Raw genomic sequence first — 113,297 nt, forward strand, 5'->3', positions numbered from 1 at the left:
AGCTATGAATCGCTTCATGATCGAATTCGGCGATAGAGTTAACCGATAACAGGACGGCTAGTTACACAGAATTCCGGACAGACTCGAAATAAAATAGCTTGTGGTTCTCAACTATTTTGAGAGTTGCTTAAATAGTTTAGCTACTTGATTCTTAACATATTGTAAATAATGTTTTTTTATAATAATCCGATCATTTTTACTTCCAAAATATCTACTCTGTCCTATGATTTGAGTAATACAGGCCTTATCTGATGCTTTTATAAATGATAATCGGCCATTAGCATGTAGAAGACAATTTCTAATTTTTTCGGCCCTAAGCAAACTTTGCCATTCGGAAGAACTTGTGTTTAATCCCTTCATCACAAGACTACGCTCAAAACGCTCTAACGAACCTCCGGTATCAGTATCTGAATCTGCATGAATAAAAAGCCACTCCTCGACATGAGAATACATCATCAAGAATACATTATCGGTTAAATATTCATTGTAGTTATGCAAGGCCGATTGAAATATCTTTTTTTGTAGCTCTAACTCTTTCGGGTCATCTTCCTGTTGCGATAACAGAGAAAGCCTATTCACCTCTTGCTCAATTAATGCCTTCGTTACATTATGGAAGTTAACAATATTATTTAAATTCACTTCTTGACTCCATAATTGAAGAACTTTGCGAGCGTCATTAGGATCTGTAATTATTTCTTTTGTCATGTTATTTGTCCCTTAATTCATTATGTTAGTTATAAATTTGCAAGTAGCTCGGCTGCTTGCAGCCGAGGAAAACAGCCTATCACTCCCAATGAAATAATAGACCATTTGAAGGCATGTAAAAAATAAACGGGACAAAAGGGACAAATGAGGCACCCCTACTGGAACTGAGCTATCGCAGTCCCCACCTCAAATTACCCAGGTGGGGCATAGGGGACATTTTTAGATTTGATCGCTAGCATCAACGATCGTGAAACAATGCCTTTTCTTTCTGTTTGTCACAGATACTTTGTATCTTTTGATAAAGCTGTGGGTGTTGGTTTTTGGCTTGATTTGCAAAGGCCTTATTAGTTAATAATTGCTGTAATATAGCTGTAATTTTTTGTCCGCTTTTTCAGCAAGTAGCCCGGGTGCTTGCAACCGGGAAAACCAGCAAGCGTAGCCTGGTTGCTTGCAACCAGGATTCCCTAGAACGAAGCTATTCCCATTTTTTAAAAAATGTTAAATTAACCTCAGCAAGTTTCTATGGAAAAGAACCTCATGGTCAATTACAGGCGAGATAAAACGCAGGGCGGTACTTATTTTTTTACATTGACCTTAAAAGATAGAAAATCAAATGTACTCACGAATTATGTATCAGCGCTTCGCCACTCATTTCGACAAGCACAAAAGAACAATCCATTTACTATCCATGCTGCGGTGGTATTACCCGATCATTTACACTTGATAATGGAGTTACCAGAGAAGGATACGGATTATTCAACCCGATTACGCCAAATAAAGACTTATTTTTTACGCGAAATAAAGTCATCTGAAGAATTATTATTAAAAAATCATCGAGGCGAATACAACGTATGGCAACGTCGATTTTGGGAGCATCGTATTCGAGATGAAACCGATTTTTATTCTCATGTTAACTACATTCATTTCAACCCTGTGAAACACGGATTAGTGAAGGAGGTGTTTGATTGGCCTTACTCAAGCTTCCATCGTTATGTTCGTGAAGGTCGATTGCCACGAGATTGGGGAGGGGTTTTTGAGGGAGCGTTGGGGGAATAATGAATCCTGGTTGCAAGCAACCAGGCTACGCTGTTTAGAAGGTATCTCAGATTTCATTGCATAGTTGTTAAAATTACAGGGACTCTGGGGGACAATTGGGGCAACCGCATATTTACTGGGCTTGTTACGTCCCCACCTCAAAATTCAAGATGGGGCACCAGGGACAATTATTTAAAAGCATGTTTCAATCGCCCCACTTTCAGGAGTTTTGCAGGATCTGGGATAGCAAGCGTAGGTCGGACGCTTCGCCCGACCTACGCTTGCTCAATATCAATGGAGTCTGGCCTTTATCCTTTATAATAGAGCCCATTTATTTCACATTTTAGTATTTCAATGTTCTTACAGCTTAGATTTTTTCTATTTACATTAATTCTGGTTCATTCATTAAAACTTAACGCAATTCCTCCATGGGAAGTGGTCGATGCATGCAGAAATAATAGGGTTATGGCTGCCGGTATGACTATTAAAAAGATGTTACAACCTAGTGCACATGGTTGGGATGATGGCGGTTTTTTTTGCGCTAAAGATAGATGCTATGTGGAAATAGAAGCTATCTCAGATAATATCCACTATGGAAGTTCAGAATGTCATGAGGATTCTTCATCACCTGTAAGCCAAAGATACCATGAAGAACCTTCAGTCTTTATCAATGGCTATAATTTATTATTAGAAAAAGCAATTAATCTTTCTATTAATCCTTACATTGGACCTGGGGGAGCGATATCAAGTCATGCTGAATGGTTGAAAATTGGATATAGGAATCATACTTATTTATGCATTGATGACGCTTTATCAGATTCGGGAGTTGGAGCAGCTCGTGTACAATATTATATCATTGAAAATGCGATGCCCTTTGATGTCCCAACTGTCTATTATTATTTGTTTGAAACAGACGTGATGCCCTTAACAATGAGCTGGCCTGAGCAACAAAAAATAATAAAAGAATTCCCTTTTTTCAAATTTTCAGAGGTAGAAGAAGATTTAAGATAATCAAACATAGTCAGCCCGTTTGCTTGCAAACGGGAAAACCAACCTGTCATTGCAAAAAAATAATAATTATTTGTAGGCATGTAAAAATACATGGGACAACTGGGACACTTATAACAAAGAGAGAATGCGTCCTTAACTTATAACTGTAGGTGAGGCATAAGGCACAAATCATTGTTTCGATGTATTAATAAAGGTACTGCTCTTATTGCACAAGACCAAACGATTACACTAAATCTTTTATATTCGGGATAGGGTTATATGTAAATGAGGGCTTGGGGAATCTCTTCGCGCATCGCCAGTATGCCTGACTTATTTGTTATTCCACGACAAATTTACCGCGATAACAGTAATTTTAATCAATTGATAATAAACAAATAGGAAAAAATCAGAAAATCAATCAAATTTACCACTATGACAGTAATTTATGGTGAATTATTGCAACGAAAGGCAATAAATAAATTTATTTTTATTATTTTTACTGCTATAACAGTAATATACAATTAATTTCTGGTGTCCCATGCCCAAACACGAAATTGCCAATTTAATCCATTATTACCGCAAACAAAGCGGCTTATCGCAACAGGAATTGGCTCGGTTAGCGGGGGTCGGCAAGACGGTTATCTATGATATTGAAAAAGGGAAAGAATCGGTGCGGCTAAATACATTGCTAAAAGTGTTCGATGTTTTAAATATCCAAATGAAATTTGAAACGCCTTTTCCTCAAACAACGGATAATAATACATGAGAAAAGCATACGTATCCGTGCATGGCATTAGAGCTGGAATATTAGAAGAATTAGAAGGTAAAAAATATCAATTTACTTACCTTAATGATTATCAGGGGGCACCCGTTTCTCTCACTATGCCGTTAACAAAGAGGCGCTATGATTTTGACGTATTTCCCCCTTTTTTTGAAGGATTGCTACCTGAAGGCATTATGCTTGAAGCATTATTACGCAAATATAAAATTGATAAAAATGATTATTTTAGCCAATTGCTAATAGTGGGCCAGGATGTCGTAGGCGCAGTGACGATTGAGGAACCAAGATGAAACACTGTCCTATTACTTACGAAAAGATCAGTGTTCACGAAAACTATTCGCAACGTGGATTGCATTTGCTTTCTCCTCAATTAAAAAATCTTAGTCCATTGGATTTAAGTGCTGATGAGCAGCGACAGGAAGCCATTGCTCGGGTAGGAAAGATGTCTGTTCAGGGCGTCCAAAGGAAACTGAGTGCCAAACTAAAGATTAAAGAGGGACGTTTTGAAATCGTTGATCAAAAAGGTCACTATATCTTAAAACCACAAAGTGATATTTATCCCGAATTGCCGGAAAATGAAGCCATTACTATGACCCTTGCAAAAACGCTAGGCCTCGAAGTTCCGGTTCATGGTTTAGTTTATTCTAAAGACAACAGTTTAACCTACTTCATTAAACGCTTTGATCGAATAGGCCATAATAAAAAGTTAGCTTTGGAGGATTTTGCACAGCTTTCAGGTGAAGATCGACATACAAAATATAAAAGTTCTATGGAAAAAGTAATTGCAATCATAGAACAGTTTTGTACATTCCCAAAAATTGAATTCGTGAAATTATTGAAGTTGACGTTGTTTAACTTCTTAGTCGGCAATGAAGACATGCATCTAAAAAATTTTTCCTTAATTACTAAGGATAGAAAAATTTCCATATCACCAGCCTACGATTTACTTAACTCAACCATCGCTCAAAAAAACACCAAAGAAGAACTGGCTTTACCTCTAAAAGGAAAAAAAAATAATTTAACAACAAGTGATTTTCTTAAATACTTTGCCTTTGAAAAATTAGGATTAAATCAGAACGTCATCGATGGGATCGTACAAGAGTTCCATCAGGTAATACCAAAATGGCAAGAGCTGATTGGTTTTAGTTTTTTATCTCAACCGATGCAGGAAAAATATCTCGAATTGCTGGAGCAACGGTGCAAGCGATTGGATTTTTTGATTAACTAGTGCGAACTGTAACCAAAGGAAACTCTCATCATAGGCAATAACGCTATAAATCAGCTATTGAGACTGAAGGGAAAACCTCCTGATGATTGGGTATTTAATTAATACAGTAGCGTGCAGCCTTTTTCTTCAAGTTCATGCAACCACTTAGGCAGTATAAGAAACTTATTGCATCTTAAGTCCAGTTTTTCGAGCTTATTTAGCTTTAACAGGTTCATAGGCAATTCTTTGAGGTTGTTGTTTCTTAGATCTAAATACAATAATTCAGATAACTCACCTACTTCTTCAATGAGCGACAGCAAATGATTATTACGAAGATTTAAAATTTTAAGGGACGTTAAGGCGCTCATGCTGTCAGGTAATGACTCAATACAGTTATCGGAGCAATCAAGGATTCTTAAGTCTTTCAAAGCCCCCAAAGATTTAGGAAGCGTTTTAAGCTGATTTTTCATGAAATGTATTTCTCTGAGCTTTTGACATTGATTGATAGAGCTCGGAATTTCTTCAATTTGATTGTGATACAGCCTAAGCTCTATAAGCTTTTTAAGATTCCCAATATTTTCAGGCAAGTATTTAATTTGGTTGCCTGAAAAATTTAAATATTTAAGTTGAGTTAACTGGGTAACTACTTCAGGAATAGACTTAAATTGATTATCAGCCATATACAGATATTTCGTGAGAGGCAGCTTTGCAAGCTGCCTAGGCAATGTAGATAATCTATTGCCATTCATATCCAAGGTCTGCAAACACTCCAAAGAACCAATTTGCTCAGGCAAAAACGTCAGTTGATTGGCTGAGGCATTGAGCTCAAGTAATGATTTGCAAGTCCATAATTCATCAGGTAGTTCTTTAAGCAGATTATTGTAAAGACTAATCCCCTCTAAACTTTCCAAACCACTTAAAAAGTCGTGAGGTAAATGCTCTAATTGGTTTGAGTCCAAATTGAGGCGATTATTAAAAGCCGTTTTGTTTAACATAGTAACCTTAAACCCAACTATAAAATTCTATACTCGTTTTTTTGGTGCATAGGAGCCATAAAATACCCATTGTATCAATAGACATTGCGAACTCTATTAAGAAGAAGTTGCCTAATGCAATCCGTGTATCCTACTCTAAAAGCAGTATTTCAACTGTCTGATGATGCCATCAATATCCGTCTTTTTGCTCATGAACCTCATCGCTTTGCTTCCACCGTAAACGGGTATTTTCCCCCTCACACGACGAAGGACCTCACCAACAAAATAATATGGCAAGTGAATGCTCTGGACTTCCAGCTTTTCAAAGCAAGGTATACGGGCGAAGCCCTACTCGCCAGGTTACTTGCTGCTTTGCAGAAAGCAACCTCAATCAGAGGATACTCTTTCAATCGTGTTTTTATGTGGAAAATTAATGAACAATATCACGCCCGGTTTGTCGGCATGAACCTTTATCGCAATGCCATTTACATGACCTTGGCCCGTGAAAATCTCAAGCAAAAAATATTATACCCTGAGAAGGCTCGTTAATTTAGCAGGTGATTTTTTAAAATTTTTGGTATATATTGTTTGCTTTTTACCTTAATTGTTTTTTTGGAAGTCATTATGATCCGTGGTTCTTTACTAGAAGGCAATGATATCGATCTCGAATTCAGGAAAGCTGCCGCCTCCGGGACGCATAAAGATATGAAATTTATGCGTAGTGTCATTACAAAAGTAAGAGTGAATGAACCAGGTCCTACATCAGGTATGACAGCCTTACATCAAGCCTGTAAGTATGGCAAAATAAACGCCGTTAATTTCTTGCTGGCCCATGGTGCCAATCCTGATTTAAAAGATGCAACAAATAAAACAGCCTTTGATTACGCAGATGACAAAGAAGTCATTGAATCCTTGCAATTATTTAATTTAGGAAAACGTGTATCTAAGCCAGTTAACACTGTTTATTCCGAGAAGCCCGATGAGAGCTCGGATAAGATTTTTGACCAACTTACTGAACAAATCACCAAGAATACAGTAGAGGCTCTTGAAAGGATAAAGAACCAAGGCATTCAGATAATAAATGACGCTGCAGAAGGCCTTTCTGATGATGGGCGTGAACGCTTTATTCCAACCCAATTACCCGCATTTAATGAAAGGATCGAATATTTATTTGGCTTAATACACACTTGTAATGTCTTGTCTTCAGTGCCCAAAGCTTTTCGTAAAGGTTATTGTGACATTATCGCTTCTTCAATATTTTGCTTATTGTTTAAAGAACAGATGCGCGTGGAAAAATTTGTCGTAATTGCTAGTAATGGCACTCATGTTTTTGTAGTTCTAAACAGGAACGAGTCATCCGATGTAAAAAATCCGGATACGTGGGGAACTAATGCTTATTTAATCAATTGGCATGATCAGGTTTATCCTGCACAACAAAGACCAGAGGGCAGCATTTTAAACGAATTAAAATATTCTCAACAAATATTGGTAATGAGCAATCAAAGACCTCCTATGCGCCCTAAGCTAAGCAAAGAATTCGCAGAATTCACAGATTCTCAAATCACGGATTGGGAAAATAAATTATGTAGCCTGTCGCCTGTTAAATTGGATGAGGAAGTGGGAATTGAAATGCAGAAAAGTGAAGAAGAATCCAATTTAGGCGGTATTCAAGGTATTGTTAATTACTGTGTCATCTCTTAATGTCAAAATTTGCAACAGTTCAAAAGGTAATCAAAAAATTGAATATCCTAATCTGGATCTAGCCAGCGTAGCCTGGGAGCAACCCGTATCCCAGGCTACTTGCTGAGGCAAAAACCAATCCAGAGCCTATGGAATCCATGTAATTGTACCGGTACTGGCAGGATCATTTGCAGTATTAGGCATGCTGTTAGTAAAGATAGCGCCCGTATAATTAATCGTAGTCGAGGTGTTTACACCAGCCAGTGCATAGGCATAAATTCCCCCGGCATTATTATTTAAAAAAGTGGTTCCACTTAAATCACTGATATTAATAATACTATTGGTTATCGCGCCGCCATCGAACCCATTTGAAATCCAAAGCGCTGGGGCACCATTCGTGGTATTGCTAATTGTAGAATGGGTGGCGGCCAGATTAATTGCTCCTTGCCCTAAAGACCAAACACCAATATTTCCAAAAGGAAAAGGGGGTCCGATGTTGTCTCCACTGCTATTAAAAATTGAATTTTGTATTGATACATTAACTGTATCACCAAGATTTGGATTGAGGTCGCCATTGACCACCAGTAAACCAAACGTATTCCCTGCACTGGAGGTACTGTTAATAAAGTTAAAATTTATAATTCCACTATTGTTGGCCTGGAGGTATATATTTCCTGTATTACTCAGCTGACCGTTATTTTGAATTAAAGAATTTTCGACTGTTACATTAATTACACCACCAAAACCGACTGATCCATCCCCATTCCCCTGATTACGGATTTCAAACCCACTGTTTCCACCCGATCCAGATCCGGTTAGAGTTAAATTGCTAATAGAGGCATTTATCTGTCCACTCGACTGATTCACAAAACTTATACCCGTATTAGAGTTATTATTATTAAGATTAATTTGTAATTGGTTTGCCGTAAAAGTGACCGTCCCTGCCCCTGTGTTCGTTAACTGAATACCGCCGGGTTGTGTTCCTTGAAAATCAAATGTGCTATCGGCCGTAATGGTAGAGTTTTCGATACGGAGGTTATTTGAACTTCCCGTGGAATATATGACCATATTATTATTACTGAAGGTTGAATCAGTAATGCTTAAATCGCCATTATTGGGAAGATAGATAGCGGTTCTAAAATTGGAAAAAGTACTATTATTTATCGTGGTATCCGTAAAACCACCATCCATGAATATCCCTACGCCAGGATTAAGACCACTTTCAAAATTGGTGGAAAATTGTAAATCAGAAAAAGTACTGGTCGCGCCATTAACGCCAAGATGGAAAATCTGATAACCGTCGGTATTATTCACTAAAAATAAAGTAGGCCTGTCATTTCCAGAAGCAACCGTGGAGTAGTCCAACGATCTGCCATAAAAATTTTGCCCATCATAAGGTTTTAAACCATCAAAGACGGTAACCTCATAGGTAGTACCAACGCCTCCTTGCAGATAAAGACGTGCGTCATTGGGGGATGACGTATGAATATCATCCAGGGTTGATTGGGCCAAAGGGGCAGGATTACCGTAAGTGCCATCTCCTGTTCCATCTGGAGAAATAAAATAGACATTCGAGTATTCTAATGATGTGGATATTGTACCGTAATCTCTATAAAGCACACTTTTTTGATCATAAGTGCCTGCGCCTGTAGCAATAATACCAATATGGCGTTGTACTGGATCCAATCCTCTATCGTGAATATCATTTGATAAAACATTAACACTGCCGCCAAAGACTAAATTAAGTCCCACTCCTACAGTGTACTTATTGATCTGATCATAACTATTAAATAACGAAAAACTCAGTGTTTTGTGAATTGGCTGATTCCAGCCAGCCGCGACACCGCCAATGTTTTTAGTATTGTATTGGGCTGGAGGATGGTAATAGTAACCACCAAGATAAATATGAGAACGTAACTTTTCTTTTACAGCAAAACTGTAGCCTAATGCGGCATCGAATCCATTACCAATAACAACATTGTTGGAAATCAGTTGCTGATTAAATGTTAATTGGGTGTATTGATTATGCGTGCCGAGTTCAAATTGATCAACTTGACTGGCTAAGGTTTGTTCGATAGTTGCAGAGTCCAGTGCTTTTCGATGATTGGCAAAATAACCATTAAGATGGAAATCCCAGCGTGTACTGATTAACTCTAATCCCGGACTTATCACCCAAAAATTTTTATTTAAGTTGGTATGATCATAATCGCCAAATAGATATCCACCAACGATTACATCACGTACAATTCTTCTATACCCTATTCCCGGGCTGATTAAATAGGTATTGTCGGTACCATATCTTCCTAACAAATCCCCATAAATGAATTTTTCTTCTCCACCTATGAGGGGTAACATCCCATCCCCGCCAAACAAGCCAAGATCGGTGATTGCAGCAGTACCGAGGATACGACCAGACGATGGCAATGGTTGGCTCGATTGCCCTGAAGAGAATGCGGATGAGGTGACTTCTGGCATCTGAGCATGGCATAAATCGTTGCATAGAAAGAAAACAGCACAACAGCCGATAATTCGTCTTATCATTAGCCCTCAGTCCTTTGAAGCATCACATACTATTTTCCTAATGTGTTGAAATTGTAATGTAACTTCTACACCAGAAGAATGTTCACAGGTTTCTAAGAGGTTTAATGAAATAGTTTTACACCCAGGGAGAGGGGCTTCGCGCCCCCAGGTTACTGGCTATCAGCTACTTCCATTTTACCGTGTAGGAATAATTCTTCCAGCGTAACTCAGCGGTCGTGCCTGCTGATATTGAGGTCACTCCTGCAGGGGTTCCCGTATAAATGACATCCCCCGCTTTTAGGGGAAAAAATCGACTGATATAAACCAGCAAATCGTCTGGAGGCATTATCATGTCTGCCCCTTTGGCGCATTGCCTTAAGGTTCCATCCAGGAGTAATTGGAATTCAGCGCTCAGATAGTCATTAACGTGTTGATAAGGAATCCAGGGACCAAGAATAGCCGCATCCTTGAACACTTTGGATGTAGTCCATGGATGCCCTTGTTTCTTAAGCTGCGTTTGGCGGGCTCTTAGAGTCATATCAAGACCAAGAGTGACATCCGCAATAGCGTCTCTCGCTTCGTCAATTGTCATTTGATAGCCATCCTGAGCGAGACGAAGCACCATTTCACATTCTGGTTGCACCTCCGTGTCTTCATGAGGGAAATCAACCTGAATTTGCTCCCCCCAAGCAGAGGCTTGTCTAAGAACACTCGCTGGTTTCAAAAAAAGCACCGGTTTTTCTGGTACTTCATCGCCTAGTTCCCGGGCATGGGCCAGGTAATTTTTTCCTACACAGACTATTTTGTCAAAAGACATCATTTATACCTTACGAATGGAGGACAACAACTCATGGAGCAATGAAATTTTATCCTATTCTTATAACTCTATTTAAAACTAAGTTTAAAAGGGGAAAGACACAAGCCGAACATTATGGTGAAAACTGGAATAAAACCATTCTTTAGCACTGCTTTACAAGACCCCATTCCATGCTATTTGCTTGCTGGTGCGTCCAGGCCAATATGAAAGCATCTAGATGCTATACTGAATAGCATAAACATTACATACCCATTAATGCATTTGGGAAATCGATTACTAAGGGTTGCATCTATGTATCAATTATTTAATAAGATTGCCGAAAAATACAATAAGTACAGAATGAAATCACCCTATCTTTATATCTGTGAACTCGACAAAGCAATGGATAAATTGAAGGACGCTGTTTATCAACAAAAAAATGAGAAAGAACTAATAAAATCAACTGAGAAAGTACTACACTTGGCGGGGAAATTGTCTTTAACAGATGCTGTTGCTAATTATCATGCACCTTCAAGAGATAAAAGCTCACGTAATTGTGCCGTTGTAGCCACTGCATATGGGTGTGTGACGGCGGCTTTAGAAGGAACTAATGACTTCAGTGATTGGTTAGAAAAATATCTAAAAGCGTCTCGTGTTGCCCAGGGATTAGATAACTTTAAGGAGATGGAGTATTATGGGCACTTACTTGATATCAGCATCCATGGAAAATTTTCGCGCAAAGATGCACCCGAGACACTATCTGATACTGTTGAAAACCATGATTCCCCATCAAAGGACCTTTAATCCGTCTAACCATAAACCAGCGCAGCCTGGGAGGAGGACGATAAGATAATCACAGCAGCTTCCAGCCGCTTTAAACCGCCCCGCAGCTAAGACAATAGCCTTTTGAATCATCGACTAAGGTTTTTTTTCAAAAATGACCAATGTTGAATAGTAAAAAACCGCTTTGGTTTTTTTAATGAAAACCGGTTTAAAGTTATACTTTTTTGCCAGATTAATAAACGGCTTCATTTTCAATAGGTGGGCACGGGTTGCTTTTTTTGCTCCTGGAAAAAACCCACCTAATTTTTTCCAGCCAGCAAAAAAAATGCTGTAGGGAGCAAAACTAATAATCACCATGTGATTGCCTAACTGAAATAGTTTATCGACCATTTGCTCGGCAACTTCCTGCGGATAATGAAAAATAACATCGAGACAAATGACATTATCAAATTTTCCTTGTAAGTCTTCTAAATTGGAAACGGTAAAATGGGTCTCGGTCTTTAAATTACCCTGTTGTTGATAGCGACTTTTTGCCTCATTAACCATGGCCTGTGAAATATCCGATGCAAAAATAGCGGAGGGCTCTTGTTTACTCAGTTCAATAGCAACCATACCCACGCCACACCCCGCGTCACAAAAACGTTTACCCCTGATATTATTCGTCTCAGTCAGATACTTAATCAGGCTATCAATGATCTGATTATGACCCTTCCTGATAATTTTTTGAACGAAATTCGCCTTATCGCTGTTGCTGTAAATTAATTTCCACCGATCAAATCCGGTTTGATTGAAATAATCCGCTGTTTGGATTAATGCCTCCTGATGCGTCTTTTCTCTTGGCGCTTCGGCTAAAGACCTGCGGGGGGGCATTAAATTTTTTGTGACGGAATCCTGCAACGTTTCTTCAGCGGCAGACAGGGTTTTGTCAATTTCATCCTGACCGTGGCAAATGGAAACAAATCCCGCCTCAAACATCGACGGCGCGAGGTATATTCCTTTATCCAACATGCCATGAAAGAAACAATTAAACAGGGCTTCGTTGCCTTCGGCAATATCGGAAAAATGAGCAATTTCCTTTTTAGGATTAAAAAAGAAACCAAACATCCCGCCTCTCGAGAGCGCATGCAGTGGGATCCCCAAACGATCTCCCAGTTCATTCAATCCCTGAACCAGAATGTTGGTCGTTTTAGAGAGGCGGGCAAAAAATCCCGGGGTAGCCAATTGATTAATCGTGGCTAAGCCAATTGTCATCACTAACGGATTGCCAGACAAAGTTCCTGCCTGATAAACACCGCCCAAAGGGGCCAAGTAATCCATGATTTCTGCTCGACCACCCAAAGCACCGACAGGCATCCCACCGCCGATGACTTTTCCAAGCGTTGTTAAATCCGGTTTAACATTGAAAAGTGCTTGCGCACCACCCAAAGCCACCCGAAATCCGGTCATCACTTCATCAAAGAGCAGTAAAGCGCCGTATTGATCACACAAGGCTCTGAGGCCTTGTAAAAATCCTTCCTGAGGCAATACAAACCCCATGTTGCCACAGACAGGCTCTACAATGACCGCGGCAATATCATGGCCATTATTTTTAAAAAGCAACACCACTTCATCCAACTGATTATAATCAGCGATCAGGGTATGCTCAGTGACACTCGCAGGAACACCCGGAGTTGAGGGAATACCCAAAGTCAATACACCTGAACCGGCTTTTGCCAGTAAAAAGTCACTATGGCCATGATAACAGCCTTTGAATTTTATAATTTTATTTCGACCGGTATATCCGCGAGCCAGGCGCAGGGCAGTCATCGTCGCCTCGGTGCCGGAATTCATGAAACGGATTTTCTCCATGGAGGGCATTAATTCAATGATTCGTTTCCCTAACTCTATTTCTTGCACGGAAGGTGCGCCAAAACTTAAAAAATGCCCCACCGCTTCTCGGGCTGCCTCCACAACCGCTGGGTTACAATGCCCTAAAATCATAGATCCCCATGACCCTACATAATCAATGTATTCTTTGCCATCGACATCGATTAAATAAGCACCCCGTCCTTCTTTAAAAAATACCGGTGTTCCACCAACAGACTTAAACGCTCTGACCGGTGAATTGACTCCACCAGGAAAAAGAGCCTGCGCCTGCTCAAATAACTGAGAAGATAAGGTCATGACCTAGCCTCCAACTAAGCTCCAGTTTTACATCTATCGCTTACTGAAAAGACCCTTTAATTTTTTCAGCCAACTTGGTATCCAATTTACTGCCTAAATCAAAATAGTTTGCATGAAGCCATTCGCCGATTTTTTTGGCGGCGTTTTGCTTTAAAACAATTTTTCTTGTATTGATAACGATCGATTGCACTCCTGCCTTGACGATGGCGCCACAGAGAATTTGTAACTCGTTCAGGATATCCTCTTTCTGGCTGGCATGAATGCCGACATTGGAGTTCCCATCTGTCATTAAAACCATAATGTATTGGTGTATCCCAATGTGTTTCGCATATTGGATCACATCAAATACCTGCATCAAAGAAGAGGCCAAGGGTGTAGCATCACCCGTAGGTAAAATATCAAGATGCTTCTTAGCCAACTCAACACTGGCCGTTGGCTGCAGAATAATTTGACCCGCTTGACCTCGGCACGAGATTAAGGCCACCTGATCACGGTGAATATAAGCATGCTCCAACAGGCTAATGATCGTTCCTTTGGCTTGTCTCATGCGATTGATGCCCATACTACCGCTTGCATCAACAACAAAAATAAATAAAGTACCGGCTTTGGCAGAGTACTGCTTGACATGAATATCTTCTTTTTCAATGACTAAAGTTCTGCTTTCTTTTTTTCTGGCTTTTTGCCAGGGCGCCGCTGCGCGTAGTGTTGCAATAATATCAATCGGCCCCTTGTTGGGATCACCCGGCCTACTGCGAATATGATGGCCATGACTTGCCAGCGTTTTACCCTGAGAGCCTGTTTTGCTTGACGACTCCCTGGAGCGAAAGGGAGATAAATTGATAATATCAGAGGGTAGAATGACTTCCTCTGATTCAAAAACTGTGTCCGCCATTTTCTCAATCTCGGCAGAGAGAGCATCCAAATTGTCTAAATCCTGATTATTCTTGTTGCCCTCCAATGACGAGGGTTCTCGTGTCTTCCAATCAGAATCATAATTTTCAAGCGACGTGTTCTGTTCTTGCTCTTCTGTTGACGTACTGTCCTGACTGTTAGAGGATTGCTGCACTTTATTTTCGTCCTGAAGAAGGGTTGCCAGTTCCTGTTCACTGATTTGGGCTCGGGGGAAAATAACGCATTTTAAAGCCAACTGGATGTCGTCATCGAGAACTTCATCTCGAAGAGCCAAGGCAGCAGCCGCTCGGGCCGCTTCCACAGCAAAGATATCCGCGCGACTGCCCTCCACTTTACAGTAAGCAGCCACTTCAACAACGTTTCTAATCTGCTCGGTGGTCAGCTCGATTTTAGGCAACAATTCACGCGCGCTTTGAATAACGCCCATTAAAATTTCTTCTTCATCCTGCCATTCTGCCTCAAGGGCTTCATCGGTCAGAAGATTATGAGTGATTATTTTTTTCCTCAACTCGCTGCTGTCATTCCCTGGCAGATGGACATGCAGTCCCACGCGTTCCATCAAATGTTTTCGGGGGACGCCCTCGTCAGGATTGTATGCACCAATCAACAGAAAAGGGGTTTGTATCGATTTACTGATGCCTGTGGTTTCAATGCGTAAATAACCTGCATCCAGGGCATTCAGTACAATATTGCTGATGTTGGGGGATAAGAGATTGATGCTTTCGCAAATTAAAATGCCATGATTCACCTTGCTGAGTAAGCCGTCAGTAACGACTTTATGACCGCATCTTATGGTTTCCTCAAGGTTAACCCCGCCAAGGAGATTCGCTTCATCAATATGCACCGGCAGGTTTACCAGGTTTTTGCCGGCAAATAAATTCGCAGCCGCACTGCTGAGTAACGATTTTCCACTACCCGCTTTCGCCGACAGCATCAGGCCTTTCAAACGCGGATTAATCGCTAAAAGAAATAGCGCCTTTTTTGCCAGCTTTAATCCAACCATGGCGGGTATGGGTAAGGAGTTAATGCTTTTCATGAGGCAATCCAAGGGTTTCGTGAACTACATTATCAATTTTGGTCACATCATCGATGGTTTCCAGCGGATCTTTTCTCAATCGATGACTGAGTGCCAACGGGGCTAATACTGCCAGATGGTTGAGACTGACTTCTTGTTTTTGTTCAAAGGCAGCCAAGGCCGCACAGGCCCTGCATAACGTGAGTTCGCCACGATGCCCATCCACATTCAATTTTGAACAAATTTCCGCGATTTTATAAATCACCGCCTCGGGGAGAACAATGTGAGGCAACTTTTTTTGTGCCTTTTTAATCCTGTTTTGCAGTTTTTGTTGTTCTTTCTCCAAAGCGAGATTAAACGCCGCTGGATCCTGGTCAAACAGACGCCGTTTCTGGACCACATTCATTCTGTCTTCCACACTGGTTAAGGTTTCAATATGCGCGCTTAGACCAAAACGGTCCAGTAATTGCGGCCTTAAATCCCCTTCCTCCGGGTTGCCGCTTCCTATCAGGATAAATTTAGCGGGATGACGAATGGAAATTCCCTCTCTCTCAACGACATTGACGCCACTGGCTGCCACATCCAACAGCAAATCCACCAGGTGATCCTCCAACAGATTCACCTCGTCGATGTAAAGAATACCGCGATTGGCTTTTGCAATAAGCCCTGGCGAAAACGTCTGCTTCCCCTGCGTGAGTGCCGTCTCTATATTCAGAGAGCCCACGACACGGTCTTCTGTCGCACCAAGAGGTAAATCGACAATGGGCACGCCCCGCTTAATAAAAGCCGGTTTCATTTTTTCTCCAAGCAGGATCTGGCACTCGGGACAATGCACTGAAATGTTCTCAGGATCACAGCCATAGGTACACGTTTTTACTGCTTTTTGAGCAGGTAACAAGGCATGCAGAGAACGGACAATGGTGCTTTTTCCCGTTCCGCGATGCCCCATAATGAGCACCCCTCCGATGCTGGGATCAATCACATTCAAAATCAAAGCGGTTTTTAATCCGTGTTGTCCCACAATACCGGCAAAGGGATAGACTCTATTTGGACTCTGTATTGTTTCCATTATTAATACCTTCAATTTTGTCTTCGATTTCATCATAGAAACTTTCCAATGCATTGAGCATGTCTTCATCGGCATCCCAGGCGCCGCGATTATTGGCCTCCAGTAAACGAGTAATCATATTTCCCAGGGCTTTGATATTCGCTTTTTCCAGCCACTCCCTTTTTTCCTGATTGAGAATAAAATTTTCTGCCATTTCATCAAAAACCCATTTATCGATATTTTTTTCAATGGCAGCCATGCCTAACACATTAGTAAACTGATTACCCAACTCAGCCGCTCCCGCATAGCCATTGTTCATCAGAGCTTCATGCCATTGGGGGTTGAGTAATTTGGCACGCACTTCTCTGGCAACCAATTCCTTGGCCTCATTGATTTTGGTTTTACCGGCATAGGTTTCTGCATAGATCAAATCAATTTTTTTCTCTGAAATCCGTTCAGCCACCATACGCAAAGCACCGCTGCTCGAAAAGTAAAAGGGAATGTCGGTTAAACCGTATTCGGTGCTATCCATGAGTTGAAACGTATTGTCTACAGTGGCCAGCATTTTTTTGAAGATTTGCGGACAAGGCTTCCCTTGTTTCACTCCGCCATAACTGAACGAACTGGTTTGAATCAGTGCTTTTTCGAGTTCGTCTTCGTCTTCCCAGGCAGACTCCTGAATTAATTGATCAATACCATTCCCATAACGCCCTGGGGGTCTTGAGAAAATACGGGAAGAAGCATCTTCTTCGGAAATACCTGCATTCAAAGCCTCCAGATAGTGCTTACGGATATAATTTTCGCTGACAGGCTCTTCGAGATGCGATAAATCAATGAATAATGTATCTAATAGATTAACTAAATGAGAAAAGGAGTCCCTGAATATGGCACTCATATCCACACAGACATCAATGCGAGGACGCCCCAATTTTTCCAAAGGAATAGGCTGGTATCGATAAATTTTACCCTGGCCATCATAAAGTGGTTCAGCTCCCGTTAAACTTAAAATCGTAGCCAGCGATTCCCCTTCTGTTTTAATCGTATCTAACGCCCATAAGGTGATGGCAATGGTTTCGGGGTAGTGTTGATCGTGCTTTTGCAGGAAGCGTTGAATCAGTTGTTCGCTTAACTCCTTACCACGCGGAAGAGCGATAGGGTCGGGTAAACGCCAGGGATCCGTCCCATAAATATTACGGCCGCTGGGCAAAGCGATTGAACCGCTACGCAAAGGATCTCTACCTGGCGCCGGCGCCACATAACCGCCAGCCAGCACATTAACTAATACATCCGCCTCATGATTATTATTCGCGCAATGATACGCGATGCGAAGTCCTTCTTCGACAATGGGAGTTAACTCATCCAAAGGACAAGCGGTCGCGCTGCCAATTATTTTTTGCCAGGCTTTTTTAACATTGGATTGATTGATGATGGTGGCATCAATCAGCTGACAGGATAATTGCCAGGCTTTCCCTTTGTCACACCCCAGCTCACGCCGGATTAGTTCCGACAAACCAGGCTTTTCGCCGACATTGACGTTAAGAATTGAATAACAATACATTTTTATTTCTTCAAGACCATAGTTTTTACCAAAAACATGCAGGCCTATACTGATGAGATGCTCTTCTATGTCGTCAATGTAAGCACCAGCCCGTTTCCTGAAGTCAGCGTCTGTTTCATCGGGCAACTTCTCCAAATCAAAAAAAACGTCCTCCAGCGGCAGATCATGATCAGCCAGTGCCGTCCTCATCTCGTTGATACGCGAATAATCGCCCACCCTGACGTAAGGGGGTAACATATGGCTTACAATCACAGAGTTTGCACGGCGCTTGGCAATAATGGCCTCGGATGGATTATTGAGGGGATACAAGTAGATATTGGGCAAATCCCCGAGAAGGATATCAGGCCAACAGGAAGAGCTAAGGCCCAGTTGTAACCCGGGCATCCATTCTACCGTACCGTGCATACCCACATGAATTAATACATCAGCCCCCCAACATTCCTTAATCCAACGATAAAATAAAACATACTGGTGATGAGGGGTGAACTCTTTATCGAAACAGAATTGCATGGGATCCCCTGGCACCCCAAGAACAGGCTGGACGCCCACACACAGGTTACCGAACTCTTGAATATTTAAACGAATGGTCTGTCGGTCAACCGGATCAATATTACCGGGAGGATTCCCCCATTTCGCGTCAATACGGGCCTGAGTTGCACTATCTAATAATTGACGATACTCCTGGACAGAAGCCTGTTTGGGTGCATTACGCCCTTCAAATCGACTGATCATCGCCTTGCAAGCCTCTTCCTCCTGGGGGAAGTCGTCGATGCTGTAACCTTCTTCACGCAAGCGTTTAACCATTGAAAGAAGCGAGAGCGGGATGTTTAGCAAGGCCGCGGTCCCTACTTTTCCCTGTCCGGGGGGAAAATTATAGATCACCAGGGCGATTTTAACTTGCTGCTTCTCTTTCTTTCTTAAATTAACCCAACCTGACACCTGATTGGCGATTTGATGAATCCTGTTGGGTATACCCTGAATCAGGTTTTGCCGCATTGCCCCTGAGATTAAGGGCACTATCGCGCCATCCATTTCGGGTATGTCATACATCAGTATTTTTTGAAAAGAATCAACACCGACACCACAGCAGGCTTTCTTTTTCTCAAAAGCACATTCCAGACAATCACGGTTTTGGGCCACTAGGGGCGGAACAACCAGATAAGGGATATTCAGCGCGGTTAATAATTCTCCCGATTGGGTTTTATAGAGACCCGGGGTACCCGCAATGGCAGGTCCCCCGACCAACGAAAATCCCATGGTGTTGACGATGCAATCAATTTTCTTTTGCAATAACCATTTTCTGACCGCAACCTGCGTTTCAACTCCGGAAGCAAAAATGGGTATCACTAACAAATTTTTTGCCAACAAGCTCTCCGCCACGTCCTTAATAAAAGGCTGGCGCTCTATGGCATATTGACGAAAAACCAATAAAGCAATCGTGGGCTTTGCTGTAGACGAGGCGTTATCGTTTCGCTTAGCGCTTAAATACTCCTCCGGTGAAACGAACAATTCGCCGGTGAATGGATCAAAACAGCCTATAGATGGAATAATTTTGACCGGTTTGTACGTCACATCCAAATCAAATATTTCTCGGGCGATAAAGCGTAATAATTGCTCGCGATTGTAGACATCCGGCTGTCCCCAATATAAAACGATGTTGATCCAATGGGTCACATCCTTGTATTTTTTCGGGATAAATGGCAGCAGCCTGGCTGTGATTTTACTGAGTTTGCTGTACACATAAATTACATCTTCCTCGCGGCCGCCCGAAAAAAATTTTAGAACCTTCTTCAATGGACCAGGCATTCCCCCGGAGGAATTCTTCATACTGTAATTCCCTATCCTGGTCAATTGCATTAATTCGGGTATGCAGGCAAAACAAAATACGCCTTTAGGATTTTTTTGCTTTATTAATTCGATGAGCCATTCCCCCATAATCCCGTCATTTACCAGATGAATGATAACAAACGAATCCTGGTCTATGGATGATTCAATATCGGGGCATTTGCAGTATGGATTACCACAGGGGCTCGGGCATGTGGCTTGCCTTGAGCAATCCGAACCGGAGAACAATTGCACTGGGAGCTTACTGGTACTTTTCTTCAGGTTTGCAACGGCATCTCTCCAGGTGAGAGTATCACTTTGTTGGACTAAGGATATTATGACAATATTTGCCATCCACATAACCCCGTTGATTATCGTTATCAGTAAGAAAAATGAGTCGCTAGCAATTAATTGTCGTTTACACGATTAGTTTAAATATAGGAGACGAAAGGCAATTCCTCAATTGAATAATTTATATACAGCGATTAATTGCTCAACATGCCAGCCTTACATGAATTGCATTAAGTGATTTTTTATCGTTATCCTCTATGAAAAGTGGTCAAGCTATTGACAGCCATGATGTATTGGCATGGTCGTTGCAAGCTCTTTAACACTTGAGGCTGAGTTTTGTGTCCAGGCGCTTAGAAATGAATGAAGTCAACCCCAATCAGAAGATACTCTTTCAATCGCCGAAACGATGCATGGTCACTGTAGCCTGGATGCTTGATTTACTTTATTTACCCAATTAAGTAAATTAATCATGTCATTTTAATTCCACACTACTATACCAGGGAGGGTATATGAAATTAAAGGCGGCTCTATCGGTAGCTTTGTTTTTGGCTTGTCATTGGGCCTCGGCTCAAGTAATCAAAATTGATGACACGCTAAACTCATCCCAAAGTGCCTGGGAAATTCCTTTGGAAAAAGGAAGCCTCACCTTGGTTAATGGTACAAAAAGCAATCTCCTCATCCATGTTCAAATTAACCAGGGGGTGATTGGTCTTATTAGTAAAGACAATGCCATTTCAAACTGCCTGGTTGATCTCAGTGCTGAATCGCACGCTGAAATCGGTTTATGCGAACTTGAGCCGAATGGGGCGTTGGAATTTGATTTGGATTTTGTCTGGGCAAGCTCGCATTATCCCAAGCCGGCCTCTGGCTTTTACACCGTGCAGCGAAGCTAGCCAATGGCGCCAGCCAGCGTAGTCTGGGAGGGGGCTGCCCTCCTCCCAGACCACGACGGACTGAAGTGGCTGAATAGTATTCGCCACAACCCACGATTTATAATTTAATCCCTCGCAATCGCAGCGCATTACCAATCACGGAGACAGAAGAAAGGGCCATGGCTGCTGCGGCAATCATTGGACTTAAAAGCATGCCTGTCATGGGATAGAGGATACCGGCTGCCAGCGGCACACCCAACAGGTTATAAATAAAAGCAAAGAACAAATTTTGCCGGATATTACGCATCGTCCCTTCCGATAAACGACGAGCCTTGGCAACACCCCGCAAATCACCTTGCAATAAGGTGATGCCTGCACTCTCGATGGCCACATCAGTACCGGTCCCCATGGCAATACCGATATCGGCTTTTGCAAGCGCTGGGGCATCATTCACACCATCCCCTGCCATGGCCACCACCAAGCCTCGATCTTTCAACTCACCCACGATGCGACTCTTCTCGTGAGGCATGATTTCCGCCACCACTTTTTTTATACCCAGTCTAGCGGCTACCGCCTCGGCCGTTTTTTTGCTGTCCCCGGTGAGCATGACAATGTCCATACCGCTTTGTTGAAGTTCGCGAATAGCCTCAGGCGTGCTCGATTTAATGGGATCTTCTACCACCAGAAGCGCCACCGTTTTATTATCCACTGCCATGAACATCACCGAAGCGCCCTCCGCACGAAGTTCATCAGCCCTTTCAAAAAGGGACGCATTATCGCTCCCATGTTCCTGCATTAATTTCACATTACCAACGGCCACATGGCGGTTACCCACCTGACCTGTAACACCTTTGCCAGTAGGCGCCTCAAACGCTTTCACGGCACTAAGGGACAACCGCTTTTCTTTGGCCGCCCGCACAATGGCATTGGCCAGCGGATGCTCACTTTGATGCTCAAGAGCGGCTGCCAATGCCAATGCCTCATCCTCTTCAAACCCGCCATCGGTTATAATGCGCGTTAGCTCAGGGTGTCCTTCCGTCAGCGTCCCTGTTTTATCAAGTACCAGCGTATTGACCTTTTCCATACGTTCGAGGCTTTCAGCATTTTTGATCAATACTCCGCTTTGTGCGCCTTTCCCAACCCCCACCATGATGGACATCGGCGTTGCCAGGCCTAAAGCACAGGGACAGGCGATGATGAGTACGGATACCGCAGCAATCAAACCATAACCAAACGCGGGTTGTGGACCAACCAACGCCCACAGCGTAAATGACAGCGCCGCAATCAGAATCACGGCAGGGACAAACCATCCTGAAACCGTATCGGCCAATCGTTGAATCGGTGCGCGGCTTCGTTGCGCATCACTTACCATCTGCACGATGCGCGCCAGCATGGTATCGCTGCCCACGTGAAGTGCTTTCATGACAAAACTGCCGGTCTGATTGATTGTCGCACCAATGACTCTTGCTCCAGCTTCTTTAACAACGGGGATGGGTTCGCCGGTGACCATGGATTCATCCACAAGGCTTCGTCCTTCCAGCACCTCCCCATCCACGGGTATTTTTTCACCCGGACGAACACGAAGCCTGTCACCGATTTTCACCTGATCGAGTGCTACTTCTTCTTCACCGCCTTTATCGTCCAACCGGTGCGCGCTTTCAGGGGCCAGTTTCAATAAGGCCCGGATAGCACTCCCCGTTCGCTCGCGTGCTTTTAATTCCAGAACCTGCCCCAACAGGACCAGTGTCGTAATGACTGCGGCGGCTTCAAAATAGACCGCCACGACCCCGTCATGACCTCGAAACGCGGCGGGGAATAATCCAGGCCAGACAGTGGCTACCACGCTATAAACCCAGGCTACCCCAATGCCCATGCTGATGAGAGTAAACATGTTCAGTTGCCGAGTTTGCAAAGAGGCCCAACCCCGTTCAAAAAAAGGCCAGCCTCCCCACAATACCACGGGTGTAGCCAGCAGCAATTGCATCCAGTTGGATGCTGCGGCAGGGACAAGCGATTTAAACCCATGGCCCAGCATCTCCAGCAGCACAACAGGCAAAGTCAGTACGGCCGCTATCCAAAATCGACGCTTCATGTCCAGGTACTCGGGATTTACCTCGTTGACAGTGATTGTTTCCGCTTCCAATGCCATACCACAAACAGGGCAAGTTCCAGGACTGGACTGGCGAATTTCCGGATGCATGGGGCAGGTGTAGATGACTGCGCCCCCTGTTCTGGGCACAGCGTCATGCGGCTGGCTTGTTTTTTGTTCCTGATGACAACACGTGTGCGCTTTGTCTTGAGTAGTATGTCCCTGGTGATGGTCCTGTTTCATTGCTCCTCCCCAATCTGTTTTTTCAATGCCTTGACTAACTTGTTTTTTACCAAGGCATCCACAATTAAATCACTGACATCAATAGCATTCGTTGTATGGCTAATTGTATTACAGGTAACAATTTGGGTATCCTTCATTCCTGCTAACATGGAATAAGCATTTTCTGCAAAAAGGGCATGCACCCCCAGGCATGTCACTGACTTCACGCCCGCAACCTGTAAATAGTTCACGGCCTCTATCATGGTTCCGGCCGTAGAGATGATGTCATCGACTATGACGGGATGAAAGGATTCAAACCCCGGGATAGTTGGCCCTGTAATAGCCACGTCTTTGTCGCCCCGTCTTTTTTTTTCCAAAATCATGTAAGGGAAATGTCCCTTTTCTGCAATGTCAGCAACCCATTGCTGGCTTTCCCTGTCTGGCCCAATAATAATTGGCTTCTTCACATGATTTTTGATCCATGCTGCTGCAGGCGATGCGGCATGTAGAACAAAGGTCGGAATGCCATAGATTTCATCTAAGGATGAGTAGCGATGCAGATGGGGATCGATGGTCATAAGCCAGTCAAACGATTCTGACAGCCATTCAGCAAAATAACGCGAGGTCACTCCCTCACCCTCCTGAAAACGTTTGTCTTGACGTAAATAGGGAAGGTAGGGAGCAATCAATCCGATTTTTTTAGCCCCTAATTCCTTAGCCGTTTTGGCAAAAAACAACAATGACAGTATTTTTTGATCAGGCTGGTTCAGGCTGTCGACGACAATCACCTCGCGGTTGTTAATCCTTGAATTAATTTTCACGTACCATTCGGTATCCGGGAAACGATGTAAGGTGACATCGCCCGCCTCCATGGGAAGCGCGTCTGTTAGTCGCTTACTGATTTCTGAAGCGTTAAATAAGGAAAATAAAATGGGTTTCAAGGCGTCTCTCCCAGGGTTTAGAACACTAAGCCCTCTTTGTTGAGCCCGAACTTGCGGTTGTTGATCCAGGCCACATGAAATCCGGGCGCCTGCTAAATAACCGGATTGGTTAGCTGTCCGGTAAATCAATTTTAATTTTAAAGCCAACCGCCAAACGTAAGGCATTGACAATAGCAAGAATATCAATGCACTCCTGAAGTATGGCACCCATGACTGGGCTTATAAAGCCAGTTGCTGCAAATCCCATTCCGATGAGACTCAAAAGCATACCCCCCACAGCACTCTGGGCAGCGATCGACCTCGTGCTGATACTCAAATGGATCAGTTCATCCACTTTAGTCAGTGTGTTTTCCATGATAACCGCGCCTGCGGCCTCGGCCGTAACTTGGCTATGCTGTCCAAAGGCAATTCCCACGGTGGCTGCGGTTAAAGCAGGTGCATCATTGATGCCATCCCCCATGAACACCGTAGGCGCTTTTTTTCTTTCACGACGCACAATGGCTAATTTTTGTTCAGGGCTTTGCGAGGCATAAACCTCGGTAAAAGGAACTAACTCCGCGAGGTAATTCACCTCTGATTCCCGATCTCCGGAAACGAGCATAATTTTTTTAAATTGATGAGCCGGCGTCAAATGACTGATAAATGATTTGCTCTCAGGCCGCGGTGCGTCATGAAAATGTAACGTGGCCGCATAGTGGTTATCTAACAGAATAATGCACTCCAGACCTGGGGAAACAGGAGGCAGTAAGGATTGACATTCAGGCATCCTTTCTAATAATTTTTTTCGGCTTGTGACCTCCACTCGTCGATGATTCACGAGGCCATTCAGACCCTGTCCCGGCTTTTCCGACACGTTTGTCGATTCGATCAAATCAATATGCCGCTCTTGTGTTGCCTTAATGACAGCACTTGCAAGCGGATGCCTGGAATAACGTTCGAGACTACCAACGTATTGCAATAGTTGATTGTCGGTATAATGGGAGACGGTATAAATTTCAGTTAACGTTGGTTTTCCATAGGTCAATGTCCCTGTCTTGTCAAAAATAGCCGTTTTACAGGTTGGTAATTGTTCCAGGACAACCGGATTTTTAATAATGATGGCCTGTTTCGCCGCTCGTGAAATAGCACTGATGATCGTAATGGGGATCGCAATTAATAAGGGACAAGGCGTTGCAATCACCAGCACTGAAAGAAAACGAATGGCATCCTGTGTAAAATACCAGGTGCCCGCGGCGAAAAGGAGTGCCAACGGTGCAAAGATAGCCCCAACCTGGTCGCCTAATCGACGGATGGATGGACGTTTTTGCTCTGCCTCTTCTAATACTTTTACAATAATTGCATACCTTGAATCCACTGGCAGCTTAGTCGCCTTAATGACGAGCACGGATTCTCCGTTAATGGCTCCCGATAAAACAGTGGCGCCAGGCGCCTTGGAAATTTGATAGGGTTCGCCGGTCAGATAAGACTCATCCATCGAGCCATTGCCTTCAATCACAAGGCCATCAACAGGACAGGTTTCATGCGGGTAAATAACCAGTTCATCATCAATGGTTATGCCAGCCACAGGAATATCCTCAATTCCTTTATTCATTTTCCGGTGAGCAAGGGTGGGCATTCGTTTTACTAACGCCAATAAAACAGAAGACGCTTTATGCCGTGCATAGCGCTCCAGGGTTTGACCACTCGCTAACATTAAAATAATGAACGACGCAGCTAAATATTGTTGCAAGACAATGCCTGTGACTAATGCGATTGCCGCCAGAGAATCAGCACCCCAATTCCCTTTGAGCAGTTTCAAAAATATCTGCAAAAATAACGGTATTCCGCCAATGACAATTAAAAACAGCAAAGGAACCTGAGTGAAGCTCGTATTTAAAAAACTCAAGATAAGATGGATACCAATAGTCATGAAAGAAAGGATGGCAATAAAGACTTGCCAGCGGGATTGTAAAACGTGCAATAAAATTCCAGTTAAACGTTCTCTCGTCATTGAATAGCCGCTGCCTTATTAATCATGATCACTGCCGATCCCGTGAATCGCCCCTGCCGCAGATCATCCAGGGCTTCATTAACCTTGTTGAGAGGGTAAGTATGAGTTTCTGTTTTAACCGGTATGGCAGGAGCCAAGGATAAAAATTCCTCTCCATCTTTTCGAGTTAAATTAGCCACTGAACAGAGCGTACGTTCTCCCCAAAGCAGTTCATAAGGAAAACCAGGAATATCACTCATGTGAATTCCAGCGCAGACCACAATCCCGCCTTTGATTGTATTTTTTAATGCGGATGGAACCAAGGCGCCAACCGGAGCAAAAATAATCGCTGCATCCAGAGGGTGTGGCGGCGATTGATCCGCATCCCCTGCCCAGGTAGCGCCTAATTGACAGGCAAATTCCTGGGCTTGGGTATCCCCTGGACTGGTGAAAGCATACACTTGACGTCCTTGTTTGCATGCCACCTGTGTCAGGATATGTGCCGCTGATCCAAACCCGTATAATCCCAGGTGTTTGGCCTCCATGGTCTTTAATAAGGCACGATAGCCAATAAGCCCTGCACAAAACAAGGGCGCAGCCTGCACATCCGAATAGCCATCCGGTATGGGAAAACAAAAGCGATGATTTGCAACACAATACTCTGCAAAGCCACCATCAATCTGATATCCAGTAAATTGCGCCTCATCGCAGAGATTCTCCCGGCCGGTCAAACAAAATTGACAAACACCACAGCTGCCGCCTAACCAGGGAACCCCAACGCGCTGCCCCACAGCAAACGAGTGAACCTCTTCCCCCAGAGCTTCGATAACGCCAACGATTTGATGCCCTGGCACTAAGGGAAGTTTGGGATACTTCAATTCGCCGTCAACCACATGCAGATCGGTTCTGCATAGACCGCAGGCGGTGACTTTAATCAGAATTTGGCGAGCGCCTGGTTCGGGTCTTTCAATTTGGGTATAGATTAATTTTTCATTACTGCGTTCCATCACCATGGCATGCATTTTCATTACGCATCCTCGCATAAGGTTGCAGAATCAAGATAAGAAGGAATCTCACACACCCAATTAAATTTTTGCTCTATTTGAGATTTTAGTGCTTGAGCCGCTTCTTTTTCGCCATGAGTGATAAACAGTTTGCGAGGCGCTTTTTTTAGATGGGCTAACCAATTGAGCATTTCGATGGAATCGGCATGGGCCGAGATATTCTCTAACTGTACTATTTCAGCTCGTATTGGAATCATTTGCCCAAACATCTTTATTTCTCTCTCCCCACGAATCATCCTGTCGCCACGTGTTCCACCGACCTGAAAACCACTGAATAAGATGGTGTTTTTAGGGTTCGGGGCAAACTGGCGTATGTGATGAAGAATGCGGCCGCCGGTTGCCATTCCACTCGCTGAAATGACCACAGCCGGGAATTGCTGGTGATCTAAAGCAATGGACTCATCGACTGAGTTTATGTAATGAGCTACGGCGCAGACTGCTTTGTTTTGCTCTTTCGTTAATCGATTTTGTTCAGCATAACGAGAAAAAATTTTTGTGGCATTGGTTGCCATCGGGCTATCAACAAACACGGGAATATCAGGAATTTCATTTTTCGATTTTAATTCATAAAGATAATAAAGTAATGACTGCGTTCTTCCAACAGCAAACGAAGGGATAATAATAGAACCGCCCCGCTTTACAGTACGGTTGATAATTTCTTTCAACCGAATCGAGGGGTCCGTGTTGTCATGGATGCGATTGCCATACGTGGATTCAATAACAAGAAAATCCGACGCCAGAGGCTCTTTGGGTGCAAACATCAGCGGATCGTCCTGCCTGCCCAGATCGCCTGAAAATAATAGGGAGGTATGACCCTGCTCTAAACGAATGAAGGATGCGCCTAAAATGTGACCACCATAATAAAAGGTAGCCTGTAGATTTTTAGCAATTTGGATGCGATCTTCAAAAGAAATGACCTGAAAATAATTTAAGGAATCTTCCGCTTCCTGTTGGGTATACAGGGGTAAGGCAGGATGATGTTTGGAGTAGCCCTTCCGATTGGCATAACGTGCATCTTCTTCCTGAAGATGACCGCTGTCTGGCAATAAAATACTGCATAAATCTTTTGTTGCCGCTGTGCACAATATTTTCCCGCGAAAACCATTTTTTATTAACAAAGGAATATAGCCGCTATGGTCAATATGAGCATGGGTCAATAACACATAATCAATTTTTTGAGGGTTAATCGGGAGATTGGCCCAATTTCGTAACCTCAACTCCTTATACCCCTGGAAAAGGCCGCAATCGACCAATAGATTGATTTGATTGGTTTGAATAAGGTATTTCGACCCTGTGACTGTTTGTACCGCACCTAAAAATTGAATTTTCATCGAGTCTCTAATAAAAGAAGGTTAATGGTATAAATGAATCGGTTGACTGAGCCCTCAAGGCGGCAAATAAAATTTCTAATCAGAGCAGTAATTCATGATATAACTCCAGGTGTTGTTGAGCGAGGGCGGGTGATGAATAACCCTGTGCGACCTTCAGCGCTTTGGTGCGCAGGTTTTGATACTCGTTGTCGGGAATTGTTAATAGTTCCATTATCCCATCTGCTAATTGTTGGGCAGATTCATTGCTTATAATTTTCCCTACTGCAAAATACTCAGGTCAGTGGGGGGCGTATGTGAAAATAATCAATTAAAAAACAGGACACAAAAAAAGCTAATGAATAAAACCATTCGTTAAGGAATTCATAAGCCCAGCATCCTTTTCTGAGCACCTATAATTCAGGATCAGCAACCAAGACCCCAATCCCTGGTTCTATGTTTTTTATAGCATTAGTCTTCGCATCATGACAATCAGATTTTAAATACCGAGTTGCATGTGGGCAATAATTATTCTAGTTTATAGGAATGATGGGCGTGTGATTGAGGGTTCGCTTGACAAACAAGCATAAGCTTTCACTGAAATATTTAGGCATCAACACACATAAAGAACCGATTGTTTATATGCGTGCGGATTGCCTTATCTGTAAATCAGAAGGCTTTAACGCTCAGGCCAGAGTGATGGTGACGCTCAATAATTGCTCCATTATTGCCACCCTGAATATCATTGAAACCGATCTTTTGAAACATAATGAAGCCAGTCTGTCTAATTATGCCTGGAAACTGCTGTCAGCTAAACAAGGCGATGAAATCACTGTCACTCACCCTAAAACACTCGAATCAGTCAATTACATTCGATCCAAAATTTATGGAAATGAATTAAGCAAGTCGCAAATCGATTCGATTATTAAGGATGTTGTATCAGGACACTTATCCGATATCCACATCGCCATGTTCATTGCTGCAAGCGGTGGAAACCGGTTAACCAGGCAAGAGATTCTTCATTTAACCCAAGCGATGATTGATACCGGTCAGAGAATACACTGGTCAGCTCCGTTGATTGTGGATAAACATTGTGTGGGCGGTTTATCAGGAAATAGAACCACGCCTATCGTGGTGGCCATTGTCGCAGCCTATGGCCTTTTGATTCCTAAAACCTCTTCCCGGGCCATTACCTCCCCAGCAGGAACGGCCGATACCATGGAAGTCTTTACTACGGTCACTCATGATATCCCGGCAATGAGAAAGATCATAGAAAAGGAACAAGGCTGCATCACCTGGGGTGGCGCCATAGGCTTAAGCCCAGCGGATGATTTACTTATCAGGCTTGCCCGCACGATAAACCTGGACAGCATGGGCCAAATGGTTGCCTCGATTATCTCAAAAAAAATTGCAGCGGGTTCGACTCATATTGTGATTGATGTTCCTATTGGGACCACGGCCAAAATCAGAACCTTGGGGCAGGCAGAACAGCTTAAGACCTTACTGCATTTTATCGCTGAGCAATTTGATATAAAAATAAAAGTCATATTGACGGATGGCTCCCAGCCGGTTGGACGAGGCATTGGTCCTGCGCTTGAAGCACGCGACATCTTATCAGTGCTTCAAAATGAAGAGCAGGCGCCGGAGGATCTTCGCGAACACGCCCTTCTCCTGGCAGGGCATATCATTGATTTTTCTCCTAAAAAAAATACCCTGAATGGATTAGCCATTGCTAAAAGCATTCTTGAGAGTGGCAAGGCGCTTGAAAAATTTAAAGCCATCTGCGAAGCACAGGGCGGCATGAAAGAAATTCCGATTGCGCCATTCGTTTACACCGTGGAATCAAAGTACTCTGGTTTAATTCGAAATATAGATAACCGGCATATTGCAACCATCGCCAAGTTAGCAGGAGCGCCTAATGCAAAGTCAGCAGGCGTTGAGCTCCTGGCGAGATTAAATTCTAATGTTGAGAAATCTCAGGCGCTTTTTAAAATACACGCAGAAACAAAAGGACAGCTTCATTATGCATTGAATTTTTTTAATGAAGGGCATGATATTTTTCAAATTGAGGAAAGCATCTGATTGTTGTCATTTCATTCGGTCCTCAAAGCACGATTGATAAAGTGCCAGATCAGTCCGACAATGATTAAACCCAACCCCACAATCCAAATGCTTAAGGGCACCCAGAATGCCAGAAACAAACAGGCCAGTAATCCACCCACGGCAAACGCAGGATGATAGAGCCTGACGTCTTTAGGTAAACATAAAGCGGCAAGATTGGTAATGGAATAATAAATTAAAACGGTGAATGCACTGAATGCCCATGTGGTTTCAACATTACCTGCGAAAACAAGGCCAGTAATCGCAATACCTACCCCTGTCACCGCAGCAACAGGAACACGCCCCGTAACCGGCACACGGGCGAACACAGCAGGCAAGTCCCCCTGTCTTCCCATAGCCAAAGCGACACGTGAAAGACCAAGAATGAGGTTTAGCAAAACCCCCAACATGGCGGTGCATGCACCAAAAGCAATCATTGTTCCAAGACCGGGTATGTCCATCGTACGCGCAACCCTTTCGAGAGGTGTTGCACTGCCATGAGTCATTTGTGCCAGATTTTTTGCTCCCACAGTTCCTACAGCGACCAAACTGACTGCAGTATAAAGCATGGCGCTGACCGTGAGCGTAGCAATAATGGCGCGCGGGATGATGGTTTTTGGATTTTTAACTTCCTCGCCCAGAGTGGCGACACGGCCATACCCTGTGTAGGCTACGAACATCAATGCCGTGGCATAAAAAAATTCACCCAATCCCTTTTCTGAAGGAAAAAATGGCTGCAGATTATTCAGGCCTTTGCCAGACAGGGTTGTTAATCCAAAAAAGACAAACAATAGCAGCGCGATGAGGGTCACTGAAACAATCAGAATGTTTGCCCAATTGGTTTTTCTAAGGCCGCCTAATACCAGGACGGTGAGTAAAGCTGAGGTTATCGCGGCGATAGGAATCAGCGGAGTAGAATCCATAGGAAGCAAGTGGATTAAATACCCCGCAAAACCCAGTGCCGCAGTCGCCGCTGACGCAGTCTTTGCGCATAAAAACATCCACCCTGCTGTAAAACCAAGGCAGGGATGCAGATAGCGGTACCCATATTCATAAGTACCCCCGCTCACCGGATGATTCGCTGCCAATTGAGCACTGGAAAAAGCATTGCAGGTTGCAACCAGTGAAGCCAGTAGGATAGCCAGAATGACCGATGGCCCAGCTCTCCCTGCCGCGACCCCAACACTGACAAAAATACCAGTGCCTATAATAGAGCCCAGGCCCATCATGGTGGCGCTGAAAAACCCCAATTCACGTTTAAGCCCATGCTTTTGCGAGTCTGTTTTCATTCTATTCGTTTCTTCCTATCCAGTTCACAAGGAGCAGCTTGTGACGAAGAGGATTATCAAATAGTCACTTTGCGCCAGTCGGGGGAACAACGTCAAGAGGCAGTGTAAACACCAGGGTTGAAAACACCTAATGTGATTTACGCAATCCCATTGAGGCACTATGATTTAATAAAGGCATGATGAAAAATAAAAAAGCCTTACCTGTACTGGCACGGTAACGCTCAGGCTTGCCTGATTATTCACTTGGATGATGGAGAACGCATGGATGATTTAGGCAAGGTAGCCTACTTTGGTAATACCACCTGGTTGCCTCTTGCATTAAAAGCCTTTTTACCTCCTGCTTTTTTATCAATGATATGCATTATTATTGGGCATTATGTAGGCTTTCTTGCATTCCATACCTTAGCCGAACTCATCGCGATTATCATCAGCCTGATTGCAATGACGGTAGCAGTCACCTCAACGCGCTTTACCAAAAATCAATTTGTGGTGGTTATTTCATTGACGATCGGATGGTGCGCTTGCCTTGATATAGCCCATGTATTAGTTTACAAGGGCATGTCACTTATACCGCTTACCGGGGGAAATGAAAGCACACAATTTTGGATTTCGGCTCGTTTCATCCAGGCATTGTCATTTGTAGCCGCCACCTATTTTTTCCGTCATGCCTTGCGTGTCTGGCTCCTTAATTTAACCCTTCTTACCCTGATATCCCTGATTTTAATTGCTGTTTTTTCAGGGTATTTTCCTCAGACATTCATTGATGGATATGGGGTAACCCCGTTTAAAACGTACAGTGAATGGGTCATTATTCTGGTGTTGTGTTTCGCCTGGCTGTTACTTTGGAAAAACAGGGATTTTTTGACCAAAACCTCTCTGTTTTATCTGTCCATGAGCATTCTGACAATGATCATCACCGAGATCTCGCTTTCTCACTACACGAATTTGTTTGGCATCGAAAATGGCATCGGCCATACCTTAAGGATTTTTAGCTATTGGTTTATCTATGTCGCGTTGGTCATTCAAACATTAACCAACCCCTTCAACTTGCTCGCTCAGGCGGCTAATACCTATGATCATATTCCGGACGCCACATTAATTGTTCAAACGGATAGCTGCATTCGTCAGGCTAATTATGCGGCCGGTTTAATGAGGACAATGCCCGCTGAAAAACTGGTCGGCCAGTCATCCCATGCGCTGTTTCATAACAAAGGGATACCACAATCCTGCTGCCCAGTCTGCTCACAATTACCCAATGCTAAAATCCCGTTTAATGCGGAAATTGAAACCGATGGCGGCTTTTGGGTGGAATGCAGTTTATCCCCCATTCATTCCGATTTTTTCCCGGATGCCTGGGTACAGGTGATACGGGACATAACCCCGCGTAAACAGCTTGAACTGGAACAAAATCACTTAACCCATGTGCTTGGGGAGCGTCTTAAGGAACTTAAATGCCTCTATCGTATTTCAGAGTACAGTGGGCATAAGACGATTAATATTGAGGAATTTTTTGCCGAAACTGCAAGGCAACTGCCCCTGGCCTTTCAATTTCCTGAACTGATGGTTGCCAACATCGAGTCAATCTGGGGTAAATTCAGCTCAAATTCGGATGCCGTGTTCATCTCGGAACCATTAACCAAAGAATTTCTTATCGACTCAAAATCCAGTGTGCGTATCGAGGTGGGTTATATCTATCCCCCTCCCTCGTCCAGCTCGCTTTTTTTACCCGAAGAAGCCACGTTACTTGATTCCGTCTCCACCATACTCGCCAGCACGGTGGAACGGATACTTTATGTTCAACAAATAACCATGTCCCGCGCCAGTGAAAAGTATTTTCAAGCCTTTATTGAAAAAGCAGGAATTGGTATCTATGTAAGAAATAAAGAAAAGTTTCTTTACGTCAATCCCCGATTTTGTGAAATCGTAGGCAAGAGTAAGGAATCACTCTTAACCATCGGCCTACTGGATTTGGTAAAAGATCAACCCGCCCAAGAATTCATTCTTAAAAATTGGACGCTACTTGACCAGGGAGAGCCCAATCTCTCTTACACTTTTCCTTACCTGAGAGAAGATGGCATGACAATTACACTCCGGGTAGATGTGACCGCCATCTCCTGGGAAGGCAATTTTCAGTATTTGTCACTGGTTCAGGATATTACCGAAATTCAAAAAGCACGGGAGAAAATAGAGGACTACGTCGCTCGCCTGGAGAAAGCGATTAAAGGAACATTCAGAGCTGTATCCAACATGGTGGAGTTCCGTGACCCCTATACAGCCGGTCATGAATATCGCGTTGGACTCATCGCCAAGGCCATTGGCCAGGAATTGGATTAGTCACCTGCACGGTGTGCCTCGCTTGAGCTCATGGGATTGGTGCATGATATCGGTAAAATTTCGATTCCGGCAGAAATTCTTGTGAAACCTGTCCGATTAACGTCAATTGAGATGGAGTTAATAAAAGGCCATGCTCAAACAGGCTATGATATTCTGAAAGATGTTCATTTTGATGCTCCTGTGGCTGAGGTTATTTTACAACATCACGAACGGCTGGATGGCAGCGGTTATCCGCGCGGTTTAAAAGGAAATGACATTCTGCCAGAAACACGGGTAATCTCCGTGGCCGATGTTCTCGAAGCCATGTCCTCTCATCGACCCTACAGACCGGCTTTAGGTATCGAAGCGGCTGTAGCGGAAATTCAACGCGGCAGAGGGCTGCAATACGATGCCGATGTGGTGGATGCTGCTTTAAAGTTAATCCATGACAACAGACTGCCCCTGCATGAAACGCGGCCAACATCTTCCGACTAAAAATCAATGCGTTACAACGCAGCAAATCCTTCTTTATTTAAACGTTATGTGCAGTATGACTATGGAAAACCTACACTTCTTCCTCCTGTCCAGGGAGAGGACAACCTGGTCTTCTTTCTCAGGAAAAGCCGTGAGTTGATTAACTCCATCATAATGAATGGAGACTTTGATAAGCTGGAAACAGAACGATTAATTATTTTTCTAATTAAAACCAATCATGCCCATACTGAATTCGCACTATACTGGATAAGTAAGTACTGATTTTCGCCTGTTCAGGAGTTCATATGGCTAAAGTGGTGTATCACTCGCTTGATTTTGACGGCTGTTTTAGTAATGAGGCCTCATCCCACGCACTAGGTAAACAATGGACTGCCTCAAAATCAAATCAAGAAACCAATCAGGCTTACCTGGCTGCAAACGCTGCTATTTTAACAACCTTTGCAAAAGGCGATGAAACCATTCTTCTCGTAGGCTCCAACCGTCAAAACCCTCATATCGATTTTAAAAACGGCACGGGGACAGAATATCCCCCAGGCTCTGTATTTCCTAGAATGGAGGCCTTTGCTGATCAGGTGGGCGGAACATTCAATCCTTTTCTGCTTACCGATTTGGAAACGGCCAAACCGGATATCGGTTCAACCTATCGACGATTCAAAGAAAAGGATTATTTACAGGAAAATGGCAGTTACAAGGACAAGGTGGATCCCCGTCAACTCGAAAGCGACGGATTTAGTCTGCAGAAGGATGATGAAAGTAAAGTCTCCTTGCTGTACGCTCAGATGCAACTTGCAGCGATGAATCATCCACACGACGTCATTGAATTTAATTTTTACGATGATCGAAAAGACATTGCCGAACCTCTTTTCACTTTTTTCCAAAAAAATCCGGAGCTTATCCCTAAAAATGTGACGTTAAACGTGATCGGTTATTCAGGACCTGCCTTAACCCGGGAACAGGTCCAGGAGAGCCTCACGCATTTTATCATGCACACAACATCGGATCCTGGCAGTACGCGAACACTGGACGTCCTTAAGGATGCCGAAAAAAATAATTTCCCCGTGCTGATTAAAATTCCGGGTGAGGAAGACACGTTCAATCTGTATCGTCGTAATGAAGATGGCGAATGGGGTTTTGAAGCCTTTGATGGGGTCATTGAGGGATTAGACCCATCAACCTTGAGCGGCAAATTCCCTAAAGAAGGCGAAAGGACCTATCCAAACACTGCAAAAGAACCAGAAATCTTTTCTTATTTAAAAAATCACCACTTTGTCCCTATCCCTTCGACCAGAAGGAGTTCAAAACCCGTCTATGATTATGGCGAGCCCAAGCGCTTTACTCCCGTACAAGGTGAAGGCAGCATTCCAACTGAGGTGGCGGATTGGCTTCCCGCCTATCATTCCCTTCGTGACACAGCCAAAGTTTCGGAAATGGATGATTATAAAATTTCTGTTGCGGAAGGTTTTGACCTGACAGCGTTCATTGCCAGATTACCCTCTCCAGAAACGGGTATTCTTTCTGATAAAAGCCGCGAATACATCGATTTAATGATCGAGAAAAAACGTTTCCAATTACAGGGTGAATTAACCGCTGAGGAGCGCAATGCGTTAGAGTCTTCCTTAATTGAACTGTACAAAGTCAGGATTAATTCAGATAACAAACAACTTTTGTCACAGTCCATAGGCACCGTTGAAGTAAGGGATGCACGCAATGAACTTTGCACCGCGGTTACTGACGCGCTGGAATCACCTGAATTAACCCTGGAAGATTGCCAGAATATGGATAACATTCTCCATCATTCAAACAAGGCGATTGATCCCACCCAAACAACCGAGACTCAATTGAATTCCCTTTGCGAATTGGGGACCCTATCCGATAAGGTTGGCAGCAAAACGTCTGCAAAATTAGCTGCGGTATCCGCCGCTTGCGGTCTCTTTGCTGTAGTAGCCGCCATTGCGGCAATAGCGCTGGCCCCCACGGGTATTGGCCTCGCGATTGGTTTTGCTGTCGCCGGGGCATTGGCCGCTGCAAGCATTGGAACAGGCATTGGCGCACAGATTACAGAAACCAACCTGGCGGATAAGACTCGAAATTTCAAGGACGCATTACAAGACATAAGAGAGCCTTCTGAAGAAGAACCGTCACTGAATCAGGGCTATATTCGGGTTTAGCGGTGCTGGCTTCATGTGCCGATACCACCTAAACCACCATGCCCGCCAAAGCATTTAGCCAGGAGCTGGGTTTAACCTTAACATCCACACTGGCTGTCCCTGTCCATTGTCTGATTCTACAGATTTTTCCCCACCGCAATATCCTGCGGATCGCCTTCATAGCCCTCAGGATCATCAAACGGCCAATCGACGTAACCCTGTTTTCTATAAAACCTCAGCGCCTGCGGTGATGATTCGAGATGAAGACGTTGATACCCCTGCTGTTTGAGCCATTTTTCACATAAAGCTAATAATTGACTTCCGCACTGGCGATTGCGTTTTGCCTCATCGATAACAATAATCCGCAAGGCCGCACGCGCTTCGGGCCATAATTGCAAATGGGCGTAACCAATGATTTCACTTCCCTGAAACAAAACAAAATGCACATGCGCCGGATGCTCAAAAGTCCAGGTATAGGGATCAACAAGACCTGCTTTGCCGAAAAAATAGAATTGTCTGAAATGACGAACCGCCTGCCATTCTCGGGGTGTCAGGGCTTTGACCATTCTTAACCCGTTAAAGCCGGCTTTTTTATCAATGGCTGCAATAAAGCTCTCTTTACCTAAACAATAGCTCATGATGTCGTCGGGGTATTGGCACGCCAGTTCCTGTTTTAATCGGGCATACGCGTCTCTGTCTTCAGCATGAGACCTCATCCAATCCCTGAACTTTAAATGGCGTTCAATTTCCACATGACCTGATTCAAATGCATGGAGGTGGTGCGTGCGTTGACGGCCTCCTTTGTGGAAATAACGGCGAAAAGGAATGCCGTGTTCGCCATTGATTTCATAACCCAGCGCCTGCATCCTCGCATTCGCACCATCGACCTCGCGAATATCCGCCACCACAGGAATCATATCAATCACGGGTTTGGCAGCTAAACCAGGTACCGAGGTGGAGCCGATATGATGCACCTCAAGGCAGTTTTCACCCAAAGCGTTCTTCACGCGCTCAGCTTCAAGTAAAAACTGCTGAGGCCAATTCACATCATAAGGAACGATTTTAACGTCCTGCTGCCCGGATTGTAGTGGCATCATTGACCCTCCTCTTCTTTTTGTTGTTCCGGCAGAAAACCGCCCACCTGCGCATCCCACAGGGTTTTATACAACCCGCCCAGACGCAGTAATTCAGCATGCGTGCCGTCTTCGACAATATGCCCTTTATCAAAGACCAAGATTCGGTCCATGTGCAGCAGCGTGGATAAGCGGTGCGCGATCACCAGGGTGGTTTTCTCCTGCATTAACTCCCAGAGGCTCTCTTGTATGGTGGATTCGGTAATGGAGTCCAACTGCGAAGTGGCTTCATCCAGGATTAAAATGGGCGCGTTTTTTAAAATCGCCCGGGCAATGGCAATGCGCTGCCGCTGCCCGCCGGAAAGCTTAACGCCACGCTCCCCAACCAGAGCATCATACCCCTCTGGCAGAAGCTGGATGAATTCGTGTGCATGGGCTTTTTTAGAGGCAGCAATCACTTCATCCTCGTGAGCATCCAGGCGGCCATAACGAATGTTATCCATTAAACTGCGATGAAAAAGGCTCGGATCTTGCGGGATCATGGCAATGGCTTGGCGCAAACTGTCTTGCCTGACCTGAGCGATGTCCTGACCATCAATTAAAATACGGCCCCCGACGAGATCGTAGAGCCTCAAAATCAGGTTCACAAAAGTCGATTTGCCACTCCCGGAATACCCGACCAACCCCACTTTCTGGCCTGCCTCGATGATCACTGATTTATTTTGAAAAAGAGAATACCCGCCGTGGTAATGAAATTTAACGTTGGCGAATTCAATTCGGCCTTGCGTGACAATGAAGGGCGATGCCTGGTTTTTATCCTCGATTTCATGAGGAATGGCTAAAGCATTCAGGCTTTGCCGGGCTTTCCCCAAAGCCTGGTTGAACTCATCCACCTGGTACATGGTGTACCACATCATGTGCCCCAACTCCATGGAAATACCGAGAATCAAGGCAAAATCACCAATACTCACCATCCCCTGACCATACAAATGGATTAATGTAAACGCCGCCAACCCCATCATCACAGCAATCATGCCCCCTTGCGCACAGCAAAGCAGGACAATAAAAAGCTCTTTTCTCTGGAATGCCTGCAGAACTCGGGTAAAAAAGGAGTCCATGCGTTTTATTTCATAAGGCGTTTGAGAAAAAAGACGGATGTTGGATTGGTTGGCCAGCCCATCCACCAATTGGCCGGAAAGCTGTGACTCCGCACCCGCCTGATCATCCGATAAATGAACCAACCGGGCGGAAAGACTAATACTGACGACTGCAAAAGCGATGAACCACAGTAACAAAATATAGAAAAACAGGACATTCACAGAGTAGGCAGTAATGAAGGAAATCACCAGCAGGGAGGCGCCACGAAGAAAATCCACCGACACACGATGGAGAATGATTTCAACATTATCCGCCAGGGTAGTTATTTGATCGGCAATACGTCCCGACAGATTATCCTGAAAAAACTGGGTGCTGGCGCCCAGCACATAGGCGTAGGTCTGGCTGATGAGTTCGTTTTTAATACGGGCCTGATACTTATAATTTAAATACCCGATGGTTCGCCAGGTGACATTATCAAAAACAATGAAATTCACCACCAGCAATCCAGCTATCCAAAACAAAGAAGACAAGTCGATGGTGTTTCTGGCTGCCAGTGTGTTGATAAACGATTTGACCAGCAGGCTGTTTAAGGGCCCCCAGAATCCAGCCAATAAAGCCAGCATGACAAACAAGGCCACGACCGCACGGTATGGTTTTAAGAAATGCCCTATCAATGAGCCCAAATGAGGGGGGATGGCAGGGATGTTTGGAGATAAGACAGGTTTATGGTTCATGATTTACTCTTAAGTTTTGTCGATTAGGACAATTAAAAAAAAACCAAAGCCGAAACGACTTTGTTTGTTTTTTGCCCTCGCGAGGGTTTACTTAAGATGTAATTTTCATGACTGCGTTAAACCGGATTCAGGTAGTAAAATCAATAACGGCTAATGATAAGTAAAACCCAATGAGGTTGTCAATATTCGTCAAAACATCCACATCGTCCATTCCATGATCGCCTGTCGTCCCGCCAAAGCCAGACAGGCTGCGAGCGATGTTCAAACCCTATCAGAAACTCCTGCAATCCATTGTAAAAACATGCCGGTATTTTCATCCCTTGTATACCGCCAGCACTTCAAGTAAGTTAAGCTGAACACGTACTGCTGAGAAAACCATGACTAACGCCATGCACCTTGTCTGTCCCCATTGCCACACCACCAATCGTTTACCCACAGGCCGTTTGACGGCCCATCCCAAATGCGGCAAATGCGCTGAACCGATTTTTGATGCAAAACCGGTGGCCCTGGATCAAGCGGCGTTCGAACGCCACCTCACCCACAACGATATCCCGCTGCTGGTTGATTTCTGGGCGCAATGGTGCGGCCCCTGTAAAATGATGGCACCCTACTTCGAATCGGCCGCCGGTCTTCTTGAACCGACTGTACGTTTGGTAAAAATCAATACCGAAACCCAACCTGCTTTGGCTGCACGTTATTCGATCCAGAGCATTCCTACCCTGATGCTTTTCAATCATGGCCGAGAAATTGCCAGGAGCGCCGGGGTGATGGGAGCAGAGGATATTGTTCGCTGGGTAAACCAGTACCTTTAATTTGGGTGATTTTTTCAAGCCATTGGGTATGGCCGCTGAAGGTGGTTCTGTATTGTGCCCAGGCATTTTCCTGTTTGTTGAGTGAATTGACACCGGATGAAATATTGACTAGATTTCGCACCTCCTGATGGACAAGGTGCGGCATGAAACGGGTTATCATTGATATTACCAGCTTATCCAATCTTTTGCGTAAAAGGCGATTGCCTCATGGCGTGCCCCGCGTTGCTCTGGCTTATTTAAAGCATTATTTCCATGACATGCACATCCTCTTCAGGATTCGCAGCAGAAGTATTATCTTATCCAGACGCCATTCAGAACAAGTAGCCCGCTTGTTGCTGGCCTGGGAATTGGGATCTTTTTTAAAATTAATCCGCCTCATCGTGCGCGGTGCGTTTTCCCCTTCAGGCCTTGATCCAAAATGCCATTATTTTGTCATTAAACTTGATTATAAAGGGTTTAAATACCCACGCTATCTGGCCGCCATCACCCAAAATAATTTAAACATGCTCGCGGTGGTCCATGATTTAATTCCGCTTCTTAACCCGGAATTCTGCACACCGGCGGGTACCCTGCAATTTAAAAACCAGTTGTCTCAGCTGCTGAAGCATGCGCAGGGAATCGTGACCATTTCCAATGCCACGCAATCCCATTTGCAAGGCCACATCCTGAAAGAAGGTGCTTTATGCCCGCCAGTATTAAGCGCCCCCTTAGCCCCGGGTCTTGTGAATGACATTTCACCGGGTGAACCTCTGGTTACGAGCCCTTATTTCATCGTCCTGAGTACCATAGGACCGCGTAAAAATCATTTATTGCTGCTTCGTATCTTCCAGAGGTTGCTTGAACGGTATGGCCGTCATACTCCCAAACTCGTCATTATCGGCAAGCGCAGTACCCGCTGCCCGTCTACCCTGGCTTTGCTGGATAAGAACGGGCCTTTAAAGGATGTTCTTGTGGAGCGGCAGGCCAGCGATGCTGAATTAGCCAATTATCTTCATCATGCCAGAGCCTTGTTATTCCCGACCTTTGCCGAAGGCTACGGTTTACCCCTGGTTGAAGCCTTCAGTTTTGGCGTGCCGGTGATTGCGAGCGATTTACCGGTTTTTCGCGAAATCGCGGGCAATATCCCCGACTACCTCGATCCACTTGATGGCCTGGGATGGATGCAGGCCATTGAAGATTACACGCAGAAGAACAGCACCCGGCGTCAGGCCCAACTTGCACGGCTGGCTTCGTTCCGTGTGCCGACATGGCCGGATCATTTCGCCCAAGTGGAAGCCTTTATGGACGAATTAGTAAGAACAAGACCAGAATCCGGCCGGCGAGATGGTCTTAATTGATCACTTTTTGACCAAACTCTAAAAATAAAATAGACTTTTTAATGCAGCGATTCAGCCTGCGCTAAGCCATCACTCGATGGTTTGTCTGTTTTTATCCGCGTGCCGGTCTGTTTACGACACCTGTTTTTTTCATTTTTAAAAGGAATTTAAAAATGCCTAATACTATCAAATCCGATCCGCAAGGAACCCTGGGAGTGGCTTATGGTATGGTGGGGAATACCCTGGTTATCTCCGCTTCCCATAGCCGGCGTGAACTGATGCCCTTGCAGTTCATTAAACCAAATGGCGAATGGACCAAACTTCAAGCCTCCGACATGGACACATTACCCTTCTCAACAGCCATCAATACCTTTGTCAATCGTAAGGAAGGTATTCAGGATGTCTTATTCACGGGTGATGTGAATCTGGGATATTCAAATCAAAATGTGGTTTCGCCACTGGTTGATGATTTGTTAAAGGGCTTTGAAACCACCACTATCCCGGTGACCAAAGTGCTCTATTCTGGAGAGCGCAAAATTGTGCGGGATTGCAATATGCAAATTAAAAAAGATCCTGATCTTATTGCCCATGCCGAGAATACCCATGTAGTGGACATGGCCGCCGTGGCAGTCGCTAATCTGGTGAATGGCCGACCTGTCGATGAAACCCCGGTTTTTGGCACTGGGCCTTCGCATGGTCAGCCTGCGAGCACGATGGCAAAAGAGAACGTCACCGAGGATCAGGACATATGGACCAGAACCGTCGCGACAGAAGAAGACGTGGACACAAACGCCCGGGACGATTTTCATCATAAAGCGCATCCCCAGCAATTGACCCAGGCCGGGTTAACACACAATCAGACTTTAAAACAAAAATTAGGTGATGAGCTTGGAAAAAGTGCACCGGACAACAGCAATACACGTCACTACAATCCTTGATGAGGTCCCCTTGATGAGGAGAGATGGGGGCATCTCTCCTCATGCACTGTTGACGGCCAGTAAAAAAAAGTTAGTCCGGTGGTCGTTTTTTGCTATAGTCTCTGCCTGTTTGTCTATAACGTTGAGCATCAATGAAAAAAGTCATCCTCACCGGCGATCGCCCCACCGGCCCCTTGCATCTTGGGCATTACATCGGCTCTTTAGCCAATCGGGTTAAACTGCAGGAGTCGTATGAGCAGTTCGTTATGATAGCCGATGTGCAGGCCTTAACGGATAATTTTGAAAACCCGGGCAAAATTATCGAAAACCTTCATGAAGTGGCCTTAGATTATCTGGCGGTGGGTATCGAGCCGGATAAAAGCACGATTTTCATCCAATCGCAAATCCCTGAACTGCCTGAACTGACCCAGTATTTTTTAAATCTGGTCACACTGGGGCGTCTGGAAAGAAACCCCACGGTTAAAACTGAAATTCAGCAAAAAGGCTTTGATTCATCCATACCCGCCGGCTTTTTCTGTTATCCCGTCAGCCAGGCCGCCGACATTGCCGCCTTCAAGGCCGAAGCCGTGCCTGTGGGCGATGATCAGGTTCCCATGATTGAGCAAACCAATGAAATTATCCGAAAATTCAATCGCATTTACCAAACGGATTGCCTCAAGGAAACCACCGCCGTTTTAAGCAAAACCTCACGCTTAGTGGGCATAGACGGCCAGGCCAAAGCCAGCAAATCCTTAGGCAACACCATTTTTCTTTCCGACTCGCCAGAGGAAATCAAGCGCAAGGTTTTTTTAATGTTTACTGATCCGAATCATTTAAAAATCAGTGATCCTGGTCAGGTGGAAGGCAATGTGGTCTTTGCCTACCTCGACGCGTTTCACCCGGATACCGAGGAAGTGGCCGCTCTTAAAGCCCATTATCAGAGAGGCGGGTTAGGCGACTCCACGATTAAGACCCGGTTAAATACTACATTGCAAACCCTGCTCGAACCCATTCGAGAAAGGCGAAGCCGTTTCAATAAAAGCGAGGTGATGGACATGTTAATCACAGGGACAGCGGCTGCAAGAAAAGTGGCTCAACAGACCCTGGAAGAGGTGCGTAACGCCATTGGCCTGAACTATTTTACCAAATAGCCGGCTGTGACCCATTTACGCATAGGGGATCGGGTGCTTATTTCCTGCATCTCATCCTGCGGCACATGCCGTAATTGCCGAAAAGGCATGTATTCGCATTGCCTAACCGGTGGTTGGGTATTGGGTCATACCATCAATGGCACACAGGCGGAATATGTGCGCATCCCCCAGCCGACACCAGCCATTACCAAATTCCAGCCGATTTGACAGAAGAAGCACTGGTGATGTTAAGTGACATTTTCCCGACGAGATTTGAATGCGGTGTGCTCAATGGCAAAATACAGCCAGGGCAAAGTGTCGCCATCGCCGGTGCCGGTCCGATTGACCTGGCAACACTGTTGACAGCCAGGCTTTATTCTTCGGCAGAAATCATACTGATTGACATGGATGAGCATCGTCTTAATGTGGGTAAACAATTGGGCGCCACGCACATCCTTAACGGTCAAAGCGATAACATCATTGAGAAAGTGATATCCTGCAGGCTTACGAGGTTTTCGGGAAGGCACCCATGACGGGTGCACTCAAAGTCATTATCGAGATGGAATCAATGAAACGGAATACAATCCTACAACAGATTAACCAATGATTGGGGATTAGACACCATGGGAAATTCGCTTTGCTCCAACGCAAGAACTGTACACCAGCAACGATTTTCTATAATGGTGAAAGGATGGTTGTGTAAGGTGAAAAAATACCCTATAGTTTCGACCCTTGTCGCTTGCTATGCCAGCGCCTGGAGGATAAGGAAAACCCTGTGTCATCATAGGTAATGATAACTAGTAAAAGGAAATCAGATGTTTCGCTTGTTTACACAACCCAATTCAGGTAATTCCCCGATTAGCGACAGTTCTCCTGTCACAGCGATTACTACTGCTTATTATACTGCCTGGACCGATCTGGTAGATAAATTTATACAGACCATAGCTGAGATCAATTCATTAAAAGAATCAAACACATGCCACGCATCTAAACAGAAATTAACGCTTTTATATGCCTGGGTCAGTAATGAAGGTAAACAGGCCTACCAAACAGGGCAAGGCAAATTTTTTATGAAGCACATTGAAGCCTATAAAACCGCCACCTCCTCTTTGAATGAGAATTTATTAACCCTCACTAAAACACAGGTTATCGAAGGTTTTAATGCCTGGTTTAAAGCCTTAGTAGAGAAGTTTCCGGAGTTCTCTACGGACGAAATTAAAGAGGAATTCAAAAAATTCAGCGCACTATGTAGCGCTGAAGATTTTGATGAACACATTGCTTTGCGCACGGTATTTACTTATCGATATGTTAAAACTGGAAGTAGAGAAAGTGTTCTGAATGGGTATGAAAAAGCAATTAAACGCTGCGTACAAGCCATCAACGCAATGAATGAATCTGAACCTAAACCTGAACAGGAAAACACACCCAATTCTACGTTGTCCTGAATTCAGGTTTCCCGAATTATGTCGTAGTTCACTTGATCTGGCAGTTGCCGATAGAGGTGCCTGTCAGGTCAAATTGAATTATTTTTATTTTACTCGCTTGGCAAGGTGTCCGACAAATCAGGGCAGGATCACGCGCGGCATGCGGAATTAAAATCCCTTCATCTCCAATCCAAGTCGGGCACTGTCAGTACAGGCCTCGACGGTATTCGCTAACAGGAAGAGATTTTTTGCAAGCCAAAGACGTGGCCGTTGCATCATTTCTCACGAATGAGTCTTTAAAAATACCGAGGCTTTTTTAAGAGAGTCCCGGGTCTCCTGACTTAATTGTTCCGCAGAGTCGTTCAACACTTCCCGCGCTTGCGCGATGCGATTTTGGTCTGCTGCCTCATTCCATTCAGAAAGCGCCCAAATAGCCGCCAGAGTACCAATGTATCGATCATATGCATTAAAAATCGTGGGCTCACCCCAGCCGCCATCAGGAAGTTGCATGTCGCGTAATTGCTTAAGCAACAGGGGCCTGGCAGGTTTACCTGGATTATCCAGTGAAGGGACAGCAGCCACCTGAGCTGTACTTAACGCATCCGCTCCGGTTATCCCAAGAGGGTATTCAAGAGGGTATTTAAGGAAACTTAAATCGGCCATTGCAGCTCCATTATTGCCCATCCAGCATCAGTGAATGGCCTTTCCTTCAAATCCACAACGTCTGGCTAAACAATAGGGTTATAGTAAACTTACGAAAAGAAAGCAAATGAACGACTCCTGAACCTATAGAACCCGGTTAAATTAACCTGAAAGGACTTGCCGCAGTGCAAATGCGCTTTTTTTAATCCGAGAATCCTGGCCATCCTATTTAATGATCAATTCAAGGGCATGAAGATTGGCAATGATCCGGTTATCCAGATCATGTTTTTCCTGCTCACGATCGACCTGGTAGGCAGTCATCCCCACGGCGCTTGCACCGCTTACACAAGGTTGTTCATCATCAAAAAATACACATTCGCCGGGATCAACGGATAATTTTCTGCACAAAGCCAGATAAGCCTCAGGCTCAGGTTTTCTGGTACCGATGACGGACGCACTGATTGCCTCATCAATGTAGGCATCCAGCTTAAACCGTTGCAGCGACTCCTGTAAGCTTGCCAAAGGAAAATTCGATAAGACGCCGACCTTCATGTTTTTTTGTTTACAAAGCGCCAGGGCGGGCAGCGTATCAGGAAAGACCTCCATGAATTCCATGTAATTCACGTGGTGCAACTCGGCTTTTCGCTCCGAGTCAATCGTATAATGATGGGCCAATGCCTGCCAGAATTGCTCAAAAAAAAGAGCTTCTTCTTCTGGATTTTTGGGAAACCCGTGTAATTTTCCAATCATCCACCATATTCTCATTCCTTCTTCCAGGGTAAATTCAGGTGCATATTTAGCAATCGCCTTGACGCCTTTCTTAAACAGGAAGTAAGTTAAAACACCATCCCGATCAAAAATCACTGCATTTATTTTTGGCATGATTCAATACCCCAGGGTTAAAAATCAAGCATGCTGCTGCGGCTCTTTTCCATAACGATTTAAAGCATAATGCCCCATGCTGCCGGCAATCTCGCCTTCGGCAAAAAACACCTTTCCGAGCACTTCATTCTGTAGCAGCAAGGCTTCCTCTTCATCATGGCTGCGAACCACAATTTCGATATCCGGATTGAGTGCGCGCGCGCAGGCAATCATTTTTCTCACATGCACGGTATCGGACACCACAATCATCAACATGCTGGCTCGGGCAATATGGCCCTGGATAAGCACCGAAGGCTCCGAGGCATCACCATAAACCGCCGCGATACCCGTTTCGCGAAGTTGAGCGATGATCTCGCGGTTTTCATCCACGACCACAAAAGGAATGTTATGTTCGGTCAACAAATTGGCAATTCGTTTGCCAACCCGCCCATAACCGACCAGCACCACCTGCCCGGCGAGGTACTCTTCCTGCGTCGTCTGCGGCAGTTCCGCCAGCGGATCATTTTCCCGCTCTAACAGCGCAAGCATTTTGGGATGCGATTTAACCCAGTGGTGGACGGGATTAATCAGCCTGAAAATTAAAGGATTCAACGCAATCGAGATTAAAGCACCCGCGAGAATGAAATGCCGTCCTTCTTCCGGAAGCATGCCAAACCGTATCCCCAATTCAGCCAGAATAAAGGAAAACTCCCCAATTTGCGCGAGACTCGCTGAAACAATCAAGGCCGAGTGCAGAGGATAACGAAAGGCAAGAACTAAAAAAAACGCAGCAATGGATTTACCGATAATAATGATCCCCACAACCGACAAGACCTGCAACGGTTGTTCAAGCAACACCATAGGATTAAACAGCATGCCCACAGACACAAAGAACAACACGGCAAAAGCATCCCGCAAGGGCAGTGATTCTTCGGCCGCTCGATGACTGTAAGAAGATTCCCGGAGAATCATACCGGCAAAAAAAGCCCCGAGGGCAAACGAGACGCCAAATAATTGCGCCGCGCCGTAGGCAATGCTGATTGCCGCGGTGATGACGCATAAGGTAAACAGTTCACGCGAGCCGGTCCGGGCCACATGCCAGAGCAGTTTGGGCAACAGCCGGCGCCCAACCACAAACATCAGAATAATAAAACTTAACACCTTAAGCAGCGTCAGACTAAGGACAATCCATAAGGACTGCTGTTGCACGTCCGCCGCCACCTTATCCCCCAAACCGTGAGAAAGCGAGGGCAGAAGCACCAGCACAATCACCATGGCTAAATCTTCAACTAAAAGCCATCCGACGGCAATGTGACCATTAATCGAATCCAGAGCACCTCGCTCTTCCAAGGCGCGCAGCAAAACCACGGTACTGGCCACCGAAAGGGACAGGCCGAAAATCAGAGCGCTGCCATAATCCCAGCCCCACCAGACAGCGAGCCCTCCGCCAAGCAGCGTGGCCGCAATCATCTGCACAACCGCCCCGGGAATGGCGATGCTGCGGACCCGTTTTAAATCATCCAGGGAAAAATGCAGGCCCACGCCGAACATCAGCAGCATAATGCCGATTTCAGCCAGTTCCTGAGCAATTTTCACATCGGCGAATAACCCGGGAGTAAATGGACCGATGATAACACCGGCTAACAAATAACCGACAAGCGCCGGGATTTTAAAACGCACCGCAATAAATCCCATGATGAGTGCCAGGGCAAATCCCAGAGCCACGGTAGTAATCAAGGGAAGCGAATGGTGCATTTGACTTTCCTTATCATGAATGGATTAAAGCCAGAGGCGTCTTTATTTAATGGTAGCCAACAGAATGAGGGAGGGGAAGCCCCGAAGCTAAATAGTTATTTTTCAATCGATTTGCTTTATTTTTTTCTATTGACTATAACTCTTATAATCAAAACCTGGGGTATCGGATCTTGGAGATCAAAAATTACATCACGAAATGCCAGGAAAGAGCCAATTTTGCCATTCAAAGCTACTTACCCTGCACCCAATCCTACCCGCCGGCGTTGCACGAAGCCATGGCCTACTCTGTGTTAAATGGGGGAAAGCGCATTCGTGCGGCGTTTGTATACTCCATCGGCGAACTGTTTCACGGAGAAGAGGCCTTATTGGATGGATTGGCCGCAGTCATTGAAATGATCCACGCCTTTTCACTCATCCATGATGACCTGCCCGCGCTGGACAATGATGATTTGCGTCGCGGCAAACCAACCTGCCACAAAGTGTATGGTGAGGCGGTCGCCATTTTGGCCGGGGATGCCCTGCACACGCTGGCGTTCAACATTCTCGCCAATCTGGCCTTTAAATACAAACAATTAAAACCTGAGAACGGGTTAAAAATGATCGATTTTCTCACCCGGGCTATCGGCTCAACCGGCATGGTAGGCGGCGAAGTGCTGGACTTGCAGACGATTCATGATCACGTGACCGTTGATGATCTTGAAACCATTTACCGCATGAAAACAGGCTGCTTAATCAGCGCCGCTGTCGTTTTTGGCGCCTTAGCCAGCACCGATGATTTGGATATTCTTCATTTACTGCAGGAGTTTGGTCTGTTAATCGGAATTGCCTTTCAGATTCATGATGACATCATCGGCATTGAGTCCAGTACATCGATTCTTGGAAAATGCCAGGGCAACGATTTGAAACGGAACAAGCCCATTTATCCCGTACTGACGGGCATTAACAAGGCTAAAAAAGCAGAAAAAGACTTTTATTGCAAAGCCTTGTCCTGCCTGGATCACGTGCCTGTTCAGACTGATAAAGTCAGAGGCATTGCCGATTTTATACTGCAGCGTAATTATTAAGGACATTTGCGTATGGATGACACGGATGAGGCACATTAAAATTCGTGACGTCCCTGGCATCCATCCATTCGTTCTCTCATTACATCAAGCTTTTCTTTACGCCATACCCTGTTTTTTGGATGCAACAAGCCACGCTGAAACGAATCATTGAGGAACTCATGTGTCCCAAAACGGCCACAGCAAAAGGAGTGGATTATCGTGGTGCGTATTCAAAAGAACAATTGCAATCCGAATACGAGCGCATTAAAAAATTAGTAGACGATCCTGAATCGACTCTGGGCCTTTCACGGCGCTTGGGTAACCATTGATTTCATAGACAACAAATGGCTTCTCATGGCCCCTCATTGTAAAAATCCATACCCAGAAAGAACAATATATCACCATACAGTCTATACTTTACCCAGGTATTAGCAAACGAGGTAAGTCATGAAACAGCACAAAACCCCTAAGAAAAAAACGAAAGCACTGTCCAAAGAGGACTTAAATCAAGTCTCTGGCGGTAACCGCCAACCCAATTTCGGCACTCAGGTCAGAGAAGGTTTCGAGAGAATGACTCCCGATATTGACAGAATCATTGAGCATTTCAACAACAAACGCAACCGATAAGCATTCACTCGATTGAAGCCGCAGCGAAACGTCCCTGCGGCTGTTCTTTTTTGTTATGGAAATTGACAAAGCACCTGCTTTTCGCTAGCATCAGGGTTCCCGTAGAGGCTGGTGATTACAACTATTCTCGATCCTTCCCGAGTTGTAACGACAATCCGTCCTTAGGGCGAGGGGTACTTTAAATGGATTTTCTTAAGGTATCTCTATGTTCAAAGCCGTTTCAACCACCCCGTTGTCAATCAATCTTGATGAGTATCCCGGAGGCGTGGCCGCCTGGGGCGCTTTACCGGCTGTCTTTGACAGTTACAATCAGGGCTTTGACCGCGGTGTTCACCTGCATGCCCGCCTAACCGATCCTGGAAAAAAACAAATCGATCAATCCTTTGCCGAAGTGGAAGTCGGCTGGCAGGATAAGCGGTTGCTGCTGACGGAAGAAAGCGCGGTCCATTTTACCTTAAGTTCAATATTTGATTTCCCAATACTTAGTCTTGATTGCAGCCACTGCGGCCGGGAATTACTGGACACCGGGATGGCGGCAGTCATTCCATCCTTCGATCATTACTGCCGTTACTGCGGCCAGCTTACCCAGAGCGAGCAACGCTGCGCCGTCAATCCCATTTTGCGATTTAAGCAGCATCTGGGTGATGGCCAGGTGAAACGGCCAGTGATTATTCCGTCGCGTCAAATTATCCTTGATGCCGATAGATATCCTGGCGGTTTCCAGATTTGGGGTTCCAATCCCTCCATTCTCTGGACGGCACAACGGCAGGAAGAAAGCGCCATCCATGTGCATGCTTACGACCATCAGGGTAAGCGCATTGTCGACAATACTTACGGCGACGTGTGGGTGATGGGTCAGTTGCTGGACATTGAGATGGTCAGGGTTCTGCAGATTCAGCAGGCTCTGCCCTCTTTACAAGGCTATTTGAAAAGCTATCATTGCCCCCGGTGCAATCATCCTCATTTCGATCAGGCGCTTTTGGCGGTTATACCGCATCAGGAGCATGCCTGCGACCAGTGCCAAACCGTTTTTAGCACCCCCAGAGCCATCAGTAATCCTGCGCTGGCACTGTTAAAACAACTTGCCTTAGCCACCCGGGAGGTCTGCCATGAATAAGGTGTTACAACCCACGATAATAAAAGCCGGTGCCTTGATTTTCGATGAAAATCACCGCGTGCTTGCTGTTCACAAGCGCGGCAAACCGCCCATGGAATTGATTGTCCCCGGAGGAAAAATCGAGACTGGAGAAACCGATGAGCAGGCTTTGCGACGCGAATTGCAGGAAGAATTACAGGTTGAGCTGCTCTGTGCCACTCTATTTGATCATTTTCAAGCCAAAGCCATTTACGAAGACGCCTTACTGATGATGCGTGTCTATCGGATCAGCATTCGGGGTATTCCCTCACCCGGACAGGAAATCGATGAACTGGTCTGGCTTGATGCCAATTACCTGACCAGCGGTTATCAATTTGCTTCTATTTTAGGGAAACAGATTTTACCTCGGCTTTTCCCGCACACGGCGAATTTCTGAGTCGACATATTGCTCTATAATTAAACCATGTGGTTTTTTAATAAACTCAAATGACCCTTATTTTAGAGCAATTTCTTCAAGGCGGTAAAAATGAGCGTGTTTTGGTGACGGAGGATGCTCCCAAAGGCCGAAAACCGCAAAACTTTGACGAATATTTACAGGTTTTAAACTTTATTTCCGCCATCCGTGAAGAAGGCAGCCAGGAATCAGCGACCGCATTGGTTAAAAAGTTGGCTGTTAAAATTTTAACTGAATATAAAAAAGAACTTGAACGAACCAGTGCCCAATGGAACCATCCCCGTAATCCGCAACTGTTCGTTATCGCCAAGAAACTTGAAGCCATTGCCTATCTGGTGGGAGATAAACTGGTCGATGATATTTTTTTTGAGGACAAGGAGAAAGCGACCCAGGGCTTTTCTTTCGCCTTGCTGAGACGGATTCACCGGGAAAAAAAATCCTATGAGGGGGATAATTTTCTGGCTCGGGAACAGGAGGGCCTTAAGTTTGCCCATTTCGATCGCCATAAACTGGCCGTGCAGTTGATGCTGCGGGTTTTATCACCCCGCTACATTAATCAGAGCAATGACCAGGTCTGCGGCGTCAATAGCTTTGTCCATAACATCGCCTTAATGAACCCGCTGGTGTACGTCAAAATGGTGGATCAGTTGGCCGTCCACGGTGAATTTGATTTCAGCACCCTGTTTAAACAGCACGGCGATTTCAAGGTTCAAATCACGGAAACTGCTATTTTTGAAAAAGCGGAGGAAACCGGCCAGGATGGTATTCACGATGCCGACCACATCATTTTAAACGGGATTCGCTCCTCGCAAAATATTTTACACACTTACCGCAGCGAAGGCCCTGAATTCATCAAGCAGATTTTCGGCGTCAGCATGCCCAATGAATTGAAGCGCTGGATGAAAGCCTCAGGCTACACCAATGTTCATACCCTGTCTTTATCCACAGAAGACTCGTTTGCGCAATTGCAATTATTGATGGCCGACGGTTGCAGCGTGGCTTTTCTCGGCACCGGCACACTGGCTCAGATTATTCTTGGACTAACCAGCGTTGAAGAAGTTGGCAAGCCTGGAGCTCTGGCACAAAAACTTGATGGTCATTTTTTTGTCATTAACCAGATTCAATACGATAAAACAACCCAAGAAGTGCAATTGAAGATCATGACCTGGGGAGAAGAACAAACCGTCACATTACCCCTGGACGTCTGGCAGCAGTACCAGGGCCAGGCCACCGCGTTTGTTGGTAAAAATCCTTACATGACCTCCCTCTTCCGCAATAAAATACGTCAATCGGTGAGTGAAGGAGATCAACCTTATTTTGCTGCTGAAGCCTACTGCCTGTTCATCCATCAGATGCTGTCCAATCGAGAGGCCACGTCCTTATCCAAAGCTCATCGCCAGCAGATTATTGCAAAATTGCATGAAGCCTACCGGCATGATAAAGGAAAAACCTGGCTTGAGGCCGCTGTTGAGCTAAGGGATTATATTCACGCCCTGCCTCCGGAAGAGCAAAAGGGCATGCCGTTGCATGCGGCTATTCTGGACATGGCGCTTTTTACGGAGGTCAGTTCACTGAATGAAGCCCTGAACGCCAAAGCCTATTGCCTTTTTGTAAAAAACCGGCTTGACAATTTTCCCGACACATTGAGGACACAAATTTCGGCAAGGCTGAATCAGGTGAATGCAGAATCCGCCAGCGACTGGGGAGAGGCGGCCCTGGCCATACGGGATTTAATCAGGGAAGACGAAGCCCGTGCTTTCTGTAAGGAGGCCGAGAGGACACTTGAACCATTCAAGGACTCCATTGGAGCCATTTTAGCCTCCAGTAAAACCTGGGTGGAAGCCGAATTTAACATCCGCGGTTTGTTTTTTCACGACAATAAAAAATACCAGTCCCAACTTCCAGCCAAGGTTAACTATTTAGAGATTCCAGCCAATGACGCCTTACTCGCTGAGGCTTCGCTTTCTGCTAACGAAGAGAAAATCCGCTGGCTTGAGTACCTTCGTGCCCAGCAGGACCATGTCGAAATCAGACGGCAACTGCTGACGTTGTACATTGCAGAGAAAAAATGGTCCAGAGCCCTGGTGATGTTTGATCATGTGGATAATCCCATGGATAAAGCACTCCTCTGCCACGCCTTGAGAAAGGCGATGCCAGTCGAGCAATCGCTGAAATCCACTCAGCCTGCCCCTGAAAAAACCGCTTCTTCCATCGCCTGGCCCTTGGTCGGATTCTCCGCAGCCGGTTTAATTGGCGGCGCCCTGACCGGTCTTGGTATTGCCGGCGGTTTGGGCAGCGCGCTGGCAACCGCCGCGTTAGCCGGTCCGGTAGGGTGGGCCCTGGTCGGTGTTGCCGCCCTGCTGGCCATCGGTTCGTTTGTTTTGGGTCTCGTCACGCTGAAAGGCAATACCTCCGATAACGCCCCATCACCGCAATCCGATCCCAGTCTGGATAAACTGGAAGAACTGGCCATTAATGGCGCACCCTGCCAATTGGTCAGCCAATTAAATGTTAAACCGGAAGCCATAGGTCAATCACTGCAGGAAGACGATGAACTGGGTGCCGGCCAGGACGCAGACTTGGAAGTCGGGCAGAACGCGGAAGAGAGCCTTGACCTGGCACAACCGCTTGCTGTGGATTTTTCCGAGGAGGAAAAAAACTCCGAAATAACCTATAAACAGCAATCGTTTCAGCAATAAAACTTTACTTTAAGTCGAAAAAAATCCAGGTATAATGGCGTCTCCCTAGTCGTTATTTTGCATGAAAAATCGGCAATAACAGACTGTTGAACAGGAGGTTCAAACCATGTTAACCGGTATTCGTTTAATTCGGCCTTTATCATCCTAAACCAGCAAATTGGCATGACTTTACCGGAACAAATCAAACACCTTCTCATTCAGGATAAAACCCGGGAAGCCATTGCGCTGATTAATCACCTCAGTCAGCAGGAACTTGAAAGACGGGACCAGGGAGCTCACGATTATTTATTTGATTTTGCCATTCGCCACAGCCGCAATCCCCAGGTATTCCATGCCCTCATTGCCCGCTATGCCAGCCTTATCGGTAACAAACGTTTAAAGCCATTAACCCTCGATTGTCACCCCTCTTTTTCTAATCACCTTGATGAAGCATTCATGATGGGGAAGCTGCCCATCCTGCGGCATGGATCATTAACGCAATACAAAAACCTGATGAATCTGCAAAAAACCATTTATTGCCACCGGCTAATGGATGAAATAAAAAAACTTTCGCTTTACGGCGCTAAACTGCTCGTTGAAGTGCTGAGACCAGCGCAAAAACAGGCCATTGAAAAAGCCATCATTGATTATGAAAAAATGCTTATTGATTACAAGAATTTCAACGCCATACTGAGTGCCAGCGAGCCGCTGAACAGAGGCGCCGAAACGTTTAAAAAAGCAGTAATTATCCAGAACATGGCGTTTCAGTTATTAAACACGACCTATCAGTTCCTGGGCAACGATCATCGCTCGTTAATCAGTTATCAACACGCAGCCAAAGACATACTCCATTCCCACCCATCCATTGTACGAACCTGTCGAGGCCTTGGAAAAATAATAACGGACATTGGTAACGCCATTGCCTATTACACAGGCCTTGGTCTGCTGGTCTCCTTGTCCCAGGGAAAAGTTCAGGAATTTAAAACTGGCCGCTGGACCTTGTTTGCCGTCAAATCAAAAACCCAGCAGCAACAGGAAATGATCCTCAACCTGCTTGAAACCTTCCCTCTGCTCGTCTGAGGATTGGTTTTCAAGATAAACATTTTGTCAAATTATTTGCTTTTATGATAATTTAGAAAAAAACTCAGGGAGAGCCCAGACATGAAATGCTTCGCAATCATCACGCGTTTTGAAGGTGAAAAAGCCACGCTCCACATTCCATCGAACCGGATCATGCTTTCCCTGATGGCAAGCCAGATCAAAAAACAGTTAGTGAAGCTTGAAGAAATAGGCGAAGCCCTAGAGCCTGGAAAATATTACTTTCACACCATAGGCGAGATAAAAATCTACGGATTGAAGCTGGGGGAGAATTATTGGGCTATCGCCTGTGACAGTGAAATCACTCTGGAACAACAACGCAACCTGACCATTAATTTACTTTTTCATAAATGCTCCCCTCAGGATGTCGCACAAGACCTCGATCAATTCATCGACAAAACACACGATCCCAAAATTCAGAAAGTCCAGAAAGAATTGCATGAAACCCACGCCGTCCTGCGGGAAACACTCGAGAAAATGGAACTCCGTGGAGAAAAATTAAGCGATTTAGTCGCTAAAACAGAGGGCTTGAGTCAGGCCTCTTTCGCCTTTAAGGAAGAGAGCGAGCGCTTAAACCGCTGCTGGCCCTCCTGCACGCTCATTTAAAGGCCTTGCGTCATGAAAGAAATCATCCTAGCCACCAGCAACAAAGGAAAAATTGCGGAATTATCAGCGATTCTTGCCCCCACGGTCTGTATTCCCCAATCCTCATTGGCCATCACCGATGCGGAGGAGACCGGGCAAAGTTTTGTTGAAAATGCCCTGATCAAAGCCCGGCATGCCAGCCGCGAAAGCGGAAAACCAGCCCTGGCGGATGACTCAGGCCTCGTAGTCCCGGCCCTCAATGGCCAGCCCGGTATTTATTCTTCACGCTTTGCCGGACCTTCGGCAACGGACAAAGACAACATTGACCTGCTGCTGCACCGGTTAAAAGACGTTCCCGAGGCTGAACGGCAGGCTTTTTTTTACTGTGCCATTGTGATGGTACGCCAGGCCGACGATCCCATACCCCTCATTGCCTGCGGTCAACTTAAAGGGCAAATCAGCCACACCTTAAGCGGTGCAGAGGGGTTTGGTTATGATCCTGTGTTTTATCTGCCTGAAAGGCAATGCACAATGGCGCAATTGCCTGCTAAAATTAAAAATACCATCAGTCATCGCGCCCAGGCGCTGCAACGGCTGCAACAACAACTTAACCCGTCATGATTACAACAAGCATCCAACCGTTCAAAGCATTATCCACTGAGGAAATTTACGATATTCTCGCCCTGCGTAATCAGGTCTTCATTGTTGAGCAGCAATGCGTTTACCTGGATGCGGATTACCAGGATCAATCCGCCCTGCATGTGCAACTGCGGGATAATAAGACCTTAGCCGCATATGCCCGTCTGCTCAACTACGATAAAAACACCATGAGCTTTGGCCGTGTGATTGTGGCCCCCGCCTACCGTGGTCAGGGCCTTGCCAGGCATATGATGACCTTGATTTTAAACCACTTGCACGAACACTATCCTGACCATGACATTGCCATTACTGCCCAGCATTATCTGCAGGCCTTTTATGAGCAGTATGGGTTTGCCGTCAGGGACACCCCTTTTGATCTGGATGGCATCCTGCATGTTTACATGGTAAAAGAACCGTGACCCGCATTGACGAATTATTTGCCGAAGCCCAAGGGCTTAAGGAACAGGAGAAGCTGCCGCAAGCCATGACGCTTTACGAGCATATCCTCACCCAGAATCCAAACCATGAACCCAGTCTGCGCAGCCTGGCTTTCATCTGCATTCAGCTTGGCGACACCAACCATGCCATCCACTATCTGCAGCGGGCATTGGCTCTGGACCCCGATGATCCAAGCCTGCACAATAATCTGGCGAATGCCTACCGTAAAAATCATCAACTGGACTTAGCCATTCATCATTATCAGCAGGCTATCGCTCTGAAACCGGATTATGCTCAGGCTTACAGCAACTTGGCTGCGGTATTTGCCATGAGCAATGACTACAGGAACGCCCTGGAATACTACCGCCGCGCGATTCATGCCCAACCGGATTTCACCGCGGCCCATTATAATCTGGGACTGCTCCTTCTCAGGAATAATCAATTGAACGCCGCACGCATTCAATTCAATAACGTGCTTGCATTAAACCCTGACCATCTCGAAGCGTATTTTTACCTCGGGGTATTGAACCTTGAAGCCAATCAACTGGATGAGGCTGAAAAGGCGTTTCAGCATGTGGTCATGCACGACAATACCCATGTCCAGGCTTTAACCAACCTGGGGGTCATTGCCTTAAAACGGGATCGCGGTCAATTGGCGGTTGATTTTTTTACCAAAGCCCTGACGCTGGACAACAATCACGTGGATGCGCGCAATAATTTAGCCGCGACATTCATGCACCATGACCGGTTTGAAAACGCGTTGATGCATTATGACGTCCTGCTGAGGCAAATGCCTGATCATATTGAATACCTGTATAATTCCGGTGTAGCCCAGATGGCGCTGGGGCACCTCAATGAAGCCATTCATCAGTTCGAACACCTGCTGTCACTTGAACCGCAGCATTTTGCCGCACTCAATAACCTGGCTGCTGTGTTTATCCGCCTCGAGGACAAGCCCAAAGCCATCGAGCTTCTCCACCGCGCGCTGGCCGCCAATCCTGAGGATGCCGCCAGCCGGCACATGCTCAGCGCCCTGCAGGGGGATACATCAACCGCCGGCACCTGTACCCCTTATGCGGCCAATCTTTTTAATAACTACGCACTGTATTATGACAAGCACATGCGCGAGCAATTAAAATACACCCTCCCCCTGCACATCGAATCCCTGTGCAGGGAATATGATCTTGACCATTTCGCTAATGCGCTGGATTTAGGCTGCGGTACCGGCCTCACAGGCGAAATCGTGCGGCCTCTCGCCCGCCGCCTGACCGGCGTGGACATCGCCGCAAAAATGGTTGCCATTGCCAGAGAAAAAGGGATTTATGATGAACTCATCGATGCGGACATCAGCGTTTTTTTAAGCGGCACCAGCCAACGTTACGACCTGATTACCGCGGCCGATGTTCTTCCCTACTTCGGCGATCTGACATCCCTTTTTACCGCTGTGCGCGAGCATTTAATGCCGGAGGGTTATTTTATTTTCAGTATCGAAATCAGCGACACCACTCCCTGGCAATTGCAGGAAAGCGCCCGTTTCTGTCATCATACTGATTACATTGAAAGCCTTTGCGGGGGGCTGGCGCTTAAACTCATTGGCAGCCAACGCGTCATTGCCCGCCAACAAAATAACACCGGCTTGCCTGTGTTATTATTTCTGACTCAGGCCGCTTAGCTTATACCGAGGGAGCTTCTGTTTTGCATGCATCAGCCGATTTGAATTACAATAAAAACACACTGGCTTATTATCAATCTGCCAAAGAATTGCTGCTTCCTGCCGAACTGGTAGAAGACATTGAAGGTGTCGCCATTCATTTAGGAAAAAGAACCTATTATTTTCGCGGCGGCGAAACCCCGTTTAACAGCAGCTGCAGTGCCAACATTGCCAGCAATAAATATTGTGCCAATAAAATTCTTGAACGGGCCGGCATTCCGGTTCCTAAAGCCACGGCTATCCATGTCGACGATTTTTATAATGGTCTTCTTGAACAGGTCATTGCCGATTTAAAATTTCCTCTGGTGGTGAAACCCTCGAAAGAAGGCCGTCTTGGACGAGACGTGGTGTGTAATATTCAGAATATTGAACAATTAAAAGCCTTTATGGACGATATTTTCCCCGCCTATGATTTTTTAAGCATTGAAGAATTTCATGGTAATTTAAATTCCTACCGGGTGTTGATGTTCAGGCAACGCATACTCGGGGTGGTGCGCCGTTATGCTGCCCATGTCATCGGTGATGGCCAACACACGATCAGGGAATTGGTTGAACTCGCCAATGCCGATCGCGCCCGCTTAAGCGACACCTTAAAACCTATCCAGATTGACGGTGAATGCCTGATAAGGCTTGAGGAACTGGGTCTTACGATCAATGACATCCCGCAACTGAACGAGCGTGTGGATTTATGTTACACCTGCAATGCCACCCGCGGCGGTACGTATGAAACCATAAAAACCCGCGTGTGCCGGGAAAACCGCCGATTATTAAAAAAAGCAGTGGCCACCTTAAACCTGGCTGTCGTTGGACTTGACATTGAATGCGTGGATTTAACCATCCCCATTGAGGAATCCGGCGGCGTCATTATTGAAGCCAATCCTGCGCCGAGTGTCCGTATTCATGAAACACCGCAAAAAGGCAAAGCCCGTCAGGTGACAAAAATCATTACCCGCTCATTGATCTACCGTCACCCCCTTTCTTACCTGCATGTGCTATATAAACATAATCGAACAGCGTTTTATGTAAGAAGTTTAATATTACTCCCCATTTTATATTTTCTTTACAGGCAACTGATTTAACTAGCGGGGAACGGGATGGCGCATCATGATAAACCAATTAAAAGTTTTAGACGTCTCATTACGGGACGGGGGCCACAGGACCAATTTTCATTTTTCTTCAGATGATTTAAAAGCCATACTGACTCCTCTGGATCATTCGGGGATTGAATACATCGAGGTGGGTTATCGCAATGGGTCGTTGCATCCGATTGCCGACATTGGCGATGCTGGATTATGCCCCAAATCTTACCTTCAGTTATGCCGCAACTGCATTCAACACGCCGACATGGCAGTCATGGTTCACCCCGAGAATGTCGCCCGCGATGATTTCATTGAAATGAAAGCCTGCGGCGTTAAACTGATTCGGATCTGCGTTATCCGGGGGGGCATCAAAGCGGCCTGTAAAACCCTGGATCTGGTCAGGGAAATCGGACTTCGGGTCTCGGTTAATTTCATCCATACCTCGCAATACCGGGAGAGCGACCTGGATGAGGTTGTGGATGAAGCAGCAACCCATCACCCCGACATGATTTATTTTGCAGACTCCAACGGCAGTCTGATGCCTTCCCGGGTCAGCCGGATTTATGAACGATACATCCCGCGCTACCCTGTCGCTTTTGGCTATCATGCCCATGATAATCTCGGCCTGGCCCAGGCGAATACCCTGGCCGCCATCGACGCCGGTGTTGAATACGTCGATGCTTCGCTTGCCGGTATGGGGAAAGGCATAGGCAATCTCAAAACCGAATTTTTTACCGCGTACCTCCATGCCAACCACATTACAAAATACAACCTCGATGATCTGCTCACGGCGGCCAACTATACCCGGCAGGCCTTACACATTGGTCAGGAAGCCATTGAAATGGATGAATTTATTCGCGGAATCTCCGATCTCTCAACTGCACAGGTCAAGCAACATTCCGTTAAGTAAGCTTATCTTATATACTGCGCAACAACGCATTTAACCGGGGGTGTCCCCATGGCTCAAAAACGCCTTTTCATTCTGGCACCCGTCATGCCGCAATCCTCCGATATCAATAGCATGGCCGATTCGCTCTCTTTTTTATCGCCCCATTACCAGCTTGACTGGCATGATCCGTTGGCCGAAATTGACATCACACTGCCCAATGACGATTATTATCGCCATTGGCAGGAAAAACTGCTTGGCCTCATGCCGCACTATGCGGGTTTTATCGGTTTTTCATTTGGCGGAGTTATTCTGCAGCAATGCCTCCCTCTGTTCGTCAAAAAACAGCTGATCCTCTTCTCCACCCCGACGTTTGCCGATACAGCCCTGACTGAAAAGTTGATGCGGGTTATCGATTTGTGCCGGCAGCACCAGCTGATGGCGGCTCTTGAAAGCTTATATCGTGACGTGTATTTCCCAAATGCTTTGCCGGTGACCGGGTGGGCCATTAGGGACACAGCACAAGCAGAGCATCGCTTGATGACGGGTTTAACCAAGGTACTGACAACAGATTCAACTAAACTAATAACAATGAGCAAGGCAAATTACCTGCATTTCATTGGCGAACAATCCAATCTGGTCAATCGCCGGAATGTGCTGGCTCCTCCACACGGGCAATTGATCATTGTTCCGGGCGCAAGCATGCGAGTATTGCAGGATAATCTTCCTTTTTGCAAAAAAATAATCCTGGAGAAACTGGATTATGACGATGAATGATGTCATTAAAATTGCCGTATTGCCTGGCGATGGCATAGGAGAGGAAGTCACCGAAGCCGCCTTGCCAATTGTTAAGGCATTGAATTTGCCGATGGAAATTCATCGAGGCGATATCGGCTGGGCCTGCTGGCAGGAGCAGGGCGATCCCCTTCCGGAGAAAACCTGGCAATTGATTCGTCATTGCGATGCCACATTGATTGGCGCCATTACCAGTAAACCCGTACGTGAAGCCTTGCGCGAACTGTCGCCCAAACTGCAAAAGAATCATCTTGAGTACGTCTCCCCTTTGATTCAATTAAGGCAAAAACTGGATTTATTCGCCAATGTACGGCCCTGTTTTAATCTGGTTGACAGGGAGCAGCCATTCCATTTCTGCATCATTCGGGAAAATACCGAAGGCCTTTATGCAGGCTTTGATTTTCACCCGCCGCCAGAACCCATCAGTCAGTTGATACGCCAGCAAAAGCGCTGGCAGCACACCTCCAGTCAGGATTTGAGTGTGAGTCTCCGCCTGCAAAGCCGGCAGGGGTTGCAGCGCCTGTTTGAATTTGCCTTTCAATATGCAAAGGACAATCAATTTGCCCGCGTAACCTTTGCCGACAAGCCGAATGTTCTGCGGCAAAGCGGCGCATTTGCACGGGATATTTTTGAAGCCGTGGCCGCACGCTATTCCGCCATTCATGCCGACATCGCCAACATTGACGCCGCAGCGCTCTGGCTGGTCAGACGGCCTGAAGAATTTGGCGTCATTGTCGCAGAAAACATGTTTGGCGATATTCTTTCTGATGTAGGCGCTGCGGTCATGGGCGGGCTTGGTTTTGCCCCCAGCGCCAACATGGGTCATCAAGGCTGTTATTTTGAACCGGTGCACGGCAGCGGCCCGCGCATAACAAGCCATCGTGCCAACCCCAGCGCCATGTTTCTGACCATTGGTTTATTGTTAAAGCATTTTGGTTACAACAGCGAAGCTGAACGCATCACCCGCGCCATCGCCGCAGTCATTAAGGATGGGCGTTACCTGACCTATGATTTAGGCGGCAAAAGCACCACCGAAGAAATGGCGCAGGTGATTATTGAACAGGTCATCCACCCTGACTTGCCAACACCGGTTTTTTTAAAGCAGAGGAGTGACGCAAAACGGTTGACGCTGGATTTGCAACTGCAACAACTCAAGCAGTACAGCACAGCTGAAATCGCGGATGCCCTGGATGCCTGCGGAGTGGACGGTGCGCTGCTGCACATTAAACCCTTAACCAGCGGCATCAAACTGGCTGGCCCGGCTTACACGGTTCAATACAGCCCCTATCAACGCATCGGTCAGGCGTTCAAACAAGCCGCGAATTACATTGATAACGTACCGGCCAACGCGGTCATTGTCATTGATAATCAGGGCCGCATTGATTGCACCGTCTGGGGCGACATTCTCACCCAGGCAGCATTGGTTAAAGGCATAGCAGGGACCGTCGTCAACGGGGCTGTGCGGGATGTGGCCAAGATCCTTAACAGCAATTACCCGTTGTTCTCTGTCGAACGTTTCATGCGATCAGGCAAAAACCGCGTGCAGAAATCGGGTGAGCAATGCCCTGTCAGCATCAATGGAGTAACCATCCAACCCGGCGATATTCTTTTTGGCGATGATAACGGCGTGTTAGTGATTCCGGCAGATTTATTGGCTGAGGTTCTGGCCAAAGCCCAGGCCATTTGTGAAACTGAAAATAAAATCATCGATGCGGTCAAAAAAGGGCAGCGTCTTGACCAGGCCAGGGAGGATTACCGTTATGATCAGCCCTGGTTAAATTCCTCGGACAAAGGATAAGCCAATGATTCCTGCTGAACTGGATTTCATTGATATTCATTACCATGCCAATCCCGATCTGTATGAGCGAAAAGTGGATGCCTTAACTGCTGGCCGCATTTACCAATCCTTGCGGGGCGCTGTCGTTTTAACCAGCCATCTGGGCGCCACCAGCGTGGAAGCCACGCTGGCGCAGCAGCAAGGCTTCCCTGTTTTGCCATCACTCATTCTCAATCACATCAGCGGCGGCATTCATTACCGGGTCGTGTTGCAGGCATTGGCGCAGTATCAGCCGACCTTCCCCGGAAAGATGATTGTCCATTTTCCTACCATTACGGGGCGGCATTACCGTTCTCGCCTGGCAAGGCAATTAAGCAAACCTGGACTTCATGCGGAGATCCTGCAAGGAGAGACCCTCTTCAATGACGCCTTGCAGTTGCGTCCCGAAGTGATTGATATTCTTAAAATGGCTAAGGATTATCCGATTGTTTTATCCACAGGCCATGCGTCAAAAGACGAGGTGCATGCCTTAATCGACGCCTGCATACAACAGGATGTTCCGGCCTTGCTGCTCAATCAGCCCGCCAATCCGTTAACGCATCTGCAGGCACCGGAGCTTGCCCGGTTATCCGATCTGCAATGGCTCTGGATAGAGCAGACCCTGCTAACTTACTTATTGTATTATCAGGATAAGGAGGATTTTGCCGATGTTGTACAAACCCTGCCGCGGGTCATTTACAGTTCCGACTTGGGCCAAAGCAGTCAAATCGATATCCACACCTGGCATGAGTACACCAACACTCTGTTTCATGAATTAGCCCTCCCGGCTTCCCGCCAGATGGAATTACGAAAAACAAACCCCTTGCATTTATTGGGTATGATTTAATTTTCCCTTAATGTACAATTCCTATAATGTAGCATTTTGAGTAATGATGTACCTATCATGGCCATTCGACTGATGACGAAAGAGGACTGCGAAGCCTTTCTTGCTCTTGATCCCATCATATTCCCGAACGAGGAACCCTGGACAGAACACACGTTTAATTATTATTTCAAGCCTGGCCTTGCTTTTGTATCCTATGATGAAAACGGGCAGATGAATGGTTATGTGTTTGCCAAACCTCGCGGAAAAAGCGTCTATATTTCCAATCTCGGTGTTCATCCTGAGGCTGCCGGTCGTGGGATAGGCTCCCAACTCATGGATCAGGTCATTAAAGCCGCGCAAGCGGATGGCTCCAATCCGTTTATCAGCCTGCAGGTAAGAATAAACAATGACAGAGCCAAGAGACTCTACCAAAAATTCGGTTTTATTATTACGAACGATCCCGCTGATGAGGGCTTTCACGCCATGAAACGGCCCTTACACCTCGCACCTGTCAAACAGCAAACCACCCCAGACGTCCTGGCGGTAGAAAAAGAAATCAAACGCCTAAGAAAAAATGCACTGTCGTTTTTCAGTATGGGCAATAATCGCAAAGCGGATGCCATTGAAGCAGCGCTCAACACGGCGATTTTAAACAAAGACATGGACGTCAGGCAAAACGATGCCGTGAAAAGGGCTTTAGCCAAACACCGTCTTTGCAGTTTCTTTAGAACCAAAACAGCCGATGCCTTGCTGAATGTCAACAACAGTTACCCGATGCATTCCTCCTGATAAAAACATTATCAGAAAAAGCGGCGGCCATCAGCAGCCGCTTTAATCCTTAAAAATCTCCTCAAGGAATAAGGCAGTGGTTTGCCAGGAACGCTGATCAGCCGAAGCGTTGTACATCAATCCGGATTCCTTTTCATGCGCGTCCGGATTACTGAAGGAATGCGCGGTCAGACCGTACATGTGCACTTGCCAATCCACACCCTTGCGCGTCATTTCATCGGCAAATTGCCTGACCTGTTCTGGCGGTACCAGGGGATCATCATAACCATGCAGAACCAGCACTTTGGCGGTTATCGCCGCGTTGCTGCCTGGGGGTTCTGAAAGCAGACCATGAAAACTGACCACCCCGCGAAGTTCAACGCCAGTTCTTGCCAAATCGAGCACGCAAAGCCCGCCGAAGCAATAACCAATGGCAGCAATACGGCTGACATCCGCCTGCGGTAAATTGCACACGGTGGTATACGCGGCGAGAATACGCTGCGCCAAATGCGCACGATTCTGAACCAGGGGCGTCATTAAGGCACGCCGTTGTTCGTTGTCAAGACCCAGACGAGCTTCCCCGTACATGTCCAGGGCAAAACCCACATAGCCCATGCTTGCCAGTTGCCTTGCTTTTTCGCAGGGAGCCGCCCCCCGCCCCCGCCAGTCAGGCGCAATCATCACCACCGGGCGAATCTCAGTCGTGCGATCGTCATAAGCAAAATACCCTTGGCATAAGGTCTCTCCATGCTGGTAATCTACGTCATTGCATTGAATCATTGGTTTCCTGAATTCATTACCCTATTAACGAATTACTAACATAAAGCAGAGTAAAAGCACATTCAAGGTTGTTATGATCATTAAATCTTGTTATTGTGTTTGGTTTTTCCACACGATAATTACATTATGGCAGTATCCAAATCACTGTTTGCCAGTCTTGGGACAGGTGCTGGAGTAGCCTGGCCTTTGTTTGGTATTGTCAGTTCTGCTTTAAGCCTCGCTATAGGCGGCCTTAGCGTTGTCGGTTTTGGAGCCGCCTGCGCTTTGTTGTTTTTAATCATTGGTTTACCTGTATTTTATTTTTCCTATCGACAGGAAAAACAGCAGCAAGAACAATTGGAAGCTAAATTTGTTAAGGGGATTGAGGAACTGGTTGACACTCTTTATGCCGCTTTTATATTAAGTGGTGATAGCGATTATGTAAAATTTGTTCAGAGATGGCCTAGAAAAAAAAACGGCTTTCCAAAACTATTAGAGCCTTTTTTGTCAATGCTAATATCAAAAATGAATGATTCAGGCACCAAGGTACCGGATCAACACGTGATTCGGCTTGCCGCAAAACATTATTTTGCAGCAATAGAAACGATGCTGCCGGCTCCCCCTGCAAAAAAACTTGCGCAAACCGCTTTTTTATCCTTTGTCGGTACATTTGGTTCTATAGCCGGATGCAGTGCCGGCATGATGGGCGTTATTTCTTCTTTAGGCATCATGGCTGGTTTTGGTGCTGTTCCCCTGCTTGCGGCTATTATCCTTAGCACATCAATCATTTGTGGAATTTACGCAGCAACTCATGCCATGGCAAGCGAAACTGTGGGCTGGAAAAAAACACAGGTACGCCAACAATTAAAATCGTTTAATCGCACATTTTCCATGGACATACTGGTGGAAAGCCGACTAAAGGAAGAGCAACACGAAAGTGTTTCCTGCACTCTTTTTTACCCGAAACCTGGACATACCCTATCCAGCTCAGAACAGCGTGTGGTGCCTTCAATCCGCAGTAAAAAGCCAGCCGCATCTAATTTTTTACAAAATTGATCATTTATTTACCTTTTTGAAAAATCAGCGGCGTGCCTTACTGCTATATTTAAAATGGAAACATTGTATTAGTTTATTCAGGCAAGGAAAAAGCCGTGTTAGCGAATTACTCAGTTAGCCGCATGACCAGAGATGAGCTCCAATTGGCCATTCAATGGGCAACCAACGAAGGCTGGAATCCCGGTTTACACGATGCGGCGTGTTTTTTTGAAGCCGATCCCAACGGTTTTTTCGTCGGAAAACTGGATGGTAAAATCATTGCCATGGGATCAGCGGTGGTTTATGACGATCAGTTTGCCTTCTGCGGTTTTTACATGGTGGCCCCGGAATACCGCGGTCAAGGCTATGGCCTTGAATTAACCCGACAACGCCTCGATTACGTTGGCAATCGCAATGCCGGAATTGACGGGGTTCTCAACATGCTCAACAAATATGAACGCCTGGGGTATCAAATAGCCCATCAGAATGCCCGTTACCAAGGTCAGGGATTACCCATCCTCAAGGAATTCAACCATGCCATTGTGTCACTTGGACCAGAACACCATGAAATCTTGTCTGCCTATGACAGGAAACATTTCCCCGCCCCGCGCGAGCACTTTTTACAGCACTGGATTAAGCAACCTGAAGGAGCAGCCCTGGCCTGGATTATTGATGGTCAGATAAAGGGTTATGGGGTTCTTCGCGCCTGTCAGCAGGGCTTTAAAATCGGCCCCTTGTTCGCCGACAATTCCCACATTGCCTTTGGCCTGTTTGACAGCCTGGTCAGTCATGCCCATGGGGAAACCGTTTACATTGATATCCCCGAAAATAACCCGCACGCCTTCGCGTTAGTCAATCGCCACGCCATGCAAAAATGCTTTGCTACGGCCAGAATGTACCTGAAAGGGGAACCGAAACTGCCAACGGAACATATTTATGGCATTACCACCTTTGAATTGGGTTAATGATGAGCAGAAACTTAACCGGTTATGCTGGCCATTCCCCTATCCCATCCTGGCCCGAGAGGGCACGGGTAGCCATTAATTTTGTCATTAATTACGAAGAAGGGGCTGAATTAACCCCGGTTAACGGCGATACGCAGGCGGAAACCTATGGCGGCGAATTTCCGATGGCGCCGCGTCCCCAAGGCCTGCGCCACCTGGGAATGGAATCCCTGTTTGAATACGGCAGTCGTGCCGGTATCTGGCGCCTGCTTCGGCTGTTTGAAAAAAAGGCCATGCCTTTGACTGTCTTTGCCACAGGCTTTGCACTGCAATTAAACCCCGAACTCTGCCGTTATTTACGGTTCAGCGGCTATGACATTGCCGGTCACGGCTGGCGATGGTTTGATTACACGCAGATGCCGAAAGAAGAGGAAAAAAAGCACATTGAACGTTGCGTAGAAACCATTGAACAATTAACCGGCCAACGGCCGCAGGGGTGGTATACCGGTCGGCGCAGTGAGCATACCCGGTCTTTGCTGCGGGAGATTGGCGGCTTCCTCTATGATTCAGACAGCTATGCCGATGATCTGCCCTTTCTGGAAGACGATCACCTGATTATACCCTATACCCTGGTCTGCAATGATTTCCGTTACACCACCAATCCGGGTTTTTCTACCGCAGACGAGTTCTACCTGCAGCTTAAAAACACGCTGGATTACCTCTACGAAGACAATCGCCCGGCGCTGATGACCATTGGTCTGCATGCCCGAATCAGCGGCCATCCGGGGCGGTGTCTGGCCGTCAGACGCTTCATGGATTACCTTAGCCGGTTTCCCGATGTATGGATTACCCGGCGTGTAGACATTGCCCATTATTGGCTGAATGAAACCGCGACCCCATCAAAAGGCAATCACCCGGCACGCCGCAAAAAAAAGAAATGACTTAAAAGTCGATGAGCAGACGGTGATCCACTTTTTTAAGTTGTGCTTTAAATAAATCCTTAATCGCTTCCAGCCGCTCAACATTATCGGCCTCAAATCGTGCCACCAGGCATGGCGTGGTGTTGGAGGCGCGTAACAACCCCCAGCCATCGACAAATTCCACCCGCATGCCGTCAATGTCAATGATTTCAGCCGCAGGGAAATGAGCTTCCTGGCTGAAACGCTCCATAAAGCGAAATTTTTCTTCTTCTGCAATGGGAATTTTAATTTCCGGCGTGTTGATGCTGTTGGGAATTGCAGCAAACTGTTCGCCCACGGTAAAGGGTGACGCGCTTAAGATTTCCAGTAAGCGGCAAGCGCTGTAAAGTGCATCATCAAACCCATACCAGCGATGTTTGAAAAACAGATGGCCGCTCATCTCGCCGGCCAATGCAGCCTGTTCCTGCTTCATCACCGATTTCACAATGGAATGCCCGGTGGGACACATTTTCGGCGTCCCGCCCGCCGCTTCAATCACCTTTGCGAGGTGATTGGAGCATTTGACATCAAACACAATGGTCGCCCCCTTGACCTGTTTCAACAGATCACGGGCATAAAACATCATTAAGCGGTCAGGCCAGATGATTTCACCCGTATTGGTCACCACGCCTAAACGATCCGCATCGCCGTCAAAAGCAAGCCCGATATCGGCCTGATGCAGGGCCACAGCCTGGCGCAGGTCGTGTAAATTGTCTTCAATGGTTGGATCGGGGTGATGATTGGGAAAACGTCCATCCACATCACAATACAAGGGAATAACCTCACACCCCAGTTTTTCAAACACGGTGGGGATTACAGGGCCGGCAATGCCGTTACCGCAATCCACGACAACCTTCAATGGTTTGGTTAACATCACGTCAGAGACAATCCGGGCAATGTAATCTGAAAGCACGTCCTGGTTAATCAAAGTCCCTTTACCGGATTGAAACTGCCCCTGACAAACCCGCTCATACAAGGCATCAATGTCCGTCTGTACCAGTGTTTTACCGGCAAGAATGATCTTGATGCCATTGTAATCGGCCGGATTATGGCTGCCAGTGACCATCAAACCGCAATCCAGATCAAAGGCACAGGTGGCGTAATACATGACGGGTGTGGCGACGGCGCCCAGATCAACAACATCAATGCCGCTGTCTAACAGGCCCTGTTTTAGCGCAGTACACAAACTGTCGCTGGTTAAACGACCATCGCGGGCCACGAAAATTTTGTGGCGTTTAAGCGCTTGCAATTCCAGGCTGATGGCCTTGCCGATGGTATAAAAAGCATCTTCATCCAGATAGGTGCCGATAACGCCGCGGATGTCGTAAGCCCGAAAAACTGCACGGTCAATTAGCCGTGGCTGATAAGTCATCATTGTCTCCCGGAGCTGCCAAAACCGCCTTCACCGCGGCTAGACTCGGTAAAGGCGTCAACCACGGTAAACCCCACTCGGGTCACCGGCAGAAAAACCAATTGGGCAATACGATCACCCGGCTCAACCGTAAAATGATCCTGGCTTCGGTTCCAGCAGGAAATTTTTAATTCCCCCTGGTAATCCGAATCAATCAGGCCCACCAGATTGCCAAGCACAATGCCATGTTTATGACCTAAACCTGAACGGGGAAGTATCACCGCCGCCAGATTGGGATCAGCAATGTAAATTGCAAGCCCGGTAGGTAGCAGGACGGTTTCACTGGGGGCAATCTGCAGGGGTTCATTGATGCAAACCCGCAAATCAAGACCGGCCGAACCCGGCGTGGCGTAGGAAGGCAATTCAATGGTTTGCCCAAGACGCGGGTCAAGAATTTTAAGTTGAATGGCGTTAAGCATATCAATTCCTTGCTTTTGTAAGGGAGCCATTTTGAAGAGTTGCCGCAAGAATTGCAATAATTTCTCCCGCAATCCGCGTTTTGTGCTGAAAAGCCAGTGTCCGCTCTCCCTGTGCGGTGATCACGGTAACTTCATTGCCATCCTGCTCAAACCCTTTATTCCCCCCGACGTGATTGGCAATGATCATATCGAGTTTTTTCGCTTTGAGTTTTTGCCGGGCATGCTCAACCACCTTCGTTGTTTCCGCTGCAAAACCGACAACGTAGGCGGCTTGACCGCTTGACGCGACGTCCGCGAGGATGTCCGGGTTTTTAGTCAGGGTCAATGACAGGGATTCAGCCTGCTGCTTTTTTATTTTTTCTGGCGAGGGCTGGTCGATACCGTAATCCGCCACCGCCGCACAGCCAATAAAAATCATGCCCGGGCTCAACGCCTCCATCACAGCTTTTCGCATGTCGCTTGCGGATTCTACCCGGTAACCGGTAACGCCTGAGGGGATAGGCAGCCCCGAAGGCCCGCTGATTAAAATCACATCCGCACCTGCCCTTTGGGCGGCGGCGGCCAGAGCATAACCCATTTTGCCGGAACTGCGGTTGGTAATCATCCTTACAGGATCAATCGCCTCCCAGGTAGGGCCTGCAGTAATCATCACCGTCCTTCCGGCCAGCAGGCCGCTGACAGCATGAAGCCTTAACCCGGTAAGGATGGTTTCCACGTCACTTAAACGGCCTGGGCCTTCTTCACCGCAGGCCTGAAGCCCTTCATCAGGGCCCACAAAAATGACCCCACGGCGGTGCAGGGTCTCGCAATTGTCGCGGGTAGCCGCATGCTGCCACATGCTGCGGTTCATCGCCGGGCAGACGATCACGGGATTTTCAGTGACAAGGCAGAGGGTGGATAACAAATCATCCGCCAATCCATGGGCCATTTTGGCCAGAAAATTGGCTGAAGCCGGGGCAATCAGCAGGTAATCGGCCCAGCGGGCCAATTCAATATGCCCCATGGCGCGCTCTGCCTGTGAATCAAACAGCTCCGTTCTGACCTCATGGCCGCTTAAAGCCTGCAGGGTCAGCGGTGTGATGAATTGCTGCGCAGATTGCGTCATGACTACGCGCACGTCGGCGCCCAGCCGAGTCAATTCGCGAATCAGATAGGCTGATTTGTAAGCCGCAATACCGCCACAAATACCCAAAACAATGTTCTTGCCGGCAAAATCCTGCATGCGTTTCTCATTCAATAGTGACTACCTGCGATCAAAACACAATCCCTGGCATAAAGGAATATCAACGCTCCTGAACCGCCAGACGACGTGGCCTGTGAAAATTACCGTGATTCACTGGACGGCTGTACTGTGCAGTGGGCACGCAGGCTTTCCACCCACTCCCGGTTTTTGCCAAAATCGTAATAACCCATGGTCGCGCTGGATGTCACCTGCCCGTCATTTTTGATGATTAGCCAATCGGTAAAATTGAATACCGGGCTTTGTCTATAGGCAATCAGCGATGACTCGTCCAGTTTGACCAGCGTGGTTTTCGGCGATTGCCTGAGCACACAGTCCTTGATTGCCGACAAGTCAGCGACAGTCAGCGGCGCCACGTAATGGCTATCGCTCTCAGGCACCAGACTGCTCACCCAATTCGGCTTGGACGCATTGAGCGTCCCCTGAGTTAACCCTTGAGGCATGCCTCGGAAATTGATTCCGGGCATAAAATGCATGAGTAATGGGGTGATCATTAGAATCACAAGAAGGACCGTGAATACAACTCCAAGCATTGACATGGTTTTTTCTTTCATTGAATGTAAAATTCCATCTTACCGATTTATTGGTTAACCCGACAGTGAGGGCGGTGTGATCTCCTCAATATCACCGGCAATGACGGCATCCTCCGCAGCAGGCTCCCTCTGTGGCGCAGAAAGCAGGCGCGCCCGCTTGGACTCTTTAATCACTAACTCGGCCTGATTCTGCCGGTCGATGTAAAACGCTGTAAAACTGAAATGCCGAGTCACCTCATACGCTTCGCGGTAATTTTTTTCATCGTCGTCATAAAACTCAACCTCGATCGCTTCCGTCAGAGGAATTTTTTCCACCGTTTCGAGGTACTGAAGCACCTGGCCAATCTGGACATTTTTTCCGGTCTGTTTAAGACGCGCCACGCGGGCATTAAACTGATCGCCTTTCACCGTGGAAATGATGAGCGGGATGGACATGGATTGAATTTTATAAACAGACAGAACATTGTCCTCGTAAGTGTCAATCCGCTCCCTTAACGTCAGTGAGGTATTGAGAATCTCTTCAACGTAGTATTTGATGTAATCCGGGTCATTGTGGTAACTGGCAATGGCAGCAATCGACGTCTCATCATGAGTAAAAAGCCTTCTTACACCGCCCTTAATGTTTGTCTCAGGCGCGTGCAAGTGGGTTCTGTTGAAGGTATGTTGACAGGTAATTGTCCAATCAAAATCAAAGATCCGTATTTTCATGGCCGAGAAGAAAAGAAAAGGTGTCCAAAAGTATAAAACAAACTTTTAAAAAAGAATGCTTTTTTAGCTATTTGTTCATGCCTCCCTTTATTTTAGCTTGTTTTTTGACCAATAAGCTATAATTTAAAGGTAGTGTTGATGGGAGTCTATCAATGGCGAATATATCACGTAAGGAAATCATGGAGTTATCTCACGAAAGCACGGTGGGTTTGATTTATTCACGTAGTGATTTGCATCAATATTTAGTCGAACTTATCCATAATGACAAGACAGACTATATTCATGAGGGAATTGGCGTGGCAGTATTTCCTACCATGGAAGAAGCGTTACGAAGCGCAAAACGGCGCGGTGCCAAGTGTTTTTTTCTATGCCTCGACAATACTTATGATGAATGCGGCGCTGAGCCTGCAACGCCTCATTACAATTACCTGCCCATTCGCCCCAGCCGAAAACATTAACATTTTCCTGATATTCACACTAGAATGAAAGCATGTTGGCATGAAGCCGTCATCCTGCACTGTACGCTGGAGTGAATTGATGGAGAGAACAATGGACGTGTTAGTGGTCGGCGCCGGACCTGTGGGTTTATTTTGTGCCCATGAACTGCTTCGTCACGGCTTGAAAGTCAGGATTGTTGATAAAAAAGAAGGTTTAAGCGACAAGTCCAAAGCCTTGGGCCTGCACATTCGCACCCTGGATGTCCTGGAAGACTGCGATCTCCTTAATGAGGTACTCCGTCAGGGACAGCGTGTCGAAGGCGCGATTTTTAATTCAAAAGGCAAATCGCTGTTTGAAGTCAATTTCAACGGCATTGGCTCCAACCGCAATTACCTGATTGATTTACCCCAGAATCAAACCGAGGCCATTATTTACCAGAGTCTGCTTCATCAGCAGCAGCCTGTGGAATGGCAAACGGAACTGGTGTCCTTTTCCCAATCCAGTCAAGGGATTAAAGCCGTACTCAACCATCAAAACGGCAGCACAGAAGAAGTTGACGCGGCTTGGCTGATGGCCTGCGACGGCTCCCACAGTACCCTCAGGCATCTGGTTAATGAACAGTTCGCCGGAGCAGCCTATGAACAAACCTGGTGGCTGGCCGATGTCCACATTGACTGGGCAAAACCTCAGAATAAAATGCTCATTTACGCCAGCGACAGAGGGCCTTTAGCCTGTTTTCCCATGGGTGAAACCCGCTACCGCGTGGTCATGACTGCGCCGCCTGAATTCAGCGGCGAGCTGACGCTTAATGACATTGTTGCCGAATTCAGCCTACGAAGCCATGAGGCATTTACTCTGTCCCATTCTGTGTGGCTCAGTCAGTTCACCATTCACCATCGTCAGATTCAAAATTACCGCCATGGGCGTGTTTTTTTTGCCGGGGATGCTGCGCATATCCACAGCCCCATGGGCGGTCAGGGATTAAATACCGGCATTCAGGATGTGTACAACCTGGTGTGGAAACTGGCCCTGGTACAGAAAGGGTTGGCTAAAGAGGAATTACTGGATAGCTATCAGGCCGAGCGCCATCCGATTGGTGAGCAGGTGTTGAAAAAAACAGACCTCATGACGCGGATGATTCTTTTGCATAACCCGCTGTTAGTTAGCCTGCGTAATGCCTTTGCCCGTTTGATGGTTTCCTTTAAACCGGTGCGCAAAGCCCTGGCTAAGGATTTGGCCGAGTTAACGATTTCCTATGCCAAAAGCCCGATTGTCCGCGTGCAGGGTGCCGCAGGGCGACTTAAAATCGGCGAATACCTGGGTGATTTCAGCCTGTTGAACCCACGCTTCGGCAGTCAACAAACCGTGTCGCTTCTCACCCGGGGCACGCGGCATCATCTGTTGGTCTTTTGCGGACAAAAAAACAGCGACCTTCATGCTTTTTCAGCGTTATTGCAGCGATTGGCTGAGCGTTTGCAATCCTTTGCGGTGGTTCATGCCGTTGTCAGCGGCACCATCACCCTGCCGGGTTCCTTTGCTTCCGTTTACATTGATCCTGCCTTTTCACTGCACCAGCACTTTGATCTTCAACAGGAAACCGCCGTACTGGTGCGGCCGGATAAGTACATCGGTTTAATTCACTCGCCCATTCATGAAGAGAATTTAGTGGCGGCAATAAGGAGTATGGGGATTCTGTGCTGAACAACAACAGTTGCAAATACCCTGTGGTCAATTATCATTAGGGCATGTACGCGTTCAGATCATGAGAACAACCATGCGCTTTTTCCTTTTTTGTATTGCCGCAGTCGTTGCGGCCGGCGTTCATGCCGACACCATTGACCATTACATGAACATTGCCAATAACATTCCGCAAATGGAGATGAAAGCTGATCCGCAGGCGCAGGCCTGGGCGCGCTCGGCGCGGAATGTGTTGACCATTACCAGTGAAACAGTGGCAGAAACCCTGATGCAGGCCAATGAACTGGCAAAAACCCAGGGACGCCCCCTTTTTTGCCTGCCCAATGGCGTTTCGCTCAATGCCGTCACGCTCAATGGCATCATCATGCAGACTTACAATGAGATATCCAGCCAACAAAGCGACAAGGACAAAATGACGGTTTCACAGGTCGCCTGGCTTGGTGTGGCGAAAGCCTACCCGTGTAAGGGTCAATCGAATCTTCCCCAGGCAATCCAGCATGTGGGAGCCCTGGGTCAATAACCAGCAAGGCCGGCTAAACCGGCCTTTTCACCTTATTGGCTGAATTCTTCAAAAGCTTCCAGCGCTTCGGCGGCATACATCAAAGAAGGCCCGCCCCCCATGTACACAGCCATTCCTAGTGTTTCAATCAGTTCTTCACGGGAAGTTCCCAGTTTAACTAAGGCCTGGGAGTGAAAACCAATGCAGCCAGGACAATGATTGGCCACAGCCAGAGCCATGGCAATGAGCTCTTTGGTTTTTTTATTGAGCGCGCCGTCTTTGGTGGCAGCCTGCGACAACGCTGAAAAGCCAGCCATGACATCCGGCATTTCTTTGCGTAATTTTGCTAATTGGGTACTGATTCCTTTGGTAATGTCACCAAATTTCTGGGTCATTGGCATTCTCCTGTGTTGGCCTGAAGCATTCATTAACAGCCGTTTATATCATGCGGCCCCCAGTGCCCACAAGTTTGTTTATTTATAGCTCAAAGAGAGCATCGCGTACCCTGCTGCAGGGTTTGCAAGTCGGCCCATAACCGTTCAACAATGGGGGTATGGGCCGGCTTTTTCAGACGAATAGCCCCCATGGTTAAAAGCCGCTCATCAAAATGCGGCCCGCTGAGCCGCTGCAGCCGTCCATCCGCCAGCTCCAGAGCCACCTGGTGTAAGGGCAAACGCCCCCAGCCCAGGCCAGCCACGATAATGTCTTTTTTGGAATGAACATCGCTGACCGTCCAGCGCCGCCCGTGTTCGAGAACTCCAAAAGTAAAATCCGACCGCGATGAATCGCGCAAAATAACCTGCATGCAATCGGATAAATCATCCAAATCATGAAGTTTTTCGGCATATTGCTCGATAAACAGCGGAGACGCCACCGCCACCATGGGTTCCGAACGCAGGACAATCACTTCCACTGCCCGATCGGAAATCAGGTTTTCACTGATCACCACATCCGCCTGATGCCGCAATAAGCGTTCACAGGCACCGCCCAGGGACTCCGATAAAAAATGGAATTGAGTCAAGGGATAAGTACTTATCCAGTGCCGCAATAACTCTTTTAATGCACTTAAAGGGTAAAACACATCGATGGCAATGGTGATGTCGCTCTCCATTCCGGCCCCCAATTGCTGGGAAAACTGGTTTAAATGCCGCCAATGACCGACCAGTGACTTGGCCCGCTTATAGAATTTTTCACCCTGCGGTGTCAGTTCAGGACGATAATGGCTGCGATCAAACAGACACAGGTTTAAGCGGTCCTCCAGTTTTTTCACCGCCAGAGTAATGGCTGGCTGTGTTTTAAACAGGGCCTTGGCCGCCGCATTGAAGCCGCCTTTTTCCACCACGGTGACAAAAGTGTGCAAGGCATCGAAATCAATTTCCATTAATTTTTTTAATTAAATACATAAAAACTTAATATTATCAAATTATAGAGATTTCTTCTAACCTGCATTCGAACCCAATCACAGCAGGATCCAACGATGAATAACATGAATCATGACGAGGTGGTTAATGAGTTAACCTTCCTTCTGATGCGCCATCTCCGTTCCAGTGAAGAGAAGCACAGCGCCTGCCGCAAAGCGCTCTGTCCGTGCTGCCAGTACTATCCCAGAAAATACCTGGCCTTGGCGGTGCAAAAGCAATGGCCGCTGGTGATGATTCTTCCCGCTTTCCCGGCAAAGTCAGCCAATCGGGAAAAAACCCTGTCTCCTTATCCCGATCGGGGTGAAATCATGGGGTTAAGCCACTTAAACACCCTTTGCGCCGCCATGCAGCAAATCTACTGCCAGGACGTCAGGCTTATTATCTGCTCGGATGGCCGGGTGTTTAACGATCTGGTGTTAGTGAGTGATGAGGACGTGGACATTTATCAACACGGCGTTAAACAAATCATCAAGGATTATCAACTGAATCATCTTTCCACGTTTTCGCTGGACGATGTCTATGATTTAAAAGCATACGGCCGCATGCGCGAACAGTTGATGAATGAGTATGCAGAACCTCTTCCAGAACTTCTGGCACGCCTGCAACGGGATGCTGCCCTGGTGTATCAGTTTAACGGCATTCATCGCTTTATCATTGAAGATCAACTGGCGCTGAACCCCACTTTATCAAAAAATCAGATGAGAAAGCAGGCGAAGCCGATTGCCTACGAAGTGATGCGCCGCTCCAACGCCTGGTCGCGATTGCTGGCCAATTATTTTCCACAAAGCCTGCGTTTGTCCATTCATCCCCAACCCTGCGGTTCGGATAAATTGGGCATTCAGTTCCTGCCCGCCAGCAACCAATGGGCTACCCCCTGGCATAACGTGCTGTTAAAAAAGCCAGAAGGGTGGCAACTGGTCAAACGGCAAGAGGCGGAGCGCCTGGGTGCCCGCTTAAATCATGATCATTATGTTCTGGAGGCTTGCTGATGTTAACTGTATCCGCTTCGTTTACCCCGCATCTCATCACGGCAGCACAGGACGATCTCACCGGGATACCGCTTAACGATCTTCTGAAAAAAGTGACACAACACCAGCTTGTCCTGTTGCGCGGTTTTAAACAACTGGCCAAAGACAGGCTGCTCGAATATTTGCAGAGCCAGGCCTCCCTTCTGCATTGGGATTCTGGCCCGGTGATGGAAATGCGGGTGGACAAACGCAAACCCAATTACCTGTTCACCGAAGGCGATGTGCCTCTGCATTGGGATGGGGCATTCCATCAGGAACCGCGCTTTCTTTTTTTCCACTGCTTAAAAGCGCCTCTGCCGCAATGCGGCGGCGAGACCCTTTTTGTGAATACCCAACAGATCTGGGACACGGCCAATGCCGGACAACAGGCGGCGTGGCGTCACTACCTCTTCTCATTTAAGACCGAAAAACGGGTTCATTATGGCGGTGCCATTGTCCGGCCCATGGTCACCCGCCATCCGGATACCGGTAAAACGATTCTTCGCTTTGCCGAACCCGTGGGCGAGGATTATTTAAATCCCGTCGACGTGCAGGTGCTTGGCAAAGAAAAGTCGGAATCAGAGGCCATTCTCGCCTCGTTAAGTGATGTCATGCGAGATCCTCTGCATTGCCATGAACACCGCTGGCAAGAGGGCGATTACCTGATTGCTGACAATTTTGCCCTGTTGCATGGCCGCAATGCCTTCAGCCAACACAGTCCCCGTCATTTAAGAAGGATACAGATTCTATGAAACCTTATACCCTGATGCAGTTAAAACAGAGCACCACTCCGGATGAATTCAGCCGCCATTTACGCGAAATGGGCGAACTCTTCTGGTGGGAGCCAGGCCAGTTTTTTGTGGTTACCTCTTATGCGTTAGCCAAAGCAGTGCTCACCAGTGAGGATTACACCTGCGATCGTACCCCCTTTTTTATTTCGCGCATGCCGGAGATGAATTTAGCCTTAATCAGCGATTTTTTTAAGGTCGTGAGCCGCATGATGGTGATGAGCGATGCCCCGGCACACACCGACAGACGGCGCATTTGTTACCATGGCTTTGGCCAGCAGACCCTCGATAAATTAAAACCCCTGATTGATGCCACCATCGAGCGTTGCCTGCTGGCGTTCAAAGCGGGGCAATCCTTTGATTTTGTGCATCAACTGGCACAAACCCTCCCCTCAACCACCCTGGCTGAGTTGTTTGCCATCCCTGAGCGTGAGCGTCTTGATTTTTATGAGTGGTCGAACAACATGACGCAGTTTTTCGGCGGCTCCACCACTTATCAGGATGCGGACGGCATCCGGGTTAACCACAGCGCCAAACGGTTGTATGACTATTTCGCCAATCTCATTGAGGCACGCCGCCGCCACCCCGGACAGGATTTTTTAAGCACCCTGCTGCTGCATCAGGCGCACTTTGGCCTGACAGATGACGAAATCATCTCCCAGGCCATTATGATGCTGGTCGCAGGGCAGGTCACAACCACGGATCAACTCTGCAATAATGTGTATACCTTACTGACAAAACCCGGACTGTGGAGCAGGCTTCAGCAGGACAGCCACCGTCTTGATGCTTACCTTGAGGAATGCAACCGTCTGGATCCGGCCGTCACCTTCATTTTCCGGGTCACCCGAAACGACACGGCATTAGGAGGGCAGTTGATTGAGCAAGGCAAGGTGATTTTCATTGCAACGCATGCCATTAATCGTGACCCGGTTCATTTCAGCAACCCCGATGAGGTGCTTGTGGAAGGCCGGACAGTACCTCATTACAGTTATGGTTACGGAAGCCATTTCTGCCTGGGCGCTAAATTGGCCAGACTGGAAATGCACCGCCTGGTTGAGGTCTTGCTTAAGCGCTACCCGAAATTACAGATTGATCCTGAGCATACACCGCAGCGAAAGCATCACAGTCTATCCTTTTCGGGATTTGAGCATCTTTTTCTCTGTCCCGGCGATTAAGCAAAAATTTCCCTGAGGAAATTTTCCATGGCCTGAAGGGAGCGGCGTTCGGCAACCGGACTGTAGATTGTCCCAAGCTGCGTATCATGGGCCTCTGGGTTGGCAAAGGCATGTTGGGTATGACCATACAGGTGCACTTGCCAATCGACTTTGGCCTCGGTCATTTCCTGACAAAACTCGTTAACCTGCTCGGGACGAACCATGGGATCATCGTACCCGTGCAGCACCAGAATTTTGGCGCTGATGGGATGGGAGTGCAGTTCTTTAGGCTTGTTGAGTAACCCATGGAAACTCACGACGCCTTTTAGAGGCACTCCGCTTCGCGCCAAATCAAGCACACAAAGACCGCCAAAGCAAAACCCGATAGCCGCCACGCGGCTGTTATCCACTTCCGGCATGGCAATCACCGCGTCAAATGCGGCATTGATGCGATCACGCAATAAAAGCCGATCATTGGCGAGAGGCTGCATGAGGCCCATTTTCTCATCCGTGGTTTCACCCAGACGTCCATGACCATACATATCCAGGGCAAAACCTAAATAACCCATACCCGCCAGCATTTCCGCTTTTTTACAGGCGAAATCGTTACGGCCGCTCCAATCATGGGCTACAAGCACGGCAGGCCGCGGCCGATCGTGTGAGTCGTCATAGGCTAAAAAGCCGTGCAGTTCCTGTTCGCCGTGATGATAAATGTAATTCGATGTGTGCATGAGTTATCCTTTTTTTCTGGCTGATCCGTAGGGGACATTGCGCAAATGTCCAACAAAAATGCCATTAAATCAATCCGTTGTGTGGATTATTTTTCCCATTCCGCGATTTTTTTCATTAAAAAGCCGGCACCGTACAACACCGCCCCCGTGAGCAACAGGCAAAAAATTCGGACGAGCGTCGGTGTGGATGCCGCATCGTAAAGCAAGGCTTTGCCGGCCGCAAAACCTAAAACAACAAGGGCAGATTTTGCCATGGTTTTATCCCGTCGCTGATAGGCAAACGCCATGACAGCAATGGCGTAAAACAACCAGCAGGCCGATACCGCCAGGGAGCCGTAAGGATCTGCAAGGCGGTAAAATCCGGCAATGGCCAATACATGGGCCGCGCCCAGCAAAGCCGAGCCCTTCTCGTCATTGTGAGCTAAATCGTCGCGGCGATAAATAAGGACTAACCATGTGCTGATCAAAGCAGCAAAAGCGACAGGGAGCCAGGATGCAGGACCGTCACTGACCACCATGCCTGAATGGGTCTGCAGCAGATGGTTAATGATATTGATGTATTCAATGGCGAGAATAATAAAGCCAATCAACGCCGGAACATACCACGTTCCCCTGTCTTTCATCGAGGATGGATTAAACGGTAAAAAGGCTAAAGCCAGCATAATCGCCACATACACCCAGGGTTTGATGTCAGCAGGCAGCAGTTCAATATAAAACGAATGAAACAGAACAATGGCGACAAAAGCAAAAATAACCGGCTGACTTTTAATCCGACCGTCAGGAAACCAGCGTTTAGCCGAGACATACAGCGTAAGCAGCAAGCCGGCAAACAGCAAGGACAGCCAGGGCGCCAAACCCGGATAACCCCGATCGATATAAAAGTACTCCATTGCATAAAACAGCATGAGGACAGGGAAGAAACCCCAGGCTTCTTTTTCAGTCAATTCCTGCTGATTCACGCGGGTAAATAAATAGGTGCCTAAGGCAAAAATGAGAAAATGCAGGGCCAGTACGACGGCAATCGTGGCATCATCGTTTAAATCAAGGCCAATAAGCGACGTAATGAGGATGGCAAGATACGCCGCAATAATCGTCATTAACCGTGAGCGCAGCCAGATGGAAAGGGTTGCAAACGTCAGGGAGCAGCATACAAAATAGTAGACGGTAAAAAGCGCCTGGGCGTGAAAACCAAGAATAACCGGCGAAAGGTAAGCGCCTACTGCGGCACAAAGAGCATAAACATCGTGTTTTATTTTCAGATACAGGCCAATGCACAGCAACGACACCAGCGACGTCAGAATCAATGCCGCATCAGCAGGCACCAGCGCGTAAAGGCGGTGCGCGGCAAAAACGGAAAGGTAGAGAATAATCACCCCCGCCGCCGGCAACAGGCTTGCATAACCGCGATAGGTAGAAAGCATTGCCAGCCCGGAGCCGATTAAGCTCATCCCGAACACGGCCGCGATGACAATTTGGCGCGCAGGCGTTAACCAACCGCTGTCAATGGATAATTTAATAATAAAACCCGCCGCCAGCACAAAACACACCACCGCGATTGTGCCCAGCCAATTCCCGGATTTGGATGAGATTTCGACTGCGTCTAAATGAGCCGCCTTCCCATTGGAAGCGGGGACTTCAGGCTCATGCCAACCGGATTGCGCAAGCGGCGTGGGCAGAGCCAGTTTTTTTTCAATCACGGCAAGACGCTCTTCGATGGCGTGTAAGCGTTGTTCAAACCGGGTCAAATCCATTGGATGCCTCGACGTTTCCCTTAACTGATCTAATGGTAATCCTATCTGCGGCAAATGGGTATCTTAGCGGGCAAATTCCATATTGAATTTTTCCTGAGGAATGAATTGGCCCTTATTAAACACATACCTGTCCACCTCGCAGGTCAGGCCTTCCTGATTGATCACATAAAAACTGTTGAATTTGTCGCGGGTACGCACACAGGATAACGAACCGGCGTGCAGAATCATGACATTATCCTGATTGTTCTTTTCAATGAGGGTGATGTTGGCATAATGCAAATGACCGGTGCAGACAATGTGGATTGGGCTTTGTTTCAAATAGTCAATGAATTCCTGCGCGTTGGTTAATGGATTGTGCATGCCCTCAAAATAATGAAAGTTATGATGGAAAAAAAGAATGTTCAGATGCTGCTCGGATTCCTGAAAGAACGCCTTCATTTTCACCATCGACTCCTGCGACAGCCGCCCGTCCTTGAATTCATACGGAGTCACCGAGTTAAGGCCCAGAATCCGGCACTGGGCATTACTGAAACTGACTTCCAGTTCCGTGGACACATAGCGCCTGTACTGTTTAAAAGGCCACAACAGGCGGGCAACGGAATTAAAAAAAGGAATATCATGATTACCAGGGATAACGAGATGGGGTGCACGCAGCCTTGCTAAAAACTCAGCCAGCGCCTTGAATTGCCAGCTTCTCGCGCGTTGGGTCAAATCCCCGGAAATGATCAGCAAATCCGGTTGAATCAACGCACAGGCCTCGTGAAATGCCTCCGGGATGGTTTCAATGTGGTGGCCAAAATGCAAATCGGAAATATGAATAATTTTTATCATTCCGTCCCTTGCCTTTCGATATTTTTCAGTGAGGTTAATCAAGCCTTAACCAGAGTATAGCGTGGCATTCATTGGGCTGCTTTTATTCCATGCCCACTGAGCATGAGGCTCTTCGTTGTTAAAAAGGTTGCACCAACATTTGCTTACGCCCTGAGCAATTGACTTATGGAGGCTTTTCGATGGTGATAAGACGCAGGCCTTGAGGAATGATTTTATAACGCAAAGGGGATTCCATCCGCCTGACGTCGCCATCCAGCGACACGTTGAGCTCAGCAACGTCCTGACAATGAATTTCAATGGGTGACTTAGACTCTCTGAATTCGAAATTGCTTCTGCGATTAAGCAGGGCGCGAAGGATTTTGAGTAAACGCATCCGGCCATGCCTGAAAAAATAAAGCCCCAGCCGGCCACTGGTAAAATCGTCACGCTTGAACGTCGCAGGAAACTCATAGGTGTAGAGATTATTGCTGACCATCAAAAACGACGTACGCAGAGACAGCACGAAATGGTCGTTTTTGACCTGCAACGACAGGGTTGGATGCTTGCGCAGACTATCAATGAAGCTTGGGATGTAACTTAGCCATTTATAATATTTTCGGCTGTACAAATCGCGCCTACGGGCAAATTTGGGATAAAAGCCAATCGATGAATTGTTGACGAACACCTGACCATTGACTTCGGCCAGATCAATCACAGTCGTGGTGCGCTGTTTTAACGCCTCAACCAGGTCCTCAACGGTTAACGGCAGCAGCAATTCCCGGGCAAAGTGATTCAGAGTTCCCAGGGGAAGAACCCCCATTACCGTGCGGGTGGTGGCGCAATAATGAGCCGCAGAGCGCACCGTGCCGTCGCCGCCGCCCACCAGCAGGATATCGTATTTCGGCTGACACTCTTTGATGGTTGCATCCAGATCGCTGGCATTGACCTCATACAAATCATAAGCTATACCCCCCGCTTCCAGCCCCTGAAGGTACGGTGCTGCGGATTGGGCATTCTTAGCCTGTTGATTGATGATAACCGCGAGGGCGGTCATAAAATCCCCGTTTTTTATGGTTATACACCAAGCGTAGTTGCAAGGCAGCGGCTTCTCAAGCCATTTGCTTGCGGAAAAAGCAACCCATACAGGGTTTTTATTACTGTTTTTGACAAAAAAACGTAAAAAGACCAAAAAGTCACGCATTTTAAACTATGCTCTAAATAGAACAAAAAAAAGGGAAAAGATGATGTTAGTCAATACCTTAAAAGACATGAGGGATTTTTTGCATGCCCAACTCTGTTATCAATTGTTCATTACGCCCATTCCCATGCCCGTTGAAAAACAGTATCGGGCCTTTGCCGAGCGTGCCTGTGAATACATTGCCAGCAAGCGGTCAACGCTGATTGAGCGGCATTCACCGCGTCATCATGTGTTTCACCATTTTGACCAGCCTGACAATCCTGCCGCTAAAAAAATATTAATTACCCATGGCTGGATGTCGCGGGCCGCCTACATGGTGAAACTTATCCGCCACCTCCATCAGCAGGGGTATGAGGTCTATGCGCTGGATTTTCCGGCTCATGGCGAAGCCAAAGGGCTGCAATTGACCTGGACCGATGCCGTGACCATCCTTCGTGAAACCATCAACCATTTTGGCCCCTTCCATGCGGCTATAGGCCATTCCTTTGGTGGTGCCATGCTGCTTAACACCCTGAATCTGGCCAATCAGTTTGACGAATGGCAACTTAAGTCTTCGCCTGAGCGCATGGTACTCATCGCCTCCCCCACGCTCATGCGAACGCCAGTAAGCCGCTTAGCCAGGCAACTGCGCCTGAGTGGTCAGGGGTATCGCGAATTACGCAATATCTTTCGGCAGAATGCAGCAACAGAAATTGAGAAACTTCATTTTCGCCATTTGGTTAATCGCAGCCAGGTTCCCATTCTTTGTATCCATGGCAGTGAAGACAGCACGATTCACCCTGTCGAATCCATTCGTTTTTGCCAACAATACCCCCATGCTGCGTTAAAAATCATTCCGGGCATTGATCACGTTGAAGTGCTGATTGATTCCCGTGTGGAACAGGAAGTCAGCCATTTTCTGGCCTAATCCAGCGTGCGGCGGTACCTTTTATAACCAATGGCCATCACGACCACGGCAAACAGCATGATGGGGATGGTTTCCTGCCAGACGTCCCAAAAGCCGTTTCCTTTCAGTAGAATTCCCCGCACAATAATGAGGAAATGAGTCAGGGGCAGAATCGATCCTACCCATTGCGCCCATTCCGGCATGCCCTGAAAAGGGAACATGAAGCCGGATAACAGAATCGACGGCAAAAAGAAAAACATCGCACTTTGTGCCGCCTGCAACTGCGTTGACGCCATGGTGGAGAAGGTTAATCCCATAACCAGATTAGCGAAAATAAAAGGGAGACAACAGATCATCAACAACAGGATGCTGCCTTCCATGGGCACCCCGAATAACAATTTAGCCAGTATCAAAATAATCAGAGCCTGCAGGTAACCCACGATAATATACGGCAGCAGCTTGCCGATCATCACCTCCAAAGGACTCACCGGGGTAGCCAGCAGATTCTCCATGGTGCCCAGTTCGTATTCACGGGTAATGACCAGTGCGGTCACCACCACCAGCGTCATCGTCATCACCACCCCGAGCAAGCCCGGAACAATGTTGTAGGAGGTTATCGCCAACGGGTTATAAATGGTATGAACCTGAGGCTGATACGGTGGGATTTTCGGACTTAGGCTTGCCAGCGGACCGGTTAATTCTTTCTTTAACACCAGCGAGGCCAGTTCAACAAAGACATTCACAGCCCGGCTGGTTGCCGCAGGATCCGTAGCATCGGCTTCAAGTAACAGCACCGGTCTTAGCCCCTTGGCCAGATCGCGGGAGAAATTAGGCGGGAAATTAATCACAAACTGCACCTTGCCGCGTTTGAGCAAACGATAGGCTTGTTCTTCAGTCAGGGCAGGCGCTACGAATTTAAAGTAAGTGGAATTTTCCATGCCGCTTAAAATGCGGCGGGTCAGCGGGCTGGGATCGCTGTTCACGATGGCCGTGGGCAAATGACGGGGGTTGTTGTTGATGGCGAAGCCAAACAGGATAAGTTGCAGCAGGGGAATAAAAAGTATCATGCCGAACGTGGCCTTATCACGCCGCATTTCAATGAATTCTTTGACCATGATGCCAATGAGCCCGGAGGCAAACGGGGTTTTCATCCCATTTTTCCTCCCGATTGTTTGACCAGGCTGATGAAAGCATCTTCCAGGGTCGGTTCAATTGCCTCCCAGCGTATGGGGTAGCGTGCGGCCAGTTGACTCAGCTCGTTTTCCACACGTTGTTTGTCATACCCGCACACATGGATACGGCTGCCGAACAAGGCGGATTGCACAATACCCTGCAATTGTTTGGTTTCCTGCAACAAGCGGGTCGTTACTTCGCCTGAAATTTCCCAGGTACCGAGTTGAGTCGTGGCGATCACTTCGTCTACCGTGCCGGTCACCAGCAAATCGCCATAGGCAAGATAAGCCAGACGGGTACAGCGCTCTGCTTCATCCATGTAATGGGTGGACACCAGGGTGGTAATGCCCTGTTCACTCAAACTGTGAATTTTATCCCAGAACTCCCGTCTTGCGATGGGGTCTACCCCCGCTGTCGGTTCATCCAGCAACAGCAAATCAGGATCATGCAGCAGGCAGGCAGCCAGCGCCACACGCTGTTTCCAGCCCCCGGATAATTGCCGGGTTAATTGATTGCGGCGGGGCGTTAATTCCAAATCCTCCATGGCCTGTTCAACCCGTTCTTTGCGTTTATCGACGCCATACACCCGGGCGACAAAATTCAAATTCTCCTCGATGGTCAAATCCAAATAGTAACTGAATTTTTGAGTCATGTAGCCGACATGTTGCTTTATCTTTTTGGATTCCGTGAGGATGTCATAGCCAAGGCAATGCCCCTCCCCCTTGTCCGGGGTTAATAACCCGCACAACATACGGATGGTGGTGGTTTTACCGCTGCCATTGGGCCCAAGAAAACCAAAGACTTCGCCCCGTTTAACCAGCATGTCAATGCCGTTCACCGCGATTTTGCCGTCAAAGGATTTTGTTAAATTGTGGACATCAATAATGGCATCCGTTGTCATTGTAACAACACCGTCACTGGCTGACCGGGTTTAAAGGCATGGAAATTGTCAAAGCGGGCCTGAACGCGAAAGACCAGTTTATCGTAATTCTCCCGGCTGTAGATGAGGGGGGGCGCATATTCCGCTTCCGGTGCGATGTAGCTGATTAGCGCCGGGTTGTCCGGTTGACAGCCACTGCAGGTAAAAGTAATTTTTTTACCGACGCTCAAACGGGCCAATTCCTCCACCGGTACGTAAAATTCAATGTGGACATTCTCAGGCGTGAGCAATGACACCACCGCCTGCTGCGCGCCAACAAACTCGCCTGGACGGTAATAGGTATCAAAAATCACCCCTGCTGCAGGTGCATACACTGTTTTTTGCGCCAATTGCCACTTGGCCTCATTGAGCTTTGCCGCGATCGCCTGAATCTGCGCTTCCTGCGCCTTAATCTGGTCGCTGCGGCTGCCCATCTTCGCCAGCGTTAAATTGGCCTCATACTGATCCCTTAATTTTTTCTGCTGGTCATAGGTCGCCAGAATTTCATCAAGGCGGTCTTTTTCGATGGCATTTTTCTGATAGAGGCTCTGGTAACGCTTGACACGAATTTCCGTCAGTTTTATTTGAGCGTTCACTTGTTCAATCTGCGCCTCAATCGCTTCTACTTCCGGAGCACGACGCGGATTTTTTAAATCCTTAAGCAGGCTTTTGGCCTGTTCCAGATCACTGGCATATTGCTTAATCACTTGCGCCTGCGGCTCGGAATCCAGTTGAAAAAGCCGTTGCCCCTTAGTCACCGTCTGACCGCGTTGAACCAGCAACTCCTTGAGAATGCCTGAATTGGGTGATGCCAGGTAAATATTATCGCCTTCGACATAACCCTGATAACTCCGCTCGCCGGAATGCCCGCAACCTAGCAGCAGAAGAGTTAAGACAAGGATGGCGTAGTGTTTGATTTTCATGTCGTTTTAAGTTTAAAGCATCGTTTGAGTATAATGAATTGCCACTGAACTTGCAGCTATTCCTGACAAAATCACTGATTTATCAAACAGACCTCGCTTTAAAAACGCGTTGTTTTTGAGCTATAGTGATTCCTCTCACTGATTAAGTATGTCCACAGGATAATGACATGAAATTTGATTTGATTGTTCTTGGCGGCGGTAGCGGCGGTATGGCCAGTGCAGTACGGGCGGCGAAACACGGTGCTAAAGTAGCCGTGGTTGAACAGCAGTATCTCGGTGGTACCTGCGTTAACTTAGGCTGCGTTCCCAAGAAGATGATGTACAACAGCGCCAACATTGCCGAAACCCTGCGCAAATCGATTGATTATGGTTTTGCACCGACCAATATCCGCTTAAATTGGCAAACCCTCGTGCAAAAGCGCAATGCTTATGTCGCCAGTCTGCGGGAAATTTATGGCAAGCGTTTCAGCCAATACACGATGACGCTTCTAAGCGGCACAGGGGCTTTTGTTGATGCCCATACCATTGACGTGGCAGGTGAGCACTATACCGCCCCGCACATCATTATCGCCACCGGCGGTGAACCCAGCATGCCGACTGATTTGCCGGGGATTGAACATGCCATCAATTCCGATGGTTTTTTTGATTTAGCCGACAAACCCCAGAAAGCCGCCGTCATCGGCAGCGGCTATATCGGTGTGGAACTGGCAGGCATTCTTCAAAGCTTAGGCACTGAAACCCACTTGTTAATCCGCGGAGACACTCCATTGAGCCGCTTTGATGCCATGCTTGGCGATACCTTGATGCAGATTATGCGGCAACAGGGCCTGCATGTGCATGTCAATCATCACGCCAAAGAAATCAAAATCGATAAGCAGGGTAAAAAAATCATCCTTTGTAAAAGCGGTTCAGTCATTGACAATCTGGATACCGTCATTGCCGCGGTTGGACGCTCTCCCCGTACAGCCCATTTAAACCTCGATAAAATCGGTGTGAAAAGGGATGCACGCGGTTTAATCACGGTCGACAAATACCAGAATACCTCGGTTGAAGGGATCTATGCCATCGGTGATGTAATTAATGCCCCGGCTCTGACCCCAGTCGCCATTGCAGCCGGCCGCCGTCTCTGCGACAGGCTGTTTGGCGGTGAAAAGGAAGCCCACTTAAATTATGATAATATCCCTTCCGTGGTCTTCAGCCACCCGCCTGTTGGCAGTGTAGGACTCAGTGAAGCAGAAGCTGTCAGCAAGTTCGGCAAAGATTCCATCAGAATCTACAGCACCCGCTTTAATCCAATGTTCGATGCCTTCAGCAGTGAAAAAACACCCACGGCGATGAAACTGGTCACTTACGGTAAAGACGAACGCATCGTCGGCCTGCACGTCATTGGTTACGGTGCGGATGAAATGCTGCAGGGATTCGCCGTTGCTGTTAAAATGGGTGCCTGTAAACGCGATTTTGACAACACGGTCGCTATCCATCCGACCAGTGCCGAAGAATTGGTAACCATGGTGTAACAATGAATCCAGCTGTCCGCCCCTATCTTGATCATGTCCCTGTGCTTGGCCAGGACGTTTATGTGGATCCCACCGCCGCCGTGATTGGCCGGGTGCAGTTGGGCAATCATGTCTCCGTCTGGCCCATGGCAGTCATTCGCGGCGACGTGAACAGCATTACCGTGGGTGATGACTGCAACATTCAGGATGCCGCGATTTTACATGTCACTCATGACGGCCCGTTCACGCCCGGCGGCAAACCGCTTATCCTCGGAAAAGGCGTTACGGTAGGGCATCAAGCCGTGCTTCATGCCTGCCAGATTGACGATTACTGCCTTATTGGCATGGGCGTGCTCATTCTTGATGGCGCCTTCATCGAACACCATGTACTCATTGGCGCCGGCAGTGTCGTCCCCCCTGGCAAACGGTTGGAAAGCGGGTATCTTTATCTCGGCAATCCCGTGAAGGCCATTCGCCTGCTTTCAGACGAGGAATTGCGCCATCTGGAGTACTCCGCCGCTCATTATGTCCGACTAAAAAACCATTATTTAACCGGTCAGGACATTAACAGGTAGGGAAACTCCTGGTGCAGCAATTCACAGACTTTTTGCTGATGTGCTTTGCTTTTCGCAATCAGTAAAACCGTATCATCTCCGGCGATGGTTCCAAGAATACCCGAATCGGAAGGCTCCTGTGCGCTGAATGAAACGTATTTGCGATCCAGGTAATAGGCAAGGCTGCTGGCATTGCCGGGGTGGGTTTGCAGCACAATGAGGCCAAAATCGGAAACCTGAATATTCAATACCAGCGGCAGCCCGGGCTGATGGTAATCAATGACTTTGTACAATCCGGCCACTTTGGCAATTTTCATTTTTTTTAAACGCCGCGACAAGGTCGCCTGGGGAATGTCATAGCCTCTTTTTTTCAAACTCTGTTGCAAATCACTTTGCTCGGCAATCACCTCGGTTTGCACGATGTTCACGATTAAATCATCAATGATCTGGTCATGGGACAAGAGCCTCTCCTTGCATATATATCAAATAAAATGGAATTATATTCATTTTTAATTGACAATACAAATGCCTTGCTGATATATTCAAAAAATGATTAAATTTTGGATATAAATTCGATGAAGCCGTTTTTCCCTTTCCTTTTAATAGTTTCATTTGCCTTTATTTCTGGCTGTGATCAACAAAAAAAAGCCGACGAACTGCATTTTTCCACCTCCGCCGAATATCCACCATTTGAATATTCAGATCAAGGTGAGCTCAAGGGGTTTGACATTGACTTAGCGAAACTCGTCGCTAAAGAAATGGGAAAAAAGGCGGTTTTTGACAACATGCAATTCAGCACGGTGCTGCCGGCGGTCACCTCCGGTCAGAATGATGCCGCCATTGCTACCATTACCATCACCGCTGATCGCCAGAAAAATGTTGACTTTTCGACACCCTATTATTTCGAGGGCATGGCGGCAGTTTACCGTGACGTCCAGCCGGTGACGCAAGCGTCCCAGTTGGTTGGCAAAAAAATCGCGGTGCAACTGGGTTCAGTCATGGAAATCTGGGTAAGGCAGGAATTTCCTCAAGCCGAAATTACAGCCCTGGATAACAATAATCAGGCGATTGAAGCCTTGATTGCCGGCCATGTCGATGTGGTGCTCATGGATGGCGTGCAGGGGCGTGTGTTCAGTCAAAAAAATCCAGGTTTATCCTACAGCCTCGTTGGCCAGGCGGAAAACGGTTATGGCATTGCTGTAAAAAAAGACTCCCCCTTGACGGCGCAAATCAACCAGGCGCTCAAACGCCTGGCGGACAAAGGCGAGATCCAAAAACTGAAAGCACAATGGTTTAAGGAGTCTTTATGAACGAATGGAGCCAGAATGTATGGTTTGTGGGCCAGGGGATTACCCTCACCCTGCAACTGCTCGCGGGAGGGATTGCTCTCGGTCTGGTGCTGGGCAGTGTCTGGGCTATCTGCCGCTATTACAACCTCGCAAATTGGGGTATTAACCGACTGATTTCGATACTCCGGGGCACCCCTTTGATTTTACAGTTAAGCTTGATTTATTTCTCGGCACCGGCGTTAACCGGAGTAAGACCCGGCATTTTGACCGCAGGCATTCTTGCCTTCGGGCTTAACAGTTCCGCTTATTTTGCGGAAATCCTGCGCGCGGGGATTGAGAATTTACCGAAGGGACAGTTTGAAGCCGCGGCCACACTGAATATCCCCACGTTTTACCTGTGGAAAGACATCATTTTGCCCCAGGTCGCCAGAGCGATTTTTCCCGCGATCATCAATGAAGTCATTGCTCTGCTGAAAGAAACCGCTTTGATCTCAACCATCGGCGGGATGGATTTAATGCGTAATGCCCAATCGCTGGCGGCTCAGCAATTTACTTATTTCCTGCCCTTGTGCATTGCCGGCTGTTATTACTATACCCTGGTCCTGTTCATTGAATGGCTTGGCAAAACGATTGAAAAACGAGGTGTCTATGATACAAATCAATAATGCCTGCAAACAATTCGGCAAAACCGTCGTCCTTAATCAAATCAATTTAACCATCGCCGCCAACAGCATTGTCGGTCTTGCCGGCCCCTCCGGCAGCGGTAAATCGACGTTACTGCGTTGTATACAGCAGCTTGAAAAGCTAGACAGCGGCAGAATTGAATTAGCCGGTACAAGCGGATTTATGTTTCAGGATTTCCAACTGTTTCCGCACATGACGGTTCTTGATAATCTGGTTTATGCACCAAGCCTTCATGAAAAGGACATCGATCACGAAGGCCGCGCGTTGGAACTACTGGAGGTATTAGGGCTTGGATCAAAAGCCGGCGCTTTTCCGCAGCAATTGTCGGGCGGACAGAAACAGCGCGTGGCGTTGGCGAGAAGCCTGATGATGAAACCTGATTTACTGCTTTGCGACGAGCCGACGTCCGGTTTGGACAGAGGCAGCATGAATGATGTTGCCGCCTTGCTGAATCAGGTCAAAGGCATGAACGTCACCATGGTGATTGCTTCCCATGATTTACCTTTCTTAACCGGCATTGCCGAACGCTTGGTGGTCATTAACCGGGGCAATCTGATTGCGGATTTAACTACCGCTGACTTTACCGATCCCATAGCCGCCCTGCAAACGTATTACTAGGAGATAACATGAAAAAAACAATCAATAAAATTGCCCTGGCTTATTCAGGCGGACTCGATACCTCCGTCATGATTCCCTGGCTTAAGGACCATGTGACCGGTGCCGAAGTCATTGCGGTGATTTGCGATCTCGGCCAGCAGGAAAATCTGACTGCCATTAAGGAAAAAGCGCTCAAAAGCGGGGCCTCGCAAGCGTTTATTGTCAACGTGCAGGATGAATTCGTCACGGATTACCTTTGGCCATTGGTCAAATCCGGCGCCCTTTACGAAGAGCAATATGTACTGGGGACCATTTCCAGGCCATTAATTGCTCAAAAACTGGTGGAAATCGCCTTAGCCCAAAACGCCGATGCCATTGCTCATGGCGCTACCGGCAAGGGCAATGATCAGGTGCGCTTTGAATACACGGTCAAAGCCTTAGCCCCGCAACTGGAGATTATCGCACCCTGGCGGCACTGGGAAATCAAATCGCGCCAGCAGGCCATTGATTACGCCAAAGCCCATGGCATTGAGGTACCGGTAACGCCCAAGGCCCCTTATTCTCGCGATCACAACATCTGGTATATCTCGCATGAAGGCGGGGTCATTGAAGATCCGGCTGCCGCCATGCCCGATGATGTCCTGCTCATGACCACCCCCATTGCAGAAACTCCGGATGAGGCCGCGACGGTCACGATCGAATTTGAGCAGGGCGTGCCCACTGCAATCGACGGCAAGAAACTAACCCCTGTGCACCTCCTGCAGCAACTCAATGAACTGGCGGGGCAACACGGCATCGGCGTAGCCGACATTGTTGAAAATCGCCTGGTGGGCATGAAAATACGCGGTATTTATGAAGCCCCGGCTGCAGCGGTGATCTACAAGGCGCACAAAATGCTTGAAAGCCTGTGCCTGGACAGGCATACCCTGCACCTTAAGCAATCGCTGCAGCAGCAGTATGCCAATTTAGTGTATGAAGGACGCTGGTTCTCGCCCAGTAAAAAAGCCCTGGATGCCTTTATTGCGGTCACCCAGCAACATGTCAGCGGCAGCGTGAAATTAAAACTGTTCAAAGGCAATATCATTCCCTGCGGCATGCAATCGCCATTCAGCCTGCATAATCCCGCCCTGGCCACGTTTGAAGAAGACAGCATTTACAACCAGAAAGACGCGGAAGGCTTTATCAATCTGTTTTCGCTGTCGGCCAAAGTGTATGGCCTCGTGCATCAAGGAGGGAAAGATGACCAATAAAACCTGGGGTGGACGGTTTAAACAGGAACTGGACGCCCGCGTCAATGCCTTTAATGCCTCCTTATCCTTTGATCAGGTGCTTTTCAAACAGGATATCGAAGGCAGCCGTGCCCATGCCGCCATGTTGACCCGGCAAGGCCTGCTGACTGCCGAAGAAGGCGCCGCCATTGATGCAGCCCTTACCGAGGTTTGCAAGCAGCTTGAGCAAAGCCTGCCTGATTTTGACAATGGCAGTGAAGACATTCACATGTTCATTGAGCAATGCCTGATTGAAAAACTGGGCGATACAGGCAAAAAATTGCATACCGGACGCAGCCGCAATGATCAGGTCGCCCTGGATCTGCGTTTATACTGCCGCGACGCAGGACAGCAACTGCAGCGTGAGCTTGACGTGCTGATAACCTGCTTAAGCGAGATGGCTAAGCAGTACCAGGACAACTGGATGCCTGGGTACACGCATCTGCAACAGGCGCAACCCATCCGTTTAGGCACTTATTTTGGCGCCTATCAGAGCATGTTTGAACGCGATAAAAGCCGTCTTGATGACTGGTTCAAACGGATGAATTATTCGCCCCTGGGGGCCGGCGCGCTGGCGGGAAGCAGTCTGCCGCTCGATCGCGAATGGGTGGCATCCCGGCTTGGATTTAACGGCGTGGTGGTGAACACGCTGGATGCCGTCAGCGATCGTGATTTTGTCATTGAACTGGTCAGTGCGGCTACGCTTGTCATGATGCATCTGTCGAGGCTCTGCGAGGATTTAATTCTTTGGGCAACCAGTGAATTTCATTTCATTACCCTCAGTGATGCCTTTGCCACCGGCTCGTCCTTAATGCCCAATAAAAAGAATCCGGATGTGCTTGAGCTCATTCGCGGCAAAAGCGGGCGGGTTTACGGCCATTTAATGGGGCTGCTGACCATGATGAAAGGCTTGCCGCTGGCGTATAACAAGGACATGCAGGAGGACAAGGAAGCGCTGTTTGACACGGTGAATACGGTCAATGCCTGCTTAACGATCATGACTCCCTTTCTTAAAAGCCTCACGTTCAATACCGCCTTGATGAAGGAAAAAGCAGAAAGCGGTTACCTCGATGCCACCCGTGTGCTTGAATCCCTGGTGCTTAAGGGCGTGCCGTTTCGTGATGCGCACCATCAAGTCGGCCTTTGGGTTGCCGAGGCCGAAGCGAAACAGTGCTCTCTTAGCGAAATAGTAAAGGAGAATAAACATGTCCCTTCCTAAACCCGATCCCCTGCTGAATGCGCAGGCGGACACTTCGTCCATTACCGAGGTCACTCCGAATACCTTTGTCATTAATCTGCAACAAGCCATATTCGGACTGGATACCGGCGTCACCCAGGTGAATACGCCGGTTTGGCAATACGAGAAAAACAGCCGGCCCTTGTCGCCTGGCCGTCATTTGCTCACCGGGATGGAGTTCAATCGTGATGAGGTGCAGCTGATTCTTAATCAGGCGAAAGCAATGAAACAGACACCCGCCTTTTATCGACAGGCATTAGCCAGTAAAAGCCTGGCGATGATTTTTGAGAAACCGTCATTCCGCACCCGTTTAAGCTTTGCCATGGCGTTCCAAAGCCTGGGCGGTGTGGCCATCGAAAGCATCAGCACGACGCGCAAGCAGGAAACACCAGCGGACATGGCCCGTGTATTAAATGGCTATGCTGATTTTATTATGGTTCGTACCCATGATGATGGCATACTGGCTGAAATGGCGAAGCACGCTGAAGTTCCAGTCCTTAACGGCCTCTCAGCCCTGCATCACCCCTGCCAGATTTTTGCCGATTTACTCACCCTTAAAGAGCAATTTGATGCGCTTGAAGGGTTAACGCTCGCCTATGTGGGCGACGGCAATAATATACTTCACAGCCTGATGTTGCTGGCGCCGCAACTGGGCATCACCATTCATTATTGCTGCCCGCCTGGCCGACAACCGGATGCCAGCATCTCAGCGCTCGCCCAAAACCGGTATCCTGAACAGATTAAAGCCTTCAGTCATCCCAATGACGCGGTACGCCATGTTCAGGCGGTTTACACCGATGTCTGGACCAGTATGGGGTTTGAAACCGTGGATGAGGAAGCATTTGCTGGTTTTCAGGTGAACGAATCGCTGATGGCATTGGCAGATCCGGCGGCGGTGTTTATGCATTGCATGCCCATGGAACGAGGGAAGGAAGTATCCAGCACATTGCCGGATAGCCCCTCTTCCATTATTTTCAGGCAGAGTGAAAACCGCCTGCATGTGCAGAAGGCCTTGCTCCTCTACCTGGCTTCCCCTGACTAACGTTGCCTGCTGCATGAGCTATAGTTAAACTAGTTTATTCAGCAAGAGAATCGACATGACGATACGGACATTGTTTCTGGCTCTTTTAGCCGCGTTAAGCTGGCCAGGTTATGCCAATCCCCTGCCACCCATACAAACTGCCGATGCGACACCGGCTACCCGGACCATTGAAGTCATTCGCGGCCGCACCATCTCAGCGAGTGATTTATCACAAATTGCAGATGTGGCCTCTGCCCGCAACCAGAAAGGCGGTTCAGTCTCTCTGGATGCCGACGAATATGAAATTGGTTCATTCACCAATACCACCATCACGGTTGTGCCGCCCGGCGGCGGCCCCGCTGATGTGATTACTCTCGATCTGAAACCCAAACAGCTGAATTAGTTATTTGGGTTCATTTCTTGCTGAATGGTTTTAGCCATGTGTAAATGATGGTTAACCACTTTCCGTGTCAGTTCAAGGTGATTTTTTAACTGCGGATTAGCCACTTGTTTTAAGTAGTGGTTATCAATGATAAGCAGGGCTTTGGTATGATCCTTGACCATGGCGTCAATGTAGGCCTTTTGAAAAGCATCATTGCTTAACGCGCTGAGCGAGCCCAGTTCTTTCTTACCCTCCTGTTTTAAAGAGGCGCCCAGGGGAGTCTCTGCGGGACGCAGGTTATTTTCTTCCACGATGCGCATGGTATCGGCTAAATTTTTGGAATGATCCTTCTGCATGGACTTGGCATAATACTGCACCCTTGGATTTAAATTTTTTTCGAAGGCCTTTTTCGCTGCAGCCAACTCATTGTTATTTAACACAATTAAAAACGAGACAATTTCAGTATCACGGTTTTTTTGAGCCTGCCTGGACACGTGTGAGGCGCTGGATGTGGTGTCCTGATTACTGGAATCATTTAAAGCGACGGCGGGTAATGAAAAAAGTAAACACAGAGAAAGAATCAGTTTATTCATTGTAAAATCCTTATAAGCTTAAAAAAATTCCAGGCCAGACGGCCTGGAATTACCAGGGTGGAGTATTATTTATTGCTTTTTGCGCCGGCACCACGACCGCCTGGTTGACCGCCGCTCTGTTTGTCATCCTGTTGCTTTTCCCCTCGCTCACTGCGTTCGGATTGATTCTTCTGCCCGTCCTGAACATCCTGAGCTTGTTTGCCTTGTTGGCTGCTCATTTGTTCAACCTGGCTCATCACACGCTCACTGCTCTCACGAACATTGGATGACAAAGACATCATGTTTTTTTCAACAATGCGAAACGCTTCCTGCATAAAATCCAATGACTTATGAGCGTTATCGATAAAACACTCCATGTTCTTTTCAAACAATTCCTGAGGCCTTCTTATGCGTGAAATTTCTTCGGGTTTTAAGTAAGAAAAATCTTTCAAAGTCCGCATTTGCAATTCTGTCAATTCAATGAATGGTCTTTGAAAATGAGCAAAAAAATTGGCAGGCATTTCTCTGGTTACATCCCTGTTCATTTGACTCTCCTTAATTCGGTTGGTTACTGGTGACTATTGATTCCACTTCGACAGCCTGCAGGCCGCGCTGGCCGTTCACAGGTTTAAATAACACCTTTTCTCCTTCAGCCAGGGTTTTAAATCCCTCCCTTTGGATGGCGCTGAAGTGCACAAAATAGTCTTCCCCATTATAATAAATGAAGCCAAAGCCTTTTCCTTTATTAAACCACTTTACGACACCCTGCATTTTATCCATCTTGATTCTCCAAACATCATGCTTATCGTTGTTATTAAATCCCACGCGGAAAAATAAGTAGGCCTACCTATATTGAAGGATTTTTTTTACCAAAGTGATTGTTCAATCGTTCGTCATCACCCACGTCCTCGGATTCATTCTCGAGTGGATAGCGATAATTCTTCACTTCTTCCTTGCGAGGAGATTCGGATTCATCATTGATATCATTCATGTCATCGGCATCGTTACTTTGACTTGGATTTTCCCGATTAAATTCATCGGTATTAATTCTATTTTCCATAACAAACTCCTATAATAATCAATTCCATTTTTTAATTAATTCAATGGCATAAAAAATAATGGGATAAATATTAATTTAAGCCCCATTTATTTAACAATAATGTTTCAATAAAAATTTGTCAAATTTAATTATTATTTTTTTATATATTTTTTATTGGATTTTTTTTAGTTAAAAATATATTTTTTTCACAAAAATAGTTCGTGATTTTTTCGAGGAGACGAGTTTTCTGTAACGGATGAATTGCCCATTAGGGCAGCGGCTTTGTGGCGCAGATGTTCAGTAATAAAAACGCTATTTAGTTTGTCGATAGGAATGACAAAGGAAAAACCATCCACCGCCATTTTTTCCTAAAAAATGCAAATGATCCCAGTTCTGACGTACAGTAAGAAAGCGCGCTACATCGGACTGGCTTCGGATTAAACCCCAAACTCCCTGATTAACAGTTTCTGCTTCAGGTAATGCATTTTTTCTTTCAAGGCGCAAGCCTCTCCCTCGGTCAACCGGTCTTTGCCTTCATCAAACAGGGTATTTTCCTCTTCTTTGACATGATGTTCGACCAAATCCTGCAGGGCCTTGACTGCATCTTGCCATTTCGCCGTCACTTTGGCAGGAGTCATGATGGCATGTATTTTATCCTCGATGTCTTTATGCTCCTTACGCGCATGCTGGATGTCTTCTTTCGCCGCAGCGTGCCTTTCCAGTGCTTTATAGAAAGTTTCCTGTTCCGATTTGGCATGAACCAATAATTCCCTGGCAATCATGGCGGCAATTTCGGTTTTCCTTTGATCCGATGCCACTTTGGAAAATTGCTTGAACAACTGATTCACCTTCTGATGGTCCATTTTAATGTAGTCATAAATATCCATAAAACCTCCTTATCAAGGGGTCATGACGACCTTGATGCAGCCGCTCTCTTTCTCATTAAACAGCTGATAGGCATCCGGCGCCTGCGATAGCCTGATGCGATGGGAAATTATGCGGGACGGGTCGATTCTGTCATTGACAATCGCTTTAAGAAGCGGTTTTAAGTAACGCTGCACATGGGTTTGTCCCATTTTAAACGTCAGTCCTTTATTCATCCCCGCGCCCAAAGGAATGTTATCAAGCGCCCCAATATACACCCCTGGAACTGAAACCCGTCCGCCCTTGCGGCAGCATTCAATGGCTTCACGCAAGACATGCGCTCTATCAGTCGCCAGTGCCGTGGCCTGTTTTACTCGATCAAGAATGGAATCAAATGTAGGTCCGACATGGGCCTCACAACCCACCGCGTCAATGCATGCATCCGGCCCACGGCCGCGAGTCATGACCATCAAGGCGTCATAAACGTCTTCTTCTTCAAAATTAATCACTTCGGCTCTGCCGTAATCGGCTGCCAGATTCAAACGTGCGGGAACGCAGTCGATGGCAATGACCCGGCCAGCCCCAAGCATCCAGGCGCTTTGAATGGCAAACTGTCCTACCGGTCCACAGCCCCACACAGCAATGGTATCGCCAGGTTGAATATCGCAATTTTCTGCCGCCATATAGCCAGTCGGCAAAATATCGCTTAAAAACAATACCTTTTCGTCAGGAATATCGTCCGTAATTTTAAGGGGTCCGACATTGGAAAACGGCACTCTCACGTACTGAGCCTGACCACCGGAAAAACCGCCCAGTAAGTGAGAATAACCAAAGATTCCCGCCGGCGATTGCCCCATTTGTTGTTTTGCCATCTCTGCATTGGGATTGGAACAGTCGCAAAGCGAGAACAATTGACGCTTGCAAAAAAAACATTTGCCGCAGGAGATAGTGAAGGGGACAACCACTTTATCCCCTACTTTCAATTTTCTGTTTTGACTGCCAAGTTCCACCACTTCCCCCATGAATTCATGACCGAGTATATCCCCGGATTCCATCGTCGGCATCATTCCATTAAATAGATGCAAATCCGATCCGCAGATTGCCGTTGAAGTGACACGAATAATGGCGTCATGCTCATTAATTATTTTAGGTTCAGGAACAGTATCAACCCGAACATCCTTTTTCCCATGCCAGCATAGCGCTTTCATAAGGCCTCCTTGCCATAATGAATCCTGCGTTAAATGCACTGAATAAATTATAGCAAAATCGTAAAAATAACAGACTAAAATATCACTGTTTTTATATAAAAACAAGTCAAAATAATCATATTTTTTTTAAATTCACAACGAATTATCCATTGTTTTATCTACCAAATTATAATGATTTTTCTGTCGTTTTTTAATGACAAATGCCACCAATAAACCGATATTGTTTTTTTTTGAATCAATGGCTCTTAAAATAAAATTAGCCAATCGGTAAAACAGTTTTCTTACCCCAATCTGAAGGAAGTACTTTATTTTTCCTCTCAAGGGAACCGTGGCGGTATACCGGCAATAATCGTGTAACCAGGTACTGAAGAAAATCGCAGTACGCGACAATACCGGCTCAAACAACAATTGGAAATTAAGGTATTTTAACGACACCATCGAAAATTGCGTTTGATCAAGCACCAGAAAATTATTGACGAGCACCCGTGCGGAAACAGCCATGTTGTTATGGGATGTGTCAACGGTATGCTCCAGGTGGATTGCCATGTGTTTTTTTAGAAACGAATGCGTCACGTATTGCTCAGGCGGCATTTTCCATAGTCGATGAGGTTCCATGTCAAAAAAAGGTTTGCATCGGGTCAAAAACCATTGTGAAAAGTGAGGCTCTTCCGTTAACGGGATGTCATAAAGATCAAGTAAGTCTTCTTTATAACCAAAATAGGCCCAATCACTGATGTGAAATGGCCTCTGCATAGTAAACAGGCAGGTCTTATGCCCCTTGATGCTGTAAATACTAAAGGCAAGGATGCGATTTTTGACAAATTTATAGCGTTTATCAAATAAGGGGTATTGATAAAAATATTTCAGGAATTTAGGTGAAATGAGCAATAAATCCGAACGGACCTTAAGCACGTAGGGACGTGTTGCTGCCTTAACTCCAGCAAAGGTGGAAACGATTAAACGATTGCAGTTATTGAGCAATTCATGATTGCCGTAATTAAACCAGGTGGCGCCTGGATCGTCGTTTAAAATAAGACGATCATGGGGAATCCCTTCCACGTTTTCGCCCATCCAGGTTGATAAAATTAATTCACTGTGCGGAAACAGTTTCTTAAGGCGCTGACACACAAGCCGTGTGGTATGTTCCGTGATATCAAACGCAGAACGATAAATGATAGGCCCTTGTACAACAATGGAAATGTCTTTATCGCTGATCATGATAAAACCCGGCTGTTTAAAAGCATGTTGTTCAGCGAATCCACCAAGTCCTGCGGCGTCCCAAAACACATCATGGTTTTTGTCCAAAGCGGGATGATGTGCTGCCCGCGTTTTAACATGTCCTTGTAAACGGTCGAGAGGTAATATTCGTTGTTCTCCCTGACATCATGGGCTATTAATTGCCGAATGGTGGCAAGAAGCCCTGCCGTGTCTTTAAAAAAATAAGTCCCGGTGGATGCATTCGTGGATATGACCTTTTTTTCTTCAATTTCAATGACTTTCATATGGGTCTCATCCAGACTGACATAACTCCAGCGGCACTCCTGTGATTTAAACAGGACAATGGCGCCATCCACGTCCTTAGCCAGGAGCGAAGTCCAGGTAAAATTCTCTTTAAAATACGTGTCGCAGTTGTGAATCAATGTCGGCTCATTGATATCCAGATGCCTTTCGCTGGCTAAAAAAGTTTCCGCCTGCCCGGCTGTATCATGTTCCAGCACGACAATCGAGCAATTCAGCAGAAACCCATAATGGGCCTCGATGTCATTGCTTAATTGTTTGACAAATTCATTGTCACGAAGAATGAAAATAAGTTTGCTCGCCAGATGCAGCGGCAGGCAATCGACTGCGTGACGATACATCGGTTTTTGCGCAACCTTGATGAGGGGTTTGGGCAGGGTAAAGCCGCAATGACTGAAACGCGAGCCTAAGCCCGCCATGGGGATTACGATATTCACTGTGTTGTTCCTTGTGCTTAAGTTAGAGATAACTGTTAATCAGATCGTCCTCAATGTGTTGCCAGGAACCATTGAATTGCAATGCCCGGTCGTCAATGTACACATGGGCATAGGGTTTACCAAACCATATTTCGTCATAAACAAAACCATGGTTCCTCAACCACTCCAAAAGCGTTAAGCCCTCTTTGGCTACAACGCGACCCACATTGGATTCACAGGTTTTCATATGACGCGCCGTGCACAAAATGATGTAAAACCCTCTCTCTTTCAATGCCATAATTCGTTCAGCCGCGCCCTCTAAGGGCTTAACGTCCTGATACGTTTCATGAGCCTGCCGTAATGTGCAGATCGTGCCATCGATATCAATACATATGCGCATAATTTCCCTCAATTACATTGTTTAAAATAATAAGACCAGCTAAATACAAAACCTTTTGGCGGTATGGGTTTTCGTAATGGAGACTCACCATGCTTAAAAAAAGTGACGCTTCGATTAGATAGACAAATTCAATCAGCACATTTCTTTCGATGAGCAGGTTGATATAGAACTCGTACATGTCGTTAAAGCAGTCGTAGAGAGGCACATCAATATAAAAAATGGTGTTGTTGATCTCGTTTAAAATAAACTTGTCATTGGCGAGATAATCGTAGCGCCCATGCAGGCAATGCAGGAGTTTGGCAAAATCATAATAAGAATGACCATAAATGCCGGACTCCCCAAACGAACCTCTGGGATCAATTAATTTGATTAAATGATTGTGGGACGAATACAGGATATTGCTGAAGCAGAAATCACCATGGATTGCGGTTATTTTCGAGTGGTTCGCCGATAATTTACCCAGTTTATCAATGAATTCATTCTTCAGCAGTGGAAAATTTCGGTATTGCCGGCCATTAATGGTTAAAATAGGCTCTTTAAATAGTTTGCCAAAAAAATCGTCTTTTTCTAATTGCTTGATTCGCTCCAGCGTTTTTTCAACATAAAAATGATAAACCGTGTCCTGGTTGGCGGGGTATGGTGGTTCTATCGCATGAAACTTATCCAAAATAAAGAGCAGTCGCTCAATGATTTTATTGCCCTCTTCTGGCAAAACAATGTTATTTAGAAAAAATTCTGACAAATTGAGGTAGGGAATGTACTCCAGTCTGTAACAGGAATAATCTTTGTTGTAGTCGAGTAATGAGGGGAAAAGAGACGATATGCTTTCTGGCAGACTCAGGTAGTAATTAATTTCATCATGAAGCTTCTTGGTATTAATTGAGGATTTAGTGAAAATACCATTCATGTAATCTATTGAAATAGAATTAAATACTCTAGACTGCATATAAATCCTTTTATTCTGCATTTAACCTAAAATTCAGTGTAATATATTTTTTAAAAATGTATACACATTTGTTTATAGAAAATAACGATAATTGTATTAAAAATAAAATATAAAATTTTAATTTGCTTTATTTGTTTTTTTGCCATAGATTTAAATGATTAATTTTTTTAAAAAAAGGAGAGAAATATGGATGGAGATATCGTATCGTCAGATGATGTAATTGGGGTGAATGTTGAGAACAGAGAGGGTGAAAATTTAGGTGAAATTGAAGCATTGATGCTCAATAAATACCATGGTAACGTGGAGTATGTGGTGCTGTCGTTCGGTGGTTTTTTAAACATAGGTAACAAATTGTTTGCCATGCCCTGGAAAATTTTCAACTATGACCCCGATAGAGAGTGCTTTGTTATTCCGGTCGACAAGGAAAAATTAAAAAACTCTCCTGGCTTTGAGCGCGACAATTGGCCAAACATGTCCGATGAGCATTGGGCAAAAGGCATTAACGATTATTATGGTACGTCCAGCACCTCAATCAATCGGTAAGGAGAGCCGCATGCTAAAACCAATTACAAAAGGGGTATTTTACACTGTCTTTGGCATAATACTAGCGGGCTGTTATTATCAAAAACCGACTTACTATGAACCCAATCAGTCTGTAAATTCATCGACATCTATAACGCGTGGACAGGTTAACATGTCGGATCAAATGATTACCAATCAAGTAAGAAACAGGATTGGAAATCGCAGCCTTTTGGGTAGTAGCAATGGTGGCAACACCCCCATAAATGTCATGACAAAAAATGGCGTTGTTTATTTGTCAGGGAGCGTAAATACAGTGCAGGAAAGAAGAAGAATAATCCAAATTGCCTCCAGCGTTCCTGGCGTTAAATCCGTCAAATCAACCCTAAAAACCAACTCATAAAAAGCCATTGGTGAATCATTTATCTTGTGATTCACCGGCTATTTTTTCTTGATTTTATCTTAAATAGACTATAATAAATAGTAGATTTTAATAGAGCAATAATGCTTAATTTAATAAAGAAAGGAAGCGACATTATGAGTATTTTAGGATTAATAATTTTAATATTATTGCTGGCCGCTGTATTGCCTATGTGGCCTTACAGCGCCGGTTGGGGCTATCGCCCGACAGGTATTGTTGGCCTTTTATTAGTCGTGTTTATTGTTGTACTCTTAACGAGAGGAACACCGTTGTAGATTTCATTGAAAAAATAATAAAAACAATAAGATTAAGCCTGCTGATGCAGGCTTAATCTTAATTTTGTGAGGGCGATCCGGTTTTTTTAAGTTGCTTTAAATGCTGTTTCCATTCCCTGTCTTTGGAAAAAACAAATTGCGCCGCTTCTTCAACAAAATAACCGATGTCATCAATTTTGGCCCACTCGCAATAACACTCTATTGCTCTCAATGTATCTAACTTGAGCTCAATTTTTACTTTCTCTTTTTTTCCCGCTAAATTACCCTTCAAAATGGCCATATCGCCCTCACATTATACAAACTCTACAGGCTTTGCATTATTGATGAATTCCAGCATGGAGTATTTTTATTTAAGGTAATAATCAGGATTTTGTCAATATTATGAAGAAGTTCGGATCAAAACCACCCTTCCAGGGAAAGTTTTCATGTACAGGCGACGAAAATTTCAACGTGGGTGCTGCACCAACTGCAGCACCTGACAGGATCGTTCGTTAACACTTGTTTCTATTGATATTTTTTCCTGGTTACAAATGAAATAGCTTGAAAAAGGATTACACAGTCTGGGAATTGACGGCGTCGGCTTTCGTCAATGACGTGCGTTTATAGTGTTTTTTCCACTCTGTGTCGTTGTCAAAAACGCATTCACTGGCTTCTTCAATAAACTCAGCAAGCGTGATATTCGCCCATTGACAGTACTCTTCAATGGATGCGAGTGTTTCGGGGCATACGTTCAATTCTACTAATTCCGTGTTAGTCCTTTGATTGCCTGGGATACTCATAAATCTTCTCCTTAATAAAACAATTGAGTATGAGTGCAAATTGTAACGATAGGTTCCGCTTTCCACAGCAGGAACTGATTGCCATCGCACAAGTCGCCAACCTTTAACATTGTGACTGGATTTGGAAATAATTCCTATTAAGGTTGTCCTTGATTCGCATTAAGGGTAAGCATAGGCTGATAAGGAAAATACTACTGCCAAATTAAAGTAGAAACGATTAATATTTGCTAAAATGGCAGTAATACATTTTACAAAAGATGTAGGGTGTTGTGTGAGTAGAGATGACCATTTAAAAATTAACCATTGTAAATTTGATAAAACAATCAACAAGTTTAGGCATGAGTTGGCCCAATCACTAATGATAATCAATACCTACATTGATGGGTGCCAAGAACGCATTAAATTCAATACGCTTACCCATGAGCAACTCCTGGTTATTTTTAATAAAATTAAAATGCAAACTGAACGTGTAAGTACCATGAGCGAACGTTTGCTGGTAAAAAACTCACGGTCGATTGATTAATATGGCTATGTTGGACACGACTCAAACCGTCTTTATCATCGATGATGAGCCTGAAGTCAGTGAAGCTTTGCAATGGCTTTTTGAATCCGTAGGCATCCAGGTGAAAGCTTACACAAATGCCTATGCGTTTCTTGAACAATACCATGCCAATATGCGTGGCTGCCTGATTAGTGATGTCCGAATGCCCGGCATGAGCGGTTTGGAATTGATTGAGAAATTGAAAGAACAGAACAATTTACTGCCTGTTATTATTATCACAGGCTATGGCGATGTGCCCATGGCCATCAGAGCCATGAAAGCCGGAGCGATTGATTTTATCTTAAAACCGGTCAATGATCAGAATCTTCTGGAAATTGTTCAACAGTGTCTGAATCAATCCACAATACAAAGCACCTGGGTAAAAGAAATCAGCGCTCGGATTCAAACCTTAACCGAACGTGAAATCCAGGTGATTGAATTAATTATCGAGGGCAAGTTGAATAAAGAAATAGGTTATGAACTTTCTATTTCGCGCTCAACCGTAGAAGCCCATCGCGCCAGTATTATGAAAAAAATGAAAGCAAAAAATTTAGCTCAACTCATAAATATGTATGTTCGATTTCAAATGAATGAAGAATTCAGGATACCTTGATTTGCTATATCTTGTCCTTGATTTTCCAACAAACTGCCCTATTGCCAATCACAGGATTAAACATCCTTTGCTTTTTCAATAAGGATTAACTATGCGTTCACCTGCCATCTACATTATTGATGATAACGAAGCGGTATCCAGAAGCTTGCAATTTTTGTTCGAATCATTTTATGAAATTGAAAGCATAGTCTATGATAGCCCATTGGCTTTTTTAAATGACTTCTCGACAGAGTGGCGGGGATGTCTGATCACTGATTTACTCATGCCGAACATGAGCGGCATCCAATTGATTGAGGAATTGAAAAAATACCCATGCCACCTCCCCGTCATCATTATGAGTGGTCACGCCGATGAAGATACCGCGTCTCGGGCCCTGAAGAAGGGGGCACATGCTTTTATAAAGAAGCCTTTTAAAATTGATTTTTTATTAGAGATTGTTGACGCCATTTTTAAAGATTTTATTAAGAAATAAAAGGAAGTGCTATGCTTTTTTTAAAAAGCATAGCACGGTTTTTTAAGATTTAACTTCGCAATTAATTTCAGTGCAATCACGGCAGTTTTTAGCGGCAAAAGAGAACGCATCAGCAGCTGATTTTGCAGTGTTGGACATTTCGTTATCAGCCGATTTATCCGTTTCAACATTACTGCTGCTTGCATTGGTGCTGCATACCCAATTTGAATCCATGCTGGTTTTGCTATTGGTATTGGCGAAACCCAGTGTCGATGCCAAAATCAAACTTCCAGCCATTAAGTAGTGAGTAATTCCTTTCATAATTTTCTCCATTTTTTTTGAATTGAACCTACAAAATTTAGAATAGGAATATAACCAAAAAGTGTCAAGAAAATATCTAAAATTAAACATTAATTTAAATTTTTTTTAAAAATAGAAATATTAAATAATGATTATTTTGCTTTATAACTTCCTGTTACCTAGACTTAATATGTATGGGAGATAGTTATGATTAAACCGAAAGTTCACCCCAATGAAGCCGAGCGATTAAAAGCCTTGCATGCCACAGGACTAATCAATACCCCAATGGAGCAGGGATTTGAACAAATAACCAGCCTGACTAAAAAAATATTTGATGTTCCGATTGTCGCGATTAGCCTAATTGATAAGGATAAACAGTGGTTTAAATCCATTATTGGCTCTAATTTATCTGAAACACCCCGCGAAATTTCGTTTTGTGGCCACACCATTTTAAAAGAAGAAGCACTGATTGTCTCCGATGCGCAATCCGATGCTCGGTTTAAAAACAACCCCCTGGTTACTGGTGAAAAAGGATCTATTCGCTTTTATGCAGGCTACCCCATTCATGCCAGCAATGATCATCAACCCATTGGCGCGCTTTGCATCATTGATAACAAGCCACGCCACATTTCACCGACTGAAAAATCGATATTGCATGATCTTGCCGCACTGGTGGATTCAGAGATCAGCAATTTTCACTCCCTTGAGGCTTACAAAGCACGCAACTTTGAACTCGAATGCACCGATCGTATAACCTTACTTGATGGTGTTACCAAAACCTGGAACGCAAACGGAATCACGCAATTATTGCAACAACAGATGAAGCTCAGTAAGGAAGAAAAAGAAACATTTGGCTTATTCAATGTCTCCATTGACAGTTTTAACTCGTTCACGGAGGAATACGGCGAAGAGGTGGGTAACGAACTGTTGCATGCCATTGCCCGAAACCTGGTGGTTCATTGCCACAATGAAGCCTCGATCGGGTATTTAGGTGGAAAGGAATTTATGGTTATTTTGCCCCTTAATGATAAAAGAGAAATATTAAAATCCGCAGAGCGGCTTCGCCAGAATATTGAACACGAGCCCATGACGACGCAGGCAGGCGAAATGAAAGCGACAATAACCATTGGCATCGTGTTTTATGATCCCCACGTACATCAGGAGACTTCAAGTATTATGACTGAGGCTCATGGCGCACTGGAAGAAGGCAGACACGCCGGTGGGAACCGGATTGTACTTCATTAACAACGCGACCATCATGATGGCATTAGCCGTAAACGGGCTATATCCTAAGACGGCAAGCATTGGATTCACAGGATGGATGGTTGCCCGCCTGCGCGGGCAAGACAGGATGGGGTGAGGTAAATAGTCGAGTTGGTGTGGTGCTTTTATTCTGTTGTCATTCCGACGACGGTGGAGCATTGGATTCACTGGATGGAATGGTTGCCCCGCCTGCGCGGGCAGGACAGGCTGGGGTGAGGTAAAGCCCAGTGTTTCCCCCATTCCAGCAAAAATTTAAGCAAAAAAAAACGGCCCAGTGTTCTACTGAGCCGCTTTAGAATAAAGCCCTGGCGATGACCTACTTTCACATGAGGAAACCTCACACTATCATCGGCGCGAGTCTGTTTCACTTCTGAGTTCGAGATGGATTCAGGTGGTTCCAGACTGCTATGGTCGCCAGGAAAACGGTTTAAGCGTCATGGTGGCAACGGTGTTAACCGTCTGGCCATGAGGCCGGTAAAGAATAGAGTCACATTCATGTTATTGCTATAACCTGAAGCGTATCAGGTTATATGGTCAAGACAATCAGCCAATTAGTACGAGTTAGCTTCACGCATTACTGCGCTTCCACACCTCGCCTATCAACGTCGTAGTCTTCAACGGGCTTCATGGGAAAACTCATCTTGAGGGAGGCTTCCCGCTTAGATGCTTTCAGCGGTTATCCCGTCCGAACTTAGCTACCCGGCAATGCCACTGGCGTGACAACCGGTACACCAGAGGTTCGTCCACTCCGGTCCTCTCGTACTAGGAGCAGCTCCTCTCAATTTTCCTACGCCCACGGCAGATAGGGACCGAACTGTCTCACGACGTTCTAAACCCAGCTCGCGTACCACTTTAAATGGCGAACAGCCATACCCTTGGGACCTGCTTCAGCCCCAGGATGTGATGAGCCGACATCGAGGTGCCAAACACCGCCGTCGATATGAACTCTTGGGCGGTATCAGCCTGTTATCCCCGGAGTACCTTTTATCCGTTGAGCGATGGCCCTTCCATACAGAACCACCGGATCACTAAGACCTACTTTCGTACCTGCTCGAGCCGTCACTCTCGCAGTCAAGCACCCTTTTGCCTTTACACTCTTGGTACGATGTCCGACCGTACCGAGGGTACCTTTGTGCTCCTCCGTTACTCTTTGGGAGGAGACCGCCCCAGTCAAACTACCCATCATACACTGTCCTCATCCAGGATTACTGGACCAAGTTAGAACCTCAATAATAACAGGGTGGTATTTCAAGGTCGGCTCCATGCGAACTGGCGTCCGCACTTCTTAGCCTCCCACCTATCCTACACAGTTATCATCAAAGTCCAGTGCAAAACTGTAGTAAAGGTTCACGGGGTCTTTCCGTCTAGCCGCGGGTACACTGCATCTTCACAGCGATTTCAATTTCACTGAGTCTCGGGTGGAGACAGTGTGGCCATCGTTACGCCATTCGTGCAGGTCGGAACTTACCCGACAAGGAATTTCGCTACCTTAGGACCGTTATAGTTACGGCCGCCGTTTACCGGGGCTTCGATCAAGAGCTTCTCCGAAGATAACCCCATCAATTAACCTTCCGGCACCGGGCAGGCGTCACACCCTATACGTCTTCTTACGAATTTGCAGAGTGCTGTGTTTTTAATAAACAGTCGCAGCCACCTGGTCTCTGCGGCCCTCAACAGCTTTGTTGCGCAGGCAACTAACCATCAAGGGCGTACCTTCTCCCGAAGTTACGGTACCATTTTGCCTAGTTCCTTCACCCGAGTTCTCTCAAGCGCCTTAGTATTCTCTACCTGTCCACCTGTGTCGGTTTGCGGTACGGTTCTCTATAAGTTATGGCTAGCAGCTTTTCCTGGAAGCCTGGCATCAATGACTTCTCTGCACCCCGAAGGGTCAGAACCACTTCGCACCTCCGTGTTAACAAGAGACCGGATTTGCCAAGTCTCTCCACCTACGTGCAAGTACCGGGACAACCAACGCCCGGCTCATCTAGCCTTCTTCGTCCCCACATCACCACTTATAGAAAGTCCAGGAATATTAACCTGGTTCCCATCGACTACGCCTTTCAGCCTCGCCTTAGGGGCCGACTCACCCTGCTCCGATTAACGTCGTGCAGGAAACCTGGGACTTCCGGCGTGAGGGTTTTTCACCCTCATTATCGTTACTCATGTCAGCATTCGCACTTCTGATACCTCCAGCACACTTCTCAGTGCACCTTCATCAGCTTACAGAACGCTCCCCTACCACGTGCACATAGTGCACATCCGCAGCTTCGGTGTATGATTTTAGCCCCGTTACATCTTCCGCGCAGGCCGACTCGACCAGTGAGCTATTACGCTTTCTTTAAAGGGTGGCTGCTTCTAAGCCAACCTCCTGGCTGTCTATGCCTTCCCACATCGTTTCCCACTTAATCATAACTTGGGGACCTTAGCTGGCGGTCTGGGTTGTTTCCCTCTTCACGACGGACGTTAGCACCCGCCGTGTGTCTCCCGTGATTCAATTAGCCGGTATTCGGAGTTTGCATCGGTTTGGTAAGCCATGACAGCCCCCTAGCCGAAACAGTGCTCTACCCCCAGTAATCATTCACGAGGCGCTACCTAAATAGCTTTCGGGGAGAACCAGCTATCTCCGGGCTTGATTAGCCTTTCACTCCTAGCCACACGTCATCCGATAATTTTTCAACATTACCCGGTTCGGACCTCCAGTTGGTGTTACCCAACCTTCATCCTGCACATGGCTAGATCGCCCGGTTTCGGGTCTACTCCCAGCGACTCTCGCCCTATTCAGACTCGATTTCTCTACGGCTTCCTTATTCAGTTAACCTCGCCACTGAAAGTAACTCGCTGACCCATTATACAAAAGGTACGCAGTCACACAGCCTAAGCCATGCTCCCACTGCTTGTACGCAAACGGTTTCAGGGTCTATTTCACTCCGCTCTCCGCGGTTCTTTTCGCCTTTCCCTCACGGTACTGGTTCACTATCGGTCAGTAAGGAGTATTTAGCCTTGGATGATGGTCCACCCATATTCAACCAGGATTTCACGTGTCCCGGCCTACTTCTTCGCGTGCTTAGTTCCTTAATCAATCTTCGTATACGGGACTATCACCCCCTACGGTCAGATTTCCCAATCTGTTCTACTCCATTGATTAATAAATCACACCAGGCTCTTCCCCGTTCGCTCGCCGCTACTAAGAGAATCTCAATTGATTTCTTTTCCTTCGGGTACTTAGATGTTTCAGTTCCCCGAGTTCGCTTCTTTAACCTATGTATTCAGTTAAAGATGACTGCATCACTGCAGCCGGGTTCCCCCATTCGGACATCTCTGGATCAACGCACGTTTCCAACTCCCCAGAGCTTTTCGCAGGATTCCACGTCCTTCTTCGCCTCTTACTGCCAAGGCATCCACCGTTTGCGCTTCTCTTCTTGACCATATAACCTGAGTCTCCTCAAGTCACACAGTAACATGAAAATCACTATTCGCTTGTGTTACCTCTATTCTTTACCTGATTGTTAATGAACGTCTGGTTTATCCAGATGAAAACACTCAAGCCTTACGCCTTAAGACCTTTCATCTGGCTAATCCTGAAGAAAACGCATGATGGTGGAGCCGAGGAGGATCGAACTCCTGACCCCCTGCGTGCAAGGCAGGTGCTCTCCCAGCTGAGCTACGACCCCAGATTTACTGCAGCTTTTATTGTTACTCTTCGTTATGTCGGGTCGCGCGCAGTCGCATACCGATGTATGCTCCTTTGCTCTCTCGCCAACATGCCTCGATTAACAATAAAATCGTTGTAAATCACTTTTTACTGTCAATCCGAGTAAAAAACCCGTGTAAATTGGTTGTTATTGTTGT

The 113,297-nt window shown here is 46.5% G+C and carries 111 protein-coding genes, 1 tRNA gene, 2 rRNA genes and 2 pseudogenes; 62 read left to right on the forward strand and 54 right to left on the reverse strand.

The window, feature by feature from the left end; genetic code table 11:
* Nucleotides 1-111: 111 nt before the first annotated feature.
* Nucleotides 112-705: a hypothetical protein gene (locus Lrub_RS11675; protein ID WP_058532301.1), complete on the reverse strand. Its 594-nt coding sequence runs from the start codon at nt 703-705 to the stop codon at nt 112-114.
* Nucleotides 706-1,227: 522 nt separating this feature from the next.
* On the opposite strand from Lrub_RS11675, the gene Lrub_RS11680 reads away from it, so the two are divergent.
* The 5 genes from Lrub_RS11680 to Lrub_RS11700 all read left to right on the forward strand — a co-directional run bounded on the left by Lrub_RS11680 (nt 1,228) and on the right by Lrub_RS11700 (nt 4,739).
* Nucleotides 1,228-1,761, forward strand: coding sequence for an REP-associated tyrosine transposase (locus Lrub_RS11680; protein ID WP_272946956.1), 534 nt, complete (start codon nt 1,228-1,230; stop codon nt 1,759-1,761).
* Between the two features lie 333 nt (nt 1,762-2,094).
* Entirely contained in the window at nt 2,095-2,751 is a 657-nt protein-coding gene (locus Lrub_RS11685; protein WP_058532302.1) for a hypothetical protein, read from the forward strand.
* A gap of 517 nt (nt 2,752-3,268) precedes the next feature.
* On the forward strand, nt 3,269-3,496 hold the full coding sequence (locus Lrub_RS11690) for a helix-turn-helix transcriptional regulator (protein ID WP_058532303.1): 228 nt from the start codon (nt 3,269-3,271) through the stop codon (nt 3,494-3,496).
* Nucleotides 3,493-3,801, forward strand: a complete 309-nt coding sequence (locus tag Lrub_RS11695) for a HipA N-terminal domain-containing protein (RefSeq protein ID WP_058532304.1) — start codon at nt 3,493-3,495, stop codon at nt 3,799-3,801. The genes Lrub_RS11690 and Lrub_RS11695 overlap by 4 nt, the downstream gene beginning before the upstream one ends.
* Entirely contained in the window at nt 3,798-4,739 is a 942-nt protein-coding gene (locus tag Lrub_RS11700) for a lpg2370 family Dot/Icm T4SS effector (protein WP_058532305.1), read from the forward strand. The genes Lrub_RS11695 and Lrub_RS11700 overlap by 4 nt, the downstream gene beginning before the upstream one ends.
* 98 nt (nt 4,740-4,837) lie before the next feature.
* Here the strand turns inward: Lrub_RS11700 and Lrub_RS11705 are convergent, their stop codons facing one another.
* Nucleotides 4,838-5,713, reverse strand: coding sequence for a leucine-rich repeat domain-containing protein (locus Lrub_RS11705; RefSeq protein WP_058532306.1), 876 nt, complete (start codon nt 5,711-5,713; stop codon nt 4,838-4,840).
* A 114-nt stretch (nt 5,714-5,827) separates the two neighbouring features.
* On the opposite strand from Lrub_RS11705, the gene Lrub_RS11710 reads away from it, so the two are divergent.
* Both Lrub_RS11710 and Lrub_RS11715 read left to right on the forward strand, forming a co-directional pair.
* The gene (locus tag Lrub_RS11710) at nt 5,828-6,241 is read left to right on the forward strand and encodes a hypothetical protein (protein ID WP_058532307.1); all 414 of its coding nucleotides are present in this window, start codon (nt 5,828-5,830) and stop codon (nt 6,239-6,241) included.
* Between the two features lie 75 nt (nt 6,242-6,316).
* A complete protein-coding gene (locus Lrub_RS11715; RefSeq protein WP_133134030.1) occupies nt 6,317-7,393 on the forward strand; it encodes an ankyrin repeat domain-containing protein in 1,077 nt (358 codons plus the stop codon).
* 126 nt (nt 7,394-7,519) lie between these two features.
* Here the strand turns inward: Lrub_RS11715 and Lrub_RS11720 are convergent, their stop codons facing one another.
* Nucleotides 7,520-9,847: an autotransporter outer membrane beta-barrel domain-containing protein gene (locus tag Lrub_RS11720; RefSeq protein ID WP_133134029.1), complete on the reverse strand. Its 2,328-nt coding sequence runs from the start codon at nt 9,845-9,847 to the stop codon at nt 7,520-7,522.
* A 229-nt stretch (nt 9,848-10,076) separates the two neighbouring features.
* On the reverse strand, nt 10,077-10,712 hold the full coding sequence (locus Lrub_RS11725) for a fumarylacetoacetate hydrolase family protein (protein ID WP_058532310.1): 636 nt from the start codon (nt 10,710-10,712) through the stop codon (nt 10,077-10,079).
* A gap of 252 nt (nt 10,713-10,964) precedes the next feature.
* On the opposite strand from Lrub_RS11725, the gene Lrub_RS11730 reads away from it, so the two are divergent.
* A complete protein-coding gene (locus Lrub_RS11730; protein ID WP_133134028.1) occupies nt 10,965-11,492 on the forward strand; it encodes a hypothetical protein in 528 nt (175 codons plus the stop codon).
* A gap of 114 nt (nt 11,493-11,606) precedes the next feature.
* Here the strand turns inward: Lrub_RS11730 and bchM are convergent, their stop codons facing one another.
* The 5 genes and pseudogenes from bchM to bchH all read right to left on the reverse strand — a co-directional run bounded on the left by bchM (nt 11,607) and on the right by bchH (nt 20,351).
* Nucleotides 11,607-12,341 (reverse strand): magnesium protoporphyrin IX methyltransferase, encoded by a 735-nt coding sequence (gene bchM, locus Lrub_RS15155; protein WP_237760824.1) that lies wholly within the window; start codon nt 12,339-12,341, stop codon nt 11,607-11,609.
* 24 nt (nt 12,342-12,365) lie between these two features.
* A pseudogene (gene hemL, locus Lrub_RS15160) lies at nt 12,366-13,634 on the reverse strand (glutamate-1-semialdehyde 2,1-aminomutase); the annotation flags it as partial.
* Between the two features lie 40 nt (nt 13,635-13,674).
* Nucleotides 13,675-15,582 carry a magnesium chelatase ATPase subunit D gene (bchD, locus tag Lrub_RS11740; RefSeq protein ID WP_058532312.1) on the reverse strand — a complete coding sequence of 636 codons (1,908 nt, stop codon included), beginning with the start codon at nt 15,580-15,582 and terminating at the stop codon, nt 13,675-13,677.
* Nucleotides 15,569-16,630 (reverse strand): magnesium chelatase ATPase subunit I, encoded by a 1,062-nt coding sequence (gene bchI / locus Lrub_RS11745; protein ID WP_202813757.1) that lies wholly within the window; start codon nt 16,628-16,630, stop codon nt 15,569-15,571. The genes bchD and bchI overlap by 14 nt, the downstream gene beginning before the upstream one ends.
* Complete coding sequence (bchH, locus tag Lrub_RS11750; protein WP_082651509.1) at nt 16,605-20,351, reverse strand: magnesium chelatase subunit H; 3,747 nt, start codon at nt 20,349-20,351, stop codon at nt 16,605-16,607. The genes bchI and bchH overlap by 26 nt, the downstream gene beginning before the upstream one ends.
* A gap of 440 nt (nt 20,352-20,791) precedes the next feature.
* Between bchH and Lrub_RS11755 the strand changes: the two genes are divergently transcribed.
* Nucleotides 20,792-21,175, forward strand: a complete 384-nt coding sequence (locus tag Lrub_RS11755; RefSeq protein ID WP_058532314.1) for a hypothetical protein — start codon at nt 20,792-20,794, stop codon at nt 21,173-21,175.
* A gap of 97 nt (nt 21,176-21,272) precedes the next feature.
* Here the strand turns inward: Lrub_RS11755 and Lrub_RS11760 are convergent, their stop codons facing one another.
* From Lrub_RS11760 to Lrub_RS15200, 6 genes are all read right to left on the reverse strand, one after another.
* Nucleotides 21,273-23,486 (reverse strand): copper-transporting P-type ATPase, encoded by a 2,214-nt coding sequence (locus Lrub_RS11760; RefSeq protein ID WP_058532315.1) that lies wholly within the window; start codon nt 23,484-23,486, stop codon nt 21,273-21,275.
* Nucleotides 23,483-24,406, reverse strand: coding sequence for a ribose-phosphate pyrophosphokinase (locus tag Lrub_RS11765; protein WP_058532788.1), 924 nt, complete (start codon nt 24,404-24,406; stop codon nt 23,483-23,485). Before Lrub_RS11765 ends, Lrub_RS11760 begins: the two co-directional genes overlap by 4 nt.
* Before the next feature lie 109 nt (nt 24,407-24,515).
* Nucleotides 24,516-26,396: a heavy metal translocating P-type ATPase gene (locus Lrub_RS11770; protein ID WP_058532316.1), complete on the reverse strand. Its 1,881-nt coding sequence runs from the start codon at nt 26,394-26,396 to the stop codon at nt 24,516-24,518.
* Nucleotides 26,393-27,397: a zinc-dependent alcohol dehydrogenase family protein gene (locus Lrub_RS11775; protein ID WP_058532789.1), complete on the reverse strand. Its 1,005-nt coding sequence runs from the start codon at nt 27,395-27,397 to the stop codon at nt 26,393-26,395. Before Lrub_RS11775 ends, Lrub_RS11770 begins: the two co-directional genes overlap by 4 nt.
* Nucleotides 27,398-27,402: 5 nt before the next feature.
* The gene (locus tag Lrub_RS11780; protein ID WP_058532317.1) at nt 27,403-28,770 is read right to left on the reverse strand and encodes an MBL fold metallo-hydrolase RNA specificity domain-containing protein; all 1,368 of its coding nucleotides are present in this window, start codon (nt 28,768-28,770) and stop codon (nt 27,403-27,405) included.
* A 79-nt stretch (nt 28,771-28,849) separates the two neighbouring features.
* A complete protein-coding gene (locus Lrub_RS15200) occupies nt 28,850-28,981 on the reverse strand; it encodes a hypothetical protein (RefSeq protein ID WP_272946957.1) in 132 nt (43 codons plus the stop codon).
* Between the two features lie 338 nt (nt 28,982-29,319).
* Here Lrub_RS15200 and Lrub_RS11785 point away from each other — a divergent pair, with 338 nt between their 5' ends.
* Entirely contained in the window at nt 29,320-30,828 is a 1,509-nt protein-coding gene (locus tag Lrub_RS11785; RefSeq protein WP_058532318.1) for a thymidine phosphorylase family protein, read from the forward strand.
* A gap of 11 nt (nt 30,829-30,839) precedes the next feature.
* Here the strand turns inward: Lrub_RS11785 and Lrub_RS11790 are convergent, their stop codons facing one another.
* Nucleotides 30,840-32,135 (reverse strand): APC family permease, encoded by a 1,296-nt coding sequence (locus Lrub_RS11790; protein ID WP_058532319.1) that lies wholly within the window; start codon nt 32,133-32,135, stop codon nt 30,840-30,842.
* 261 nt (nt 32,136-32,396) lie between these two features.
* Here Lrub_RS11790 and Lrub_RS11795 point away from each other — a divergent pair, with 261 nt between their 5' ends.
* The 3 genes and pseudogenes from Lrub_RS11795 to Lrub_RS11810 all read left to right on the forward strand — a co-directional run bounded on the left by Lrub_RS11795 (nt 32,397) and on the right by Lrub_RS11810 (nt 37,111).
* The gene (locus tag Lrub_RS11795) at nt 32,397-34,469 is read left to right on the forward strand and encodes an MASE3 domain-containing protein (protein WP_058532320.1); all 2,073 of its coding nucleotides are present in this window, start codon (nt 32,397-32,399) and stop codon (nt 34,467-34,469) included.
* A gap of 21 nt (nt 34,470-34,490) precedes the next feature.
* Nucleotides 34,491-34,943, forward strand: a pseudogene (locus Lrub_RS11800) (HD-GYP domain-containing protein); the annotation flags it as partial.
* A 284-nt stretch (nt 34,944-35,227) separates the two neighbouring features.
* The gene (locus Lrub_RS11810) at nt 35,228-37,111 is read left to right on the forward strand and encodes a hypothetical protein (protein ID WP_058532323.1); all 1,884 of its coding nucleotides are present in this window, start codon (nt 35,228-35,230) and stop codon (nt 37,109-37,111) included.
* Nucleotides 37,112-37,227: 116 nt separating this feature from the next.
* Here Lrub_RS11810 and Lrub_RS11815 read toward each other — a convergent pair whose 3' ends face one another.
* From Lrub_RS11815 to Lrub_RS14865, 3 genes are all read right to left on the reverse strand, one after another.
* Nucleotides 37,228-38,187 carry a bifunctional GrpB family protein/GNAT family N-acetyltransferase gene (locus Lrub_RS11815; protein WP_237760811.1) on the reverse strand — a complete coding sequence of 320 codons (960 nt, stop codon included), beginning with the start codon at nt 38,185-38,187 and terminating at the stop codon, nt 37,228-37,230.
* On the reverse strand, nt 38,184-39,995 hold the full coding sequence (locus tag Lrub_RS11820; protein ID WP_058532324.1) for an ABC transporter ATP-binding protein: 1,812 nt from the start codon (nt 39,993-39,995) through the stop codon (nt 38,184-38,186). The genes Lrub_RS11815 and Lrub_RS11820 overlap by 4 nt, the downstream gene beginning before the upstream one ends.
* Nucleotides 39,996-40,122: 127 nt before the next feature.
* A complete protein-coding gene (locus Lrub_RS14865; protein ID WP_156413048.1) occupies nt 40,123-40,260 on the reverse strand; it encodes a hypothetical protein in 138 nt (45 codons plus the stop codon).
* A gap of 112 nt (nt 40,261-40,372) precedes the next feature.
* Between Lrub_RS14865 and trxC the strand changes: the two genes are divergently transcribed.
* The 7 genes from trxC (at nt 40,373) to Lrub_RS11850 (ending at nt 45,615) form a co-directional block, all read left to right on the forward strand.
* Nucleotides 40,373-40,807, forward strand: coding sequence for a thioredoxin TrxC (gene trxC / locus Lrub_RS11825; protein WP_058532325.1), 435 nt, complete (start codon nt 40,373-40,375; stop codon nt 40,805-40,807).
* Nucleotides 40,808-40,950: 143 nt separating this feature from the next.
* Complete coding sequence (locus tag Lrub_RS11830; RefSeq protein ID WP_058532326.1) at nt 40,951-42,144, forward strand: glycosyltransferase family 4 protein; 1,194 nt, start codon at nt 40,951-40,953, stop codon at nt 42,142-42,144.
* Between the two features lie 152 nt (nt 42,145-42,296).
* Complete coding sequence (locus tag Lrub_RS11835; RefSeq protein ID WP_058532327.1) at nt 42,297-43,061, forward strand: hypothetical protein; 765 nt, start codon at nt 42,297-42,299, stop codon at nt 43,059-43,061.
* Nucleotides 43,062-43,192: 131 nt separating this feature from the next.
* Entirely contained in the window at nt 43,193-44,191 is a 999-nt protein-coding gene (gene trpS, locus Lrub_RS11840; protein ID WP_058532328.1) for a tryptophan--tRNA ligase, read from the forward strand.
* 33 nt (nt 44,192-44,224) lie between these two features.
* Nucleotides 44,225-44,398 (forward strand): alcohol dehydrogenase catalytic domain-containing protein, encoded by a 174-nt coding sequence (locus Lrub_RS15165; RefSeq protein WP_237760825.1) that lies wholly within the window; start codon nt 44,225-44,227, stop codon nt 44,396-44,398.
* Between the two features lie 14 nt (nt 44,399-44,412).
* Nucleotides 44,413-44,703: an MDR/zinc-dependent alcohol dehydrogenase-like family protein gene (locus Lrub_RS15170; RefSeq protein ID WP_237760812.1), complete on the forward strand. Its 291-nt coding sequence runs from the start codon at nt 44,413-44,415 to the stop codon at nt 44,701-44,703.
* Between the two features lie 282 nt (nt 44,704-44,985).
* Nucleotides 44,986-45,615 carry a hypothetical protein gene (locus Lrub_RS11850; protein WP_058532330.1) on the forward strand — a complete coding sequence of 210 codons (630 nt, stop codon included), beginning with the start codon at nt 44,986-44,988 and terminating at the stop codon, nt 45,613-45,615.
* 261 nt (nt 45,616-45,876) lie between these two features.
* On the opposite strand, the gene Lrub_RS11855 is transcribed toward Lrub_RS11850, so the two are convergent.
* The 3 genes from Lrub_RS11855 to Lrub_RS11865 all read right to left on the reverse strand — a co-directional run bounded on the left by Lrub_RS11855 (nt 45,877) and on the right by Lrub_RS11865 (nt 48,852).
* Nucleotides 45,877-46,257 (reverse strand): hypothetical protein, encoded by a 381-nt coding sequence (locus Lrub_RS11855; RefSeq protein WP_133134026.1) that lies wholly within the window; start codon nt 46,255-46,257, stop codon nt 45,877-45,879.
* A gap of 204 nt (nt 46,258-46,461) precedes the next feature.
* A complete protein-coding gene (locus Lrub_RS11860) occupies nt 46,462-47,118 on the reverse strand; it encodes an HAD family hydrolase (protein ID WP_058532332.1) in 657 nt (218 codons plus the stop codon).
* A 24-nt stretch (nt 47,119-47,142) separates the two neighbouring features.
* Nucleotides 47,143-48,852, reverse strand: a complete 1,710-nt coding sequence (locus Lrub_RS11865) for a cation:proton antiporter domain-containing protein (RefSeq protein WP_058532333.1) — start codon at nt 48,850-48,852, stop codon at nt 47,143-47,145.
* A gap of 170 nt (nt 48,853-49,022) precedes the next feature.
* Between Lrub_RS11865 and Lrub_RS11870 the strand changes: the two genes are divergently transcribed.
* The 17 genes from Lrub_RS11870 (at nt 49,023) to Lrub_RS11950 (ending at nt 65,412) form a co-directional block, all read left to right on the forward strand.
* Nucleotides 49,023-49,916 carry a polyprenyl synthetase family protein gene (locus Lrub_RS11870; RefSeq protein WP_058532334.1) on the forward strand — a complete coding sequence of 298 codons (894 nt, stop codon included), beginning with the start codon at nt 49,023-49,025 and terminating at the stop codon, nt 49,914-49,916.
* A 44-nt stretch (nt 49,917-49,960) separates the two neighbouring features.
* Nucleotides 49,961-50,224: a hypothetical protein gene (locus tag Lrub_RS11875; protein WP_133134025.1), complete on the forward strand. Its 264-nt coding sequence runs from the start codon at nt 49,961-49,963 to the stop codon at nt 50,222-50,224.
* Between the two features lie 118 nt (nt 50,225-50,342).
* Complete coding sequence (locus Lrub_RS11880; protein ID WP_058532336.1) at nt 50,343-50,522, forward strand: hypothetical protein; 180 nt, start codon at nt 50,343-50,345, stop codon at nt 50,520-50,522.
* Between the two features lie 205 nt (nt 50,523-50,727).
* On the forward strand, nt 50,728-51,639 hold the full coding sequence (locus Lrub_RS11885; protein ID WP_058532337.1) for a hypothetical protein: 912 nt from the start codon (nt 50,728-50,730) through the stop codon (nt 51,637-51,639).
* Nucleotides 51,632-52,054, forward strand: a complete 423-nt coding sequence (locus tag Lrub_RS11890) for an NUDIX hydrolase (RefSeq protein WP_058532338.1) — start codon at nt 51,632-51,634, stop codon at nt 52,052-52,054. Before Lrub_RS11885 ends, Lrub_RS11890 begins: the two co-directional genes overlap by 8 nt.
* A 50-nt stretch (nt 52,055-52,104) precedes the next feature.
* The gene (locus tag Lrub_RS11895; protein WP_058532339.1) at nt 52,105-54,771 is read left to right on the forward strand and encodes a hypothetical protein; all 2,667 of its coding nucleotides are present in this window, start codon (nt 52,105-52,107) and stop codon (nt 54,769-54,771) included.
* Between the two features lie 162 nt (nt 54,772-54,933).
* Nucleotides 54,934-55,830 (forward strand): hypothetical protein, encoded by an 897-nt coding sequence (locus Lrub_RS11900; protein ID WP_058532340.1) that lies wholly within the window; start codon nt 54,934-54,936, stop codon nt 55,828-55,830.
* An 81-nt stretch (nt 55,831-55,911) separates the two neighbouring features.
* Nucleotides 55,912-56,454 carry a hypothetical protein gene (locus Lrub_RS11905; protein WP_058532341.1) on the forward strand — a complete coding sequence of 181 codons (543 nt, stop codon included), beginning with the start codon at nt 55,912-55,914 and terminating at the stop codon, nt 56,452-56,454.
* A gap of 12 nt (nt 56,455-56,466) precedes the next feature.
* On the forward strand, nt 56,467-57,054 hold the full coding sequence (gene rdgB / locus Lrub_RS11910; protein ID WP_058532342.1) for an RdgB/HAM1 family non-canonical purine NTP pyrophosphatase: 588 nt from the start codon (nt 56,467-56,469) through the stop codon (nt 57,052-57,054).
* The gene (locus Lrub_RS11915; RefSeq protein WP_058532343.1) at nt 57,051-57,491 is read left to right on the forward strand and encodes a GNAT family N-acetyltransferase; all 441 of its coding nucleotides are present in this window, start codon (nt 57,051-57,053) and stop codon (nt 57,489-57,491) included. The genes rdgB and Lrub_RS11915 overlap by 4 nt, the downstream gene beginning before the upstream one ends.
* Nucleotides 57,488-59,182: a tetratricopeptide repeat protein gene (locus tag Lrub_RS11920; protein ID WP_058532344.1), complete on the forward strand. Its 1,695-nt coding sequence runs from the start codon at nt 57,488-57,490 to the stop codon at nt 59,180-59,182. Before Lrub_RS11915 ends, Lrub_RS11920 begins: the two co-directional genes overlap by 4 nt.
* 23 nt (nt 59,183-59,205) lie before the next feature.
* Complete coding sequence (locus Lrub_RS11925) at nt 59,206-60,300, forward strand: UDP-N-acetylmuramyl peptide synthase (protein WP_237760813.1); 1,095 nt, start codon at nt 59,206-59,208, stop codon at nt 60,298-60,300.
* 28 nt (nt 60,301-60,328) lie between these two features.
* Nucleotides 60,329-61,210: a beta/alpha barrel domain-containing protein gene (locus tag Lrub_RS11930; RefSeq protein WP_082651529.1), complete on the forward strand. Its 882-nt coding sequence runs from the start codon at nt 60,329-60,331 to the stop codon at nt 61,208-61,210.
* Nucleotides 61,211-61,258: 48 nt separating this feature from the next.
* A complete protein-coding gene (locus Lrub_RS11935; RefSeq protein ID WP_058532346.1) occupies nt 61,259-61,963 on the forward strand; it encodes a hypothetical protein in 705 nt (234 codons plus the stop codon).
* A complete protein-coding gene (locus Lrub_RS11940; RefSeq protein ID WP_058532347.1) occupies nt 61,950-63,779 on the forward strand; it encodes an isocitrate/isopropylmalate family dehydrogenase in 1,830 nt (609 codons plus the stop codon). Before Lrub_RS11935 ends, Lrub_RS11940 begins: the two co-directional genes overlap by 14 nt.
* Nucleotides 63,780-63,783: 4 nt before the next feature.
* Nucleotides 63,784-64,644 carry a DUF6282 family protein gene (locus Lrub_RS11945; RefSeq protein ID WP_058532348.1) on the forward strand — a complete coding sequence of 287 codons (861 nt, stop codon included), beginning with the start codon at nt 63,784-63,786 and terminating at the stop codon, nt 64,642-64,644.
* Nucleotides 64,645-64,701: 57 nt separating this feature from the next.
* Nucleotides 64,702-65,412: a GNAT family N-acetyltransferase gene (locus Lrub_RS11950; RefSeq protein WP_058532349.1), complete on the forward strand. Its 711-nt coding sequence runs from the start codon at nt 64,702-64,704 to the stop codon at nt 65,410-65,412.
* 42 nt (nt 65,413-65,454) lie between these two features.
* Here Lrub_RS11950 and Lrub_RS11955 read toward each other — a convergent pair whose 3' ends face one another.
* A complete protein-coding gene (locus tag Lrub_RS11955) occupies nt 65,455-66,171 on the reverse strand; it encodes a dienelactone hydrolase family protein (protein ID WP_058532350.1) in 717 nt (238 codons plus the stop codon).
* A 126-nt stretch (nt 66,172-66,297) separates the two neighbouring features.
* Here Lrub_RS11955 and Lrub_RS11960 point away from each other — a divergent pair, with 126 nt between their 5' ends.
* The 3 genes from Lrub_RS11960 (at nt 66,298) to Lrub_RS11970 (ending at nt 69,070) form a co-directional block, all read left to right on the forward strand.
* Complete coding sequence (locus Lrub_RS11960; RefSeq protein ID WP_058532351.1) at nt 66,298-67,206, forward strand: hypothetical protein; 909 nt, start codon at nt 66,298-66,300, stop codon at nt 67,204-67,206.
* Between the two features lie 95 nt (nt 67,207-67,301).
* Nucleotides 67,302-68,150: a GNAT family N-acetyltransferase gene (locus Lrub_RS11965; protein ID WP_193392357.1), complete on the forward strand. Its 849-nt coding sequence runs from the start codon at nt 67,302-67,304 to the stop codon at nt 68,148-68,150.
* Nucleotides 68,151-68,152: 2 nt separating this feature from the next.
* On the forward strand, nt 68,153-69,070 hold the full coding sequence (locus Lrub_RS11970; protein ID WP_133134055.1) for a polysaccharide deacetylase family protein: 918 nt from the start codon (nt 68,153-68,155) through the stop codon (nt 69,068-69,070).
* A 1-nt stretch (nt 69,071) separates the two neighbouring features.
* On the opposite strand, the gene Lrub_RS11975 is transcribed toward Lrub_RS11970, so the two are convergent.
* From Lrub_RS11975 to Lrub_RS11995, 5 genes are all read right to left on the reverse strand, one after another.
* Nucleotides 69,072-70,460, reverse strand: coding sequence for a phosphomannomutase/phosphoglucomutase (locus Lrub_RS11975; protein WP_058532792.1), 1,389 nt, complete (start codon nt 70,458-70,460; stop codon nt 69,072-69,074).
* Nucleotides 70,460-70,918, reverse strand: coding sequence for a dUTP diphosphatase (gene dut, locus Lrub_RS11980; RefSeq protein ID WP_058532354.1), 459 nt, complete (start codon nt 70,916-70,918; stop codon nt 70,460-70,462). The genes Lrub_RS11975 and dut overlap by 1 nt, the downstream gene beginning before the upstream one ends.
* 1 nt (nt 70,919) lies before the next feature.
* On the reverse strand, nt 70,920-72,140 hold the full coding sequence (coaBC, locus tag Lrub_RS11985; RefSeq protein ID WP_058532355.1) for a bifunctional phosphopantothenoylcysteine decarboxylase/phosphopantothenate--cysteine ligase CoaBC: 1,221 nt from the start codon (nt 72,138-72,140) through the stop codon (nt 70,920-70,922).
* Nucleotides 72,141-72,241: 101 nt separating this feature from the next.
* Complete coding sequence (locus tag Lrub_RS11990) at nt 72,242-72,652, reverse strand: DUF1499 domain-containing protein (RefSeq protein ID WP_420324361.1); 411 nt, start codon at nt 72,650-72,652, stop codon at nt 72,242-72,244.
* Between the two features lie 93 nt (nt 72,653-72,745).
* A complete protein-coding gene (locus Lrub_RS11995; protein ID WP_058532356.1) occupies nt 72,746-73,399 on the reverse strand; it encodes a hypothetical protein in 654 nt (217 codons plus the stop codon).
* A 152-nt stretch (nt 73,400-73,551) separates the two neighbouring features.
* Between Lrub_RS11995 and Lrub_RS12000 the strand changes: the two genes are divergently transcribed.
* The 3 genes from Lrub_RS12000 (at nt 73,552) to Lrub_RS12010 (ending at nt 76,055) form a co-directional block, all read left to right on the forward strand.
* On the forward strand, nt 73,552-73,857 hold the full coding sequence (locus Lrub_RS12000) for a hypothetical protein (RefSeq protein WP_065235771.1): 306 nt from the start codon (nt 73,552-73,554) through the stop codon (nt 73,855-73,857).
* A 79-nt stretch (nt 73,858-73,936) separates the two neighbouring features.
* Nucleotides 73,937-75,538, forward strand: coding sequence for an FAD-dependent oxidoreductase (locus tag Lrub_RS12005; RefSeq protein ID WP_237760815.1), 1,602 nt, complete (start codon nt 73,937-73,939; stop codon nt 75,536-75,538).
* A gap of 61 nt (nt 75,539-75,599) precedes the next feature.
* The gene (locus tag Lrub_RS12010) at nt 75,600-76,055 is read left to right on the forward strand and encodes a phosphatase (protein ID WP_420324360.1); all 456 of its coding nucleotides are present in this window, start codon (nt 75,600-75,602) and stop codon (nt 76,053-76,055) included.
* A 32-nt stretch (nt 76,056-76,087) separates the two neighbouring features.
* Here Lrub_RS12010 and Lrub_RS12015 read toward each other — a convergent pair whose 3' ends face one another.
* Nucleotides 76,088-76,429, reverse strand: coding sequence for a carboxymuconolactone decarboxylase family protein (locus Lrub_RS12015; RefSeq protein WP_058532359.1), 342 nt, complete (start codon nt 76,427-76,429; stop codon nt 76,088-76,090).
* A gap of 89 nt (nt 76,430-76,518) precedes the next feature.
* On the reverse strand, nt 76,519-77,415 hold the full coding sequence (locus Lrub_RS12020; protein WP_058532360.1) for a LysR family transcriptional regulator: 897 nt from the start codon (nt 77,413-77,415) through the stop codon (nt 76,519-76,521).
* A 96-nt stretch (nt 77,416-77,511) separates the two neighbouring features.
* On the opposite strand from Lrub_RS12020, the gene Lrub_RS12025 reads away from it, so the two are divergent.
* From Lrub_RS12025 to Lrub_RS12035, 3 genes are read left to right on the forward strand one after another with little or no spacing between them, the layout of a single operon-like run.
* The gene (locus tag Lrub_RS12025; protein ID WP_058532361.1) at nt 77,512-78,444 is read left to right on the forward strand and encodes an isocyanide synthase family protein; all 933 of its coding nucleotides are present in this window, start codon (nt 77,512-77,514) and stop codon (nt 78,442-78,444) included.
* Complete coding sequence (locus Lrub_RS12030) at nt 78,444-79,214, forward strand: TauD/TfdA dioxygenase family protein (RefSeq protein WP_058532362.1); 771 nt, start codon at nt 78,444-78,446, stop codon at nt 79,212-79,214. The genes Lrub_RS12025 and Lrub_RS12030 overlap by 1 nt, the downstream gene beginning before the upstream one ends.
* A complete protein-coding gene (locus Lrub_RS12035) occupies nt 79,211-80,425 on the forward strand; it encodes a cytochrome P450 (protein WP_058532363.1) in 1,215 nt (404 codons plus the stop codon). The genes Lrub_RS12030 and Lrub_RS12035 overlap by 4 nt, the downstream gene beginning before the upstream one ends.
* Here the strand turns inward: Lrub_RS12035 and Lrub_RS12040 are convergent.
* From Lrub_RS12040 to Lrub_RS12055, 4 genes are all read right to left on the reverse strand, one after another.
* Entirely contained in the window at nt 80,422-81,135 is a 714-nt protein-coding gene (locus Lrub_RS12040) for a dienelactone hydrolase family protein (RefSeq protein WP_058532364.1), read from the reverse strand. The genes Lrub_RS12035 and Lrub_RS12040 overlap by 4 nt on opposite strands.
* Nucleotides 81,136-81,221: 86 nt before the next feature.
* Nucleotides 81,222-82,886 (reverse strand): DUF2339 domain-containing protein, encoded by a 1,665-nt coding sequence (locus tag Lrub_RS12045; RefSeq protein ID WP_058532365.1) that lies wholly within the window; start codon nt 82,884-82,886, stop codon nt 81,222-81,224.
* 63 nt (nt 82,887-82,949) lie between these two features.
* Nucleotides 82,950-83,717, reverse strand: coding sequence for a metallophosphoesterase family protein (locus Lrub_RS12050; protein ID WP_237760816.1), 768 nt, complete (start codon nt 83,715-83,717; stop codon nt 82,950-82,952).
* Nucleotides 83,718-83,880: 163 nt separating this feature from the next.
* A complete protein-coding gene (locus Lrub_RS12055; RefSeq protein ID WP_058532796.1) occupies nt 83,881-84,750 on the reverse strand; it encodes a diacylglycerol/lipid kinase family protein in 870 nt (289 codons plus the stop codon).
* Between the two features lie 190 nt (nt 84,751-84,940).
* Here Lrub_RS12055 and Lrub_RS12060 point away from each other — a divergent pair, with 190 nt between their 5' ends.
* The gene (locus Lrub_RS12060) at nt 84,941-85,801 is read left to right on the forward strand and encodes an alpha/beta hydrolase (RefSeq protein WP_058532366.1); all 861 of its coding nucleotides are present in this window, start codon (nt 84,941-84,943) and stop codon (nt 85,799-85,801) included.
* On the opposite strand, the gene Lrub_RS12065 is transcribed toward Lrub_RS12060, so the two are convergent.
* The 3 genes from Lrub_RS12065 to Lrub_RS12075 are packed head-to-tail and all read right to left on the reverse strand — an operon-like array spanning nt 85,798 to nt 88,795.
* Nucleotides 85,798-86,931, reverse strand: a complete 1,134-nt coding sequence (locus Lrub_RS12065) for an ABC transporter permease (RefSeq protein ID WP_058532367.1) — start codon at nt 86,929-86,931, stop codon at nt 85,798-85,800. The genes Lrub_RS12060 and Lrub_RS12065 overlap by 4 nt on opposite strands.
* On the reverse strand, nt 86,928-87,854 hold the full coding sequence (locus Lrub_RS12070) for an ABC transporter ATP-binding protein (protein WP_058532368.1): 927 nt from the start codon (nt 87,852-87,854) through the stop codon (nt 86,928-86,930). Before Lrub_RS12070 ends, Lrub_RS12065 begins: the two co-directional genes overlap by 4 nt.
* Nucleotides 87,851-88,795 (reverse strand): HlyD family secretion protein, encoded by a 945-nt coding sequence (locus tag Lrub_RS12075; RefSeq protein WP_058532369.1) that lies wholly within the window; start codon nt 88,793-88,795, stop codon nt 87,851-87,853. Before Lrub_RS12075 ends, Lrub_RS12070 begins: the two co-directional genes overlap by 4 nt.
* 167 nt (nt 88,796-88,962) lie before the next feature.
* Between Lrub_RS12075 and gorA the strand changes: the two genes are divergently transcribed.
* Nucleotides 88,963-90,312, forward strand: a complete 1,350-nt coding sequence (gorA, locus tag Lrub_RS12080) for a glutathione-disulfide reductase (protein ID WP_058532370.1) — start codon at nt 88,963-88,965, stop codon at nt 90,310-90,312.
* 2 nt (nt 90,313-90,314) lie between these two features.
* Complete coding sequence (locus Lrub_RS12085) at nt 90,315-90,866, forward strand: gamma carbonic anhydrase family protein (RefSeq protein WP_058532371.1); 552 nt, start codon at nt 90,315-90,317, stop codon at nt 90,864-90,866.
* Here the strand turns inward: Lrub_RS12085 and Lrub_RS12090 are convergent.
* On the reverse strand, nt 90,848-91,306 hold the full coding sequence (locus Lrub_RS12090; RefSeq protein ID WP_058532372.1) for an arginine repressor: 459 nt from the start codon (nt 91,304-91,306) through the stop codon (nt 90,848-90,850). The two genes, Lrub_RS12085 and Lrub_RS12090, sit on opposite strands and share 19 nt — an antisense overlap.
* A 114-nt stretch (nt 91,307-91,420) precedes the next feature.
* Between Lrub_RS12090 and Lrub_RS12095 the strand changes: the two genes are divergently transcribed.
* The 7 genes from Lrub_RS12095 to Lrub_RS12125 are packed head-to-tail and all read left to right on the forward strand — an operon-like array spanning nt 91,421 to nt 97,344.
* Nucleotides 91,421-92,155: a substrate-binding periplasmic protein gene (locus Lrub_RS12095; RefSeq protein ID WP_058532373.1), complete on the forward strand. Its 735-nt coding sequence runs from the start codon at nt 91,421-91,423 to the stop codon at nt 92,153-92,155.
* The gene (locus Lrub_RS12100) at nt 92,152-92,799 is read left to right on the forward strand and encodes an amino acid ABC transporter permease (protein ID WP_058532374.1); all 648 of its coding nucleotides are present in this window, start codon (nt 92,152-92,154) and stop codon (nt 92,797-92,799) included. Before Lrub_RS12095 ends, Lrub_RS12100 begins: the two co-directional genes overlap by 4 nt.
* The gene (locus Lrub_RS12105) at nt 92,783-93,436 is read left to right on the forward strand and encodes an ATP-binding cassette domain-containing protein (protein ID WP_058532375.1); all 654 of its coding nucleotides are present in this window, start codon (nt 92,783-92,785) and stop codon (nt 93,434-93,436) included. Before Lrub_RS12100 ends, Lrub_RS12105 begins: the two co-directional genes overlap by 17 nt.
* 8 nt (nt 93,437-93,444) lie before the next feature.
* Entirely contained in the window at nt 93,445-94,665 is a 1,221-nt protein-coding gene (locus tag Lrub_RS12110) for an argininosuccinate synthase (RefSeq protein WP_058532376.1), read from the forward strand.
* Nucleotides 94,655-95,902 carry an argininosuccinate lyase gene (gene argH / locus Lrub_RS12115; RefSeq protein WP_058532377.1) on the forward strand — a complete coding sequence of 416 codons (1,248 nt, stop codon included), beginning with the start codon at nt 94,655-94,657 and terminating at the stop codon, nt 95,900-95,902. The genes Lrub_RS12110 and argH overlap by 11 nt, the downstream gene beginning before the upstream one ends.
* A complete protein-coding gene (argF, locus tag Lrub_RS12120) occupies nt 95,889-96,962 on the forward strand; it encodes an ornithine carbamoyltransferase (protein ID WP_058532378.1) in 1,074 nt (357 codons plus the stop codon). Before argH ends, argF begins: the two co-directional genes overlap by 14 nt.
* A gap of 55 nt (nt 96,963-97,017) precedes the next feature.
* Nucleotides 97,018-97,344: a hypothetical protein gene (locus Lrub_RS12125; protein ID WP_058532379.1), complete on the forward strand. Its 327-nt coding sequence runs from the start codon at nt 97,018-97,020 to the stop codon at nt 97,342-97,344.
* Here the strand turns inward: Lrub_RS12125 and Lrub_RS12130 are convergent.
* The 10 genes from Lrub_RS12130 to Lrub_RS12175 form a co-directional block, all read right to left on the reverse strand.
* Nucleotides 97,341-97,916: a DUF4142 domain-containing protein gene (locus Lrub_RS12130; RefSeq protein WP_058532380.1), complete on the reverse strand. Its 576-nt coding sequence runs from the start codon at nt 97,914-97,916 to the stop codon at nt 97,341-97,343. The two genes, Lrub_RS12125 and Lrub_RS12130, sit on opposite strands and share 4 nt — an antisense overlap.
* A gap of 65 nt (nt 97,917-97,981) precedes the next feature.
* Nucleotides 97,982-98,440 carry a hypothetical protein gene (locus tag Lrub_RS15000; protein ID WP_058532381.1) on the reverse strand — a complete coding sequence of 153 codons (459 nt, stop codon included), beginning with the start codon at nt 98,438-98,440 and terminating at the stop codon, nt 97,982-97,984.
* A gap of 10 nt (nt 98,441-98,450) precedes the next feature.
* On the reverse strand, nt 98,451-98,675 hold the full coding sequence (locus Lrub_RS12140; protein WP_058532382.1) for a cold-shock protein: 225 nt from the start codon (nt 98,673-98,675) through the stop codon (nt 98,451-98,453).
* A gap of 67 nt (nt 98,676-98,742) precedes the next feature.
* Nucleotides 98,743-98,955 carry a hypothetical protein gene (locus tag Lrub_RS12145; protein ID WP_058532383.1) on the reverse strand — a complete coding sequence of 71 codons (213 nt, stop codon included), beginning with the start codon at nt 98,953-98,955 and terminating at the stop codon, nt 98,743-98,745.
* Nucleotides 98,956-99,371: 416 nt separating this feature from the next.
* Nucleotides 99,372-99,821 carry a hemerythrin domain-containing protein gene (locus Lrub_RS12150; RefSeq protein WP_058532384.1) on the reverse strand — a complete coding sequence of 150 codons (450 nt, stop codon included), beginning with the start codon at nt 99,819-99,821 and terminating at the stop codon, nt 99,372-99,374.
* 12 nt (nt 99,822-99,833) lie between these two features.
* The gene (locus Lrub_RS12155) at nt 99,834-101,006 is read right to left on the reverse strand and encodes a zinc-dependent alcohol dehydrogenase (protein WP_058532797.1); all 1,173 of its coding nucleotides are present in this window, start codon (nt 101,004-101,006) and stop codon (nt 99,834-99,836) included.
* Between the two features lie 132 nt (nt 101,007-101,138).
* Complete coding sequence (locus tag Lrub_RS12160) at nt 101,139-102,224, reverse strand: WavE lipopolysaccharide synthesis family protein (protein WP_058532385.1); 1,086 nt, start codon at nt 102,222-102,224, stop codon at nt 101,139-101,141.
* A complete protein-coding gene (locus Lrub_RS12165; protein WP_133134024.1) occupies nt 102,221-102,961 on the reverse strand; it encodes a sugar phosphate nucleotidyltransferase in 741 nt (246 codons plus the stop codon). Before Lrub_RS12165 ends, Lrub_RS12160 begins: the two co-directional genes overlap by 4 nt.
* A gap of 22 nt (nt 102,962-102,983) precedes the next feature.
* On the reverse strand, nt 102,984-103,340 hold the full coding sequence (locus Lrub_RS12170; RefSeq protein ID WP_058532387.1) for an HAD hydrolase family protein: 357 nt from the start codon (nt 103,338-103,340) through the stop codon (nt 102,984-102,986).
* The gene (locus tag Lrub_RS12175; protein WP_058532388.1) at nt 103,324-104,247 is read right to left on the reverse strand and encodes an aminoglycoside phosphotransferase family protein; all 924 of its coding nucleotides are present in this window, start codon (nt 104,245-104,247) and stop codon (nt 103,324-103,326) included. The genes Lrub_RS12170 and Lrub_RS12175 overlap by 17 nt, the downstream gene beginning before the upstream one ends.
* 225 nt (nt 104,248-104,472) lie before the next feature.
* Between Lrub_RS12175 and Lrub_RS12180 the strand changes: the two genes are divergently transcribed.
* The 3 genes from Lrub_RS12180 (at nt 104,473) to Lrub_RS14655 (ending at nt 105,501) form a co-directional block, all read left to right on the forward strand.
* On the forward strand, nt 104,473-104,829 hold the full coding sequence (locus Lrub_RS12180; RefSeq protein WP_058532389.1) for a PRC-barrel domain-containing protein: 357 nt from the start codon (nt 104,473-104,475) through the stop codon (nt 104,827-104,829).
* Between the two features lie 10 nt (nt 104,830-104,839).
* Nucleotides 104,840-105,208: a BON domain-containing protein gene (locus tag Lrub_RS12185; protein WP_058532390.1), complete on the forward strand. Its 369-nt coding sequence runs from the start codon at nt 104,840-104,842 to the stop codon at nt 105,206-105,208.
* Nucleotides 105,209-105,342: 134 nt separating this feature from the next.
* Nucleotides 105,343-105,501, forward strand: coding sequence for a DUF3309 family protein (locus tag Lrub_RS14655; protein ID WP_082651511.1), 159 nt, complete (start codon nt 105,343-105,345; stop codon nt 105,499-105,501).
* A gap of 58 nt (nt 105,502-105,559) precedes the next feature.
* On the opposite strand, the gene Lrub_RS12190 is transcribed toward Lrub_RS14655, so the two are convergent.
* Nucleotides 105,560-105,781, reverse strand: coding sequence for a hypothetical protein (locus Lrub_RS12190; protein ID WP_058532391.1), 222 nt, complete (start codon nt 105,779-105,781; stop codon nt 105,560-105,562).
* A 271-nt stretch (nt 105,782-106,052) separates the two neighbouring features.
* The gene (locus Lrub_RS12195) at nt 106,053-106,280 is read right to left on the reverse strand and encodes a hypothetical protein (protein ID WP_058532392.1); all 228 of its coding nucleotides are present in this window, start codon (nt 106,278-106,280) and stop codon (nt 106,053-106,055) included.
* Between the two features lie 524 nt (nt 106,281-106,804).
* Here Lrub_RS12195 and Lrub_RS12200 point away from each other — a divergent pair.
* Nucleotides 106,805-107,434 carry a response regulator transcription factor gene (locus tag Lrub_RS12200; protein WP_337589127.1) on the forward strand — a complete coding sequence of 210 codons (630 nt, stop codon included), beginning with the start codon at nt 106,805-106,807 and terminating at the stop codon, nt 107,432-107,434.
* 91 nt (nt 107,435-107,525) lie between these two features.
* Nucleotides 107,526-107,906: a response regulator transcription factor gene (locus Lrub_RS12205; RefSeq protein ID WP_058532393.1), complete on the forward strand. Its 381-nt coding sequence runs from the start codon at nt 107,526-107,528 to the stop codon at nt 107,904-107,906.
* A 42-nt stretch (nt 107,907-107,948) separates the two neighbouring features.
* Here Lrub_RS12205 and Lrub_RS12210 read toward each other — a convergent pair whose 3' ends face one another.
* Nucleotides 107,949-108,206, reverse strand: a complete 258-nt coding sequence (locus Lrub_RS12210; protein ID WP_237760817.1) for a hypothetical protein — start codon at nt 108,204-108,206, stop codon at nt 107,949-107,951.
* Between the two features lie 186 nt (nt 108,207-108,392).
* Between Lrub_RS12210 and Lrub_RS12215 the strand changes: the two genes are divergently transcribed.
* The gene (locus tag Lrub_RS12215; protein ID WP_058532394.1) at nt 108,393-109,430 is read left to right on the forward strand and encodes a sensor domain-containing diguanylate cyclase; all 1,038 of its coding nucleotides are present in this window, start codon (nt 108,393-108,395) and stop codon (nt 109,428-109,430) included.
* Between the two features lie 321 nt (nt 109,431-109,751).
* Here Lrub_RS12215 and rrf read toward each other — a convergent pair.
* The 3 genes from rrf to Lrub_RS12230 all read right to left on the reverse strand — a co-directional run bounded on the left by rrf (nt 109,752) and on the right by Lrub_RS12230 (nt 113,119).
* A 5S ribosomal RNA gene (gene rrf, locus Lrub_RS12220) occupies nt 109,752-109,867 on the reverse strand.
* Between the two features lie 111 nt (nt 109,868-109,978).
* Nucleotides 109,979-112,873: ribosomal RNA gene (locus Lrub_RS12225) — 23S ribosomal RNA — on the reverse strand.
* Between the two features lie 170 nt (nt 112,874-113,043).
* A tRNA-Ala gene (locus tag Lrub_RS12230) sits at nt 113,044-113,119 on the reverse strand.
* Nucleotides 113,120-113,297 lie beyond the last annotated feature (178 nt).

It is taken from the genome of Legionella rubrilucens (genome assembly GCF_001468125.1).
Taxonomy (GTDB): Bacteria; Pseudomonadota; Gammaproteobacteria; order Legionellales; family Legionellaceae; genus Legionella_C; species Legionella_C rubrilucens.

What these genes read in the sequence shown, in the direction of transcription:
- Lrub_RS12155 (WP_058532797.1), bottom strand. Translation starts at nt 101,006, where the DNA reads ATGAAAGCGCTATGCTGGCATGGGAAAAAGGATGTTCGGGTTGATACT.
- Lrub_RS11850 (WP_058532330.1), top strand. Translation starts at nt 44,986, where the DNA reads ATGTTTCGCTTGTTTACACAACCCAATTCAGGTAATTCCCCGATTAGC.
- Lrub_RS11695 (WP_058532304.1), top strand. Translation starts at nt 3,493, where the DNA reads ATGAGAAAAGCATACGTATCCGTGCATGGCATTAGAGCTGGAATATTA.
- Lrub_RS11705 (WP_058532306.1), bottom strand. Translation starts at nt 5,713, where the DNA reads ATGTTAAACAAAACGGCTTTTAATAATCGCCTCAATTTGGACTCAAAC.
- Lrub_RS11860 (WP_058532332.1), bottom strand. Translation starts at nt 47,118, where the DNA reads ATGCCAAAAATAAATGCAGTGATTTTTGATCGGGATGGTGTTTTAACT.
- Lrub_RS12170 (WP_058532387.1), bottom strand. Translation starts at nt 103,340, where the DNA reads ATGCGCATATGTATTGATATCGATGGCACGATCTGCACATTACGGCAG.
- Lrub_RS12195 (WP_058532392.1), bottom strand. Translation starts at nt 106,280, where the DNA reads ATGAGTATCCCAGGCAATCAAAGGACTAACACGGAATTAGTAGAATTG.
- Lrub_RS15200 (WP_272946957.1), bottom strand. Translation starts at nt 28,981, where the DNA reads ATGGAACTATTAACAATTCCCGACAACGAGTATCAAAACCTGCGCACC.
- Lrub_RS11685 (WP_058532302.1), top strand. Translation starts at nt 2,095, where the DNA reads ATGTTCTTACAGCTTAGATTTTTTCTATTTACATTAATTCTGGTTCAT.
- Lrub_RS12145 (WP_058532383.1), bottom strand. Translation starts at nt 98,955, where the DNA reads ATGGAAAATAGAATTAATACCGATGAATTTAATCGGGAAAATCCAAGT.
- Lrub_RS12025 (WP_058532361.1), top strand. Translation starts at nt 77,512, where the DNA reads ATGAATAACATGAATCATGACGAGGTGGTTAATGAGTTAACCTTCCTT.
- Lrub_RS12130 (WP_058532380.1), bottom strand. Translation starts at nt 97,916, where the DNA reads ATGAATAAACTGATTCTTTCTCTGTGTTTACTTTTTTCATTACCCGCC.
- Lrub_RS12210 (WP_237760817.1), bottom strand. Translation starts at nt 108,206, where the DNA reads ATGAAAGGAATTACTCACTACTTAATGGCTGGAAGTTTGATTTTGGCA.
- Lrub_RS15000 (WP_058532381.1), bottom strand. Translation starts at nt 98,440, where the DNA reads ATGAACAGGGATGTAACCAGAGAAATGCCTGCCAATTTTTTTGCTCAT.
- Lrub_RS11905 (WP_058532341.1), top strand. Translation starts at nt 55,912, where the DNA reads ATGAAATGCTTCGCAATCATCACGCGTTTTGAAGGTGAAAAAGCCACG.
- Lrub_RS12000 (WP_065235771.1), top strand. Translation starts at nt 73,552, where the DNA reads ATGGCGAATATATCACGTAAGGAAATCATGGAGTTATCTCACGAAAGC.
- Lrub_RS12190 (WP_058532391.1), bottom strand. Translation starts at nt 105,781, where the DNA reads ATGGCCATTTTGAAGGGTAATTTAGCGGGAAAAAAAGAGAAAGTAAAA.
- argF (WP_058532378.1), top strand. Translation starts at nt 95,889, where the DNA reads ATGTCCCTTCCTAAACCCGATCCCCTGCTGAATGCGCAGGCGGACACT.
- Lrub_RS11950 (WP_058532349.1), top strand. Translation starts at nt 64,702, where the DNA reads ATGGCCATTCGACTGATGACGAAAGAGGACTGCGAAGCCTTTCTTGCT.
- Lrub_RS11775 (WP_058532789.1), bottom strand. Translation starts at nt 27,397, where the DNA reads ATGCATGCCATGGTGATGGAACGCAGTAATGAAAAATTAATCTATACC.
- Lrub_RS12200 (WP_337589127.1), top strand. Translation starts at nt 106,805, where the DNA reads ATGGCTATGTTGGACACGACTCAAACCGTCTTTATCATCGATGATGAG.
- Lrub_RS12020 (WP_058532360.1), bottom strand. Translation starts at nt 77,415, where the DNA reads ATGGAAATTGATTTCGATGCCTTGCACACTTTTGTCACCGTGGTGGAA.
- Lrub_RS11835 (WP_058532327.1), top strand. Translation starts at nt 42,297, where the DNA reads ATGCCTAATACTATCAAATCCGATCCGCAAGGAACCCTGGGAGTGGCT.
- Lrub_RS12070 (WP_058532368.1), bottom strand. Translation starts at nt 87,854, where the DNA reads ATGACAACGGATGCCATTATTGATGTCCACAATTTAACAAAATCCTTT.
- Lrub_RS12100 (WP_058532374.1), top strand. Translation starts at nt 92,152, where the DNA reads ATGAACGAATGGAGCCAGAATGTATGGTTTGTGGGCCAGGGGATTACC.
- Lrub_RS11890 (WP_058532338.1), top strand. Translation starts at nt 51,632, where the DNA reads ATGAATAAGGTGTTACAACCCACGATAATAAAAGCCGGTGCCTTGATT.
- Lrub_RS12140 (WP_058532382.1), bottom strand. Translation starts at nt 98,675, where the DNA reads ATGGATAAAATGCAGGGTGTCGTAAAGTGGTTTAATAAAGGAAAAGGC.
- Lrub_RS11830 (WP_058532326.1), top strand. Translation starts at nt 40,951, where the DNA reads ATGAAACGGGTTATCATTGATATTACCAGCTTATCCAATCTTTTGCGT.
- Lrub_RS12160 (WP_058532385.1), bottom strand. Translation starts at nt 102,224, where the DNA reads ATGATCAGCGATAAAGACATTTCCATTGTTGTACAAGGGCCTATCATT.
- trxC (WP_058532325.1), top strand. Translation starts at nt 40,373, where the DNA reads ATGACTAACGCCATGCACCTTGTCTGTCCCCATTGCCACACCACCAAT.
- Lrub_RS11760 (WP_058532315.1), bottom strand. Translation starts at nt 23,486, where the DNA reads ATGAAACAGGACCATCACCAGGGACATACTACTCAAGACAAAGCGCAC.
- Lrub_RS11915 (WP_058532343.1), top strand. Translation starts at nt 57,051, where the DNA reads ATGATTACAACAAGCATCCAACCGTTCAAAGCATTATCCACTGAGGAA.
- Lrub_RS11900 (WP_058532340.1), top strand. Translation starts at nt 54,934, where the DNA reads ATGACTTTACCGGAACAAATCAAACACCTTCTCATTCAGGATAAAACC.
- Lrub_RS11865 (WP_058532333.1), bottom strand. Translation starts at nt 48,852, where the DNA reads ATGCACCATTCGCTTCCCTTGATTACTACCGTGGCTCTGGGATTTGCC.
- Lrub_RS11780 (WP_058532317.1), bottom strand. Translation starts at nt 28,770, where the DNA reads ATGAAAATTCAATTTTTAGGTGCGGTACAAACAGTCACAGGGTCGAAA.
- Lrub_RS12185 (WP_058532390.1), top strand. Translation starts at nt 104,840, where the DNA reads ATGCTAAAACCAATTACAAAAGGGGTATTTTACACTGTCTTTGGCATA.
- argH (WP_058532377.1), top strand. Translation starts at nt 94,655, where the DNA reads ATGACCAATAAAACCTGGGGTGGACGGTTTAAACAGGAACTGGACGCC.
- Lrub_RS11730 (WP_133134028.1), top strand. Translation starts at nt 10,965, where the DNA reads ATGCATTTGGGAAATCGATTACTAAGGGTTGCATCTATGTATCAATTA.
- dut (WP_058532354.1), bottom strand. Translation starts at nt 70,918, where the DNA reads ATGCTTAACGCCATTCAACTTAAAATTCTTGACCCGCGTCTTGGGCAA.
- Lrub_RS11940 (WP_058532347.1), top strand. Translation starts at nt 61,950, where the DNA reads ATGACGATGAATGATGTCATTAAAATTGCCGTATTGCCTGGCGATGGC.
- Lrub_RS11820 (WP_058532324.1), bottom strand. Translation starts at nt 39,995, where the DNA reads ATGAACCATAAACCTGTCTTATCTCCAAACATCCCTGCCATCCCCCCT.
- Lrub_RS11700 (WP_058532305.1), top strand. Translation starts at nt 3,798, where the DNA reads ATGAAACACTGTCCTATTACTTACGAAAAGATCAGTGTTCACGAAAAC.
- Lrub_RS11755 (WP_058532314.1), top strand. Translation starts at nt 20,792, where the DNA reads ATGAAATTAAAGGCGGCTCTATCGGTAGCTTTGTTTTTGGCTTGTCAT.
- Lrub_RS12095 (WP_058532373.1), top strand. Translation starts at nt 91,421, where the DNA reads ATGAAGCCGTTTTTCCCTTTCCTTTTAATAGTTTCATTTGCCTTTATT.
- Lrub_RS11935 (WP_058532346.1), top strand. Translation starts at nt 61,259, where the DNA reads ATGGCTCAAAAACGCCTTTTCATTCTGGCACCCGTCATGCCGCAATCC.
- Lrub_RS12015 (WP_058532359.1), bottom strand. Translation starts at nt 76,429, where the DNA reads ATGACCCAGAAATTTGGTGACATTACCAAAGGAATCAGTACCCAATTA.
- Lrub_RS12055 (WP_058532796.1), bottom strand. Translation starts at nt 84,750, where the DNA reads ATGACCGCCCTCGCGGTTATCATCAATCAACAGGCTAAGAATGCCCAA.
- Lrub_RS11885 (WP_058532337.1), top strand. Translation starts at nt 50,728, where the DNA reads ATGTTCAAAGCCGTTTCAACCACCCCGTTGTCAATCAATCTTGATGAG.
- Lrub_RS12085 (WP_058532371.1), top strand. Translation starts at nt 90,315, where the DNA reads ATGAATCCAGCTGTCCGCCCCTATCTTGATCATGTCCCTGTGCTTGGC.
- Lrub_RS11795 (WP_058532320.1), top strand. Translation starts at nt 32,397, where the DNA reads ATGGATGATTTAGGCAAGGTAGCCTACTTTGGTAATACCACCTGGTTG.
- Lrub_RS11880 (WP_058532336.1), top strand. Translation starts at nt 50,343, where the DNA reads ATGAAACAGCACAAAACCCCTAAGAAAAAAACGAAAGCACTGTCCAAA.
- Lrub_RS12205 (WP_058532393.1), top strand. Translation starts at nt 107,526, where the DNA reads ATGCGTTCACCTGCCATCTACATTATTGATGATAACGAAGCGGTATCC.
- Lrub_RS11725 (WP_058532310.1), bottom strand. Translation starts at nt 10,712, where the DNA reads ATGATGTCTTTTGACAAAATAGTCTGTGTAGGAAAAAATTACCTGGCC.
- Lrub_RS11960 (WP_058532351.1), top strand. Translation starts at nt 66,298, where the DNA reads ATGGCAGTATCCAAATCACTGTTTGCCAGTCTTGGGACAGGTGCTGGA.
- Lrub_RS12075 (WP_058532369.1), bottom strand. Translation starts at nt 88,795, where the DNA reads ATGAAAATCAAACACTACGCCATCCTTGTCTTAACTCTTCTGCTGCTA.
- Lrub_RS12045 (WP_058532365.1), bottom strand. Translation starts at nt 82,886, where the DNA reads ATGGATTTGACCCGGTTTGAACAACGCTTACACGCCATCGAAGAGCGT.
- Lrub_RS12125 (WP_058532379.1), top strand. Translation starts at nt 97,018, where the DNA reads ATGACGATACGGACATTGTTTCTGGCTCTTTTAGCCGCGTTAAGCTGG.
- Lrub_RS11945 (WP_058532348.1), top strand. Translation starts at nt 63,784, where the DNA reads ATGATTCCTGCTGAACTGGATTTCATTGATATTCATTACCATGCCAAT.
- gorA (WP_058532370.1), top strand. Translation starts at nt 88,963, where the DNA reads ATGAAATTTGATTTGATTGTTCTTGGCGGCGGTAGCGGCGGTATGGCC.
- Lrub_RS12035 (WP_058532363.1), top strand. Translation starts at nt 79,211, where the DNA reads ATGAAACCTTATACCCTGATGCAGTTAAAACAGAGCACCACTCCGGAT.
- Lrub_RS11975 (WP_058532792.1), bottom strand. Translation starts at nt 70,460, where the DNA reads ATGACTTATCAGCCACGGCTAATTGACCGTGCAGTTTTTCGGGCTTAC.
- Lrub_RS11955 (WP_058532350.1), bottom strand. Translation starts at nt 66,171, where the DNA reads ATGATTCAATGCAATGACGTAGATTACCAGCATGGAGAGACCTTATGC.
- Lrub_RS11810 (WP_058532323.1), top strand. Translation starts at nt 35,228, where the DNA reads ATGGCTAAAGTGGTGTATCACTCGCTTGATTTTGACGGCTGTTTTAGT.
- Lrub_RS11990 (WP_420324361.1), bottom strand. Translation starts at nt 72,652, where the DNA reads ATGATCACCCCATTACTCATGCATTTTATGCCCGGAATCAATTTCCGA.
- bchH (WP_082651509.1), bottom strand. Translation starts at nt 20,351, where the DNA reads ATGTGGATGGCAAATATTGTCATAATATCCTTAGTCCAACAAAGTGAT.
- bchI (WP_202813757.1), bottom strand. Translation starts at nt 16,630, where the DNA reads ATGGAAACAATACAGAGTCCAAATAGAGTCTATCCCTTTGCCGGTATT.
- trpS (WP_058532328.1), top strand. Translation starts at nt 43,193, where the DNA reads ATGAAAAAAGTCATCCTCACCGGCGATCGCCCCACCGGCCCCTTGCAT.
- Lrub_RS11715 (WP_133134030.1), top strand. Translation starts at nt 6,317, where the DNA reads ATGATCCGTGGTTCTTTACTAGAAGGCAATGATATCGATCTCGAATTC.
- Lrub_RS11710 (WP_058532307.1), top strand. Translation starts at nt 5,828, where the DNA reads ATGCAATCCGTGTATCCTACTCTAAAAGCAGTATTTCAACTGTCTGAT.
- Lrub_RS11770 (WP_058532316.1), bottom strand. Translation starts at nt 26,396, where the DNA reads ATGACGAGAGAACGTTTAACTGGAATTTTATTGCACGTTTTACAATCC.
- Lrub_RS12010 (WP_420324360.1), top strand. Translation starts at nt 75,600, where the DNA reads ATGAGAACAACCATGCGCTTTTTCCTTTTTTGTATTGCCGCAGTCGTT.
- Lrub_RS12030 (WP_058532362.1), top strand. Translation starts at nt 78,444, where the DNA reads ATGTTAACTGTATCCGCTTCGTTTACCCCGCATCTCATCACGGCAGCA.
- Lrub_RS12060 (WP_058532366.1), top strand. Translation starts at nt 84,941, where the DNA reads ATGTTAGTCAATACCTTAAAAGACATGAGGGATTTTTTGCATGCCCAA.
- Lrub_RS11690 (WP_058532303.1), top strand. Translation starts at nt 3,269, where the DNA reads ATGCCCAAACACGAAATTGCCAATTTAATCCATTATTACCGCAAACAA.
- Lrub_RS11855 (WP_133134026.1), bottom strand. Translation starts at nt 46,257, where the DNA reads ATGGCCGATTTAAGTTTCCTTAAATACCCTCTTGAATACCCTCTTGGG.
- Lrub_RS11815 (WP_237760811.1), bottom strand. Translation starts at nt 38,187, where the DNA reads ATGATGCCACTACAATCCGGGCAGCAGGACGTTAAAATCGTTCCTTAT.
- Lrub_RS12050 (WP_237760816.1), bottom strand. Translation starts at nt 83,717, where the DNA reads ATGATAAAAATTATTCATATTTCCGATTTGCATTTTGGCCACCACATT.
- bchD (WP_058532312.1), bottom strand. Translation starts at nt 15,582, where the DNA reads ATGAAAAGCATTAACTCCTTACCCATACCCGCCATGGTTGGATTAAAG.
- Lrub_RS12065 (WP_058532367.1), bottom strand. Translation starts at nt 86,931, where the DNA reads ATGAAAACCCCGTTTGCCTCCGGGCTCATTGGCATCATGGTCAAAGAA.
- coaBC (WP_058532355.1), bottom strand. Translation starts at nt 72,140, where the DNA reads ATGCAGGATTTTGCCGGCAAGAACATTGTTTTGGGTATTTGTGGCGGT.
- rdgB (WP_058532342.1), top strand. Translation starts at nt 56,467, where the DNA reads ATGAAAGAAATCATCCTAGCCACCAGCAACAAAGGAAAAATTGCGGAA.
- Lrub_RS11675 (WP_058532301.1), bottom strand. Translation starts at nt 705, where the DNA reads ATGACAAAAGAAATAATTACAGATCCTAATGACGCTCGCAAAGTTCTT.
- Lrub_RS12215 (WP_058532394.1), top strand. Translation starts at nt 108,393, where the DNA reads ATGATTAAACCGAAAGTTCACCCCAATGAAGCCGAGCGATTAAAAGCC.
- Lrub_RS12180 (WP_058532389.1), top strand. Translation starts at nt 104,473, where the DNA reads ATGGATGGAGATATCGTATCGTCAGATGATGTAATTGGGGTGAATGTT.
- Lrub_RS12150 (WP_058532384.1), bottom strand. Translation starts at nt 99,821, where the DNA reads ATGGATATTTATGACTACATTAAAATGGACCATCAGAAGGTGAATCAG.
- Lrub_RS11720 (WP_133134029.1), bottom strand. Translation starts at nt 9,847, where the DNA reads ATGCCAGAAGTCACCTCATCCGCATTCTCTTCAGGGCAATCGAGCCAA.
- Lrub_RS12005 (WP_237760815.1), top strand. Translation starts at nt 73,937, where the DNA reads ATGGAGAGAACAATGGACGTGTTAGTGGTCGGCGCCGGACCTGTGGGT.
- Lrub_RS11680 (WP_272946956.1), top strand. Translation starts at nt 1,228, where the DNA reads ATGGAAAAGAACCTCATGGTCAATTACAGGCGAGATAAAACGCAGGGC.
- Lrub_RS11995 (WP_058532356.1), bottom strand. Translation starts at nt 73,399, where the DNA reads ATGAAAATACGGATCTTTGATTTTGATTGGACAATTACCTGTCAACAT.
- Lrub_RS11895 (WP_058532339.1), top strand. Translation starts at nt 52,105, where the DNA reads ATGACCCTTATTTTAGAGCAATTTCTTCAAGGCGGTAAAAATGAGCGT.
- Lrub_RS12175 (WP_058532388.1), bottom strand. Translation starts at nt 104,247, where the DNA reads ATGAATGGTATTTTCACTAAATCCTCAATTAATACCAAGAAGCTTCAT.
- Lrub_RS11970 (WP_133134055.1), top strand. Translation starts at nt 68,153, where the DNA reads ATGAGCAGAAACTTAACCGGTTATGCTGGCCATTCCCCTATCCCATCC.
- bchM (WP_237760824.1), bottom strand. Translation starts at nt 12,341, where the DNA reads ATGCCCCCCCGCAGGTCTTTAGCCGAAGCGCCAAGAGAAAAGACGCAT.
- Lrub_RS11790 (WP_058532319.1), bottom strand. Translation starts at nt 32,135, where the DNA reads ATGAAAACAGACTCGCAAAAGCATGGGCTTAAACGTGAATTGGGGTTT.
- Lrub_RS12105 (WP_058532375.1), top strand. Translation starts at nt 92,783, where the DNA reads ATGATACAAATCAATAATGCCTGCAAACAATTCGGCAAAACCGTCGTC.
- Lrub_RS12110 (WP_058532376.1), top strand. Translation starts at nt 93,445, where the DNA reads ATGAAAAAAACAATCAATAAAATTGCCCTGGCTTATTCAGGCGGACTC.
- Lrub_RS14655 (WP_082651511.1), top strand. Translation starts at nt 105,343, where the DNA reads ATGAGTATTTTAGGATTAATAATTTTAATATTATTGCTGGCCGCTGTA.
- Lrub_RS12040 (WP_058532364.1), bottom strand. Translation starts at nt 81,135, where the DNA reads ATGCACACATCGAATTACATTTATCATCACGGCGAACAGGAACTGCAC.